The organism is Clostridia bacterium, from assembly GCA_035628995.1.
Lineage (GTDB): Bacteria > Bacillota > Clostridia > Lutisporales > Lutisporaceae > BRH-c25.
Window position 1 is genome coordinate 1 of sequence record DASPIR010000029.1, and the last position, 115,343, is coordinate 115,343.

A 115,343-nucleotide genomic window follows, 5' to 3' on the forward strand; every position below is an offset into this window, starting at 1 on the left:
TTGAGAGTTGAAATCTAAGCATTTTATGGGGATTTAAAGGCATTTAAGAAGATTATGTATCTTAAATGCCTTTGGGCTATTGCATAATTTGTAGTACATTTGTATATTTATTCTAGGCTACGCATTTTTCAGCGGTTTCCCAGGTACAGCAGTTAAGAACTTATTTACTATAATTAACCTAATATGTTCTTTTGTTCTGTATCTGGCACCTACTCTGCACAGCTAGTTATGCACTGCAAACTCCGAAGTCTTTTGACGGACAAGCATGTTCTGCAAACTGTCCTGCGAGTGCCCCAATGCCTTTAAGCTCTCTTGCTGTTGATCACATATATAGGCTTTAAGCTCCGCTTTTAGTTCCTCGTCGACCGTCTGTGCATAAACTTTTAATGCAGGGTCAACTCCTGCCGGGCCTGATTGATATAATATCTGTACATCAAAGCTGTCCAGTGTTCCCGAAAGATAACGGTCCCCATTGTAGCGGGCAACAAAGCCGTCCGGATTAAGCAAACAAAGTGTGCAGAGCATCATAGCGCCTACAAAAGCCGAAAGCCGAACAATTGAGAATTGCCATTTCTGTAATGCAATCACACCGCCGCAAACAACAGCGAGAAAAACCATGAACAAGCATGGCAGCAGTCGGCGGATGGAAAGCCCATATGCCCCGATATACAGTGCCATTTTGCTGAATGCGGTAGCGATAAGTACTAAAGTCAGTATAGAAAGCAGACAATTGAGTATTCTCAAAATGTAATTTTCTCTCTGAGGCTTTTTGCAAAAAAGATTTGCTAATGTCAATAAGGATAGATTGATAGCCGCAATTTGGCACAGCTCAAAAAATCCGCTGCGGGCATATTCGGAATAAATCTGCCATCCCTCCGGTCTCTGTCCAAGGAATGCCGAGAAAAAATAGGGCAGCTGGCTGCATATGAATACTAAATATAGACAGCACATTAAACCGAGTACAATATAAACAGTAGCCGATGCGAGTAACCGCAAGGATTCGACCGCATGCTGAGTGCCCTCCTTTTTGAATGTCCGGCAGCCTCTGCTGTGGGCGCAGCCTGCCACAAGCCCAAATAGATAAGCTGCGATTGGAACCGCAAGAATACCGTGAAGTATAAGATCCTCAAACTGATTTTGCACCCATTGGTAGTATTCATAGATTCCCTTTGCGATTCTGGAGAAACCTCCGCTGTCCGCTCGCATCAGTAATGGTAAAACCATACCTGCGACCAATAACGCAAGCAGTAGGCCGAGTGCAATGGACAAAATCTGCCTTCCCGCGTTTCTTTTTATATATTGGGGTGAAGAAAGACTTTTATACTGGCAGCCGAAGTTTTTAAACGGAATAATAAACATGCCGTTAATGCCGTCCAGGAAAAGCCAATTACTGGTACTGCCCAGTATTAGCCGGTCTGTGGCGCACATTACAAAATAAACGGCTGCGCAGAACAAAAACAAACTGCGCCATGGCTCTAAACCATTGTTTGCATAAAGAGAATAGCTGATTCCGGTCAGTACAACCGCTGTAAGCCAAAAGTATCCTGAACGCGGAATGCTTACCCCTTTTTTTATAAGATATATAGTAACTGCAAAGCAATAGCTAATGGTGAACACCGTAACACCCCAACCCTGCCATGAAAACATTACCCACCGGGCGAAGAAGAACCCCAGGACAAAGGTAAAAAGCGCAAGAATGCTGTCCTTCCGGTCCGCTTCAAAGGGTTCTTTGAGCTTAAAACCCATGGGTGCTTCCACTACAGCAGCCTGAGATGTGTCATCAGTAAATGGTGCTTTGCTATCACTGGAAAAATGCCCGTTCATATGCCCTGCCTCCTTATTTTAGTCTTATTCATTGAATTCCAGAATGTCACCGGGCTGGCATTCAAGCGCCTTACAGATTGCCTCCAATGTGGAGAAACGTATTGCTTTAGCCTTTCCGGTTTTAAGTATGGAGAGATTCGCCTGACTGATACCGATTTTTTCAGACAGTTCGCCAGACGACATCTTTCTCTTTGCCATCATCACATCCAAATTCACTACAATTGGCATGTCGTTTCTGCCCCCTTTATACCGTGAATTCCGTCTCATTTTTTAGTTCCACTGCTTGAGCAATAACATTTTTGACAACCCGCACAATCAGCCCCATGAATGCAGCAGCTACCGCCACAAATATCCAAGGGAAATAATATGGTATTGAAACAAAGCAGATAATTGCTCCTGCAAAACAGCTCCAGGAAATCCGTCTTAAATACTCCACATTCTCTGTAATAAATACCTGCTCAATCTCAATGTGATGGAGTAAACGGTAAAGGCAGAAAAGCAGTACCGCTGCCGGAACACTTCCTGAATAAATGGTTGATAGGAAGAAAGCTTCCGTCCCAACTAAATCAGCCCGTGAAAAATCTAGAAACCGCCGCACAAGCCATGGTGCTGATAAAGCGGTGCCGATTAACATAACCGTGAAAATTAGAACGCAAAATTTACTAAGACTAATTGATTTCTTGCCATTCCACATAAAATCATCCTCCAAAATATTATGGGAAATTCCCTTTCATTGGTTGTAGTATAGCATATGCTTTGTTGATATACAATATTATATTATTGTTTTTCGATATATTTTTTATGTTTTATTAAATTTTTAATTAAGGTAACTCAATTGAAAGGCGAGATGCCACTTTGTAAACTGAAATGCAATGTTTGTAATCGACAACTGAATATTTGTAAACGAAACGCCACTTTTGTAACCGAGATGCCAGTTTTGTAAATGAAACGCCACTTTTGTAACCCAAATGCAGTTTGATTTTATACATTTTCTGATGTATGATAATAGAAAACTGCATGCCAAACGGAGGTCGACTCCCTCTCGATGTTTTTGTAATCGGAGAATCCACCCCTGATAGATTTTCTAGATGGGCTGTTGGCGGCATGGCTTCATATTATTTTTTGAGAAGAGCTGGTTTTAACACAATGTCACTGGAGGCAACCGGTGAACATTCAAGTTTCTGCAAGATCTCTTCTCCATGATAAAAGCTGAACGTTTCGTATGGGCTATGATTGTTCAGCTTTTTTCTTTTGTAAGAGTTGATATGGTTCATCATGAGATTGATATCTTCCTGTGTCAGTTCATTAAAGCCGGTTCCTTTTGGAAGTATCCTGCGAATCAATTCATGATTAACCTCAATAGAACCTTTCTGATAAGGACTGCCGGCATCACAATAGAATACTCTTGTATGCATTCCCCTGTAGTTCCCGGTACCGTACTCTATTGCTTTTGGATTCGAGAATTCGCTTCCGTTATCGGTCAAGATTATCGGGAACAGCCTTTTAAAGGCTTCGCATCCAAGTCGATCAAATAGCATTTCAAAGATATCCGTTACTGATTTCGAAGTATTGGCATCCCGGAGATATGCCAGCATGAAGCTGCTGTCTACGAAATGGATGGTAAGAAGGCATTTTCCGCCTTTGCTGCCAATGACAGAATCCATTTGAACAACAGCTGTGTCAGGATTTTTATCCAGAAATGTATTGAACTCCTGATAATTACGTCCGATGCGGCATCCTTTGTCCACTTTGAATTCCGGCTTTTTGTAGCGTTCACGGAATTTCACTTTTCTTGGAAGATCAATGTTGCGTATTTCCAGAAGGCAGGCATCTATGTAGTTATAAATGGTTTTCTCACTGCACATCAGTTCATCTTCATGGGTAACATATATCTGATGTATTGACTGACCATTCCGTACCAACGGACTAATAATAGCGTTAAGTCTTGCTATTTCTTCTTCGGAAATACATAGACCACTACGGGATTCCGAAATCATCTCATGTGCTTTGATATGGGCATGCTCTGCATCATAAATGTTTTTGAGAAGAGTACACTTTCCGATGGTTTCACAGCCATTGCAGACATAGGGTACACGGTATCTGGCAGTACAGATCTCCTCAACATAATCTGAACAGTTATCATTACAATAAGGACATATTTTACAATACTGTGTTGCGGATCGCTTACATTCATTTCCACAGATATCCTTCTTCCTACATGTAAAGCGGTTCTTACATGCATTATACGGATACCCTGGATACCCTGTGGCAACTTCAGAATAATGATTCTGAAGTTCTCTTGAGATAGTGGTTGGATTCTTATCCAGCCTGCGGCTGATTTCTTTAAAAGAAAGACATTCTTTCAGGAACTTCTGTAATTCAAGCCTTTCTTCATAAGTAAAAAATTTAGACATATATCCTCCGTTTTTGCCGCCAACATTTCTAGGATATATGATTTTAGAACATAGGAAAATAAAAAGACTGGCTTATCACCAATCTTTTTGTAAGCCGGGATGCAACCTCCCGGCCATAAATATATATCACATTAAAATCACTTAATTTTAATCGATGAGGGTTGCATCTCGATTTTCAATTAAGGTTTAATTAAGGTAAGATTTGTGATTTTTCTCAAGCATATACTTTGCTATTTATACTTACAGCTCGTGCGAAATGTAATTCTTATGAGACAAAAAGACATAAGTGTCAGACACGACTGATAGACGGTTAATATAGCTCCATTATTCTATATGTGTCAAGCTGTCGTGTCCGGCACCATATTCTGAGCAAGCCGTATTACATTGAAGTCTTTGCCACTACTGAATATTAATGGTAATATTATATTTGAATGAGTATGCCTGAAGTCCAAGTGCTCTGAAATACCAAAACCAAAATAGAACTTGAGACCGTGGAAATGTGGGGTAAATGATGTATCAGGACAGATTCAGAATTGATGATTATGAAAAATGGCGAAAAGTGGATTTCAAGTATCCTATGATATTTAAGCCATGTCGTATACTTGAGCCGTATGTCAGCTACTACTGGCTTTCGATTTTTACCGGTACAGAAAATGAGGCACAGCGGCTGAAGCCAAAAACTGTTACCTTGATCCCTGATGGCGGCTCCAGCATTATCTTTGATATCAATTATAAGCAGAACTGGCACCATGAGAGTATCTGGGGAGTCATGGACAAACCGATGGTGGTATACAACCAGCATAGTATAAGCAAAGGAGAGACTATGACCTTTGGGGTGGATTTCAAGCCCATTGGGTTGTACCGCTTCCTGAATATACCTATGTGGGAGTTCACCAATAATTCACCGGAGCTTAATTCAGTTTCTTATTCCACTTTCCATCAGCTTGCAGAAAGTATGGTAAATGCCGAATCCATAGGAGAGCAGATTCATACAGTTGAATCATTCCTGATTAAGCAGCTCAATAAAGTAAAAAGTTCTCAATCCCCGGTTATGGAGGCTTTATATACCATATGTGAAACCTCTGGAAGTATAAGGGTAAGTGAACTTGCAAGCAGGCTTTTTATCAGCGAGAGAAGCCTGCGCCGCCTGTTCCGTGATTGTGTTGGGATCTCTCCCAAAACTCTATGCAGGATAACAAGGCTGCAAAGTGTGATGAAGAATTGTATGGGAGATAAACAGCTGAACTTTCTTATGGCTGCGTATGATAACGGGTATTTTGACCAATCCCATTTTATAAAGGATTTTAGGGAATTTTGCGGCTATACTCCCGGCCAATATAAAAAGCTATGATGTCCGATTTTTACAATAAATCAAAGCATTTATTGTTTAAGATATAGTTAAATTAAGCTTAGGGAGGGGTTCAAATGAAAATGGAACTACCGGTTCAGGCACCGGATTGGATTAAAGAATCGTGGGAAGGCCAGTTCGAAGTTTTTCCCTGGTACTATTTCGCCATTGATCTGCCTTCGCCGATTTTTATTGTCACTACTCTCAAAGAAAACGGACTGGCGAATGCACAGCTAAGTACATGGGGTATGATTGCAGGGTCAGGAAATGAGCCAAAATTCATACTTATGGTGCATAACTATACCGAGACCAGAAAACTGATTGAGAAAACCGGTGAATTTGTTATTAATTTTCCGGACATAAGCCTGAAGGACAAATTCAGGAACACTATCAGCCGATTTGATAATGATACCGATGAGATACTGGCATCCGGATTACAGCATGATGCATCCGCAAAAGTCAAGCCTCTACGTGTTAAGGAGTGTTTTGCACATTTTGAGTGCAAGCTGGATTGGATACAGGATATAGAAAAAGTAACAAAATCCACATCCCTTGTACAGGGCAGTATAGTACATGCTGCCATAGAAGAAAATGTACTGTCTGACGATTTGAAGACAACCTGCGAGAACAGGAAATGGGTATTTAGTGTCCATGAGATGGTGAATCCCAAAACGGGCAACCATGACAGCGGCTTCTTAGCTAAACTGGACATGAATTCAGGGATAAAAATTGATGTATAAAAAACATAAATCCTGTGATTATGCACAATCACAGGATTTTCTATTTAATTCAAATTATTTTTGGTGGAGGCGAGGGGAATCGAACCCCTGTCCGAAAGTATCTTGGTCACAGCTTCTCCGAGCGCAGTCAGTGATTTAAAATTCCCTCTACCGTACGCCCGCTGACAGGCTTACAGTGTTAGTAGCTTCATAATGCGTCAGTTACCTCAAAGCTTTGGTAGTGACGGACCCCGCTAAATGACGCCCAATCCTAAAGTGCGGGAACTAAAGGTTGAACGAGCAGCCTTAGGCTGCTAACGCGTAATCGTTGTTAGCGTTTAAATTAATTTTCCAGCTTTTTATGGTGCCGCTGGGACCACCGCTCGCTTCCATGGCCTCAACTACCCCCGTCGAAACCTTTACGCCCCCGTAAATAATTGCCTAATGGGTATTCCTACTGGGTCCTGCCACGTGGCTCGTGCAAAGTCTTATGTTTGTTCTTCGAAGCCTATGCTGGCGAACATTGTTCGCCCCTACTCCTCGAAACCCCGAAACCTCGCAACCTAGTATTCTTTCCCTCTAAATTGCCTTTCCACTTCTCTTTTGGCATCGCGTTCTATGATGTCCTGGCGCTTGTCATGAAGTTCTTTGCCTTTTGCTATGGCAAGCTGAACCTTTACCAAGCTGCCTTTAAGATAAATCGAAAGTGGTATAAGAGTGTAGCCTTTTTGCTGAACATAGCCTATGAGTTTGTTTATCTCATACTTATGCAAAAGCAGTCTTCTTGTCCTCATAGGGTCCTTGTTGAATATATTGCCCTGCTCGTATGGACTTATGTGCATGTTGTAAACAAAGACCTGACCTTTGTCTACTATTGCATAGCTATCCTTAAGGTTGACACTGCCCTTTCTTATGGATTTCACTTCTGTGCCGGAAAGTTCTATTCCAGCTTCGTAAGCATCCTCAATAAAGTATTCGTGTCTTGCTTTTTTATTTTGTGCAACTGTCTTTGTGCTGCTATTTGCCATACTATCCAACTCCGCAATATATTCTACAGTATTCCGGCATGTATCAATTTCCCAGCCGGATTTGAACGTGTATATATATTATATCATCCTTCAAATCAGTGTCAACTTATATAGTATAATGAAATGCAAATGTAATATCAATGGTATATAAAGTATAAAGATTGCAGAAGTGCAGTACGTATATCTCCTGCAATCTTTTCACCTTCTTAATCTTCCCTTTTATTGCGTTTTGCCTCAACCAGAACAAAATCTATAGTTCTACTGGAGATATCAGCATTCAGAACCCTTATTCGTGCATTGTCACCTATCCTGTAGATCTTTTTCAGCCTTTCGCCAATTAGCATGTGATGTACCTCATCATACTGATAGTAGTCATCCTCAATGTTGCTGATGTGCACTAAACCTTCAATAGTATTTTCCAGTTCAATAAACATTCCAAAGGAAGTGACATTGGATATTATTCCGTCATATTCCTCCCCTATCCTGTCCTTCATATACTCCGCTTTCTTGAGGTCTTCGACAGCTCTTTCCGCTTCATCCGCTGCCCGCTCTCTGATAGAACACTGCTCTGCAATACTCTCAATTATCGACTGCAGATGCTTCACTCTCTTTTCCGTGAGCTTCCCATGGATACCCTCTTTTATAATCCTGTGTATCATAAGGTCAGGATACCTTCTTATAGGCGAAGTGAAGTGGCAGTAATACTTTGCAGCAAGTCCAAAATGCCCCATGCTGGTGGAAGTATATCTTGCCTTTTTAAGAGAACGCAGCATCAATGTATTTATAATTCGCTCTTCTTTCGTCCCCTTAATCTGATCTGTAAGCTGCTGCAGTGCTTTCGGGTGAATCTCCGCGATTCCCTTAAGATGGTATCCAAAGTTGAATATAAATTCATTAAAAGCCTGAAGCTTTTCTGCATTAGGGTCTTCATGCACTCTGTAAACGAAAGGCAGCTCTTTCCAGAACATATCCTCAGCAATGGTTTCATTGCACACAAGCATAAATTCCTCAATTATCCGCTCAGATATTCCTCGTTCGTAAGGTCTTATTTCTATGGGCTTGCCCTTTTCATCCAGTATGATTTTGGATTCCTCAAATTCAAAATCGATGCTTCCTCTCGTGCGTCTCCTTTTGTGCAGTATTTGCATGAGGTTCTCCATTTGCTTGAAGTTATCTGCAAGATCACTGTACCTTGCCATTACTTCGGGATCATTGTCGGTAAGTATCTTGTTTACATTCTTATATGTCATTCTTTCTTTTGTCTTTATGACACTTTCATATATCTCATATCTCTGCACCTTGCCCTTTTTGTCTATCTCCATATCACAGCTCAAGGTCAGCCTTTCTATTTGAGGATTCAAGCTGCAGATACCATTGGAAAGTCTTCTTGGCAGCATTGGCACCACCCTGTCAACCAAATATACGCTTGTGCCTCTCTTAAAAGCTTCCTTATCAAGATACGAATTTTCAAAAACATATTGAGTTACGTCAGCAATATGTACACCCAGCAAGTAATTGCCATTTGGAAGCAGCTCTACGGATACAGCATCATCCAGGTCTTTCGCATCCTCCCCGTCTATCGTGACAATGACTTTATCCCTCAAGTCTCTTCTCTTTGCAATGTCTTCTTCGGAAACCTTCTCCGGTATTTTCTCGGCTTGGCCTTCCACCTCAGATGGGAATTCTTCCGGCAGATTGTGTCCTCTTATGATTGATATAATGTCTGTACCTACATCATCTTTATGTCCTAAAATTTCTACAACTACACCCTCAGGGTTTCTCCTTGCCTCCGGCCATTGTGTTATCTCAACTACTACCTTATGTCCATCCTTTGCACCATTAAAGTCAGATTTGGATATGAATACATCCTGATATATCCTCGGATCGTCAGGCACCACAAAACCAAAGCCTTTGCCATTCTCAAAGGTTCCTACAACCTTTTCGTTTGCCCGCTTCAGTATCTTGATTACCTCGCCCTCGCTCTTCTTGGTGCCTATTTCACCTGAAGTAAGTCTTGCAATTACTCTATCATTGTTCATTGCACCATTAAGGCCTTCTGCGGGTATAAAAAGGTCATATATATCCTTGTTGTCCGGTATGAGAAAACCAAAGCCTTTTTTATTGCCTTGAATTCGACCTGCTACAAGATTCATTTTTTCAGTCACGCCATACTTATTCTTTCTTGTGACTATTATACTTCCGTCCTCAAGCAGTGAATTTATTACTTCATCAAATTCCGATGTCTGTTGAAAGTCTTGCTGAAACTCTTGAATCAGTTCATTATATGACAGGGGTTTGTACGTGTCCTCCTTCATGAAGGACAACAACTTATTCTTCATTTCCAGATTTACTTCTTTTTCTTGATTATCCAACACTGCTGCACCTCTCTTCTAAATATTTCACGAAATACATTTTCATCTTTATTCGAACTTCGCGTAAATGTTTCATTGGTTGTTATTGAGTTTGCACTATGCCCAAGGGGAATACATTTGTGCACTCAATATTTTTTTCCTTTTCTCTTTTGAAAGCTGATTTGGTCTTTATAAAACTGTATACTTCCTCAAAAACCTGCTCCTTTTCCTTATCGCAGGTTATTAAATGACCACTTTTTCGGAGATAAATAATGCTCTTATCTTTAGACCCTATATTGTTGTATATTATATTCGCACTCATAGGACTGACTGTCCTGTCTCCATAGGATTGCATAACAAGCACAGGCTTTTCAATATATTTAAGGTTTGTTTTTACATATCTTATTAACTTGAACAGATTATGCACGCTTATTATGGGGGATCTGTCATAGCTTATTATATTAATATCCTTCTTTTCCTGGTTTCTTAGTATGTATGTCTTAAAATTCCTTTCAATAAATGAGAAGGCAGCTAATCTGCCATGTATTCTTATAGGTGCTGAAAGGGTAGCAACACCTCTGACATCATAATTTCTTGCAAGATATAGTGATAACAGTCCTCCCATGGAAAGCCCCACAGAAAATACCTCATCACACTCCTGCTTAAGTGACTTATAACCCTCCACAGCTCCGCGTATCCAATCCCTATAACCACACCTTTTCATATCTTCAGGTGTTGTCCCGTGTCCTTTTAGAAGAATTCCCTTTACTGTATATCCTTTGTCCCGGAGGAATTCGCCCAGAAAACGCACTTCAGAGGGAGTTCCTGTGAATCCGTGAATTAGCAGTACGCCTGTATTGTTGCCTTTATAATAAAATTCTTTTGCAAATTCACTATTCATATCGTTCAAAAAAACCACCTCCTAGCGTTTTAAAAAAAACATTTTTCAAACCAATTCAAATTTCATAAAACGTTTCCTTAGCGTTATTGAATTCGCACACCGCCCTATAAACATTCTGTTGCGTTCAATACTACAATTATTATGGACATATTTGCACTATTACATTCAGAAGGCTTTTTCTGCAATTTAGATAATCAGCATCACCAGAAAACTGTTTCTTTTTTATTTGAGCTTTTGCAGCAGATACCCGAACGATACAATATTCGCAAGCACTACCAACGGGATTCCCAGTGTAAATTTCAAATGCTTGGTTTTGTGGTGGAAAAGGCTCATTCCCAGGAGTACGCCTAACCCGCCTCCCAAAAGTCCCACAATGAAAATGCTGCTCTCTCTGATCCTCCATTTGTGCCTGTGCGCTTTATGCTTATCTATTCCCATAATCGCTAAAGCTGATATATTGATAACAAAAAGATATATAAATAATACTTTCATCATAATCTCCTTTGCTATAAAAAATAAAAAGATGATAATTTCTACCATCTCTTTAATATTACATGATTATATGTTTATTATCAAATCAGACTCTGTATACGTAGAATACTACAGGAATAATGGTGCAAATACCAATGAAACTATAGTCATGAGCTTTATAAGTATATTCATAGAAGGTCCTGCTGTATCTTTAAATGGGTCTCCTACAGTATCTCCTACAATTGCGGCTTTATGTGGTTCGCCGCCCTTTCCGCCATGCTCGCCGGACTCTATATATTTCTTGGCATTATCCCATGCGCCACCTGAGTTTGCCATCATAATTGCCAGGAGCACCCCTGTAACAACCGCGCCGGCTATCAGTCCTCCAAGAGCACCTTTGCCAAGTAATAATCCTACAAGAATTGGAGCTGCTACAGCCAGAACTCCCGGTATTATCATTTCTTTTAGAGCTGCTTTTGTTGAAATATCAACGCACGTTGCATAATCTGGTTTTGTTTTGCCTTCCATGATGCCCGGCATCTCCTTGAACTGTCTCCTAACCTCTTCAATCATCTGATAAGCAGCTTTGCCCACAGCTTCCATAGTAAGTGCGGCAAAGAGGAAAGGCAGCATGCCTCCGATAAACAAGCCTATCATTACATTAGGATCAAGTATGTCAATTCTGTCAAGCTGCACAGCCTGTGAGTAAGATGCAAAAAGTGCAAGGGCTGTCAATGCTGCAGAACCAATAGCAAAGCCCTTTCCTATTGCAGCTGTTGTATTTCCTACTGAATCGAGCTTATCAGTTATTGCTCTGACTGACTTGGGAAGGCCTGCCATTTCCGCGATGCCCCCTGCATTGTCAGCTATAGGTCCATAAGCATCTACCGCAACTGTCATACCGGTTGTCGAAAGCATTCCAACTGCTGCAAGGGCTATACCATAAAGACCTGCAGCCTTATATGATACAAGTATTGCTAAAGCAATGAACAGTACTGGAGCTACAGTGGAGAGCATACCTACTCCTAGTCCGCTTATTATTGTTGTAGCTGCCCCAGTATTTGACTGCTGGGCTATTTTCTTTACATATTTGTAATCACCTGAAGTATATATTTCAGTAAGATAGCCTATTATCATACCTACAATAAGTCCTGCGGCAATCGCCCAGAACGCATTCAAATTGCCGAACATATAACGGCTTAATACAAAAGATGCAATTATTACTATAATTGCGCTGCCGTAAGTTCCATTTCTAAGAGCACTCTGAGGATTGCTCTTCTCATCAGTCCTTACAAAGGCTGTTCCTATTATAGAAGCCACAATGCCTATAGCTGATAGAAGCAGCGGGAATAATACACCCTCTACCCTGCCTGCATAAAAAACAGCACCAAGAGTTATAGCAGAAATAATCGATCCCACATATGATTCAAACAAGTCTGCTCCCATACCGGCAACATCACCCACATTGTCACCAACGTTATCTGCTATAACAGCTGGGTTTCTCGGGTCATCCTCCGGTATGCCGGCTTCCACCTTACCCACAAGGTCTGCGCCAACGTCAGCTGCTTTTGTAAAAATACCGCCGCCGACACGGGCAAATAGCGCAATGGAGCTTGCTCCCAAGCCAAAACCTGTTACTATGTTAGCATCCCTGATTATCATATATAAAGCACCCACACCCAGGAGACCCAGCCCCACAACACACATACCCATTACAGCTCCGCCCTTGAAAGCAATACCAAGTGCTTCATTCTGTCCACTTTGCGCTGCGTTCGCAGTCCTGGCATTTGCCTTTGTAGCCACCTGCATTCCGATAAAGCCTGCAAGTACTGAGCAGCCTGCTCCAGCAACGAAACATATGGCTGTTAGCCAGCTTTTAAGGAAAATACCTAATATGACAGACATAACTACGACGAACACGGCAAGTACCTTATACTCCCTGAACAGGAATGCCATGGCCCCTTCATGAATAAAACCCATTATTTCCTTCATCCTGTCGTTACCGGGGTCTTTCTTAATTATGCTGGCAGCCAAAACCCATGCAAAAATCAAAGCAAGCACTCCTGACAGCGGAGCCAGAATCATTAAATCCATTCAATAACCCTCCTAATACATTAATGTGATATACTATAATACTGTATACATGCCTGGGACATAATATAGCCTAACAAAATGTCAGGCTATAATTATCAAAATATTATTTTACAAGTACCAATACAACAGATAAAATCATGAACACAATTGCAGTTACTGTTGTCAGCTTCGAAAACAATGCTTCGTATCCTTTGCTTGCTTTCTTTCCGAAAAGCTGCTCTGCTCCCCCAGCTATTGAACCGGACAAACCGGCACTTCTTCCCGGCTGTAGAAGCACGCTTACAATCAGCGTCACACAAACAATGTACTGTAAAATTACTAAAGCTATTCTCACTCCCAGCACCTCCCATCTTACTGTAGTTATCATCACATTGTGCTAAAAGAACGCGAAGGTTATTACTATTCTTTCGCTCTTTCTGCCTTTTATGCGCCTAATCATTAGGCGAAATCCTATAAACAACATTTTAACACATAGAGAGATAAAATACAATAATGGGATATTTACTATACCCCATTATTGTATCACATATTTTTATATTGTATAGCACTTATAGGTTAAAAAACGCATTTATGCCTAAATATTTTGCCATTGTGTCTAATCCTTCTTCAATTCTCATAAGCTGATTATACTTTGCAACCCTGTCAGTTCTAGAAGGAGCACCTGTTTTTATCTGTCCGGCATTTACAGCAACAACCAGATCAGCAATTGTAACATCTTCTGTTTCTCCGGAGCGATGTGAAATAACAGCAGTATATCCTGCTCGATTGGCCATCTGTATAGCATCCAATGTCTCAGTCAAAGTTCCGATCTGGTTAACCTTTATGAGAATGGAATTGCATACGCCCATCTCTATACCTTTTGCTAATCTTTCAGTATTCGTAACAAAGAGATCGTCTCCTACTAACTGAATCTTTTTGCCCAGTTTGTCGGTCATAAGCTTCCAGCCTTCCCAATCCTCTTCCGCCATACCGTCTTCAATGGATATTATCGGATACCTATTGACAAGATCAGCCCAATATTCTACCATCTCTTCTTTGGTCTTCATAAAATCTGACTTCCAGAAATAGTATTTGCCTTCTTGTCCCTTGGCTTTAGCTTCTTCAAACATTTCTGTAGCTGCAGGGTCTAAAGCAATGAAAAATTCCTTACCGGGCTTATAGCCTGCTTTGGTAATCGCTTCTACAATAACTTGAAGTGCTTCTTCATTGGACTTTAGATTGGGTGCAAAACCACCTTCATCTCCAACAGCAGTATTATAGCCTTTTGATTTAAGTACTGACTTGAGGTTATGGAACACTTCAGCACACATTCTCAGAGCTTCCTTAAAGCTTTCTGCTCCAACCGGCATTACCATGAATTCCTGAATATCTACATTATTGTCTGCATGTTTACCGCCATTAATGATATTCATCATTGGGACTGGAAGAGTCTTTGCATTTACGCCTCCAACATACTGGTACAGTGGAAGTCCAAGCGCTTCAGCAGCTGCATGAGCTACCGCCAATGATACGCCTAGTATTGCATTTGCGCCAAGCTTTGCTTTGTTAGGAGTACCATCCAACTCAATAAGAGCTTCATCTATTGCAACTTGATCAAGGGCATTCATACCTATTATTTCCGGAGCAATTATTTCATTTACGTTATTTACAGCAGTCAATACGCCTCTTCCAAGGTATCTTGATTTGTCGCCGTCCCTAAGCTCTACAGCTTCAAACGCACCTGTTGATGCTCCCGAAGGTACTGCCGCTCTACCTAGTGCTCCGCCTTCCAACTCTACTTCAACCTCTATAGTTGGATTTCCTCTTGAGTCCATTATCTCTCTTGCAAATATATCAGTTATTACTGTCATAAATCATTATCCTCCTTAAAGTTAATATATTTATTATAGGTTATAATTAACAATCTTAGAAAACTCGGCTGCATCCAAGCTTGCTCCGCCTACCAGGGCTCCGTCGATTTCGGGCATATCCATAAGCTCCCTTGTGTTTGAAGCCTTTACGCTGCCTCCATAAAGTATTCGAGTCTTATCAGCTGCTTCATTCCCGAGCTTTTCTATGAGTTGTTTTCTTATGAAGCCTATCACTTCATTGGCATCCTGGCTGGTGGCAGTTTTGCCTGTTCCTATTGCCCAAACTGGCTCGTAAGCTATTACAAGGTCATCGAGATTTCTGTTCTCCAAGCCTTCAAGACAGCCATTCAACTGAGTGGCAATTACATCGAAGGCTGCTCCTGTTTCTCTTTGTTCGAGAGTCTCTCCTACACAGAGAATTGGTTTTAGTCCGTGGTCTAATGCAGCAATGACCTTCTTGTTTATTTCGGAATCATCCTCCTTGAAATACTGTCTGCGCTCAGAATGACCCAGTATTACATATTCAATCTTTATATCCTTTAAAAAAACTGGAGAAATCTCGCCTGTATACGCACCGCTGTCCTTATAGTGCATATTCTGTGCTCCGACACCTATGTTGCTCCCACTTGCAGCTTTAACTGCTTCATTGAGACATACAAAGGTCGGACATACAACTACTTCAGCATCCGAACCCTTTACAAGTGGCTTTAGATCCTCTACAAGCTTAATTGCTTCGCTGACAGTTTTGTTCATTTTCCAGTTGCCAGCTATTAATGGTCTACGCATAATTTATACCTCACTTATTTTTCGTTTATCACATCGATGCCCGGGAGTATCTTGCCCTCGAGAAATTCAAGGGAAGCCCCGCCGCCAGTAGATATATGGGTTATTTTATCTGCAAAGCCCAGTTGTTCGATTGCTGCAGCAGAATCGCCGCCTCCGACAATCGTGGTGCCCTTGCATTCAGACATTGCCTCAGCTAGTGCAAAGGTACCCTTGGCAAAGTTCGACATTTCAAACACACCCATTGGTCCATTCCATACAACCGTCTTTGCATGCTTAACTATATCGGCAAAAACCTCTCTTGTATGTTCTCCAATATCCAGGCCTAGCTGATCCTCAGGTATCATATTTGCTGTTACTGTACGCCTGTGTGCATCATTATTAAATTCAGAAGCAACTACTATATCAATGGGAAGCAGCAGTTTAACACGCTTCTCCTCAGCTTTTCTGAGTATCTCCCCTGCCAGCTCCACCTTGTCGGCCTCGAGTATTGACTTTCCTATTTCATAGCCCATCGCTTTATAGAAGGTAAACGCCATACCCCCCCCGATTAGAAGTGCATCAACCTTATCCATAAGGTTCTCTATGACTCCTATCTTATCAGAGACCTTAGCTCCTCCCAATATAGCCACAAATGGCCTGACCGGTGAAGTAAGGGCTTTACCCATGATGTCCAGTTCCTTCTTTATCAGGAATCCTATAGCTGAAGGCAGATATTCTGCAATTCCTGCTGTTGTGGCATGTGCTCTGTGTGCTGTACCGAAAGCATCATTGACATATATATCACCGAGTGCCGCAAGCTTCTTTGAAAATTCCTTGTCGTTCTTTTCTTCCTCTTCATAGAACCTTACATTCTCAAGCAGCATGACCTCGCTTTCCTTAAGACTGTTAACCATTGCCAGCACTTCATCTCCAATGACATCACCAGCAAGCTTGACATCAGCTCCGAGCTTTTGGGCTAATCTTTCAGCCACCGGCTTCAGAGAATACTTCATATTGAACTTTCCCTTAGGTCTTCCAAGATGGGACATCAATATTACTTTAGCATTGTGCTCCCTTAAGTACTTGATTGTAGGAAGCGCCTCTCTTATTCTCCTGTCGTCTGTAATGCTTCCATTTTCATCTATTGGCACATTAAAGTCAACCCTTACAAGCACTTTTTTTCCATTAACATCTATATCCTGTATGGATTTTTTGTTCAGCACGAGAATCCCTCCTAATCCATCAAATTATCTTTAAATATATTTAGCCCGGCTTTGAGGTTACCTGCAAAACCGGACTATAGTGTAGACTTATTTATTAGCCATATATTTTATCAGGTCAACTATTCTGTTTGAATATCCCCACTCATTGTCATACCATGCAATGATTTTTACCATGTTGTCTTGTATTACCATTGTTGATAATGCGTCTAATATTGAAGAGTGAGGATTTCCTTTGAAGTCTATTGAAACAAGCGGCTCTTCACAATACTCAAGTATTCCCTTGAGTTCGTTTTCTGCTGCTCTCTTCATTGCTGCGTTTATTTCATCTACAGTAACGTTCTTTTCCAAGTCAGCAACCAAATCAACCACTGATACTGTGGGGGTAGGAACTCTCAATGAAAGGCCTGTGAGCTTTCCTTTAAGTTCAGGAAGCACTAGTGAAACTGCTTTTGCAGCCCCAGTAGTTGTTGGAATTATTGACAATGCTGCAGCTCTGGACCTTCTGAGGTCTGAGTGCGGCTGGTCAAGTATTCTCTGGTCATTTGTATATGAATGAATTGTATTCATCAAGCCTTTAACTATTCCAAAGTTTTCGTGAAGCACCTTTGCTACAGGAGCAAGACAATTTGTTGTGCAAGAAGCATTGGATATTATCACATGCTTTTCTGGATCGTATTTATCTTCATTTACACCCATAACTATTGTTATGTCTTCATTTTTTGCAGGAGCAGAAATTATTACCTTCTTTGCGCCACCTGCTACATGAGCCATTGCAGTTTCCTTGCTTGTGAATCTGCCTGTGGATTCGAGAACAACATCTACTCCGTACTCGCCCCACTTTATATTCTCCGGCTTTGTTTCAGCACAGATTTCAATCTCTTTTCCATTGACAACTATTGAATGTTCTTTAGACTGTACGTCTCCATCATATCTTCCGTATGTGCTGTCATATTTTAAAAGATGCGCTAATGTTTTTGGATCAGTTAAATCATTTATAAGTACTATCTCCGCATCCTTTCCAAACTTCTCCTGTGCGATTTTAAATACCGGCCTCCCAATTCTACCAAAACCATTGATTCCTACTCTTAATGCCATTATTAATTTCCTCCTCTTAAAATCTTATATATTTCACGAGCAGCAGCTTCATCTGTAACAACGACTCTGTTTTTTCTGCCCTTGTTTACCAATATTATGGGCTCAGCTTTACCAATGCCTCCGCCTACTGCCATCACAGTCTTTATATTGTCTAAATACTCCGGTTTTATACCTACGCTGCCTGACCTATATACAATCCTTCCGGTACTGTCAAAGTAGCAGCCTACTGCTTCGGCTCTAACCTTTAGAGTTTTTAGGTTTTCTACTTCCTCTTCAGTGAAATTTCTTTTCCTGCATATGGCTTCAAAAGAGCTGAAGCCATATATAAGAATATCAGTCTCTTTTATATAGTTGAGAACCTTGGCTATATCAGGGTCATCGGACATTCTATTTAACATATCCTCACTAATATTATCAGGTAAGTGCAGCAGATAATAGTTGCCGCCTATGTTCTTGGCCAATTTGGCTGCAACAATGTTTGCCTGGCGCTCCAAGTCTGCTTTTATTCCACCTCTGGCGGGAATTACAGTTACATTTTGCACTGCAATCTTGTAAGCGTTCTCTGCAACAGATAGAGCGGAATAACCCCCGCTTACTGAAATTACATCATTTTCTTCAATTATGCCTCTTAGATATTCAAAAGCTACTTTGGCCATTTCAACAAGTACCTGAATATCACTCTCAGCATCGCCAGGGACTACAATGAATTCCTTTATGTCCAGCATTGCTTTTACTGTGTTCTCGAGGTCTTTAAGCCCTTTAAGCTCCGAGATGTAATCCCTAAGCTTGTATATTATATCCTTACCCTCAACTGTCACCATCATACCGAGGGGCTGTATGTCTATAAGATTCTGGTTCTTTAATATATCAAGCTCACTTCTTACCCATCTTTCGCTCTGTCCGAGTATTCCGGCCAGTGCTCGTCTTCCGACAGGCTGGTTGAACTCTATTGCCCTCAGAATACTGTACCTCTTCTCCGTAATGTCCACAACTTCTGGCACGAGTCTTTTCTGCAAATTAATAAGTTCGCTCATCTTTTTACCTCTATGGCCAAATTTTATCCCACATACATTAATAACGTCCCGTCTAGATAATTATATTATATGCAAATCCCAATTTCAATATATAAATGTATTATTTGTTATTTTTTTAAAACTTATTAAGAGAGTATTGTGCAAAATTGCGAAAAATAAAAAAGCGGCTTACACCGCTTAATATCTTTTTCTCTTTGATGACGACAGAATTCCTAGCTCATCCCTGTACTTGGCAACTGTCCTTCTTGATATCGTATATCCTTCTTTCACAAGGGAATCTGCTATGTGCTGATCGCTTATAGGCTTGCTGGCATCCTCACCGGTTACATAATTTTTAATCATTTTCTTAATGCTTTCGGAGGAAATTGCTTCACCATCCTGGTTATCCACCCCGCTCTTGAAGAAATATTTTATCTCAAATATTCCTCGCGGTGTCTGCACATATTTGCCGCTTATTGCCCTGCTTACCGTTGATTCATGCACATTCACCATATCTGCAATCCTCTTCAAGGTCATGGTTCTAAGATACATGGGCCCTTTTTCAAAGAAATCCATCTGATATTCCAATATAGCTTTCACTACACTATAAAGTGTGTTCTTCCTGTGCTCAAGACTCTTAATAAGCCACATTGCCGAAGACAGCTTATTGTTGATGAAAGCGGAGGCGTTGGAGGACTTATCCTCAGACCTCAATATATTCTTATAGTATTGGTTGATCATAAGTCTGGAGCCATAATGGTCATTAATTATGACAACATACTCTTTACCTATTTTTTCAATATACACATCAGGTGTTACATACTTTGTTGAGGAGCTTCCCTCAAATGCCCGTCCGGGTTTTGGCTCAAGGTTCTTTATAATGTCGCTGTAGTTTTGTGTTTCTTCTATACTTATTGAAAGTTTTTTTGAAATATTGTTCAGCCTGTTACATGCAATATCATCCAAGTGATTCTTCACAATTGCTTCTATTTTTTCATTATGAATATCCTTATATTTGAGCTGTATCAGCAGACATTCCTTCAGGTCAATTGCACCTACGCCAAAAGGCTCAAAGCTCTGAATTATGTTAAGGGCATCTCTCACTGCTTCAATATCAACAGCAAGAATGTCAGCCATGTCTTCCTGAGTAGTGATGAGATATCCGTTTTCATCAAGGCTTTCGATAATATATTCACCGATATCCCTAATTTTCTCGCTTATAGGTGATACTCTCAGCTGAGAAATAAGGTGTTCCTTTAATGTATATGAATAGGTAATGAAATTCTCATAAGAGAATTCAGAGCCTTCATCACTGTCAAAACCCTCGAGGGAATAGCTCTTACCTTGATACTGCAGATATTCCTTCCAATCAATCTCTTTTTCCTTTTCTTTTTTTTCTTGTTTTTGCTGAAGTTCCGTTTTTTCATCCCGATTATCATCTACCAGGTCAAGAACAGGATTAGCTTCCAGCTCATTCTGTATCAGCTCTTCAAGTTCAACTGCCGGCAGCTGAAGTATTTTAAGAGCCAGCTTGAGCTCCGGCGTCATTATAAGCTTTTGCTGCTGTTCTAAGACCAACTCATATCCCATTCTCATTCCATCACCCCCAGATCGATGAAAATTTATGTGAAAAATAATAAATAATCTTTTTAATTGTTGATAAATCTACATATATTATAGCACATTTGCAGCCTGTATCATATTTATTTGAGGTGTTAATAGCTGGATAAAAAAAATGCGCCGAAGCGCATTTTTTTGTATATAATAATTATTTTTCGCCTTTTTCATAAGGTATTCCACCCGCTGCAGGACCAACAGATTTGCCCACGAATCCTGAAACCGCGAGCATTGTCAATATATAAGGCAGTGCAAACAGAAACTCCTTTGGAACGGGAAGGTTTGTTGCAATTGTCTGCAGAGCATCTGCGAAGCCAAAGAAAAGACATGCAAGTGCAGCACCAATCGGATTCCATTTGCCAAAAATCAAAGCTGCTAATGCGATAAAGCCTTTACCTGCAATCATGCCTTCTTTGAAAAGACTCAAGGATCCTATCGAAAGTGAAGCTCCTCCAATACCAGCCAGTATTCCGCTTAAAGTAACGCATATATATCTTATTGCATAAACATTTACTCCAAGTGTATCAGCAGCTCTCGGATGTTCTCCAACAGCACGTATCCTTAATCCGAAAGGAGTTTTATACATTACGTAATAACATACTATGACCATTACAAATGCCAAGTAAGTAAAAAAACTGAACGGTCCCCAGGCTTGAAAGTACTCTACATTATCAGTCTGGCCTGGTCTTCCCCATATTTCAACCAGAAGGAAGGTTGTAAGACTGGCTGCCAAAATATTTATGGCAGTACCCACAATAACCTGGTTTGCTTTGAAGTATATGCTTAAGAATGCCAGGAGTAATCCGAACAGTCCACCAACAACCATGGCCCCTACCAAGCCTGCCCAAGGCGAGCCTGTCTTAAACGAGAAGAAAACTGCACTGAAAGCACCAACTGTCATTATACCTTCAAGGCCTATATTAAACACACCTGATCTTTCAGAAAAGTTGCCCCCAAGTGAAGCGAATATCAATGGTGTGGCAGATCTTATGCTGGCTGTTATTATTATTCCCAGTATCGTCAAAATACCTACGCCTTCCATTCTATTCAACCTCCTCTTTCACTGTAGTTCTCTTCAATTCCTTATTCTGTTTCACATTTTCTGTAATCACTTTTACAAAATTAGCTGCTACGAATAATATTATTATTCCTTGTATTATACCAACAACTTCTTTAGGGATTCCTTGTATCTGCATGAGCGGTCCACCTTTTTGCAATATACCGAAAAGAAGCGCCGATAGTATAACTCCGATTGGGTGATTATTACCAACCAGTGCTACAGCAATTCCGTCCAGACCATAGCCTGTGAAGCTAAACAGATTGTTTACCCTGTATTGTACTCCTGTAGTCATTATTGCTCCAGCAAAGCCTGCAAAAATACCGGATACGACCATAGCAAGAATAATATTTTTCTTTACACTTATTCCACCGTATTCAGCTGCATAAGGATTAAAACCTACTGCCCTGATCTCATATCCACTTACGGTCTTGTTCAAAATATAATAAGCTAATACAGCAACTATCAAAGAAAAAATAATACCTATGTTCAATCTGGAGTGGTTGAACTGTGTAAAAGCTTCAGAGAATCTCCATAGCTTTGCAGTATCTGCTATAGCAAAAGAATATGCTTTTTGCGGTTCATTAAGAAAAGTCATAACAAGGAAATTGCTCATATACATCGCAATATAATTCATCATTATTCCATTAATAACTTCATGGGAGCCTACCTTTGCTTTCAACCAGCCGATAACCGAAGCCCATAGCCCTCCTGCTACCGCGCCTACAAGCAATGTCAGTGTAACATGCAATATTGCCGGCAAACCTGCAAAAGCCCAACCCGCCCATACTGCAGCTATTGAGCCCATTATAAACTGTCCCTCTGCACCGATGTTAAAGAGTCCACATCTGAATCCAAACGCAATAGACAAGCCTGTTAAAATAAGCGGTGTAACAGTAACCAGAGTCTCTCCAAATTTATTCCAATCCCCAAGGCTTCCTTTTATTAATGCAGTATATGCTACTACTGGGTTCTTCCCGAAGGAATATACCAAGATGCCTCCAACAATAAATGAAATTAATATTGCAATAAGGGGATATGCTATTCCTTTTAGGGTTTTTATAAGGTCTTCTTTAAACTCACTCATTTTCAATTCCATTTCGCATCCTCCTTATTCAGCATCCTGGACGTTTCCGCCAGCCATCATTATACCAAGCTTCTTCTCAGTAGCATCCTTTGCATCAAGAATGCCTACAATTTTGCCATCATACATTACCGCTATTCTATCCGAAAGTGACATTATCTCGTCCAATTCAAGGGATACAAGCAGCACTGCCTTACCCTCGTCACGGAGTTCAACCAGCTTCTTATGAACAAACTCGATAGCTCCGACATCCAGTCCTCTTGTAGGCTGCGAAGCTATGCAAAGGCTCGGGTCTCTGTCAATCTCCCTTGCGACAATGAGTTTTTGCTGGTTCCCACCTGAAAGAGACTTGGCAAGGACCTTTTCACTCGGTGTTCTGACATCATATTCTTTTATAAGCTTTCTGCAATATTCTCTTATCTTTTGATAGTTCAGTCCCAGACCCTTTCTAAACTGCTTCGAATAATGATTGCCCAGTATTGCATTTTCAGCCAGGGTATAGCTAAGTACAAGACCGCGCTTATGTCTGTCCTCCGGTATATGTCCGACCCCGCTTGCAATTACCTCTCTTGGCGAAAGATTGGTTATTTCTTTGCCATTAATGAGGATTTCCCCTGCTTGCGATTTTGAAAGTCCAGTTATGGCTTGAACAAGGTCATTCTGTCCATTTCCATCCACCCCTGCAATACCGAGTATTTCACCTCCATGTACCTGTAGGTCAACTCCTCTAACAGCTTCAAGCTTTCTGTTGTCCAATACCTTTAAACCTTTAATTTCCAATACGGGAGCAGCGAAAGTCGTCTCCTTCTTATCAACTGTAAGATTTACCTTCCTGCCTACCATCTTTTCTGCAAGATCATCTATATTTGTATCTTTTGTATTCAGGGTGTCAATAACTTTACCCCTTCTGATAATTGTAACCCTGTCGCTCATCGACATAACTTCTTTGAGCTTGTGGGTAATGAGTATTATTGACTTACCTTGATTTACAAGACTCTCCAAAATAATACCCAGTTCCTCAATTTCCTGTGGTATCAGCACCGCTGTCGGTTCATCAAGTATAAGTATCTCTGCACCTCTGTACAAGGTCTTCAAAATCTCAACCCTCTGCTGCATTCCTACGGAAATATCCTGAACCAAGGCTCGTGCGTCCACCTTTAATTCATATTTTTTAGAAATCTCTTCTACATCTTTTATTGCCTTTTCAAGGTCAAGAGTCATACCCTTGCTTGGCTCCATGCCGAGTATTATATTCTCAGCAACAGTAAAGGGTGGAACCAGCATGAAGTGCTGATGCACCATACCGATACCATGTGCTATTGCAACATTAGGATTGGTGATTTTAACAGGCTCACCTTTTATGAATATCTGCCCTTCATCCGGTTGGTAAAGGCCGTATAATATATTCATAAGGGTTGACTTACCTGCACCGTTTTCACCTAGTAATACATGTATTTCTCCCTGTTCTACAGTTAAGCTTATATTGTCATTTGCCCGTATCCCGGGAAAGGACTTACCTATTCCTTTCATCTCTATAACTGCCGGCAATTTATATCCCACCTCTCACAGTGAATTCTAAAAAACAAATAATGACATATTTTAATTATACATATTATGAATGATTTCATCAATTAAAATAATTAAACTCTTAATGAAGCAAAAGCTAGATGCAGCAACGCATCTAGCTTTAATCCATCATTTTTTACTGTGGTTTTGCTTATTTTACTTCTACTGGCTTGAATGCTTTGTACTCATCTCTTGTTGATGGTACTACTATAGTTCCGCCAATTATTGCTGCTTTGTATTTATCAGCTGCTGCTTTGAGTTCCACAGATAAGTTATTGCCATTATCGCTGTAACCTACGCCTTCTTCCTTTACTCCCAACTCGATAGCTTTTCCGCCTTCGAACTTGTTGTCAGCATAAGCCTTGGTTATTGTATATGTACCTACGTCAACTCTCTTTATCATGCTGCAAAGAACTTTGTTGTTCTTTGATATAGCGGACTGATCCTGGTCAACACCTATTGCCCAGAAGCCTTTTTCGTCAGCTGCCTGTATAACACCTATACCACAAGCTCCGGAAGCGTGGTATATAACGTCAGCCTTCTGCTTGAACTGCGCAAGTGCAATTTCCTTACCCTTGTCAGGATTGTCGAATGCACCAGTGTAGTTTATAAGAACTTTTGCCTTTGGATTTACAGATGCAACACCAGCTCTGAAACCAACTTCAAATTTCTGTATGAGTCCAAAGTCCATACCGCCAACAAAACCAACAACGTTGGACTTTGTTGTAAGACCTGCAATAACACCTACCAGGAATGAACCTTCATGCTCTTTGAATGTAACGGACATGACGTTTGGTGTAGGAACCACTGCATCTATTATACCGAATTTCTTATCTGCATACTGCTCAGATCCTGTTTTCATAGCCTGTTCCATCAAGAAACCAACAGCTACTGAAAGGTCAACTGACTGAGCCATGTTTCCTATATTAGCTTCATAATCTTCCTGCTTTGTTGACTGAAGTATAACCGGTTCTACACCGAGTTCTTTTCCAGCCTTCTGCAGTCCTTCCCATGCTGAGTCGTTGAAGGACTTATCTCCAAGACCACCAACGTCAGTGATCATACCAAATGACAATGCTGGCTTTGGAGCCTCTGTTGGAGCCACTGTAACTTCTGGAGCCGGTGCAGCAGCTGGTGCTGGTGCTGGCTTAGCACAGCCTGTGAACACTGTAAGAACCATTACAAGTGCTAAAACAAGTATTAAACCTTTCTTAAACATCAATCTTCCCCCTTAATATTTTGTTTTGTACATTACAATTGAGTTACAATTGCATTACAAATCTATTATAGTATGCAACAATAAATATTTCTACATAATTTTAATATTTCCTGCTATATTTTCTATATTATTTTACTTATTTTAGAAAATAAAAGACCTTATTACATTTCAAACTGTAATAAGGTCTAGTAATTTCTAGCAGTTGCAATCCAATGGTCTTTCGCTGATATATTTCTTAGCAAAAAGTATGTCAATAGCTTTGACGTAATCTTCATCAGCCACAAGGACTATAGGTCCTGTGCAGCCCATTCCGCTTTCAGAGTAGATTCCCTCTTCAGCAAGAGATGCCACTGCGTTTTCAAGCTCAAGTATATCTATTCCTGCTGCAGACTTTGTTACCGGCTTCTTGTCAAGCTGCTTCACTTCAGCCTTTGGTGCAGCTTTCTTGCTCTCAGCGGTAAGTGCGCTTAGGATAGTATCAAGTCCTGCTTTTCTTGCCTTTTCAAACTCTTCTTTTGCTACCTTGGTAAGTCCGCCTCTTGCACAGCTTGCGGCATATCTAAGTGCCTCGCATACCACTGGCGCTCCTGAAGCCCTTGACAGTATGCATATGATTTTGCCGTAGTTGTCGCCGACACCAGGTCCATAGCCATATCCCAGGGACTCATAGCTGCCCCCTGTTGTAAATGAGGAGAACATCTTCATCATAATGTTGCCGGTCAAGGTATCCATTACCATGATGTCAGAAGCAGCCGCCAACAGGTCGTTGCCTCTCATAACCACCCCGCCATCTGCCCTAACAGACTCTGAGAAGTTGATATCATAACCGTTGCTCTTAAGTTCCCTAAGAGCCCTTTCTACCTGTCTGGCACCGTCAACATTAAGTATTCCGACTGTGGGCTTCTTCATTCCCAGAGCTTTCGCAGTAATTATGCCATAAAGTGCGTTCTTGACCATTCCTTCAACCCTATGGGTTGACGAAGTCCCTGTAGTAGTTGCAAGTATCAGCTCCTTGCCGAAGCCTGGAGTTATTACCCTGCCCACTGTAGATACACCTATGGGAAAGCTGTAATGCATAGTGACAGCCGCATCCAATTCACCTTTTTCCAAGAGCTCATCCATTTTCTTGTACATTTCTTCTTCATCATTTACTTCAACTATTCTAAGGGTTGTATCTACCTTAGGGCCTATCAGCACTATTTCAAAGTCGCTGTATTTATTGGCAGCCATTTCTGCCCCCTTTACAAGCTCCTCAGTCCCGTGCTCGCTTCCCAAAGTAGTCAAGCCTACTTTTACCCTTTTTCCGAATTCACCGGTCATTATAGCATCAGCAATCTCGTTGAACACTTCACCTATCATTGACTTAACTTGTTTTTCCGACATTAATACCACCCCTACTTTCTATCCAGTAAGAAGGATGCGAAATCTTTCATTGCTTCTGCTACCATTCCCTTGACCTCTTCTTTGGAAACAGCACCTGCTGCTTCTTCCTTGCCTGCGTTTCTTTCCATGATTATGGATACACCGTCGAACTGGTTAGTCATTCTGCCAAGAAACAAGCTTCCTTTTCCTACTATCATTGCTCTTTCAATGGCGCCTGACATCATCATTTCCCTTCCCGCTCCAACAAAAGGCACTCCGGAAGGTATATGTCCCTGCGTAGGTGCAAAGCCTATCATGCCGTGTTCTTTGATAAATGCCGCCATAGCTGTCTTATCAATATCGCCCCTCTTTGCTCCAAGTGCAGCTATCATCTTGAAGTTTGCAAGAGGAACATCCCCGGCTCCGGCCGGTTCAGTTATTTCAGGGTTCTGCATTTCCACAGAATACTTGTCTACATCTGTTATTTTCATTCCGACCTTATCTAAAGGCTTGGTAATTAAAGCTTCCATAACAGCCTGAGGTGATGAGCCGGTACCTACCGTATGTCTTCCAACTATATCAGTTCTTAGTATCGGAGAGACGAAGTCATTTTCTGTAACGAGTATTGCAAAGCCTCCAAGACAATCCTCCAGTACAGGCAACCCCTTGTTCACATGATCTCTGGCGTTCATTCCAAGCTTTGCTGTTGCTCCACCGGCAACTATTGCCACACTCTTGTACACCCCTGACTTTACTAATGCAGAAGCATTTATCAATGCATGAGTCGGTGCTGCACAGAAGCCTCTTGTATCTGAACCGGTAGCACCTGTAGCACCAGCTACTTCACTTATAGCTTTGGCAAAGTTGCCGCCGCCTCGCTGATTCATATCTCCGCAAGCTTCTTCAGAGCACTCTATCACGTACTCTATGGAATCGGCAGGTATATTGCTCCTGTATATAAGATTCTTGAGCGCTATTACCCCAGAAGCCTTTACTACAAGATTCTCAGTCATTATATGAGCTGTAAGGTTCTTATCCTTATCATGGGCAGCCTTTACACATCCAACCAGCTTATTACCCTTGTAAAGAGGTTCTGCTCCGTCCTTAACTTTGCTTTCTATTTCAGACTGCTCTACTCCTTCCTTAAGCTTTGCAAGCTCAGCTTCAGTGTAGAGAGGCTTTTTTGCCAGCTTTGTCTTTGTTTCAGCAAGGAAACTCTTTTCCAGCATAACAAGATCAAATGCATCACTGAGCTTTAAAGTTACATAGAACTCATCCTGATCTACTATCTCTCCCATTTTGCTTTCTGCTTTGGCATCCTGGATAAGGTTCTTATGCCACGGCCTCTCGATATTCTCAAGGGCATTGGGAAGTATGTTTCCTATGTATACCTGGTTGGGAGCATATTTTACTACTTCCTCATAGCTTCTTATAAATTCGGGAAGCTTCGCCAAAAATTCCGAGCTGGGATTAGTCTCGTGCTCTGAAGCACAGGTAGTGCCATAATGCATTATCATATCCGGTGTATGAACAAGCACATATGCCGCCCCTTTTACTACTGGTGCAGTCATTTATATTTACACCTCCGTTAAAACAAGGGTGGTTTGCACCACCCTCGTCGTTTTATTTATCAAAAACTGTCTGTCCATGTACTTCCGTTTCAAGGGCTTTAAGTGCTTTTAACACTATGCCTCTTCTCAGTGTCTTTTCATCTTCCTTGCTCAGCACTGGATTTCCAAGCGGATGTGGTATTGCAATCGCTGGAACTATCCTATTCGCACCAACTGTCAAGGAAATCGGAACAACGGTACAAATGTGCACTACCGGAATTCCTGCTCTTTCAATTTCTTTTACCATCGTTGCACCGCAACGCGTACAGGTACCTCAGGTCGAAGTGAGTACAACAGCCTGCACTCCGTCCTTTATAAGTTCCTGGGCAAATGTTGCAGCAAACTTCTTTGAATTTGCAACTGAGGTTCCGTTACCTGTTGTTGTATAGAAATATCTATGGAGCTCTCCAATGATACCTTCCTTTTCCATATCTCTCAATACGTCCACAGGAAGCACTCTGTCTGAATCCTGGTTAGCATACGTTGGGTCATATCCGCCGTGAGCTGTCTCATAAGTCTCTGCGGTCAAATCATTAACCCCTTTAATATCATACTTTCCATATTTAGAAGCACTTGAGGACTCTATTCTGTCAGGATTGCCCTTTGGCACTATACCACCTGAAGTAACAAGCGCTACCTTAGCTTTCTTTATATCCAGCACTGGAGGATTTGGAGCTACTCTATCAAAGTTAGGCATTGGGTACTCAGTTTCAAACGCTTCTCCCTTAAGCTTGGCTACAAGCATGTTTACAGCCCTCTTGGAGCCTCTTTCTGATTTGAATACGTTCTTTCTAATTCCCCTTGGCAGATATCCTTCCTCAGCCGGAGCCCCGATGCTCTCATTTTTAGCCAGTTTCAGAGCCAGCTTTGCAATTGCAGGGATAGCCTGCCTCATGCCAGTTGCAGCATTTGCTGTTCCAACTATATGAAGGTCTTTCTTGAACATGTCTACTCCGGGATTTTCTACATACATACCTGTTACTGCCGGAATATTCAATTTTTCTTTAACTGCTTTACAGATTGATCCACATGCTACTCCGTATCTTCCTGCATTGAAAGCCGGACCGGCAATGAATAAATCCGGATTGTACTTCTTAACCATTCCCAATACTTCTGCAGAAGCTTCTTCGATATTTTCATTGAAATATGAGTCCCCGCAGATTACTGTGGCTACTATCTCAGCATCAGTTCCCAGTGCTGCCTTGAGAGCCATCCCGGGACCAACAATGCCTTCTCTAACTTCTGGTTTGACATCAGCTTTTTCTTCACCGCCAATACCACCATAGAATTGATTTATATAATGTACAACTCTAATCATTTAGAAGTTTCCCTCCTCTCATATATTCCGCACTTAATCCTATATACTATAGCTTATATAAGTGCGAAATGTTTTATCAATCTTTAAACTGGCAGTACTGGTCTCTTATTGATTTAACTTCACTATTAATAGCATCAACATCAAGAACCATTTCCATCATACCGCACTGCTCATCATATACAGTTGCATCAACCTGATCTTTTAATTCAAATATGTGATATACCCTGAGTCCCAACGAGACTCCTGCCAAAGGACCTGCGAAGGTTGGGTCTCCTGCTGTAACTGTCTCAGCAGTAAGCCCTGCAGATTCAGCTTCGGAAGTACCAAGAACTACAGCCATGTTTTCCTTGCCGTATTTTTCTGATAAATCCAAAACTCTTTTCTGGTTTTCGAGATCCATTGCTCCTGCAGCTGTTCAGACAAAGCACTCTGTAGATGCAAATACTACTTCAGCGCCGATTGACTTTATGCACTCTTCTATCGCAGGACCGGGGATACCATCTCTGTCACCGATGATGATAACTTTTTTATCCTGTAACATCTCGTTCATCCTTTCAAAATTTAATTGTTACGGGTTTCGCGTTTCGCGTTACGTGATTAAGTATGCACTTCGAAGCATTACATTCAGGCTTGCAACTCGTAACTCGCAACCATACCCCATAGGACTGCCCTGGGGTTTATTCTAATATTCTATAGCTGATAATTTATTGAAGCCTATTTCACTTGTTGCGCCGGTAATTACCTGAAGTTCGGCTATTATACTTCCATCAGGCTTAAGGCTTCCCGCAAATCCACCTGCTATTGTATCTGCAGGTTCAAGATATCCTAATACCTTCTTCATTGGCGGCAATGAAACAACCTCATTTGCGTTACCGCCTGTCACTACTGCATCAGCTGATTTATCTGCATCTGCAAGGGACTGTGAAGCACCATCCCTGCCTGCATACTCGTCTGTTATCAGTACAGTCTTGATACCCTTCGCAGTGATTTTTTTGCAGTTCATCATAAGGTCTGTGTCCGGATTTCCAAAACCTTCCTCAGATATTATAACTGCATCAAGGTTCATGAATTCTGCCAGCTTTGCTGTCCAGTTGGAGGACCTTTCCTTGTCCGCGAGAGTAACATTTTCATTTGTAATTATTACGCCTACAAAGTTATAGTCCTTGCCATGCCTTTCATAAAGGTCTTCAATTACCGGATTATTCATATGATTGTATGTCGGGTTCTTGTCACAAGCTGAAACACAGTTCCCGCTTGCTATAGCCCCATCCATAACTTCTGTAGGATATATCATTGTAGGTACAATTTTCTTTGCATCAACACCGTATACATAAGTATCGTGAAGCAGTCCTTGTGTCTGAAGCATGTATATATAAGCAACTCTTGGAAGATTTGGATACTGCTTTATGCCTTCCATTAAAGTTGGAGTCTCATATACCTTTACTTCGTCAGGTGTTACACTTCTTCCTGCTTCTCCCAGGTAAGCTGCTGCTTTGAAGCCTACCATTCTGACTGCCTGCTCATGTTCATGCTGCAGCAGTTTTTCAACTGGTGTGCAGACAATTACGATGTTCAACGTCTTTGAGAATGGGGTGTAATCAGCTCCAGGACCGCTCATGTCTATTATGCCTTCCTGAAATCCGACGATTTTACCTGCAGTAACAACTGCAGCACCTTTAAGTACGTGGGTTCTGCCTGAACCAACTACATCTACTTTGCTGATCATGCCTGGGAGTATACCTCCTGGGCCTTCAACTTTAACTCTGGGCTCGATTACGTCTTTTACAGGCATTATTCTGGTTTCTTCACCCGGCTTTGCGATATCTATTTCGATTTTTGTAAGTCTTGGATCACCACCAACCGCTGCAAGGAGTTCAGTTTTATTGACATATAAAGTTCCTTTTTCAACCTTGGTGGCATTACCGAATTGCACATCTTTAATGAATATATTGCCCAACTCTAAACGCAAAACGTTCACCTCCCTAATAATATAAATAATTTTTTTACGAGTACGCGGTTGCAATTTAGCTTTTCCTTATATGTTTTCTTTTATAAGATTTTCAATGGCCTCAGGTGTGCAGTTTTCTGCCCCGCTGATTTCCTTTACCTTTTCGCCATTTTTGTAGACTATGAAGGTTGGCAGTCCTAACACTTTCTGTCCTATCGCAAGTCTTCTGTTTTCGGTAGTGTTCAGCTTGCACATCATCATCTTGCCGTTATATTTTTCTGCCAATGCATGTACCTCAGGCATCAATGCCTTACATGGCTCACACTTCTCTCCCCAGAAATCAACAAGAACTGGACCTTTGGCTTGAAGTACCTCAGCATCAAAATTTTCTTTATTTAGCTCTAACATTTTTTCACCTCCCTCTAATATTTCGCTGCGCTAAAATCCTGGTTCGGGGTTCGTGGTTCGGGGTTCGGGGGGACTCAAGGCTTCAAAGTACTGCCCAAGTCCTCGTACCTCGCACCTCGCACCTCGCACCAAATGCAATTAATGTCCAAAATTCTTTTCAATATACTTTTCTGCATTGACTGCAGCTATTGCACCATCTGAAGCTGCTGTTATAACTTGTCTTAATGATTTTATCCTTACGTCTCCGGCAGCGAATATCCCTTCAACCGATGTCCTCATTTCTTCATCTGCCTTTATATATCCCTTTTGATCCATCTCAACTACGCCTTTGGCAAACTCAGATATTGGCTTAGTACCTACGAACATGAAAACTCCATCTGTCCTAAAATCAGTTACTTCACCTGTCTTCACATTTTTAAGCCTTATACCTTCAACTATTCCATCTCCGTATATCTCTTCCACCACTGTGTTCCATATTATGTTTACCTTATCATTGCTCATTGCTTTCTCTACAATAGACTTAGCAGCCCTGAATTCTTCTCTTCTATGTATTATAGTGACTTTCTCTGCAAACTTAGTAAGGTATATTGCTTCCTCTACTGCCGCATCTCCACCGCCAACAACTACTACTTCCAACTCTGTGAAGAAGTCAGCATCGCAGGTTGCACAATAGGATACGCCCTTGCCTCTAAGTTCTAATTCCCCAGGAGCCCCTAATAACATCGGCTGTGCTCCAGTCGCTATTATTATTGTTTTTGCATTTATATCCTTGCCGCTTCCAAGTTTAACTGCTTTAACTTTGTCCGACAAATCAAAGCCTGTCACTTCATCCTTTACAAGCTCTGTGCCAAAAGCCTCGGCCTGGCTTTTCATTCTTTCTATAAGCTTTGGGCCTGTAGGCATTTCAATGGAACCCGGATAGTTTTCCAATTCTTCTGTAGTGCCCGCCTGTCCACCCCATTTTGCTTTTTCAATTATAATGGCATTCATTCTGGACCTTGAAGCATATAAACCGGCTGCAAGACCTGCAGGTCCTCCACCTATTATCGCTACATCATATAACTTGCTCATACAACACCCTCCTATTTTACAATACTCTCCAAAGCACTTTCAAAAAGCTTCAGATCCACAAACCGAAAATCACCTAACACATTTTCATTCCAGCATGGCACTTTATTGTCACGCTGAAACTTCTCAGTCGCAGCTATACTGCTCTCTATAATATTAAGAGACTCGATATCCAGAGTTGTACCCTCTGACATAATGATGCTTCTGAATGGGGTCTCATTTGGCTTGATGCTTCCCATCAATGGGTGGGTTATCAGCCTTGAACCTTTGTGCACCATATCTCTCGCTGATTTTAGCACATCAATATATTGCCCAGCTACAAAGGTAATATCCAAATCTTTGCCGTACTTTTCCTTTATCAGACTGTTGTTTGTTAATACATTAACACTGTAGTTCAGATTTATCCCCCCGCAATTCTTTATATTACCTTTAATCTCATTCCAGTAAAAATAAAAACAGAGTTAGAGACTATATGCCCCTAACTCTGTCCTAAACCTGAGATATTCTTCGAATATGAGCTTATAATCTCACATAACGAGTTGATCCTTCGGTGCTTTCGCTTTCCAGAGGTGCGTCCATTCTTCGGTCCTTTTGCCTGAGAGCTTCGTCATACAGCATTTTGATATGACTTCTTCCTTCGGCGCCATATTGGTCTCTCCCGAAAAACATCTACCGCAGTATTCACTTTTTCTATAGCTATAATACATACTATATGAATTATCTATTCATTCAATAATTTGGTTTATATTGCATTTATAATATACAACAAATTCTGCTCATTGTCAAATTTTTATCAACCCGTACTCCTTAAATTTCAAAATGTACTGCTACTGCGCCGGGGCCTCCATGGGTAGCTACTACCGAACCCACCTCTCCCCTTATAATCTCTTTTATGCTGTATTCTCTCTTAAGCTCCTCCTCTAGCAACCTCATGTGCTCCGGATCAGCTATATGATTTATTCCTACTATCTTGCCGTCCAATGACCAGCCGTTCTCCTTTATGGTCTTCAGCAGAGAGGATATAGCCTTTTTCATACCTCTGGACTTTTCAGACAGCTCTAATTTGCCGTGTACTACGGTGAGTATTGGCTTAATATTTAGTATGGAACCCAGCATCGAAGCAGACATCGACAGTCTTCCACCTTTTTGAAGGTACTTAAGGGTATCCAATATGAAAAAGTACTTCATCTTTTCTTTGCTAGCTTCAATCTCTTTAACAATTTCTATTGCTTCCAGACCTTCTTCCAGCAGCCTGGCAGCTTTTATCACAAGCATTCCTGCGCCAAGGCTGACTCCCATTGAATCTATAATATGTATATCAGGCTCTCCAATTTGTTCCTTGGCCATTACAGCAGAATTATATGTACCGCTCAGCTGTGATGAGCCATGTATAGAGATAACCTTGTTCCCTAAAGCTATTTCCTCTCTATATGCTTTAAAAAATTCAGCCGGAGGTACCTGGGACGTTGTCGGGAGCACTTCTGATTTTTCAAGCATAGCCAAGAATTCCATCAATGTCAGGTCAATACCGTCTTTGAAGGATTCATCTCCGAAATTAACAGTCAGAGGCATCACCCTTATGCCATACCTCTCTACATACTCATCGGGAACATCACAGATTGAGTCCGTAAATATTTTTATCCCCATATATTCTCCTCCCATAGGCGAATTTTACAGCAAGTCAGGAAATCCGATCTGCCTCAGTGCTTCATATACTACTATTGCAACCGAGTTTGCAAGATTCAATGAACGGGCATCATTTATCATCGGGACCCTTATGCAAAACTCCTTATTCTCTTCAAGCAGCTGCTTTGGCAAACCAGCAGTCTCTTTGCCGAATACTATAAAGCAGTCTTTTTGATATGCGGCATCCGTATGCTTCTTCTTTCCTTTTGTAGTAGAGAAAAAGAACAGCCCATCGGGATATTTGCTCTTCAGCTCTTCAAAAGAATCATGGTAATGTATATCCACCAGGCTCCAATAATCCAGTCCTGCCCTTTTCAAATGCTTATCATCTACCGAAAACCCAAGGGGTTTTACAAGGTGAAGTGTACAGCCTGTTGCTGCACAGGTCCTTGCAATATTTCCCGTGTTCTGAGGTATCTCCGGCTCAACCAATACAATATTAAGGCTCAAGCTAACAACTCCTGTAAGTAAAAGTATTTTTCACTTTTTCACAAATATATAATACAGTAACATTTGAAGAACTGCAATAAAAAAGCAATCTGCTAATATAGTTATCCATTAATTATATAGCAAAATTGCTCTCCCATTCATATTATTATTTTTTATTGCTTTGATTATTCTGTAACCGCAACGTCTATTTCAATCTTTCCGATATTCTCCAATATAAGCGGTACACAAATAGTCTTAACGCCTTTTGTTGAAACAGCTATATCACTGCCTACCAGAACGGTTGGGGGAGTAATATCTATTTTGATTCCACTATTAGAGAATTCAGTGGAAACATTGCCCATAATCATATTCCCGAGCTCTGCTATTGCACTTTTAGCCATATCCTCCAGCGCATTTACTTCCATCCCAAACATCATTGCTGAGGCAATTTTACATGCAGTGCTTTCATCCATGCTGAAGAACACCTGGCCTTTAAATTCTCCCGCAATACCGATTATTATTACAACATTTTCAGCCATGAAAGTCGAGCTTTTGACAAATATCTGCCCACGTTCGGCTTTAACATTGCATACCATTTGTACTAGATTAATTGATACATTTATAAATGGATTTATGTATTCTACATTCAAAGCTGCATCCTCCTTGTCTACTGGATTAAACTATATTCTACATAAAACAACGATATTCCTCCTATTTTTTAAATAAAAAATTTATGTTAATTTTAAATCAGCAATGTTTATCCAGCGGACGCTTCAAAATAATATAAGGGAAGGCTAGTGCCTTCCCTTATATTGTACCTTGGTTATGCAGCCATTCTGAACATTATCATGCTGGTCTTGTTTACATCTGTGAGTCTATTGTCATCTACTGGAGTTATTGTTCCCTGAGCTTTAATCTCATTTACAAGTACATCTCTCACGGGAATGTTAGTATTATAACGATTCTGGCCATCTTTGAACATTATGTACTTGTCACCGCCGTCAGCCTGGAAGTCGTTTGTAACAACCTTGTAGAGTTTTTCATCTTGTAAAGGTGTTCCGTCAGCAAGAGTAATTTCGATTATTCTTTCTCCCGCTGGCTTTTTGGAATCATATTTTACCATTAAGCCGGAGAACTGACCTGGGTGAAAGTCAGGCGACATGATGCCGTGTTCAATTGAAGCCTTGACCTGTTTGCCTGTTAAATCCATAGTGAACAGTGTATTATCAAAAGGCATAATCTCATACAACAATCCCATCGTAACAACACCTGCCGGTAAGTCTCTTCTTAAGCCGCCGCCATTCTGGATGGCTATATCAGCCTTAACTGCTTTTTTCATAACATCACATGCCCAGTTCCCGAGGAGTGTTGTCTGAGTATCCTTTGGGCTGTGTGTGAAGTCAGCTGCAGCTTTGCCAAGTACTTCATTCTTGATTGGACCTATCACTGACTGAATATAATTAAACCATACAGTTGTATTCACATCTGCTGAAGCTTTAGTTATGCTGCCATCAACTGAAGGAATCACTTCAACAACCTTCTTGTCCTTTATGTCAAAGTATATGTCTAAATGACCCACGGATCTGCCGTTTTTATATGCTTGAACTATCGGAATGTTATTTACAGTACCGGATACAGTAGTATGTGTATGTCCAGAAATAATTGCGTCAACACCTGTCACTGCCTTTGCAAGGTCAGCAGCTTCACCTGTTATCTCGCCTGTCTTGCTATCCTGGAATGCTCCAAGATGCGATAATACAACTACTACTTCAGCACCTGCTGCTTTAACTTCTGGTACTAAAGCATTGACTACTACTGCAGAATCTCTGAATTCATATGGTGCTACCATTTCAGGTTTTGTTTTAGTAGCTGTATCAGGTGTTACAATACCGATTATACCAACATTTATCCCGTTCTTGTTAACGATAGTATATGGCTTTACAAAATCAGCAGTTTTTCCTGTAGCTTTGTCAATCAGATTCGCACCAAGGTATGAGAAATTTGAGCTTGCTATTCTTGCTTTGAGCTTATCAAGGCCCCAGTCAAATTCATGGTTTCCCAATACCATTGCATCGAATCCTGCAGTGTTCATAGCTGCAACTACAGGCTTACCATACATGAGGTTGGAATCTGCACTGCCCTGGAACATATCACCAGCGGAAAGTATCAATGTGCCCTCCTTGTTCAACTTTTCCTGAGCTTTCAAGTTACCAACCAACTTTGCTATTCCAGGATCACTTCCGCCTCCAGCCAGTAGGCCGTGGAAATCGTTAGAGGTCAATATACTTATTTTCTTTACAGTCTTTTCTTTAGGAATAAATATGACTCTACCTGCTAAAAGAGCTGTATTTGCGTCTTTTGCTGTCATATTGTTAACTGATAGCAGTTCCTCTGCAGTCTTTCCATATTTTTTCGCTACTGATTCAAGAGTATCACCTGCTATTGCTGTGTACCTGTCTGTAGGTACTGTAATCAGATTATAGTTGTTATCAACTACTGGGCTTATAGTTTTGTTTTCCTTTATATAATTGATAATAAGTGTTCTTATCTGTCCGTCATCACCTAAGGTAACCTGTGAATCATAAAGATTCTTCGGCTGAGTTAAACCGATAGCTGCCATATGGCCGCCGCCGCCGCCAAATCTGTAATTGTTCAATGCTACTTTGAATGTCAGAGTATCTGATACAGGTTGACCTTTGAACGTTAGGTTAACAACCCTTTTTCCTGCGGGTTGAGTTATATCCAGCTGATAATTGACACCCTGAATCATATCGTAGTTATATCCCGGGACATTAGGATCAAAGGTTATCAATTCATCTCCCGGCTTTATCTGGTTAAAGTAATTAGCTGAGAATTCAATATAATCCTTTAACTGCTTTCCGGTCATTTCAGTTACATTCAACCAATTCTCATATACATAAAGGGCGTTAATATCGCTTACCTTAACGTCACCCTTAGGTATTCTGCTGCTGTCGTTGAATGATGCTGCGATGGATACATCCGCTTTTCCATAATACATTTGCACATTCTGTATCAGGTCAACCAGTGCTGTATCTTTGATCTGCTGATCAATACCACTGAACTCCTCCGTTGATTTACCGATTATTGTATTTACCATTGTATCAACAACATCAATGTCTGTTTTTACTATATCAAGAACTTCCTTTGCAGGTTCGTAATCTTTAACGTCGATGTTCTTTGAATCCTTCTTTGTGACAGCCCATTTTCCATCAGCCTTTTCAAATGTCAGGTCAATTTCAGATACCTTCTGTCCCCACTTTTTAGGCTGAACTATTAGGACTCCATTTTCTGTCTGTCCGCCAATATCACTGTGCGCATGACCGGATAGTATCGCAGTAATCTCCGGGCATGCAGCAGCCAATGCTTTAACCTGATCTTCATTCAATACGTCGCCTTTTTTTTCAATTCCTGAATGTGCAGATACGACTATAGCATCCACTTTTTCAGTCTCTTTCAACACTTTGACCCATTTCTTGCCTTCTTCAACTATATCCTTGAATTGAAGATCCTTTACATTGTTTTTATCCCAAGTTGAAACACCGGTAGTTGTAAAACCAAGAATACCAATTTTTATTCCGTTTATTTCCTTTATTATGTATGGTTTTACATAGTTTGTACCATCTGTATTGTAAATGTTAGCAGATATTACTGGGAACTTTGCATCACCCATTATCTTTTCAAGAAGCTTCACGCCGTAATTAAACTCGTGATTACCCAATGTCCATGAATCATACTTCATCATGTTCATTATCTTCATCATTGGATGTTCAATTTTTGCTTCAGTTTTAGAATTGAAATTGTCCAGATAATACTGGGCAAACGGTGTCCCCTGAATCGTGTCACCATTGTCAATTAAAATGGTGTTCGGATTCTTACCCCTTACATCTTTTACCACTGAATAAACCTTTGCTATGCCCTGCTGCGCCTCTTTCTGAGTGTAGTAATCGAAAGTAGCTATGTTTGCATGCAAATCGCTTGTACCTAAGATTGTTACTGTTACTGCATTGCTGTCTTCTGCCCAGATACTGCCCATGGGCAGCAGCATTGAGAGGATCATGATCAGAGTAAGCATCCAGCTTAGTCGTTTGGAAACCTGTTTCATCTTCATACCCCCAAATCATTTTTTGCATCTTAACCATAATTTAGGCTAACATGCATGTACTACCATTATATCATAATTATGGTATTCGAATAAATACTATATCACATAATCTATCTTACTATTAGGAAAAATTTCTGCTATTCTGCTCCGAAAAAAACCTTCCATATCTGAGAGTTCTTCTTTTTTATATACATATTTACCGTAACCGAACTGCCCGTATTTGAAACGCCTGTCTTCCTCATTCATTGGTACATCATTATCAGGAAATATCTCATTTATATTTTTCTTTGCCCTTGAGGTAAACCTGTGCGATATTATTTCAAAGCTTATACTTCTGTCCCTATACTGTCCAAGCTTAACTTCCAGCTCATGGAGCAATTCATCATAGTCCTTCTTCCATCCTTCATAAAGCATAACGGGTGCTATTATAAACCCTAAAGGATAGTCATGTTCGACAATTTTCTGCGCTGCTGCCACCCGCTCCTCCATACTTGCTGTTTTATGCTCGTACTTTCTAATCACATTTGCAGAATTGAGGCTAAACCTTATAGTGGTATGTCCATTATGTTCAGCATTAAGTATGCCTTCAACATCAGTGAATTTGGTTACAAACCTGAACCTTCCCAGCTCCTGCTTCCCGAAAAAATCGATAGTCTTCAAAAGCGAGCCGGTATATGGCTCTACCGGTATCGGATCGGAGGTAGCAGCTCCCTCAAAATATGTGATGTCCGGTTCACGTTCCTTAATATAATCAGCCGCTTTCGATAGTATTTCATCTATATTTACGTATACCCTCATATATGGCTTTTTCCCTAGCTGCGTATTCAGATAGCAGTACATGCACATACCCATACAACCTGTAGCAAGTGGAAGCTGATAATGTGCGGATGGCTTGCAGCTTTCAAAATTCAAGGTACGTCTTATCCCCACTACAAGAGTGCTCTTGCCTTCCGAGTATGCCTGCTGCGGTGTCTTGCCAGGTATATCCGTAACCCTGTTGTGGGATTTCAGCATATTTATTTCAATATCCTTATTACTAAACTGATCGAAGAGCTGACCTCCAAGGGGGTATTTAAGAGCATCCTGCTCAAACAATACTCTTTTGGGATTAAAAGGCATAAAAATCAAATCCTTTCTTTCAAATGATATGTATAGTATAGAATGCCCCAAATCAGTGTTTCTCAAAACTTTTTGCCACGAGGCACGGAGCACGAAGCACGAGACAGATATCCTTATCATCTGCAAAAAAAAATTGACTTGCGTCAATTTTTCAACTCTATTATACTTACTACTGGGTAATGGTCCGATGCATCTGATATAGGCACATTATATGATTTTACCTCAAAACCCTTTGAAGTAAATATATAATCTATGCGTTCACTTATGCCTTCATTTTCAAAAGTAGCTTTACTGTCATTATTTTCAAAGCTGGCGCAATCTCCATACTTTTGGGTAATGGCACCAAGCTTGTCCACTTTCTCGTTAAAATCTCCGGCCAATATGAGGTTATTGCCATCACCTGCTATTTTTAAAATTGCTTCAATCTGCTTGTCTCTTTCACTCTGCTTGAGTCCCAGATGAGTATTATAAAAGGATATCTTATATCCGTACACATCCAGTTGAGCTCTTAAAAGTGTTCTATTTTCACCCTCCGAAGGCAATTCCCTTACTTCGTATTCTTCTATAGGATATTTGCTCAATATGGCATTTCCAAATTGTCCATTTAGGATGTTTACACTTTTCCCAAAAACATACTGCATTGATAGTTTATCTGCAATATATCTGATCTGGTCTTGAAATTTGGTTCTTACCGAGTACCTTTCCACCTCTTGAAGCGCGATTATCTCAGCTCCAGAATTCTTTACAGCCTCTACTATCCCATCCAGGTTCAACTCGTTGTCCCGGTTTACTCCCCGATGAATATTGTAAGTCATTACCTTTATAGTGGGCATAACCTCAGCTACGCTGCTATCATTCTCTTTATAAATAAGCTTTTTTTCCACAGAAGCAGATATGCTGGTGTACTTGAACTCCACATATATCATAAGCATTATTGCAGCAACAATTAAAAGCAACAGCTTCTTCATGTTTGTATCCCTTTCAAAATAGTATTTTACTGGACCTGCTCATTTGCTATACACTTATGTTAACATAATATATATGCCCAGTAAATTAAATATTTTGAAAAGTCAAATATAACATGTTTTGTGAAATATCCCTATTACAATATAAACCTTTTTATGGCCTCAGCCACCCCATCCTCCTGGTAGTCACCGGTAATGTGATTCGCTACGCTTTTCAGGGACTCTTCAGCATTTCCCATTGCGATTCCCATGCCTGCATATTCAATCATACTTATATCGTTTTCGTTATCTCCTATTGCAATTATTTCTTCTCTTTTTATCCCATACATCTCTGCAAGCATCTTAACGGCATTACCCTTTGTAACCCCCTGGTTCATTACTTCCAGATTATCCTTCATGGACTGGGTTACCGATACAATTCCAGTCTCTACTATACTATCCCTTAACCTCTGAATTTTTTCACTATCCCTGTCCACTGCCACAGCCTTCAAGATTTGTACCTTGTCTTCTGCAACAGCCTTTTCCACATCCTCAACTATCTTGATTTTCACTTGGTCTTCCACCCCAAGGAACTTGTTCCACTCGGTATACCTCATCGACACATTTACGAGTTTCTCAGCATAAATTGTGTCATCTGTGAAAAAGTGACTGAAAATCCCGTATTTGTGGGACAATCTTATCATTTCGTTTACCGCTTCCATAGGCAAAATGTTTCTATATATGGTTTTTTCGGTGTCCATCGGATTATTAAAGACAGCTTCTCTTATAATCGCTCCATTGCTTGCTATTATCGGCGTACATACTCCCAGCAGCTTGGCATACACTCTTGCAGAGGTATAAATCCTGCCGGTTGCAACTACTATATGCACACCTTTTTCAATTGCCTTCCTTATTGCTTCTCTGTTCTTTTCAGAAACCGTCTTCTCCTTGTTGAGAAGTGTATAGTCCATGTCTGAAACCAGCATTTTGTACTTTAGATTGCTTATATTCAATGTAATCTCTCCCTGAAAATATTATTATTATTATCCCCTTTATATTTTATATCAACAGTCAATATTTTCAAAGTCATAAAATGACATCAATTTTTGTGAACAAAAAATAAAAAACCATCTGAATAAATCAGATGATTTTAATTGCTTATTAAAATGGTGCGCGAGGCGGGATTTGAACCCGCACATTCTTGCGAACGCTAGGACCTGAACCTAGTGCGTCTGCCGTTCCGCCACTCACGCCAACGAATCTATTATATCACGTTAAGTTTTTGATATCAACATGTATTTTATGCATTTATTTGCCTGTCAAATACAAACTTATGAAGAACTGCAATACTCCTGCCTTTTTAAGCGCAAGCTTCTTCACTTTTTTTCTAAATACCTCCAAAAGCCTTCTCTCTTCAGCGCTAACATCGCTATCACTGTATCTTATCTTCTCTAGTATCTGTGTAACATTGGAGATATCGGAAAATCTTTCCTCATAATTATATTTGACTCTTTTCAGGAATTCCCTTATAGTCTCTTCCTTGCCTATTGTGAAGCCTGCATGGCGCAAGTACCAAATTACGTCCTTGATATAATCCATAGCATATCTTCGCCCTTTACTGTGCCCGAGACTTACTTCCTTTACAGCCCATACCAGGTACATAAAGCCAAATCTTATTATTAGCAGTGATAAAAGCACAAACAATGCAGTATTCCCGATATGAGAGCTTCTTTTCTCTTCGCTTCCATTTGCTGTCCCTGCAGCGCTTCCCTCTTCAATCTCCATGTCTCTACGGCGTCTTGACATATCGGACCTGTCAATACTATCTGCTGCAGTACCCTCCTGAGTGTCTATATTCGTTTCCTGCAGCGCTTCCCGTGCTGCCTTAAGCTCAATTGCGGGATATTGAGGAGTAGGCTCAAAAGTCACCCAGCCATAGTCATCAAAATACACCTCCACCCATGCATGGGCATCTGTACCCCTGACCTCCCTTACTTCAGCCCCTCCATATCTTGATACAAAGCCTTCAACATACCTGCAAGGAATGCCGGAAGCTCTGAGCAATACTGCCATGGAAGTGGCAAAGTAAGTGCAGTAGCCCTCTTTGCCCTCGAAGAGAAAATGGTCAGTAAATTCAACTTTTGAAGGCACCTTTTGGGGTTTTAGCGTGTATTTATAGTTCTGGCGCAGATAGCTTTCTATAGCCTTCACTTTATCATAATCATTGTTTTGTACTTTTGTTATTTCCCACGCAAGGGTCTTGGCCCTTCCTGAAATGTCTGAAGGCAGGGCCGTATATACTTTAAACTCATTGCCTCCTAAACTTTCAGTCTTTGCTTGCCTCAATTTTTCAACATCTATATATGGCATTATACTTTTTACTGTATATGGTTCATCTCTCATTATCATTTTAGGAGTGTATACCTCTGAATCCTCATCTGCAAATATTCTTTTGAAGCTATGCTGCACCTGATAAACTGAGTACGGTGCAAATATTGTGGAGGTCAAAAGCTTTTTGTAGGTAATCTCCAAGGCGGCTTCCCGGGTCGTCACGCTGCTTCCGTAAGGCAGAGGCATTGCATATCCCGGGCTGTACTCCTTATAGCTCTTGCTTGACTTGCTCCAGCTGTTGTCTGAATATTTGTCCTTTACTGCTCCCCTGAGATATAACGTCTCCTCGCCCAGCGTTTTTACAGTCATCATAACCGATTCATCCAGCAGCACTTCCCCGCCAAGCTTCTTGCTCCTGTAACCGGCAGAGCTCAGGCTGTACCTGGAGTTAAACCCATAACTGAAAGATTCCAGCGTATCATTTCGCCAATCTGCGATAAAAGGAAACAGGCTTACTACTTTGTCGTTGAACCATGGCCATCTTACAGCGCTGATATTCAAAGGAAGTGCAAGGGAAAGAATCAAGGAAATTGAAACGACAATAGCGGAACAAAGCATCCAGTTACGTCCAACATCATACTCAACGCTGCTGCCTGCTTTCCTCCACTCCTTGAGCTTTCTTTTGTATATTTGATAGGAATAAAGCAATATTGACGCGGATAGGTAAAGCACCAGGTACAGCCTTGCCTTTCCCACATAAATGAACCAGAAGAAGGAAAGCACTGCAGTGCCGAGTGTAATAAGCATAAAGCCTGCCCTTCCGCTATATACAATAATTGAAACAATAAGTGTTATGAAAGCAGTGTACATTATTGCAAATACTAAGGAATAACCGGGCTCAAAATTGTTATATCCCACTGTATATCCATATAGCCAATAGAAAAAGCCAAGTATTTTCTGTACATAGAGATTTATCAATGCTGCATCCGTATAGTACAGATAAAGGATCCGGCATATTCCCGGAATCAAGAAAACAAGAAGACTTATGGGGAATATTAATATTACGGATACTGCAGCTGTTGTTATCAGTGTAAAAAACGCCATCCTGACAAGAGGCAGATTCATCCCCGTAGAGTCCATAATCGCAAGATTCAAGCTCATAACCATTATGAATATCAGGCTGAAATAAAAGAGTATTTCTTTAATATTCTTATTTTTCATAGTGACCTCCCAGCACCTGCTTCAAATCGTCCTCCAGATCAACCACGAATACTTTGAATTCGTTGTTCCTGAGCAATTCAATGCTTTCACTGCGCTCTTCCTTGTCTTTGCATAAGTATACAACCACAAACTCTATTCCTGAGGTTTTCAAGGAGAGGTAGGTTTCTGCGGATGCCTTGTCGATACAAGGAGTTATCACCATCACAGTAGCATCCCAGTCCAGCTTCCGCGCTTCTCTTCTGACCAAATCAGCAATAGGCATATCTCCTTTTGCAGTCAGCTTGCTTATTGCATCAAGGAACTGGCTGAACCGATCCACCTTTTTTGCAGCAAGAGTTACAGACTTATCGCCCTTAGCTATGAAATTCACTGACATCGAATGGGAAAGCGCATATCTGATGATGGACGCTGCACATTCAGCCCCTTTCTCTTCCAAGTCGAAGGCCGTCTCGTCATCAAAGCCGTAATCATATAAATCAAGAAAAATATTCAAATCCGCAGAGGCATTGAGTTCAACATTCCTTACGAAAAAATCCCCTCTATGGGCAGTCACTTTCCAATGTATCTTCTTGAAGCTGTCCCCGATGTTGTATTTCCTGATATCCCTGGTACTGGCGTAATCCTCGTATGCGTTATGTTTGACAGCAACAGTACCGAACTGCTGCCTCATAGGAATATCAAGATGCTTTAGCAAATGCACCTTTGGGTATACAAAAATATATATTTCTTCGTCAAAAATCTTCTTCCATTTGAAAATACCTAATATATCGCCAAACTCCGTTTCGACATAACCGATTTTATAGACCCCTTTATGCCTGCAGATAAAATCTCTGGACACGGTCGCTTTAACACCGGGCATCAAAGAATATATCTTCTGTTTTTGCTCTTCACCGACAAGCTTTTGGGGAAGGCTGGCGGTGACCTTCAAATACGGAATCGGCATATAGCCCGAATTATAGAGGTCCATGTTCAAGCTTACCCTGTCCCCTGTAACTGCTTTATCACTGTTTTTCCAAACCAGATTCACCAGATTCTTATAGGTGCTTCTGCCAGTCGCATAAGAGGTTAGCATCAAGAAAAGGCCTATAAAGAAAAGCCCGTAAATAAATACGCCCCCTACGAACAGCGCCACGGTAAAAAGCACCATAATCAAGGCTAGTGCTTTATAATTTATCTTAGCCATTGGTATTCACCACTGGCACTCTTATATTTTTTAAAATTTCTGCAAGCACCGAATCCTGGTCCTTTCCCTGTATTCTTGCTTCAGACTTCAGTATGATTCTGTGAGCCAGCGTACACAGTGCAAGCTCTTTTACATCATCGGGAATTACATACTCCCTTCCTCGTATAAAAGCCAGTGCGCGGCAGTTATTGAAAAGTGACAGGGTCCCCCTTGGACTGCAGCCCAGATAAACATCCTTATGTCCTCTTGTCGCCTGAACAATCTGCACAATATAATCCTGAATAGAATCGTCCACATGCACCTGCTCCACGCTTTTCTGTATTTCCAGCACATTCTCCACGCTTATAACCGGTTCCATCTTCACTAACGGGTTATCAGCCTTGTATTTATTCAGAATGCTTTTTTCTTCAGTGTAGGTTGGATAACCCATGGATATCCTCATTGTGAACCTGTCTATCTGCGCTTCAGGCAGAGGAAATGTACCCTCATATTCTATAGGGTTCTGAGTTGCAAGCACCATAAAGGGCTCCGGCAGCTTGTAGGTGTTGCCGTCCACAGTTACCTGCCGCTCCTGCATAGCTTCAAGAAGACTCGACTGCGTTTTGGGAGAGCTTCTATTTATCTCATCAGCCAGTATTATGTTTGAAGTTATCGGGCCTTGCTTGAACTCGAACTCCCCCTGCTTCACATTATAGACAGTGACCCCGGTAATATCCGATGGAAGCAGATCAGGAGTAAATTGTATCCTCTTGAAGCTGCAGCTTATCGACTTGGCAACTGCATGCACTAACGTAGTCTTGCCAACTCCCGGAACATCCTCAATAAGTACATGTCCGCCCGCAAGCAGAGCTACCAGGAGCTTCTCCACAGTATCCCGCTTGCCTACTATAGCCTTTGATACACTTTCTTCAATCTTTCTGATAGCCTCGTTATTATATCCCATAACCTGTCCCCCACTCGTAAAAAATTCATAATAGTCGATTTTCCGTACTTTTAACTACTTATTAATATTTTATTTAATATCGTCTGATAATTCAATTAATTAACAGTGAAATAATTCCAAAGATTTTTTCACAATTATTACAAAAGGGCTTAACGCATTTTAGCGCTAAGCCCTTTTGTAATTTAATACCGTATTTATAAGTAATCATTAATTCTATATTGAACGCAGATCAGAAATTACATTGGGTATAGTGCGAATTCAATAACAACTAAGGAAATATCTACGCGAAATTTGAATGAAGATTATTAAATGTTTTTCGCGAAATATATAACTATACTGCTTTTTCATTTTTCTTATACTGCTCTTTGGCTAATATCCACTGATCCCTGGCCAGCCTCTCTATCTTGGGGTTTGCATTCTTCTCAGGGCTCGCAACAGCTTTACCGAACCATACTACTGCATCGTTGAACTTCCCAAGTCTTCTAGACAGCTCACCCAGAAGATACATCATCGATATCTCATTCAAGTTGCCTATTGGAAGCTCTTCCTTGTCGAAAGCCTCCGAATAATTCTGCAGCGCATAATTTAGGAATATTTCTTCCTGCTTGTCGTCTGCAAACCTGTAAAGCCATGCAAGCTTGAGGCACAAGCCGGCTAGTATACTGGACTTTGCATTTCTGAGCTCTGCTGTATGAATAGCTAATTTGAATGTGGCTATTGCAGCATTCCAGTCTCTCTCTGTGCAGAAACTCCTGCCTACTGTCCTTCCTGAAAAGGCCTCCTTAAGAAGATTGACTTCCCTTTCGTTAATCACTTCAAATGAGTTCTCAGATGCTGAATATGCGCAAAAGGGACATACAAATATATCATAGTATATTGGATTTAAATCCACATAGTGAGTGCAGAAATCCTCATCCTTCTTTTCTACCTTGCAGGAATTCACCTTAGCTTTCATGGAAGAAAACTGCTTACCGCAGATTGGACATGTAACCTTCTTGGAATAAAGCGAATCGTTCATTCAATTGTCTCCTGTCTAAGTGCTTATTAACATCACAGATTATAATTCAATCAAAATGTTAATAATGCACTTCATTATTTTTGTGCCCTGCTTCTTAAAACGAATTCTATCACAGGGCGCCTGAGTTTATTGTGTTATTTCTAGCAAACCTTCATTATCTGTAGGAGGGGGATCAACCTTCTTAGTTCCGACCCTCTTTACTCCGTTTGCAACCCTGTAGGTACTCAATGGAAGCTCCTCAACCGATACTTCCTTGCCATTTTCCATTATTACTCTCCAGCTTTTTACCACATACCCTGTATATGCCTTCTTTTCTTCGACCTCTGTACCTTCCGGCAAGGCAGGGTCTTCAATTATTTTTATCTGAGGCTCGGTCTTCTTTATCATTTCAGTTTTAATTTTTACTGATCTTCCCGAATTTTCATTTCGTCCATATAAGCTGAACTTGACCCAGCTGCCCTTAACTTCTCCATAGAGATATATTGGATATTGAGTAGTATTTTGAAATTTAAAATCAATATAGTCCTCAGATATAGTCGCGTCTCTTCCAAGGGGTACATAAGCGGACGGAAGAGAGTGGTTTCTGCGCTCCACTATTTTCATGTTTGAAAGCAATGCTACGTTATATAAGGTGGAGGATACCTGACATACTCCGCCGCCGATTCCAGGCACCAACTCATTATTTATTATAACCTTGGCTTCCTTATACCCGAACTTTGCAAGTCTCGGTCCTACCATCTCATTGACCGAGAAGGTCTGTCCGGGCTTTATAAGTATATTTGACGCACTGATGGTGGCTATTTTAATATTATGAGTCCTGTCAACATCTGCAGCATTAAACTTTGTAGAGTATTCTCCCAGTTTATCCTTTATATTCTCAAGATCTGCCCTCTTTATTTCGGGCTGTGTAGTACCAACGACCAACTCCACATCCTCAAATGCAACCTTCTCAATCTGGGCTTTTATAAGGTCGTAGGATTGATTGACGTCCAGCTTTCTGCCTTCAACTTCATCAGTAATGACAAAGACTTGATCCTTCAACACAACAGTAGCATCTTTGGCTTCCTGGCCTATCTCCTCAAATATATCCACAAGCTTGTTTCTGATATACTCTGAATCATAAGAGAAATTGAGCTTTATATCTTCTCTTCCAAGCTGTGCGGTCACTACATCTGCCACTCTCTTGAATAAATTACCCTTATGCCCGATGTCGTAAGCCTTAGTCACAGCATCTTCATACTCATATTTGAAATTTATGTCGCTATACTTGAGTTTCCATGCTTTTTCCCTGAATTTAAGTGCAATAGCGGCACTATCAATAGTCGGCTGCATTTTTGCCTTCAGCATACTATCTGCTTGTGAGGGTGTAAGGCCCCCAACATTAATTCCGCTGATTGTAATATTCGAGTGTATTTTTTCTCCGTTTACCATTGCAATGCTAAGAGCTACAATTGCCAATAACAGTATTATAATAATGCCGATACCTATTTTCATACCCTTGCTCAATATATAACCTCCCACACTATACATTAAAAACAGTTATGCGTCGCGTGTTACGAGAGTTAAACCACGTAACAAATAATCTAATAAATCACTACTTGTACAAGACGCATTAATATATTATATACATTTCCCCTACTCTTTAATTCCATCGAATTGAAAATAAAAAATCTATTTTTCATCCCAATGAAGTTCTATTCTGTCTCCATCTTGTATGACGTCTGTATAGTTGGCTTTGTTCCCGTTTAAAAACATGTCAATTGTTCCCTTGACACTCCTTACATCAATATCTATGTAATTGAAAACATCCACAAACAAAAACTGTGATTTATTAGTTTGAAGTACGACCGACTTACCATTCAAAATCACATTTACGCTGTTGCCTTCTACAGGGCTGCTCGGCTGACTGCCGGATTTTGCTTTCTCCAAAGCTTTGTAAGTAATGTAATCACCATTGCCAATAGTTTCATCCAGTGCAGCTTTCCTGCCGTTTATACTTATCTCTGTGTCATAATAGCTTAAATCCAAATGTTCTAAAAGCTCAAGAACCCTTTCTATACACTTGATGCTTACTTCATCCCCATCTTTTATTGGCGAGTCCATATCGCTTTCAGTACCATTTATGAACACTTCAGGCTTTATGGCATATGGATCATCGTTTATATAAATAGTCTTTTCTGCATAGTTATCCATGTAGTCTCTCACAAATAGTTCTGCAGGCTTTCCCTCGACTGCCGGCTCCACTACTATCCTGTCTCCACTTGCTATTGGCTTGTCGAGCCCGGATACGCGGTCGTTAAGATATATGACTGCAGGTTCTCCCGATTCTCCTCTTACAATTTCTGCTTTACCATTAAGCTTAAAGTTTACTGTGCTTCCTCTCCTGCCTATAAGGTTTCGGGGATTATATCCAACCAGTATAAGGCTGTCTGCTATTGTAAGAGTCTTTGAATTAAACAGCTTTACATTTACCCCGTTGACAGTAACATGAAGAAAATCTTTTTGTCTGTTCAAATGTGCGGTTACCGCAATTCCAATAGGTGTTATAAATTCCGGTCCCGAAAGCTTTTTGCTCTTTATATCTACATCCTTGATGATATCTGTACTTCGTACCCCTACCCTTTCTACGGGCAGCTGAAGAAACTCGGCAATATATTCTGTGAGCTTAGGTATCTGGCTTCCTCCGCCTACCAGGAATACTGCGCTGGGTGCCTTCCCGTTGTATTCCATTATTTTATTGCTGATCTCTTTAGCCAGGTTCCTTATAGCGGAATCAATATCCTTTACAATTTCCGCTGTGCTTTTCTCATAGGTCATCCCCATAATATCCTTGTACTTAACCGTTTCTTTATTGTTAAGGCATACTTTAACTCTTTCCGCTTGCTCAAAATCAAGCAGTAGAACCTCTGCTACCTTCTCAGTAATCTCATCTCCTGCTATAGGAGCCATTGCGAAGGCAAAAACTGTGCCGCCCTTTGTCAGAGCGATATCCGATGTCCCCGCCCCAATATCTACAAGCGCAAGATTTAATAACCTCAAGCTGCTGTAAATAGATACGTTCATAGCTGCGATTGGCTCCAGAGTGAGGCTTGCAACCTCTAATCCGGCTCTTGAAACTACCGCATAAAGGCTTTCCACAACAACTCTCGGAAGGAAGGTAGCAAGCACTTCCACCCCGGCCCTCTTTGCCTTGTGCCCTTCAAGATTGCCTATTATGCTTCCATTAAGATACTGGTTCACAACAGCATAACCTACGCAGAAGTATGACTGGTCATCCTCATTGTTCAGCTCTTCTATTTCCTTCTGAGCCTGTTGGATGGCTTCAATTTCAAGACTGCTTACAAGCTCGCTGTCAACCTCCAAGGAAGGATCCGCATCCCTCTCCACAAAAACCTTGCAGGTCTTTAGCGATCTTCCTGCAGCTGCAATGGATACTCTCTTAAGCTCCAAGCCTGCCATTTTCTCAAGCTTTTCCTTGACCTTCAAAACAGCCTTGGCAACCAGATCAATATCATGAACCTGTCCGTCATACATAGCCCTTTCCTTGTGTTCTTCCACATGAAAGGCCTGAATCTTGAATCTCTGTCCGTCATGATAGCCAACAATACCAACTACAGTTCTTGTACCGATATCCAACGAGAATAACAAATCCTGTTCAGTCATTAACCCTCACCCTTGCATTTTTATATATTATTATACAAATTTCTTGCATTTTCTTACCTTTTTAAATTATTCTATAAATAACTGAATAAATCCTTCAAAATTCTATTTCGATATGATTTAATATTTTCAGTACCATAAGGGCAAATATTATTCATTACTCATTGTAAAGAAAGGAATCTCAGTATGCAGGAAATATTAAGAAACTGTAGAATCTGTCCGCGGCAGTGCGGTGTCAATAGATTTGAAAAAGCAGGCGTCTGTGGTGCAGGTGCTGAAGTGCTGGCAGCAAAGGCATTCCTCCACCAGTGGGAAGAACCGTGCATATCAGGTGAAAAAGGCTCAGGCACTATTTTCTTCAGTGGCTGCAATATGAAATGCGTGTTTTGCCAGAACCATGAAATTAGCCAAAATACCTCAGGTACATTTCTCGGAAAGAAAATCTCCACCGAGCGGTTGGCGGAAATATTCCTCCAGCTGCAAGCACAAGGAGCGCACAATATTAACCTGGTCTCGCCTTCACCATACGCCTTTCATATCATAGAGGCTGTCAAAAAGGCGAAAGCTGTCGGCTTGCACTTGCCGGTTATATACAATACCAATGGTTATGAGCTTGAGGAAACTATTGAAGCCTTAAACGGAATTGTAGATGTGTATCTTCCTGATATCAAATATTTCAATGATTCGTATTCCCTGAAATATTCCGGTGCAAGTGATTACTTCAAGCAAGCCTCAAAAGCAGTCAAAGCAATGTATGACCAGGTAGGCTATCCTGAGTTCGACGAAAATGGAATGATTAGAAAGGGCCTTATTATAAGACATCTCATCCTTCCAGGTTTAATAGAGGATTCAAAAAAAGTATTCAGGTGGATACGTGAAAATATAGGAAAGTATGCATATGTAAGCATAATGTGCCAATACACGCCGATGTACCGGTCTCATGAATACAAAGAGATTAATAGAAAAATAAGCTCGGTCGAATATGAAGAAGTGCTTGATTGCTTCTTTGAAGCAGGTTTGGAGAATGGGTTCACGCAAGAGCTTGAAGCTGCAAGCAGTGACTTCACTCCCAGCTTTGACTTGCTGGGGATTTAAAAAATTCTATTATTTTCATGGTTTAATAAATATAAAAAAAAGCACCCTATTAATATAACATTAAAAACCTGAAAGGAAGTGCTATCGTTATGCGAAAAGCCTCCAGAAGCATGATGACTTGGGGAGCTGTAGGCGCACTGGCAGGAATGGTTCTAATCCCTGCGTTAAATTCGAAATCTCGTAAAAAGGTTTCACGTTCAGCGAGAAATGCATATTTCAGAGTTTCAGACATGATGCAGGACATGAAGGATATGGGTAACAAATAGACTTGTCAATGACAAGTCTATTTTCTTATTAGTCTTATTTTTGCTTCATAAAATCACTTTTCAGAGCCCCCATTATTATCTCATCATAGAATTTACCGTCTATGTAGGCTGACTGCCTCGTCCTGCCCTCGTACTGGAAGCCGCATTTAAGATAGCATTTGACTGCTCTTTCATTATATTCATACACTTTCAAGGTCACCCTGTATATATCAATTTTCATAAAAGCATATTTCAGCAGCGTTTTTACAGCATCCTCACCATAGCTCTTACCCCAGTAGTCCTTGTCTCCAATTCTTATACCCAGCTTGCAGCATTTGTCCTGCTCATTAAAATCATAGAGCTGTATTGTGCCTATAGGCGTTCCCTCTTCATTATCTATCATCAGGTTCATGGGATCGTATCCAAAGCTCCTGGACATGTTGTACCTGAGTTTGTCTGCCGAGACCTTCGAATCACTCCAGCCTGCAAGCTTATTCAATTCTGTATTGTTGTACCACTTTAGCAGCAGATAGAGATCGCTATCCACTCCAGGCCGCAAGGACACTTTACTTCCTATAAGAACATCGTCCCTAAATTTTCTGTTGTCTATAGACACTGATTTCAGAAAAGCAGGAAAAAACTTAATCAGCTTATATGGCTTCTCCATATACCTTCTCCTGTTCTGCATCATATCTTCGTAATGCTTTCTATTAAGCGTGAACTTGACAGTAATTCCATCTTCTATACCTTCTTTTACAATATTGCCTTCGGTGCTGTGAAAAACAGAAAACTTACCGGAAACTATTCCCTCTTCCTTGATGATAATTCCAAAATTATCTGAGCTGAACAGGAAGATATTCATGAGAAAAGGCTTCATAAATGGATAACTTCTAAAAAAAAGGGTATAGAATTCTGATACCATGTCAGAGAAGTTCTTCATATTTTCTATCGTGATAGTGCTCATATATAACTCCTGTTAACAATAACTATGATTATTTACATAAAAACATTATAGCATATATGAATTTCATAAAACAGATTTTTGTACTTAACCATTCCAGAACTTACCAAGTATCAGCCCAAGCTCTTCCGGACTTTTTACTCTATTATTATGCAGCCATTCCTGAGGAAACATGCTGGTATAGCGGTTACTGCCAAACCTTTCGTCAATGAGCAATACAGCCCCGCGATCGAGTTCTGACCTTATGACCCGTCCCGCTGCCTGCATGACCTTGTTCATCCCCGGGTACATGTACGCGTATTCAAAACCCGCGCTGTTCTTATTCTTAAAGAAATCCATAATAATATCTCTTTCGAAGCAAACCTGTGGAAGACCCACGCCTACAACAACAGCTCCTATAAGCCTGTCTCCCACAAGGTCTATTCCCTCAGAAAACATGCCGCCCATCACTGCGAAGGCAACCAAGCCCGTCTCAGTATCCGGCTGAAAGCATTGGAGGAAGCTCTCTTTTTCCTCCTCCTGCATGGTTGGCTGCTGAAGCATTGCTTCTATATGGGGATATTTATCGGCAAAAAGCGTGTACACCTCATTCATATATTTATATGAGGGGAAGAACACCATATAATTCCCCCTCTTACCATCAATAAAAGTTTTAATATAATCTGCTATATCAGAAAGGCTGTTCTCCCTGTTCATGTATTTTGTAGATACATTCTGCGCTATTGTCAGGCACAGATTGGAATCCTCGAAGGGCGAGGCAAGCTTCATGTTATAGTCCTCCCGACTGCCGCCCAGTATGTCCTTGAAGTAATTCAGCGGAGTCAATGTGGCAGAGTAGAACACAGCGGACTTAACCTTCCCGGTTATATCCCCCAGAAGCTTTGATGGGTCAAGGCAAAAAAGCTTGAGCTTCACATCACTTCTGGAAAGCTCAATATATGTCGTATATCTCTCATCGAATATTTCATAAATTCTTAGAAATGCGATAGCTTCAAAATAAAGCTCCAAAACATCACGATGACCCTCCACGCCATTGTTTGATCCCAACCACTCCTCGCCTTTACTAACGAAATCCTTTAGTGCCGGGTATAGCTCTTTGAGTTTCTCTATTTCAATGCAGCAGCTCCTGTCTTCGCTTTTCTTTTTCAAAGCCAGCAATACAGAATCGACTCTGCCCGCAGCTTTTGATATATATGGTGCTGTCGTTTTCATAGATCTCTTTATATCAAGAAAGGGCTTCTTGTGAAGCTCAGCGGAGAACATTTCCCGGGCGCGGTCCACAAGATTATGGGCTTCATCTATAAGAAGCACATAGTTGCTTTCCTTATCCAAGAAAAACCTCTTGAGGCTTGCCCTTGGATCAAATACATAATTATAATCGCATATAATGCAATCCATCCAGTAAGCCAGGTCAAGAGAAAGCTCGAAAGGACATACCGTGTGCTGCCTTGCATACTCCTCCACTATTTCCCGGGTTATTATTCCTTCCTTTGCAAAGACCTCTTTCAATACGATATTCACCTTGTCAAAGTATCCCCTTGCGTACTCGCAGTATTCGGGATTGCAGTTTGTTTCTTCTTTGAAGCATATCTTATCCTTCGCTGTCAGCACTATGGCTTTAAGGCGAAGGCCTCTCTCCCACATCTTTCTTATAGCATCCAAAGCAACCTGTCTTGTTATGGTTTTTGCTGTAAGGTAGAATATTCTGCCTGTATTGCCTTCTCCTAAAGCCTTAATAGCAGGAAAAAGCGCGGAAATTGTCTTGCCTGTCCCGGTTGGAGCCTGTATGAAAATCCTTTTGGAAGCTTCTATAGTCTTATATACTGCAACCGCAAGCTTCCTCTGATTCTTACGATATTCGACGTATGGAAATTCAAGCTTCTTAATAGTACTATCCCTCAGACTGCTCCATTCATACATTGCAAAAGCCCAGTTGTAATACTTCTCCAGCAACTCCATGAAGTAGCCCAAAAGCTCGCTGATTTCCACAGACTTAACAAACATCTTCATCTCCCCGCTGTCAGTATTGAAGTAAGTAAGCTGGATATTGGCAATCTCAGTATTATGCTCCGATGCGTACATGTAGGCATAGCACTTGGCCTGTGCCCAATGCACAGGATAAGTGTCTTCTTCTATATACTCCAAAGGGCTCACAGTAGTCTTTATCTCCTCCAGGGTAATGCCCTGGCTATTCTCAATAAGCCCGTCAATCCTGCCCGAAATAGCAAAAGTAAGGTTGTTGTAGTTAATTGTACTGGATATACTTACTTCCTTTTGATAGACTTCTCCAGCTTCTGCTGCTTCACCTTTCCTAAGCCCCTGGATTTTCTGATGCAGTCTGGCTCCCTCAAGGGCTCTTCCCATTCCCACAAATCTTGAATCCAAATCTCCTGAACGGTAGGAATACTCCACCAAATCCCTTACAGATATTCTTATTTCTTTTTCAATAGTCATACACATCAGCCTTTACAAATTATAATATACTCTAATGATAGCAAAACCCGCCTGTATTTACTACAGGCAGGTTTTATTCTAATTAGCCACTGTATTCGCTGTCTTATTGGCATTTGCCCATTGAGCATAGTTCTGCTTGACCTTTAGATTATCCTGAAGCACAGCCCAGATATCATCCGATTCAAAGCCTTTCCTCCAGGAAGCAGCTCCTGCCAGGTCATATTTGTGCACTAGAGAGGATTTCAAGTTTATAGACTTATCATCCTCTATCCAAATTTTATTTGTGACCTTGCCCACCTTATACTCAACATAATTTTGGCCGCTTTCCTCATCCCATATGATTGCGGGCTTCTTTTCTGACAGTATTTTTTCCACCGAATCCATTGATACAGCTGTAGAAGACACTTTTACCCTGCCATCTACCAGTTCCTCCTTCCACACCCTGGTGTAAAAAGGAAGTCCCAGCAGAACCTTTTCACTTGGAACCTCTTCAAGAATCCTCTTAAGGTTGCTTTCAACCCAGCCGAACTCCGCTACAGAGCCGGCCACAGGGCTTGAAGCCCAATGCTGATCATATGCCATTACTGCGATATAATCCACTACCTCAGACAAAGCCTTTCTGTCATAGCACATGGACCAATTTTCGCTGGAGGATCTGAAGGTTACATCTATTGAAACCACCAACCCCTGTTCCCTTATTAAAGGTGCCAGCTCCCTCATAAACTGAGTCAGCATGTCTCTGTCCTTCATATATATGTTTTCAAAATCTATATTGATGCCGTCAAGCTTGTAAAGCTTTGCATAAATCAACAACTGCTGAATTATCTTTTCTCTGATGTCAGTATTGTTAAGAAAGCCATGGGTTATGTCCGGATCAGATCCATTTCCCACAAGAGCCCATACTTTTTGGCCGTTGCTGTGTGCCCATTTTACATAGCCACTGTCAGCCTTGTTTGTTACTGTTCCCTGCTTGTCCACTATGTTGAACCAGGTTGGAGACACCACGTCAAGGCCATTAATGCTTTTCAGCTTTGAAACATCGGGATTCTTGTTTCCAACATATTCCCAAGTCATATTTACCTTACCCTGCTTCGGCTTCCAGGCCGCACCGCTGCCGGTCGGCTCAGTTACATCTGTCCCGGAAGCTATAAGCTCGGTCTTAACATGCTTTTTTTCGATATATCCCACAAAACCTTCCTCGCTTCGCACCTTGTACCATTTCCCGTTCTCCCCGAATACTCTTAGAGTTTCGCCGTTCTTAATATCTTTCTTCACTGCTGGAGACCATACAGTAGGTTTCATTCTCATTACCCTGTTGTCTGCCTGCACTACTGCAACCTGAATAGTATTCTTCCTATAATCAAGCACTGCCACATTGTTTTTCTCAATCCATTGAAGCTCAATTCCAAACATATCCTCTAGCATCTGTATGGGTATATAAGGCTTGTCATCAACCAGTTTAGCCGGAATATTGAGGTCCACCGGACGAGCATTCACCATTGCTGTAAGCTTGCCTGTCTTCATTATGAGCACCTTGTCTTTGGTAGTCAAAACCACCTTGCTTGCTTTTTCATCCCAATACACATTAGGGTCGATATACTTTTTCACCGTATCTAAAGGAAAAAGCAGCTGTCCGTTTTCCGCTATAGGTGAATCTTCTTCTGCAATGCTTCCCTCAACAACGAGATGCACTTTATCAGGAGTGTATTGAGTGGTTGTCCAAAAAAGCGGAAAAACAAAATAAACTGCCACTGCTGCAAGCATAAACGCTGCTGCCATAATTGCCATATATTTTTTCACATCTACACCCCCGGCCTTTTCTAATAATTATATCATTTATAATGACGTAATATCGCTGGTAAAAGTTTCAGCAGCGCAGAAGTACAACAAAAGAGCACCTGGTCAGGTGCTCTTTAACTACAATGTTATATCATTTTATGAGCCCGAGCTCTCTTCCTACCTTTGCAAATGCCGCTACAGCCTCATCAAGGTCAGCCTTTGTATGTGCCGCTGTAACTATTGTCCTTACCCTTGCTCCACCCTTTGCAACTGTTGGGAATACTATGCTCTGTGCAAACACTCCTTCTTCAAAGAGTCTCTTGCTAAGTTCAACAGCCTTCTTGTCATCTCCAGTGATTACAGGAGTGATTGGTGTTTCACTTCTTCCAGTGTTGAAACCTAGTTCCTGAAGTTTCTTCTTGAAGTAATTTGCATTGTCCCACATTCTGTCTGTGAGTTCTCTGCTTTCTGAAAGTATATTGATTGCTTCAATACAAGCTGCTGCCACTGCTGGTGGAGCTGCAGTACTGAATAGGAATGGTCTGCCTCTGTGGTTCAACCAGTCTATAAGGTTTCTCCTGCCAGCTACATATCCGCCAACAACACCAATAGCCTTTGAAAGAGTTCCTATCTGCACATCAATTCTGTCACTTAAGCCGAAGTGGTGAGCAGATCCCTGTCCATTGGTTCCAAGCACTCCGCTGGAATGTGCATCGTCAACATATGTGAGGCAGCCGTACTTCTCAGCTATTTCAACAATTTCAGGAAGCTTTGCTATATCACCGTCCATGCTGAAAACGCCATCGGTGATAATAAGCTTTGTATTGTAATTGTCTTTAACTTCACTGATTACTCTTTCCAAGTCTTCCATATCGCTGTGCTTGTATCTGACTACATCAGCTTTGCTGAGTCTGCAGCCGTCGATGATTGAAGCATGGTTGAGCTCATCGCTTATAACCACATCGCCCTTGTCTACTATGCCCGGAATAGCCGCAGCATTTGCAGTAAAACCAGACTGGAATACCAGAACTGCTTCTACATGCTTGAACTTTGCAAGCTTCTCTTCCAATTCCTCGTGTATGCCCATAGTACCTATGATTGTTCTTACAGCACCTGCACCCATGCCCCATTTGTCAATTGCCTTCTTGCCGGCTTCCTTAAGTCTCGGGTGGTTGGCCAAGCCCAGGTAATTGTTGGAAGAAAGGTTTATTACATTCTTACCATTGATCACACTTCTTGGGCCTGAAGGTCCTCCAAGTACAGGCAGCTTCCTGTAAAGGCCTTGTTCCTTGAGTGCATTAAGTCTTTGAGTAATAAAGTCTAAATCATGCAAACCCATTTTTTTACCTCCTCATAGGTGAATTTGGAATTAGATATTCTTTTCCCAAAACACCGTTATTATAATAGTTTTTATCTGTTTATGTTTAATTTTACAGTTAACTTCTCCAGCATATCTTTTGTCATAGATGCTAAATTATGCTTAGGATTCCATCCCCATTCCTTCCTTGCAGCACTGTCGTCCAGGGAATTAGGCCAACTATTTGCAATAGCCTGTCTTACCGGGTCAACATCATAAGTAAGTACAAATTCAGGAATGTGTTTCCTAATTTCAGCAGCCAGCATTTCAGGATCAAAGCTCATTGCAGTTACGTTGAAAGCATTTCTGTGCTCAAGCTTGTCTGGATTTGCTTCCATAAGATCATGTATTGCCTTAAGTGTATCCGGCATGTACATCATATCCATGTATGTGCCTGCTCCTATAAAGGATGCATATTTCTTATTCTTTAATGCTTCATAATATATATGAACTGCATAGTCTGTTGTGCCGCCGCCGGGAAGAGCCGCATAGGAGATTATACCAGGAAATCTTACCCCCCTGGTGTCTACTCCAAACCTTTTGTAGTAGTAATCACAGAGAAGTTCGCCTGCGACCTTAGTTACTCCATACATTGTTGATGGTCTTTGGATTGTATCCTGAGGAGTATTCTCAACAGGAGTACTTGCTCCGAAAGCCGCTATTGAGCTGGGAGTAAATACCGCTATTCCTTGCTCTCTTGCCACCTCCAGCACGTTATAAGTTCCGTTCATATTGATATCATAGGCCAGTTGAGGATTCTTCTCTGCATTTGCTGACAGAATCGCAGCTAAATGTATGATTTGGTTTATACCATATTTCTTACAAACATCTGCAACCCCTTTTGCATCCACAACGTTAAGCACTTCAAAAGGACCTGCTTCAAAGAAACTGTCGTCACCGCGCTTGCTTATGTCACTGGCAATAACATTTGCACTGCCATACTGCCCTCTTAGATACGCCGTGAGTTCTGTGCCGATTTGTCCCAATGAGCCGGTAATTAATATCTTTTTCATATAAATCCTCCATCCGGTATAAATATTAAATATTTCGTTTGTTAATGTTTCGTCATTGTTTTCAATATTATTATATCATCAATATTTTGAAAGAAAAATAGTTTTGTGCAAATTTTACAGACATTTTTATATCAATGTTCTCCATACGAATACAAACGTTTTTAATTTTCAGACATATTTATCAAAAAAAGGAAATGCCATGTGTACGGCACTTCCTTTTTGTTGACCTACAAACATCTATTAAATATTCTGCTCATGAGGTAGAATTTTATTCAAACAGGCTAGACTATTCTACGTGGTTTTTGAGCGTTCCTATTCCTTGCAGTCTTACCTCAACGATATCACCCTTTGACATTGGACCAACTCCCGATGGTGTTCCTGTTGCTATCACATCCCCAGGGTTCAAGGTCATTACTTTGGATATGTAGCTTACAATTTCTTGAGCTTTGGTAATGAAATATGCAGTGTTGGATTTCTGTTTGACTTCACCATTAAGTACAAGCTCAATGTCTATGTTGTTGTAATCCGCTCCAGTTACTATGAAAGGTCCCATGGGCGCGAAGGTATCAAACCCTTTTGCTCGTGTCCACTGCCCGTCTTTATTCTGAAGGTCTCGTGCTGTTACGTCGTTTAAGCAGGTTGCACCCAATACATATTGAAGTGCCTCCGACGGCTCCACATTCTTCGCCTGTTTTCCTATAACCAGGGCAAGCTCTGCTTCATAATCAACCCTTTTAGACATGGCAGGCATTATTATCTTGTCCTCAGGTCCAATCACCGCAGTAGCTGGTTTGATAAATATCACCGGGTCCTCCGGAAGGTCATGCTTCATTTCTGTAGCATGGTCTCTGTAATTAATGCCTACAGCAACTATTTTTGAAGGCTTGCAAGGAGCAAGTATCCTTAATTCTGAAAGTTTATATCTTTCTTCAGTTACTCTGTAATCTCCGAAAATATCCCCCTCAATCCTATAAACAATATTGTCCTCCACCATGCCGTAGCTGACTGCCCCTTGTCTTTCAAATCTCGTAAATTTCATACCCCGCACCTCCTAGATTTTAGAAGCCTGCTGCGGCCTCCAATAGTATTCCTGGTAAATCGAGCTTAATCTCATTATATCTTTTGATATCAATTTCTGTTATACCCTCAAACAAATTCCTGTATTTAAGGGGCAGGTCACTTATAAGTATCATGGCAGCAGCCTTCTTGCCACCTCTTCTGCATGCCGTGAATACCGCAGATACCTCCATCTCTACCGCATCACAGCCCTTTTCCTGCATATAGTCGAAGGTATCCTTCCTCTCACCTAGTATAGAGTCTATTGAGAATATCCTGCCTTCATGACTGTTAATCCCATATCTGTTTTCTTTTTTTCTGATTGTCTCCATAAGTTTTTGTGCAACCACTTTGTCTCCTGAAACCAAATCTCCAAAACAGTCCTTTTTTATATTCTCACCATGATATCTGGAAAAACCCTCTCCGATAACCGCCTCACTCACAGCCAACAGGTCACCGATATTGTAATGTTGATTGATTGCCCCGGCAGAGCCAGAGAATATGACATTCTCACAATCGGTATATCCTAAGGCCAGAGCACAGTCCCCGGACATGGGAGATCCTATTCCGCTGCTTATCACTGTTATCCTTTTGCCATCAAAAGTAAGGGTTACACCTTTATACCAGCCCATAAACTCCGTCAATACAGTATCCGCCTTACTCTTAAAGCCTTCCAGATTCCATATGGGAGTGAGGATTATTGTCTTTGCCATATCCTCGATTTTACAGCCAAAATGGGTTTTGACCATTGTCTCTTTTGTAATTTTATCATACATATGAACACCTCGCTCTACACAATTCTACTCCCCGATATACCTTACAGTATGCACATTATCCTGCAGCTCAAAAACCAGCATTCCCTTTTCATCCTTGGATAAGTAGAAATCGTCCAGTTTTGTTTTTGATGTATATTTAATATTATCCTGCAGGTTTTCATCTATTCGTATTATTGAATTATCCCTGCAAAAATAAATTGTGTCTTTTCCTGCTGATATTAAATAATTCTCACCGTCAATCCAGTGAAGATATTCGACATTTTCAAAGGTTTTCGCCTCAAGTGTTTCTGTATTCACTATGTGCAGGCTGCTTTCTTCATAGTTTCCTACTGTAAAACTGAGTAAATTCCCCTGGTTCGAAAACTTGAGATTTCCAAGCTCGATCATAGTCCCATCGCTTGCATCTACATTTGTCTCCAGCCTTTTACTCTTCTTGCTTTCCAGCTCAACAATATACACCGAGCTGTAATTAAGCTTCATATACCAGTCCGGCTGGCTCATATCCTTCACACTTATTCCTGCGAAAGCCAGCCTGCTGTCTTTTCCGCCCCAGGCAATACCTCCTAAAATAAACTCGTCTCCATCGATCTTGAAGACCTCATCATAGCTTCCCTTAGAAATATCATATATACACACTTTCTTTCCCGGATAGGCAAAAAAGTCCGTCGTAGGAAGCCATTGCTGCGATTCATCCTCCAGTAGAAACGCAATTTTCGAACCGGCAGGCGACCACTGTGAATATGCGGACTTAAGCTCACCCCTTTGTGAACCGCTGCGTGTATCGTATATATACTTGTCCTGTATTATAACATTGTTCTCATCCGGGGACCAGTTAATAAGATAGTTAAAACCTTCTATAAGTCCATCACTCTTGATATCCATCAGCTTGATATTCTTTGAAGCATCCATATCATAAATATAGATGCCATACACATCACTGCCCTCCAGAAGTGATGTGTAAATAACCTTGCTGGCCTTCGGGGATATTGAAATATTTATTGCGTCAGCTGACCCGATATCCTCTGCTATAACCTTTTCTACTTTATCTCTGCCTATGAATTTTAATGTGTTTTTGTAATCCAGCTCTTCCACCACAACAAAACCCCTATTTCCTATAGGCTCATAGTAAATGTATTTGCCGGCCATCTCTGTCAATTCACTGTCTGTTACTTGTGTGGAGCTTAAATCTATGTCATAGTACTTAAACTCCTCGCCTTCCTCGGCACTAAGCATCAAGCTATCGTCAGCCCTGTGAAATATATTCACAGTACTCATAAACTCTTTAACAAGCCTTTCATTCTTGATATTTATGTCACCTGTTGCTGCTGCTGCTTTGGCATCCGCGCTGCAGCCCGAAAGCACAAGCATAATGGATACCAGTATAGTAAATATCTTTTTCATTCCAAACCATCCTTATATTAAAAGTTCAAATCAAACAATATCATTATAACAGAAAATGCAAATTGTCCCAAACAAAAATCTCCACCCTTGCGAGTGGAGACGTTTTCTTTACTATACTCTCTGTCCTATATTGCTTATTAAAGGCTTATACAGTATTCCAACTATAACTAAGGTTATTATAAGCTCCGGTAAAAGATAGGAGCCATTGTATAATACCGAATAAATCAATGCATTCATACCTTCAGGCGCATAGGAAGCCCATACAACCACCCCTGAAATTACATGACATATAAACCTTCCCAGCAAGCCAAGACATGTTCCCATAAATACACCCTTTATGCTGCTGCGGAATAGCCCCGCTAGACCAAGCAGCCCAAAAGCTACTACATAGTCAAACAATATTGACACTATATGGTATGAGTAAATTGCACCACCGAGGAAGAACTGCAGTATGCCATAAGCAGTGCCTGCGAGCAGTCCCGATTTTACTCCCCACCTTAGGGAAAACAGAATAATGGGTATCATACTTCCAGCAGTTACTGACCCTCCGTACGGAGCCTCGAATATTTTCACGTAGCTCAGTATCTGGGCAGCCGCAATCATAATCCCCGCTTCAGTAAGCATTCTTGTAGATGTCTTTTTCATACTAATACCTCCAAATAAATATTTTTGCCACTGTCTAAGAAATTGGGTTCATCACTTCTTTCAAATTGTCCGGAGGTATTATTCAAACAAAAAGACCGTAAACAAAAGTTACGGTCAGATTATTTATTAATCACAACCGCTTCCCTCCGTTAGAATTAACCAGACAGGTTCAAAGGGTCAGCACATCTGCATTTTAAGTGCACCGTGCTATCTCAGCATAAAGCCCCCCTAGCGGACAATTTCTATTAAGTTAATGTTGTATGTGAAAAGAGTTTTTCTTACATACAATATTATCATAGACCCAGAATCCAATCGTGTCAATTATTTTCTCCCATTCTTTTGGGAAGTGCTATATACCAAGCATTAAGAGAAAATCATATAGATATCCGAGTATTATAGCAAACACCAGAAGGTAAGCAACATATAATCCGATTGCCCTTTTTTTCATGATTGTCACCAAACCTGCAAGTACGCCGGCACTTGTGCCAGGCCCCGTTATCATAAAGGCCAGCAGCGCTCCTTGGCTGGCTCCGCCTATCATAAGAGCATTTATTATTGGAATGGCAGATGAACCGCTTACATACAATGGCAATCCAATAAGAGCTAATAAAGGCACTGCAAATATGTTGCCTGACCCCAAATATTTCATTATGATTTCCGCAGGTATGAATTTGTTTATTAGAAAGCCTATAGCAGCAAATACAGCAAAGTATATCAGAACACGCTTTACCCCTACTTCATAGAACACTTTAAAAAGCTCTTTTAGTTTGTACTTTTCTGCAAAGCCCTGGGCTTTTGAGTTTGCAGTATTTTGAGAGCAACAGCTTGCTTCCGCTGCTGCATTGCTGCCGCAGCAAGTTGCATTGCCTGAAAATCTTGCTTGGTTTTCTAACAAACTTGTATTTTTCTCAATAAAATGAGTGATATAACCCGAGCCAACACCTATTATCAGTGAGGCAGCAGTAAGAGCTGCGGCAAACTTAATGCTTATGATTCCTGAGTATAATATGAATTCATCCGGACTCATCAAAGGTGATGATGTAAGAAATGCCATTATTGGCCCCCAGGGCAGAGCAGTCGTCATCATCGATACAATAACTGCCATAGTCCCGCAAGCGCAGAACGGAGTGAATGCACCGAAGGCAACACTTCCGGCTATTGATACTCCAGACCTTTTCATTAGTGCCTGCCTTAGTTTCTCCGGATCTACATATACGGTTATTGCAGCAGCTACGAGTATACCAAAAGCGAGAATCGGTGCATTATGGATCAATGTGCCAATTACATAAGTTATGGTTTCTTTTAAAAGGTTTATCATTATACTTCCTCCTTAAATTAATCGCAATATTACGATATATATGTATAAAAAATTTTATACTGCTATGTTATTTGCAGTCACAGTTGGCCTGAATTAAGTCATCAGAAAGGCCTTTAACAAATTCATCGATTATTTCCTTGTTCAAGAAAAAACAAGTCCACTGTCCCCTTTTCTCCTTATAAATGATTCCGGCTTCCAAGAGTACTTTTATATGCTGTGATACTGTTGACTGCGCAAGCCCTGTAGCGTTCACCACATCACCGACGCTTATGCCGTTTTCATAGTATTCAATCCTGTTGCAGCAGGTGGCAATTGATCTATTTTTGAGTGATTTGACTATCTGGTACCTGACTTCATTACCTAAAGCATCGCAGATTTTTGATATGTTCATTTGTATTCACTCCTTGTATCGTATTTATACGATTTATATTATCGCAAATTTGCGATAATGTCAATACTATTTAAATTTGTTTTTATGCCTTATAATAATCCTATGGCAATTGATAACATGTGATTTACGAAATAAACTTAGGGGGTTTTGAATATATGCTTTTTAAGAATGAAGAATCGAAAGTAATCGCTGCATACATTGCAGTTTGCATATTATGGGGCTCTACATATCTTGCAATAAGAATCGGTGTCAGCACATTCCCTCCAGTGCTTTTTGCAGGGATAAGATTTTTGATAGCAGGTGCACTGATGTTGCTTTTTGCCCGTCTTAGGGGTTTGGAGTTCCCGACCAATCTAAAAAGCGTCAGGGATCAGTCCATAGTAGGATTGTTCCTGCTATTGGGAGGCAATGGCCTGGTAGTGTGGGCAGAGCAGTATGTACACTCTGGAATCGCAGCCTTGCTGGTTGCCACGATACCTCTTTTCATGGCTGTAATCGAGCTTCTCATACCCGGAAGACCAAGAATAGATTTTAAAGGCTGGCTGGGTCTGCTTGTTGGATTCTCAGGAGTTGCAATGCTTGTACTTTCAAACTCAGGAGCAGGCAGTGTGGAAATCAAGGGTGCTGTGGCACTTCTAATTGCAGCCTTTTTATGGGCAATCGGCTCTGTATATTCAAAAGGCTTTATACCAACAGGCTCAGTAATTACGAATATAGCCATCCAGATGCTGGCCGGTGGAATCGGTTTGGTAATTATCGGAATAGTCCTCGGAGAGCTTCCTCATGTGAACCTCTCAACAAAGGGAATTGGTGCGTTGCTTTACCTGATTGTCTTCGGTTCTTGGTTTGGGTATTCCTCCTACATTTATGTATTGCAAAAATGGCCTGCTGCGAAAGCCGGCACCTATGCCTATGTGAATCCCCCCGTAGCCGTCTTGCTGGGGGCGCTGATACTGGGTGAACCCTTTACCCTTACTGTACTGTTTTCAACAGTTGTCATACTTGCCGGAGTGCTGCTTGTGCAGCTCTCCAAGACCAAAAGCATAGTTAAGATAGAAGCAAAGGAAGAAGGCCCTTCAATGTAGGAGCCTTCTTCCTCTATTTAAATTCATATCTTTTCAGCTTTGATGTAATCAGATCCCCCACATCAGTTCTGTACTCAGACTGCACCATGCCTATTCCCCTTTTGTAGTAAAATATCATATTTGAAGTCTGATCCTTAAAGGTAGCCTTTACCGCAATGCAGTCCTTGAATTCTCCCGCAGGTACAGTAACATCAGCCGCAATATCTACAATCTCGTAGTGATTTTCCTCGCTTATCCAAAAGTTTCCCTTTTCAAGCGGGGTTTGCAGAAGTATTATGTTCAAATTACTGGGCTTACCCAGTAAGTTCACATCAGTGTAAGCCTCTCCTGATCTATAGGTATTCACTATGCTGTCCTTTCTTACTTCCAACACATTCGCCATCACCGTACCCCCATTGTCATTAGTAACCTGATGCCTGTTTCCTGAACTGTAAACTACCTTCTGTATAAATGAGGCATACTCCATGCCTTCACCCTCATACTCCCACATATTTCCTGTCTTAAGAGGATAGAAATCAATCAGAGACTCTTCCACAGGAGTAGGTGTAGCTGTCGGTGTCGGTGTGAGAACCGGTGTCGGAGTAGGTGTCAGAGTCGCTTGTGGTGTGGGCTCGTTTGCACCGGGACTCTGAGGGCTCGGAGCACAAAAGGTCAATCCTGCACCTATGCTCATGACGCAGATTATTATCAGCACTTTGCCCAATATGCCATTATGATAGTTCTTCATCTATATCACTCCATCCTTTGCATTTTACTTAAAATAGCACTTATTACAACGGCTGCAAATCAAGCTTTGATATATTGTTTTATGCTTTCATTATCACTATAATACTTAGTATAATAAAGTTTATCAATAAAATTCATATTTGCCCGCTAAAAGACTTTATAAGCACTTTCCGATTTTCCTAAAAATACAGTAAGAACGCAAAGGTGCAAAGTATTATTTCAAATTTTTTATAAAAGTGGCATATTGGAGTTACAAAATACAAAAAATTGTGTACTGGATGTGTTTTTTTGATATAATAAATGGTAGGAATATGCTAATGTGTTACTTTCATTTTTAACAACATCATCAGGAGGTACATATATGGATAAAACCACGAAAAATTCGCTCGTTTGGGGTTGCGTCCTTCTTATTGAAGCAGTAATACTCAAGCTCATTAAGAAGTCAGATGTATGGTTCTATATCACACTGCCCATAATTGCAGGTTTTGTAATCACTGAGCTTGTAATTCCAATGCCCAAAAAAACGAAAAGAAATCTAAAATAGCGGGCAATCATAGATAAATGCTGGAGTAGCTCAGTTGGTAGAGCAGAGCATTCGTAATGCTCAGGTCGAGGGTTCGAATCCCCTCTCCAGCTCCAAATGAAAGAAACCTTGAATTATCAAGGTTTTTTGTTATTTATCAGATCATATTTATAGCATACAACAGCTTCGACCTGTTTGAAGCCCTCCTGAATATACAAGGCTTTTGCCCTCTCATTCTCAGCGTTCACGCAGAGTATCGTCCTTTTGTACGCCATTTCCTTTGCAAATTTGAGTGATGCCCTGAGCAAACTTCTTCCCAAGCCTTTACCCTGGTATTCCGGTATTATGGCAAGAGGTCCGATATTCATTATGGGTGAGTCTTCATATTCATCCTTAGCTCCTCGTATTACACCCACAGGTCTTTCGTTGTGATAGAGTATCATTGAGCCTCCTTCGATATTGTCTTCGCCCGCAATCATCTTTGCAACCATTTCCGGCGTTATAGGTGTATCACTCCCCTTGAGCTTGGCAAAACCTGCATTTCGTACTTCACACCATGAATTCTCATCACAGCCTGATTCAAAGGTCTTAATTTCATATCCTTCCGGAAAACTGAACTCAGGGACTTCCAAGTTTTCCCTTACGAGTAGGTATGAGTATCTATCCACATTGAATTTTAAACCTTCAATGTATTCCAGCATTTTTCCGTTTACAATCGGCACATATACAAAGAGCTTATCTAAGCCGTCGATGTGCTTTAGAATTGACTGAAACAACAAATTGTAACAATCAAAATCCTCAATTTCAGAATGAAATATCCTAAAGCGTCCCTTTTTCCCTCTCCTATTATAATCATCAATTATAAGAGAAGCTGCGGCTGCCAATTCACCTTGTCGACCTATAATTATATAAGTTGGATTATCTACATAGGGTTCAAAGCTTTTCAAATCCTCTTCATATAGGAATGAATCATCAACCTCCGGTCTATGTTTCCTGCAGTACTCCTTAAAATCTTCAACCCTCTCTTTTCTCAAAGCTTCAACCTTCATATGCTATCTCCATCCTTTATAAAAGTTATCGTTAAAATTTCTCTATCGTTATTCAAATAGTATTTTAAAGATCATATTTATAGCATACAGAAGCTTCCACCTGTTTGAAGCCCTCTTGGATATATAAGGCTTTTGCCCTTTCATTCTCCGCATTTACACTGAGCAATGTCCTTTTGTATGACTTTTCCTTGGCAAAGCGCAGTGATGCTCTGAGCAAGCTTCTTCCCAAGCCTTTGCCCTGGTATTCCGGTATTATGGCAAGTGGTTCGATAACCATTATCGGAGAACCTTCATAATCGTCCTTCACACCTCTGACCACTCCTACGGGTCCTTCCCTATGATATAGTATCATTACGCCGCCTTCTATGTGGTCTACGCCTGACATCATCTTTGCTACCATTTCCGGCGTACGGGGTGTCTCACTTCCCATTAGTTTTGCAAAACTTGAATTTCTAATCTCACAAAAGGCTTCTTCATCACTTCCCAATATGAATGATCTGACTTCATAGTCCTCCGGAAAATTGGACTCCGGTACCTCTATGTCCTCTCTAAGGAGTAGGTAGGAATACCTTTCAACATTAAAATCCAAACCTTCAATAAACCCAATCAGTTTTTTGTTAACAATCGGTATATGCAAAAAAATCTTGTCCAAACCCTCTGTATGCTTTAGAATAGCTTGGAGCAGCATTTTATAGCAATTAACATCTTCCATTTCAGAATGAAATATTCTAAAGCGCCCTTTTTTCCCTTTCCTAAAATAATCATCAATTATTAGTGAAGCTGTTGCTATTATTTGTTCTTGTTGGTTGGTGATAATGTAGGTAGGATTTTCTTCGTTTGGTTCAAAGTCTTTGAAGTCTTCATCCTCATGCAGGAAGGTATCGTCGACTTCCAGCTTATGCTTCCTGCAATACTCTTTAAAATCTTCGATTCTCTCTTTTCTCAATTCTTCAACCTTCATATGTCATCCCCATCCTTTTCAAATAATAATTGTAAATGTCGTTAAAGCCATCTTGCGTATTTCTATAAGCACAGTTAATAAACCTCATTTACTTCACCCCACTCTTATATAAATTCAAATTGTACTATACATTATTTTACTATCATCATGAACTATAATAAAAGGTAAAGAATATTTCTGTATTGTTCTATACACAAAAAGCTGCCACTTTTTCTGAAAGTGACAGCATAGATCTATTTATTCGTATATATAATTTTCTTAATACTATCAATAGAAAGAAAGAATTCTTCAGCTAAATTGGCAATAGCATATCCGTTATTGTACTTGCTGCGTATATCTTCGTTCCTATTTTTCATATACTCTCTATTCCCCGAGTTTTCACCCCATTTTTTTCTTTTCTCAGGTTGAGAAGGAATATATAAATATTCACCTTGTATATACTTTTGAATTTCTCTAACCAGATTATCCGGTAAAATCACTTCTGCTTTTACATATCTCACAAAGCTCAGCTCCTTAAATTTATAATTTAAATTAAGGAAACAAAGCCTGTTATGGTATGAATCATTAAATAAGGCGACTGAAGCATTTACCTCTGTACAAATTGTCGCCGTAAGCCATACCTACAGACTTTGTACAGAGTACATCGAGCTGTTCCTGATCTCTGAGATTGTATCGCATATTATCACACTCCAAACATGAAACTTATAAACAAATAATATCATAGCTTCCCTAAATTGTAAATTTATTCTAATCGAGTCTGATTTATAAAGTACCCTGATTTTTCTTTCCATACCTATTTTGTCTCACTGTGGAAAACTCTTTTTCGTATGCACCGCCATAATATTTGCAAACTAGATATAGGAGGTGTAATATGAAAAGATATAAATTTATGGCAATAGTGCTTTCTCTTATACTCATTGCAGCGACTGGCTTGACTGGGTGCAATGCAACAGATAAGCTGGAGCTTGTAAACGCCTTGGAGAAATCCGCAAAGATGACATCCTGGGAAAGCCAAAGTAAAATCAATTTAAAAAATGTGAATTTTGACACCAATATTGAAGATTTGCTTGTGTTTCAACTTTTTATCCCGTTATTAGATAATATGAGCTTTGAAGTTAATCAGAAGGTCAATCAAAACAGCCAAGGAACCAAATCAGTTATGCAAACAGATACCAAAGCGGTTACCTCCGATATTACAGAACAAACCACCCTTTGGGCATCCTATGACTTTGAGCAGCAGCCTCCGGTAATACGGCAGATAATGAAGCTGCCCGACACCTTGACTGCCAGCCTGCCGGAAGATTTGGCAGGGAAAGAGTACTTTGTTATGGATCAAAAGGACCTACCTGGAGAAGAGCAGCTGAACCCTCAGGAATATGCCGAAATGGTGCAATCGTTAAATGATTTCCAATCAAACCTGATTGAGCTCTTAAAGGAGCATGCACTACATATAGACCCTAACTTTGTAGTGATAAACCAATTGGAAGATAAGGTTGTGGATGGCGAAAGACTGTCTGTATACCAGCTAAAGCTTGATAATAAGTCCCTTAAAACTATTATGAAGTATGTATTGTCTGAGCTGTCTGAGAATGAGCAGGCAAAAGATATCATTAAAGAGTTAATATTAGCTTCAAGTGCTATTGCGGAAGGTACTGAGGCCAGCCAGGACTTGGATATGGCACTTGACACGCTTACGAATGGAGACAAAAGTCTCAAAGATGAACTGGACCGTATAATGACTGCCTTGGAGGATGTCACTATGCTGGGCAGCCGGGGAATAGAAATAAACTTCCAAATAAACAAGGATGGCTATATTGTCAACCAGAATGGAGTGTTTGACTTCTATATGGATTCTCAAGAGGTTGAAGATGCTTTTGAGAAGCTTGCCGGAGAAACAGAGTATGATGGAAAGGAAACATATAAATTTACCTTTGGTCTTGCTATGGAATTCAATACTGATATCAATAATATCAACCAAGAAGTAAAAATTGACTTTCCTGTGGTTACCAAAGAAAATTCCTTCGATTTTAATGATTTCGTGGGTATCGCCCCCAGCTTCAGCCGCAAGCTTGTAAAGCAGGGCAGCAATGCTGTAAGGCTTGACTTCAGCAATACCTCAAGTGAAAAGGTACTTCCTGTGAAGCTGGGCAATAAAACCTTTATTCCATTAGCCCCAATCAGTCAAACCCTTGGATTGAAGTATGAATTGCAAAAAAACGGTGAGTTTGCTCTGAATACTGATAAGGGTAAAATCAAAGGAAAAGCCGGCAGCACAGAGGTCATGATAGATGATAAGAAACAGTATCTGCCCTTGCCTGTAATGAAAATTGAAAACCAGATTTTTGTTCCCGACCAGTTTTTCAAGCAGTGTCTGGGCGCTGGAATGTACTACAATGAAAAAACCAGGGAGTTAATGATGCAAAAAAGATAATATATAAAAATAGAATGGTTCAAAGTGAACCGTTCTATTTCTTTTCAGCCTTTACCAGGTCAGCTGTATTCCATATCTCAGTATGTGCATATTTTATACTATAGTTCTTTATTGTTACTGTTGCCTTACCCTCTGTGCCTGCAACTCCTAATGCCTTTTCTGCTTCATCGTGATTCATGAACATGAACCACACATTTCTCCTGTCATGCGCTAGCATTGGAAGCAAAGCAGCCGATTCCTCATCAACATTAAATGTTATTTCATTATCTAAGAATTCGTCGTTCAGATTATGTTTGAAGGTACCGCTTACTGTCACTTCGCCCTCAAAATCCACATAAGCATCATAATCGTCATCCGCAGCATTATGTACTTCAACCTTAGTTACCCTTAGCCCCGCCACTTGGTCTCCTGACTTCACCTTCCTGGCATCGAACAGGTTGCTTTCCTTTTCCACTTCAGCAGGTGGATTTGCGACTTCCATATTCTGCTCCACCGCAGACTTGTTTGGCTCCACAACTGGCTTCTCCACCTGTTTGGACTTCTGTGAACATCCAGCTAGCAGCATTACTATTAAAAATACTGATAATATTCTTTTCATTATTTCACCTCATAATATTATGACGATAATAACAGGAAAAAGTTTCAAATCGGGCTATTAAACAGGGACTGAATAGAATTATTCAGTCCCTGTTGATAGTAAGTATTTCAATTTGATATTATGTGTTAGTTCCCTGTTGTAGTACCTGTTGTTGTGTCTGTTGTTGTATCATCATCCTCATCTTCGATCTCTATTGTTCCATCTTCTGGATCCACTTCTGCCTTAAGTCCGAGCTTCTCTGCCAGGAATCCAACAGGCATTACGGTCTTTCCATTTATCCCCTTAACCGGTAACCCTATGTCGGTTGCAACGCCGTTTACATATACTGTACTGCTGTCTGTCATAAGTACAATTTCAACACCGTCTTTGATTATTGTTATGGTGTGTTCTTCCGCATTCCAATTTACTTCTGCTCCATAAGCCTGGGAGAAAGCCCTTATCGGCACTAATACTTTTCCGTCTTTTACTACAGGAGGCATATCCAGCTTCAAGCTTTTGCCTTTCGCTACAATTGTATCTATTGGTAATACTTCCAATGTAGGATCTGCGGTTTCTATGGTTACTGCTGCTTGCTCAAGCTGTGCTAATTCTTCTTCTGTATAGCTGTCTTTTACCATTTGCTTTAGCTGTTCCTTATATTCTTTTACCTGAGTCAAAAGCAGTGCGGCAGCTTCCAAATTTCCTGATTTCCTTGCTTCTATAAGCTGCTTCATCAGAACCTTCTTCTGCTCCATAACCTTGTCTTTTTCCTTCACAGCCTTCTCTTCCTCAGCCACTGCTGTGCTATCTTCTTCTGCTCCCTTTACCTTGCTCTTGTCTTCAACAGTTGGAGTATTGACTTTATCATTGCCCTTTACCTTTTCTATATCCTTTCCATTGTCAGCACCTGCAAAAACTGCTGAGGACATCACTAGTGTAAACATAAACACCAGTACAAAAACCATTGCTATAATTCTCTTGGTATTTTTCATATTTATTCCTCCATTTTTATATTTATTTGCAGATATTAATCTCCTACATTTATTGATCTGGTTCATAATATCTTCGGCAGCCCGGCCGCCATAGCTTCCCTTAGGCCCGTAGCTTTGCGTCCCTGGTTTTCAACAGGTTTGCCTTTTCGGAGATTATGCTATCTACTTTTGTAATATAAATTCGCAAATTGTTCCATATTTTCGGGGTAGAAAGTAAAAATGGGACTAGAGTACTACTAGTCCCATTTTATTTCTATTTCAATTGTTCCTTAATTGTCTGCCATATATCCAGATTCATTCCGCTGCCCTCTGACTCCTCGAAGTCAGGGATATTACCCAACCTCCAGAGAGATACTCCATTTATTCCAAACATTTTTGCGAGTGCAATCTTTGACAGGATGCTTCCGCTGTCCTCATACCAGATGATATTATCTGTGCCGTCACTGTCATTATAATATGTCAACCATGGACTCTGAAGCTTTTCAGAGTAGTTCATTTTTAACTCCGAACCGGGTTCATTTTTCAACATGCGATCTCTAAGTTGAGAATACGAGGGTCGGAAGGCACTCTGATTCACAATCTTTCCCTCAATCTTTTTCCACTGTGCAGTATCAAAGGATATCTGAAGCCATACCTTGCTCAAATCAGCTACTCCAGTGTTCTTATCAGCAATTGCCTTCAGCGCATAGTATATTTCATTTATAGGAGCAAGAGGCGTATCATTGTAACCCGCAGCCATTTCGCTTTCTGTAAGGTTTACAGCGTTATAATCATGGGCCATAAGTATGATTCTGTCCGCTATTTCACCGATGATTCTGTAGTCATATCCGTCATAATATGCCTCCCCATTGCCCCGCTTAGGATGTACCGCCACATAAAGCTTCTTGTTATATTTCACGAGTTCCGCTTTCAGCTTAGACAGGAATTCATTGTAAAGCTTGCTGTTGGTATCTCCTCTTAGAATCTCGAAATCAACAACTATGCCATCAAAGGAAATTGCATCATTTCCTACCTGGGTACTGTTTAACAGCTGTATAACCTGCCCTATGACCTCAGACTGAGCATCAGCATCAGTAAGCAGTCGTTCTACTATCCCCAGTCTTTCCCCGGTAGTGGGATTTAGAACTTTCATTTCATTGGAAGCAAAAAGATTGAGCTGCACAGGTTTGTTGTATTGCTTCGCTATATTTATGGGCTCTCCATATCCCTCCGGGATAAAAAAGTCACTGTTTCCGCTATTGGAAACTGCTACAGAAAGCTTATTACTGCTGGCATCGTATTCGAGTCTGCTCCAGCCAAAGCTTACGGAGTTCAAATCCTGTATCATGCCTGCCTGGTCATAGGATTTTATAGCATAGAAGGCATGCAGTTCTTTGATATTGGAGTTCAATCTTTGATACATTCTGGTAAGCATTGCCACAGCTTCTTCTTTCTTTGCTGTGCTGTCCGGCAGGAAGCTGGTTCCACCATTTCCATTGGAAATCCCAAAATCCTTAACAATGTTCGTATATTCCGCACCTTCTGCAACATCTGCAAACTGACTTGGAAGATATTTAAGCTGCTTTGCCAGCTCTTCATATCCCAATCCACGCACTATCGCTTCTGCAATTTCAAGTCTGGTTATCTGATTATCGGGGTTGAAGCTGTCTGTTTCCTTCAATATAGCTCCATGGGCTACTGCAGTCTCAACATATGGTTGATACCATTTATCTTTGCTTACATCAGAAAAGCTGCTGTTTTCTGTTGATACCAGCTCCCAGCCCATGACCCTTACAAGCATTGTAATGAATTCGCTTTTCTTCACTGACTGCCCTAAACCGAACTTGTTGCCGCCATTCCCCTCGGTAAAATTCAAATATCTAAAATAGTGCACCGCTTCGTATGCCCAATGAGCCTCCGGCACATCAGAAAACTTTTCAACTTCAAAAGGCAGCTTTGTCGCGGCGGCTTCTACTTCAAAAACGCCTGCCAGTCCTGAAGTTATTATCAAAACTGCTGTAAATAATGCTATGTATCTTTTCAACACAAATACCTCCTAGTGCTTATTAACATCACAGCTTTCCAATCAATCAAAATGTTAATAATGCACATCCTTAATGTTGTGTCCTGCTGCTATATACGAATACTGCTACAGGACACGATTGCTTATGTAGCCATTATACCATAGGCATGTCCCAATTGAAGGGACTTCCATATATTTCATGTAAAAAAAAAGGGACTCAAAGAGTCCCTTAAAATGTCTTAGAATGCTACTATAATGCCTCCCTGGTTTGCATATACACTGCTGAGCCCTGCTGTCTCAACAATTATTATATCCTTGAACTTATATCTTTTCATAAGCTCACTCTTAAACTCCTCCGCCCTCTCAAGGCAGTTGCAGTGTGCTATTCCTATAACCTTTTCCTCCAGCTTCTCTCCTTGCTCACCTATAATCTCAACAAAGCGCATAAATGCTCTCCGATAGCCTCTTACGCTTTCAACCAGCTTTATATCTCCAACTTCATTGGCTCCCATTACAGGCTTTATATTGAGAAGAGAAGCAATTGTGCCTTTAACCTTGCCCAGCCTTCCATTTTTCATGAGGTTTTCCAAGGATTCAAGCAGGAATAAGGTTTTCATGCTACTTATATATTCATTGACCTTCTCCACTATCTGAAGATTGTCATAGCTCTTCTTTGCCAATTCAAAAATCTTGATGCTTATCAGAGTTTCAGCTATAGAAGCGCTAAACGAATCAAATACATGTACAAATTTGTCTTCCGTGTTTTCCAAAAGCATCTTCTTAGCCAGCATTGCGCTTTCGTATGTACCGCTCAGTGCAGAGCTTAAAGTCACTACAAAAACGCTCTCAGGGCCTTCATAAGCTTTGATAAAATCATTAGGTGAAGGACATGCAGTTTTGGGTGAAGTAGGACACTCCGCCATTTTCTTAAGCATAGCTTTAACATCCAGACTCTCATCGTCCCTATAATTGATTTCACCGATTTGAAGTGTGAGAGGCACAAGCGTTACCCCCAGCTCCCTTTTCAAATCTTCATTCAGGTCACAGCTGCTGTCCGCAACTATCTTTATACTCATTTGCAAATCCTCCTCGTTAGCTTCTATATATCAATTTTTACCACAAATAAGCAACCTTTACAACAGTAAAACTACAAAGCGTGGTATTCATATTGGTCTTAGATGGTATCGGAAACTATCAAATCTGAAAGACATCAACCCTTTTATAATTCTACCTGTTTTTCTTTAAAGCTGCCGAATACTACTGCCATTAATGGTGCTATGTAGCAAAGCACTGCATAAGGAGCATATTGCAATGTAGAAACTCCGGTAATGGCCAGGATGATTATAGAATTTATATTCCAAGGTATAAGAGGTGCTATAGTCGTTCCTGTATCCGATATTGTCCTGGCTAGTTTGACCTTATTTACCCCCAGGTCCTCAAATCTTTTCTTTAAAAGTCTTCCCAGCAGTATGATGCCTGCGGTTTGGTCACAGGTGACAATTGTAAGCAGACTACTGAAAGCTGCTGTCCTTGCTATTAATGATATTTTGGTTTTTGCCCTGTCCATAACACTTGCAATTATAGGATTGATTATATTTGTGCCTTCAAGCAGACTGCTCAGTGCAATAGCTCCAGCTACAATCAAAAGCACTTCAATCATCGGCTGGATTCCCCCGCCTCTCAGTATACTATCAAGCTCTGCAATACCTGTAGTTGACTTATAACCTGAAAATATGTACTGAAAGACTTCAAATACAGTCTTTTTTTGGAGAAATATACTTATAAGTGATCCCCCAGCAACCCCAATACTCATATTTATTATAGGCTTAACCCCGCACACCGCCATTGTTATAACAATAATCGGAAGCAACAGCAGAATTGGTGTAATTACAAAAGCGCTGTTTATATTTCCTTGGAATATGGCTATCTTTGCCGGATCAGTCACAGACATATAGTCCTTACCAATAAAATAATATGCTGCTGCAGCAATGACTAATGAAGGTGCCAGGGTATTCAGCATGCTTTTTACATAATCCCTGTATTTTAGATCCGTTGTTTTCAGCATAAGGTTTACAAGTCCTGATATTGGTGAAATCCTGTCAGCAATAAAAGCTCCCGAAACTACAGCGCCTAAAAGCATCTGGTCTGGTATTGCAAAGCCTTTGCCTATTCCTATTAATGCTATACCAATGGTACTTACAGTACCTACCGCAGTGCCCATAACCACTGAAACCACTGCTGTTACCAAGAAACATGCAAGAACGTAATTTATGTGCTTGATATATTCGAACCCATAGTACATAAGCGTGGGAACAATGCCTGATGACAGCCAAATCGATACAGTAGCTCCTGTGAGTATGATAATAATCATCAGCTTTGAACAATCCTTAATGCCAATGAGCATCATATTATTCAGAGTCTTGAGTTCATGACCTTTTCTCACAAGCACCGCAGTAGAAAAAACAACTGCCCCGGCAAACCCGCAGTACAGCGGTATATTTAATAATATGCATATCCCGATAAGACTCAAGCTAACTATAAATATCAGGTAAGCGCTCAGATCCACCTTGTTTTCCACCATAAATCCTCCAAAATAATAAATTCTATTATTTCAACTCCAACCGCTTAATAAATGTCAGAAGTCCACTGTATATCCCATAGGCAGTCTGCTGAATCTCTGAGTTCCTTCCCACTATGCAAATTGCAGCTTAAGCGTCGCACCGTTTTCCTTCAACCATGCAACAGCCTTTTTATACTCAGGAACGTATACAGCCACTGTATCCCAAAAATCCTTGGAATGATTCATATGCTTAAGATGTGATAGCTCATGCACAACCACATAATCAAGAACCCACTCCGGTGCCATAACTAGCCGCCAGTTGAAATTAAGGTTTCCCTTGCTTGAGCAGCTTCCCCACCTTGTCTTCTGGGCTTTTATACAGAATCTGTGGTATTTTACGTCAATTATCCCACAGTAATGTTTAAGCCTTTCACCAAATATATCTTCAGCCTTTTTATTAAACCATCCGCGTAAAGCTTCATCTATTGCTTCCATTCCACTTTCAAAATCAGCAGTATTATTTATATATATTTCAAAACATTCATTTCTAAAAAACACTCTTGGATTTTTTCCCGGATATTTCTTAGCAACAACCTGATAGTTAATACCTTGCAGTAAAATAGTCCTACCCCCTCCCTAACTTCTCTACGGCTTCTACAGAAATATTATATCATGTACTCATTATCTTTTCATCCATTGCTAAATTGCAATATAATTCTACATTTTTCGACACAAAATAAAAAACCTACTGCTCTAAGAGCAATAGGTTGTTAACTACTTAATTACCAAGCCATTGACGGGATGTCAACTTTTATATAACCTCTTTCAAACATTTCTACAAGATATGTATACGGCATTTGTCTGTAAGATCCGTCTTCCTCAAAGATTTTTACAACATTGTTGTCCACCTTTGATATTTTCCATATCTTAGTCATGTTATCTACAGCAAAAACCAGGGTATCTCCACTGTGTATATCCATTCAATCCACCTCAATATCTTATATTTAAGGAATTTATAAATCTATTTCGTAGCAAGTGCCATTCTATTAAAGGCAGCTGCGCTTATAGAATATATCACAGAATATGCTGATTTTCTAGTTATGACCGCGATGTATATTAAGGAAGCAAAAGTGTGAAAATTTTTCACATTTTGCATACATGCTGGAAAATGTTGTCGTTTTTCTGTTGTTTATAGATTATTATATACTAAAACCTGGTCCTATTCTATAGTCATTTAGTATTATATTTTTATAAAATAATTAGTACTTTTAATGCATTTACATGCTCGATTTTCAGAGGAATTTTAGCTTTAGGTGAAGAATAGAAAACAAATAAATAATTCAGGGGGTAATAAAAGTATGTCTCAAATAAAGAAGTTTATAGTTGAAGAGGCGACAATCGCGGATATGCAGGAGGCTATCAATGCCAAGGCAGTGAGTTCAAGAGAATTGGTGCTTATGTACCTTGATAGAATCGCAAAATTCGATAAGTCCGGCTTATCCATTAATTCAGTTGCAGAAATAAATCCTGACGCTATCCATATTGCTGAAGCCCTTGACAGGCATATGGAGTTAAATGGACCCATCGGCCCCTTGCATGGAATCCCCATACTTATAAAGGACAACATAAATACAGGTGACAAAATGCACACTACAGCAGGATCCCTGTCACTATCAGATAATTATGCACCTGAGGACGCATTTGTCGTAAAAAAACTAAGAGCAGCAGGTGCTGTAATTCTTGGGAAGACAAACCTTACAGAGTTCGCTAATTTCATGACTGAAAATATGCCTAATGGATACAGTTCAAGAGGAGGTCAAGTGTTGAATCCTTACGGACCTGGAAAATTTGATGTTGGAGGCTCCAGCTCGGGTTCAGGTGCTTCAGTTGCTTGCAGCTTCTGTGCCGGAGCTATAGGCACTGAGACCTCCGGATCGATATTGAGTCCCGCATGCCGTAATTCAGTTGTAGGCATCAAACCCACAGTGGGACTTGTAGGCCGCAGTGGCATCGTCCCGATAGCTCATAGTCAGGATACAGCAGGTCCCATAGCCAGGACTGTCGCCGATGCTGCTTTGCTGCTTGGTGCAATAACAGGCGAAGACAGTGAAGACCCTGTCACACTTGCCAGCTGTCGAAGATCTTTCATGGATTATACAAGATTTTTGGATAAAGCCGGGCTTGAAGGGGTAAGAATTGGTATACCTAGAGATTACTTTTACGATGAGCTTTCCATGGAACAGATTATGCTAGCAGAAGCTGCTGTTAAATTATTAAAAGAGCTTGGCGCTGTAATCGTTGAACCGGCAGACATACCCTCAGCCAAGGAATTCAAGGAATACGAAGTGCTTCTGTATGAGTTCAAGAGTGATATGAATTCATATCTTGCACGTTACGGAGGCAGCAGAACAATGCATACCCTTAAGGATATAATAGACTTCAATAACTCCAAACCGGAAGAGGCTCTGAAATATGGTCAGACTATACTGGTAAAATCCCAGGAAACAAAAGGGACTCTTGCGGAATCCGAATATATACTCGAGAGGCTTAAGGATCTGCGCCTTTCGCAAACTGAAGGCATAGATATGGTCCTGAACAAATATAACCTTGATGCTGTTGTCTTTCCCAGCTATTTAGGCTGTGACATAGCGGCCAGGGCAGGCTACCCTTCAGTAATAGTACCCGCAGGCTATACCAATGAAGGAGAGCCCTTCGGCATTACATTCACATCAAGAGCTTATACAGAACCACAGCTCATCAAGTATGCCTATGCTTACGAGCAAGCAGCAAAAAAACGAAAACCTCCGATACTGTAAAAGTTTCTTCCCTCTATCATACAAAAAGCCGGCATATGCCGGCTTTTTCTACTGATCATCTTCTATTTCGCTTATAGGATATCTCTCTTCGGTGGTGTTTCTTCCGCCAAATTGATCAATATCATGCTTATATACCAATGGGTAGTCAATTTCCACATCTGTCAACGCCTCTAGAGAATCTATGCTGGCTTTCTTTTCTTTCTTCTTATCCATTTTCAGTACCATCCTTATATTTGGTGGAGCTATGCAATAATTTGCTGTACCTTTGACAAATCCACAGTCATCCTTTCAATTACATCCAACATAAGCTGGTATTCTTCGAAGAAAACTATGACTATGTCACCTGGCACTGCATCTGAGATAGCTTTTTCTAAAGCCTTATCCTCCGCCAGCTCTATCAGTACCTCTGAGGGTTTGATACTTGCCATCCTGCAGCCCTTTTCAAGCAAGGCTGCGACTTCTCCAGGCTCTCGCCCTCTCCTGTCTCTGTCTTCCTTGATATAAATCCTATCAAAGCAATCCCCGCACATTTTTCCTATTATTATATTACTAGAATCTGTCCTGTCTCCAGGTGTCCCTATAACTCCTATAAGGCGGCCGGTTTTCATTTGCTTCAACGAATCTATAACCACACGATAAGCGTCGATATTATGTCCATAATCCAATACCACCCTTATGCCATTAACATCATGTAAATTAAATCTCCCCGGATTGCTGGCAGTATCGCTCCTAAAGGTTGACAGGCCTGTTATTATGCTTTCTACGGGGATTCCCATCCCTATTGCGCCAGCAATTGCAGCCATGCTGTTGCTTATATTATGCCTCAATACTCCATTCATTGTAACAGGGATAGCCTTTGCTTCAATAAATGGCAGCTCTACTCCGCCTTTATTTACAAAAATGGTGCTGCCATTGCTATAAATGGCTATTCCCCCATCAAGAACGTGGCTTTTTATGGCCTCATTCTCGGTTGACAGAGAAAATAAAATAACATTTGCTTTTATCCTTTCCCTCATACTGAGACAATATTGGTCATCTGCATTCAATACTGCATAACCATCTTTCTTAACCGCTTCTGCAACTAAAGACTTCACATGGGCCAAGTCCTCCAGAGTATTAATGTCATCAATCCCCAGATGATCCTCCGTAATATTGGTTATAATGCCTACATCTGCTTCATCATAGCCCAGCCCACGATTAACTATTCCGCCCCTGGCGGTCTCCAGTACAGCATACTCAACCCTTCTGTCCATAAGTACTGTCCTAGCGCTTATAGGGCCTGTGTTGTCTCCATACTTGATCAGCTCATCGTTCACATATATTCCGCTTGTGGTAGTCATCCCTACAATAAAGCCCATCTGCTTTATAATATGCGCTATCATTCTGGAGGTAGTTGTCTTTCCATTCGTCCCTGTCACTGACACAATAGGTACTCTGCCTGTGCTGCCTTCAGGGAATAGCATATCGACTATATGCTTTGCCACATTTCTTGGGGTGCCTTTATAGGGGTAATGATGCATTCTGATTCCCGGTGCTGCATTTATTTCTATAATGGCCCCTCCTGTTTCAGTAATAGGCTTTGAGATATCTGCAGTGCTTATATCAACACCAGCTACATCCAGACCAATAATTCTGGCTGCTTGAGCTATTAACTTCTTGTTTTGCTCGTGCAATTCATCAGTAACATCGATTGCAACTCCACCTGTACTCAGGTTGTCATTTTCACGCAGGTATACTATTTCTCCATCATTGGGCACATACTCAAGAGTCAAATTTTGTTTCCTAAGATATTGTTCTGCCACTTTATCAATATTTATCTTGGTCAATGGCTTTTCATGCCCTTCACCTCTTAGGGGGCTGCTGTTCTCTTTATGAATAAGCTCTCTTACCGTCCTTGCTCCGTCACCTGTAACGTGAGCAGAGATTCTATGGGAAGCTGCTACCACCTGGTCTCCTACGACCAATACCCTATAGTAGCTGCCTTTTATATATTTTTCTACTAGGATCGTATCCTCGTATTCATTTGCTATCCTATATGCCTCCAATACTTCCTGAGGACTCTTAAGGTTTATGGATACACCTTTTCCATGGCTTCCATAATTGGGCTTCACTACAACAGGATAGCCTAGCTTTTCACTATATTCCAAAGCCTCCTGCTCGCTCTTTACTATCTTTCCAGCCGGAACAGGTATTCCATATTCGCTGAGTATACTCTTTGTAAGCTCCTTATTGCATGCAATATCAACCGCTATGCAGCATGAATTCTCAGTAAGCGTTGCTTCTATTCTTTTCTGACTTTTTCCATATCCCAACTGCAAAATGCTTCCATCACCCAAGCGTATTATTGGGATATTCCGTTCTTTTGCTTCCTTTGTGATTGCAGCGGTGCTTGCTCCAAAATCCGTTGCAATGCATACCTTCTTAATGTCTTGCAGCCTTTTATTTATATCCGGCAGTTCTCCTGCCAGTATTCCTTCCATGATTTCCACTGCCAGCCTGCCTGATTCCAAGCCAGCGTGCTCGTTCTCGTATCCATATATTATATTGTAAATTCCTTCTTTTCCTGTAACCCTTGTCTTGCCGAATTTGATATCATAACCCAGCATGGCTTGCAGTTCAATTGCTATGTGCTCCATTACATGTGCAAAATATGTTCCCTCCTGAAGCCTTTCAATAAAGCCTCCTTCATACCCTCTGCAACAAAAGTGCTTTTTCAATCCCGGCAGAAGCCCTTGAAGAGCTTCATTAAAGCCTTCAATGTCCTTTGTCGGAGTGTCGGCATATCTGCCTAAGTCAACTACCAGTTTCACCACGGGTTTGTAGCTGTAAATGCTTTTTCCTTGATAAGCATGACTGCTTACAGTAATCACAATGCTTCCTCCTTATGTTTTTGAGAAAAATGTTTTATATTTTTAATCTTGCTTTTTTAGTATTTCCTGTTTTTTTACTAAATTAAACCCATACCCTTTTGGTAAAATGTGTATTCTTACATTAGTTATTGCCAAAGGATCATCAGGATGCTGTTCTGAAATATTAGTATAGGAAATATCTCTGCCGTCCACAACTGTAACTACTCCAGAGCCTCCGACAGTAAACTCCAGATCCTTGTTTACAATCATCGCAGTATCTTCATCTATGCCAATTCCTAAAACATTTGGGTTTTGTGCCACAGCCGCCAGCAATCTTCCAATTCTTCCCCTTTGATTAAAATGCTGGTCTATTATTACACCCGCTAAGAGATCCATTCCCGGAGCCATCTTTAGTGTACATTTCCTTGGTGCTTCCTCATCTTTCCCTTCCACAACCATTATCTCACTCATCATCGAAGCTCCTGCGCTGGTTCCAGCAATTACCCTGCCTTCTTCATATTGTTTTCTTAATATCCGGTGTACTTCAGTGCCACCCAATATGCTTGATATTCTCAGCTGGTCACCACCTACAAAAAAAATACAGGTAGCATCATGAAGAACCTTCAAACCTTCAATATTATTTGCAGATTCCCTATCTGTGATATTTATTGATACAACGCTTCTTGCTCCCAACTCACTAAAAAGTCTTTTATATTCCAAACCCGCTTCTACAGGGCTGTTGGTTGCAGTGGTGATTAGAGCTATGGACGCACCTTCACCGCCTGCAAGCTTTATTACTTCTTTAAGGATAGCTTTATCTGCTCTTTTATCCTCTGCCCCTCCGATTATTACAAGGCTTCCCCTTTCAGTTTCAGGCATTGTTGCATCCCTCTCCAATCCTATTTTTTTTGCTGCTTAATATAATATTCCAAAAACAGTATTTAAAAATGTATTGTATATTTTACAAAAAAGGAGTATTATTCCAACAAATGTTTGTGATATTTTTTCGGATTAATTGTCATTCACAAAAGCATAATAATAAAAAGGAGATGATTTAATGGACATAAACAGAGCAGAAGAAATTATTAATTCCAAAGGAATTATTGAGGTAACCTATAAGGATTCACCAATATGGATTGAGAGCGTTATTAGAGATAATGCTACAGCACATGTAAAACTTCTGTCGGACAATCAGAGCATGAATATACCTATTGAAGACTTGATGGAGAAGAATCCCAATAACAATAATCGATAATTTTAGTATTCATTGGCATGTTTCTACATTTGGTATAATAATTAGGCCTGTTCATATAAAATCTATTGAAGCGCTTCCGATATGTATATAGAATTAAGCTATAAGCTTAAGTTCTATTAATTTGCAGAAGGAATGATTTTATGGAATTTCCCGAAAGATTAAGTGAAAAGCTAACTGCAGTTATTTCAGAAAACTTGGAGGATTTGTCAGAACGAAAGCTTGCTGAGATTAATTATGGAATAGCGGTCTTTATCACAAACTCATACAAAATGCTGCTTATTTTCTTCTTAGCAATCTTACTGAATATATTCAAGGATTTTCTTATTGCTTTTATAAGCTTCGGCGCCTTACGCACATTTGCGTCAGGCGTTCATGCAAAGGGAGAGTGGACATGCCTTCCCGCAAGTGCGTTATTTTTCTTTGGTATTGTATATTCGGGAATGGTTATCGACTTAAATATATATGTTGTAAGTATTATATTTGCGCTATGCTTCTCTGCAGTATTAAGATATGCGCCTGCCGACACTGAAGAGCGGCCTATAGCAAGCAGGAAGCTTCGAAAAAAATTAAAAGTGCTGTCTTGTTTTGCAGTCATAGCTCTTTACTTGGCTTCAGCATACAACTTGGGCACTTCAATTTCTTCAATAATAGCATTTGCTGTTTTAGTTGAAACAATATTGATACTACCCATAACTTACAAGCTGGCAGGCAGCATGTACGGTGTGGGTATAAGTATAAACAATAAAAGGGAGGTATAGAAATGAAAAGATTCTTGAAACCACTATTGGTCCTTATCAGTACCTTAGCTTTGTTTATAGCAAGTACTTCAACAACAGCTTGTTACTTCTGGTCGTTAAGGGAACCTAAGATGCCGGAATCGTTAATTAAGAGAGACTAATAAAAAAAATAAGAGCACATATCGTGCTCTTATTTTTTTATTATAAGCTCCTGCTTAAATATTCCTTCTTCAATAAATGTGTTATGCAATATATTGGCATACTTGGATAATACCTGATTGGTTATTGCTAGACCAAATCCTCTGTTGTTTCCCTTTGTAGAATACCCTTTTTTCTGTATCTCATCCACGTCGACAGTGCCCTCGTAGGTATTTTCAACACTTATTGTCAGATAACCTTCACCATCAGTCAGAATAATGTTCATTTTTTTAATATCCGAAACCGCTGCTGCATCAATTGCGTTGTCAAGGTAGTTTCCCAGCACTTCACATAGATCGGTAAGCTTCATGCTAACTTGATGCACTTCATTTATGACCTGCACTCCCACCTCTATTCCCCTGCTCTCAGCTTCATTAATCTTATTCCACAGCAGTCCGAATATTGCATATACCTTTATTCTCTGCAAAGCCAGAAGCAAATTGCTGTCCATTTTTTTTGTTTCATCCATTACCTCGGAATAGTAGGTTTTCAAACCCTGTATATCATTCTCCTGAATATATCCATAAAAGCTATATATGGTATTGGCATAGCTATGCTTCAGTCTTCTGAAGTCATTTATAAGGCTGTCTATCGTTTTTATATAGTCCTGCTGTTGGTCATACTGCTGCTCCTTCAAAGTCAATGCACTGTTGGTAAAATTGATGTACAGGCTTAGTATAAGATACATCCACATGATAGCTACATTTACCAGTATTACGCTTTGATCTACCACCCCAATAAACTTTATATATACTGAATAGTTAACCGCAATTACAATAAAGGTAGCAAACATGTATATTGATGACTTTATACTTATGCTGCGCTTGTATTTGTCTGTCATTTCTTGAGTCTGTCTTATGAGCCTTATAAGAAAAATTATTATTATTACAGTTCCGTATATTATTAAATCAGCGGTTAAGGATAGCAAAATATGGGATTTAATCTTTTCATGAGTATACCCATATATCTTGACCAAAATGAACACCGCAGATATATCCCCAACTGCAAGGGCGATGGCATTTGTGATATTAACAACAATTGACTGAATCAAGCCGAGCTTCAACAAGAAATATGACATAAGCATCATAAACGGCAGCATTATCAGAGCACGCAATCCCATTCCAATGTATTGGTCCAAATATACAAGTAAATTAGTGCCTAAAGCTGTGATAATGACAAACCTCAGTAATACTTTCTGTTCTCTTTGAAAGCTGTACAATGCCTGCGCCAAATATGTAAAAATAACTATTGCCATTGTATTGATAAATATCCTATATAGTACTATCATTCTCTTGAACCATCCTATCCAATACTACCTTTATTTCACTTTTCTGCTGCCTCGACATAAAGCACTTTTCGTCATTGGACATTATTATGTACGAATCCTTATAGTTGACTTCCTTTACATGGTTAATGTTGATAATGTATGAGCGATGACAGCGGCAGAAATTCTCTCCGCTTTTATTAAGTTCATTGATTATATCCTTTAGATAACCGAAAAATTCTATGTTTCGGCTCTTTGTATGTACTACAAGCTTTTGATTTATTGATTCCACGAATATGATATTATGGAGTTCTATGTTGTAATCGCAGTTTCCTGACCTGATTTTAATTATTGCATTCTTATTATGCTTTTGGTAGTTCAGATAGTTGCTATAGTGCTTATTTATGGAAAGTACGCACTCCTCAAGTGCCTGATAAGATACCGGTTTTATAAGATATTCAAAGGCTTCAATATGATATTTGAACACCGTCATGCACAATTCCGGATGACCTGTGACAAAGGTTATATAACAATACGGATCAAAGCTCCTGATCTGCTTGGCCAACTCCAATCCATTCATATTAGTCCCAAGGTTTATGTCAAGAAAGTACGCATTAATACCCTGCGCATATTGCTTTGCATATTCGATTACCCTCTTGGGATTATCTGTTGTAAAGCATACCTTTGCGTCTATGCCATTCTGCCTAATAACCTTTTCTAAGCTTGTCCTGATATTGTTCAATATAACCTGCTTGTCCTCACATAACACCATATTTATAGACATGTCCAACACCTCCAAAAATGCTTAGGTTTACACACATAGACGGCATAATATAACCAATAGAATTGATTCGACAAAAATTCGCTTTTTCCTTTAAAAAATAATTGAATTGCATGTTTTATTATATGAATGATGTTGCTATTTATCTATTTTTTGATATTCATGGTATGTATTATTCTGTCAAACAGAACTTTATAATAGTTCTTCCATTCTTTTTCTGGCACAAAAAAGCTTATCCTGTATACTTTATTAGAGTACCCCTCAATAAAAGCTTCGTATGCCCTATTATACTCCCCCTCAGGGTTTGCCCTGCTGTAATCGATCAAATAGCCTTTTTTGTTGTCTGCCATAATCTCCTTGATATCAAAGTGTTTAAAGTCAACTACGCCTACAGCTGACTCTTTTGACTCTTCAATAAACTGCTTCAGAGGCTTGGAAAGCTTCCACACCTGTACAAAGCCATTTATCCTTTTATCCTGGGAGATAAAATTCATGTGATATAGTATTTCCCCCCCTGCAAAGGATACTTCCTGCGTATGCCACGAATCAGGCAGTTCAAAATGAAATGTGTTATCCATAACGTTATAAGCTTCAAAAAGCTGCTTTGAAGCCTTTTCTCCCTCAATATTCTCCGTAAAGGCAGTAAAAGCTGACGGAAGCCTTCCTGTATAAATTAAAGCTGCGCACAAGACAATAATCGCTATAAATGAAAGAGTAAATGTAAGCTTTAGCCTATTCCTCAACACTATATATCACTCCTTAGATGGTTTAAATTTGAAACATTGATTGACTATAATAAATGATATTAGGCTTTGCTTTCATACAGAACAAAGGTAAGCTTTACATGAAAAATTTTTCTATTTCCACAATAAGCACTTGTGCCCTGTAATAGAATTCGTTCGTAGAAGCAGGGCACTACATTAATATTGAACGCACAATAGTATTCGCATTGGGTAAAGTGCGAATTCAATAACAGCTAAGGAAACATTTACGCGAAATTTGAATAAAGCATGTAATATGTATTTCGCGAAATGTATTGGAAGTGCATTATTAACATTTTGAATTGTTTGAAAATCTGTGATGTTAATAAGCACTTATTATTGTATAATAGTAATGAATTAATAATAATGGAGGTTTTAGTGTTGAAATACATAGATTTGCGAAGCGATACTGTCACACAGCCCACTGATGAGATGCGCGAGGCTATGGCAAAAGCAATTGTCGGGGATGATGTCTATGGAGACGACCCTACTATGTGTCTCTTAGAAAAAAAAGCTGCAGAGTACGTCGGTAAGGAGGCTGCACTTTTTGTGCCAAGCGGCACCATGGGAAATCAGCTGGCAGTCATGACACATACAAGAAGAGGACATGAGATAATAGCAGAAGAGAATTGTCATATAGTCCAGCATGAGGTAGGAGCCATTGCGGTATTATCAGGTGTACAGCTCAGAACCATCAAAGGGCACAAGGGTATCATGGAACCACAATCCGTTGAGAAGACTATAAGAGAAGATGACATACACTTTCCTGAGACAGGACTCATTTGTATGGAGAATGCATTGTCAAACGGCACAGTTGTACCGCTTGACAGAATGAAGGAAATATATGATATAGCCAAGAAACATGACTTGCCTGTTCATCTTGACGGAGCAAGGCTTTTCAACGCTGCAGCGTCTCTTGGCGTAGATGCGTCACAGATTACGCAGTATACCGACTCCGTAATGTTTTGCCTTTCCAAGGGCTTATGCGCTCCGGTCGGCTCCATGCTTGCAGGCAGCAAGCAGTTCATAGATAAGGCAAGGAAGAATCGAAAGCTCTTGGGCGGCGGAATGCGCCAAACAGGTATACTTGCTGCCGCCGGACTTATAGCACTGGAGAAAATGTCGAAGCGTCTCCATGTCGATCATGATAATGCAAAGTATATGGCAAAACGCCTGGTGGAAATACCTGGAATCAAGCTTACCCATGAGGATGTACATATAAATATGGTTTTCTTTGATATGGAGGAAACGGGAGTGAGCTCAGAAAAGCTTGTAACCCAATTACTTGAGAAAGGCATCAAGATAAATGGCATAGAAGGCGGACTCATGAGGTATGTCACAAACAATGATGTCAGCAAGGAAGATATTGATTATACCATCCAATGTATGAAGGATATAATGAAATAAACAAAAGTTACGTGTAACACTGAAGACACTGAAATCCACTGAATACACGGCGGGAAAGAATAATTAGCCGTGTAATTCAGTGAAACATCCGTGTCTTCCGTGTTATCCGTAACCATGCTATTAGAATGCTTCGACAGAAGCTTCGTTATCTTTCTGTATAGTTTCTTACATTCTTAAGTATGATATCTATTGTGCCGTCACCATTCCTCTTAATCTGAAATTTATCCTTATCGTTATAAACTTCATTGTCTATATAAAGCTCAATGGACTTGTCCACTTTCAACCGCTTCCTCTTAAGCTTCTTTTCCGCCCATTCTCTGTCTATCGGCACATCATTTTCAGTAATTCCCTCATTAACCATTACAGCCTTGAACTCATTCTTGACCATCATGTCACTGAAATTATCCTCAGCAACCTTTTGCACATCAAAGCTGTCTTGGTTCCTCAAGTGGTCGGATAACCTTGTTCTAAAGCGCTCTGCTTCCTGAGCATTATCCTTGAAGGCTTTTCTGGCAAACTGCTCCGATACTCGGTTGATTATCTTGGTATTCTCCCGCCTGTCCCTTACAAATGTGCATTTGAGGAAGGAGTTTATAAATATACCCTCCTTGTCCCTATCCAATACCAGCATATTGTATTCGCCATCATCCTTTAGCTCCCTTATCACAACAGCCTTGGATACCTTCTGGCTCAGCCCCGGAAGCCCTGTACGATTAACACCCACCGTTACTACCGGATTGCCTTCGCTATCCTTGATATAATGGCAGTAGGAATTTGTAAAATTTAGCTTAAGAAGTGCAAGGTACTTTCCTTCCTGAGTTTCAAAATGGCAGACAGCCATATCTCCGGAGGATTCTTTTTCATCTGTGCCAATGCACCTGAACAAATACTGCGACAGCTTGTTGCTGTTATCCACGAACTGCTCCTCATCCTCGAATATTTCCTTGCACAGGTCCCTGACTATATTCTTTTCCTCACCAAAGAAGGCCGGCTTGGCTTCTTCATCCTTAAGGATCTTTAACAGATGGCTTTCAAAATACTCATACACCTCTTCTGTCAACTCCAGTGCCTTCTCCGTCAATACTGTAGTGTTGTTCTCCCTGTCAAGCACGTTCAATGCAACCTTGTTTACTATGATTTCTTCTATATTCCTCAAAAAAACTACCTCCGAAATAACTTGGTATTTCTATATATAAAGATAATATCACAAAAAACAACGGACGACCACTGGTCGTCCCTACACCTCGAAACCTCGCACCTCGCACCTCGAACCCCGTACCTACTTCACTTTCTGCCTTCGCAGGAGGAATATGAAAAACGGCCCTCCCATTATCGAAGTCATTACCCCTACTGGTATTTCCACCGGTTGTATGAGCACCCTGCCCACAGTATCAGATAACAAAAGCAGTATCGCTCCCAGAAGTGCCGAGTAAGGTATCACCCTTTTATTGTCAGAGCCTATTACCAGTCTAATAATATGAGGAGCTACCAATCCCAGAAAAGCGATTGTCCCTCCTGTAGAAACCACAATGCCTACTATCAGAGAGCAGGTTATAAGCAATATGTTCTTCAAAGCCGCTGTGTTGATGCCGAGATGATGGGCTGCTTCCTCTCCCATTACGAGTATGTTAAGCTCCCTGGTATAATATAGCAGCACCGCCAATGCCGGTACAATGAATATCGACGCTATGTAAAACTCATTCCAGGTTGCCATGGATAGGCTTCCCATAGTCCAGAACACAATGTGCTCTATTTTATCATGATTCATCATCATCAGGAAGGATATAACAGATGCCAGAAAATAGCTTACGGCCACCCCTGCGAGCAGAAGTGAGTTGACTGACATCCTATTTTTTGTATAAGCAAGACTATATACGAAAAATAACGTGCATACAGCACCAATGAATGCGAATATTCCTGTAGACTCTATTCCCATGATGCTAATGTTAAAGCCGGTAATAATAGATATCACCGCCCCAAGGGCTGCCCCCGAAGACATTCCCAAGGTATAGGAATCTACCAGCGGATTTTTAAATATTGCCTGCATTACTCCACCTACAGCAGCAAGACCAGCTCCTATAACCGCCGCCAGCAATACCCTTGGAAGCCTTATATCTATAAGGATAGAGGCATTAACTGTATCAGCACCCCTGGTCAATATCTCGATTATTTCCCTTGTACTGATTTTTACAGCTCCTGTAACTGCTGCAAGCAGCAGTGATGCTATAAAAAGCACAATGAGTATTATAAGTACCAGCCAACTCTTCTTATTATTTCTCTCCATGGGTTCCAACCGCCTTCAAAATTTCATCGTTCAAGGTCTTGCTATCTACAAGAATTGCATTGTCCCGGCCTTTTATGCTTTCATAAAGCTGCAGGGCAGCGCCTCCTGTGTAATCCCTCTCTGCAAAGCTCTCGTCCCCAAGTATGAATAGAGGCTTACCTTCCAGTTCCTTTTCAAGCAGGAGCTCCAGGTTTCTTTTATTGGACTTGCCGAAGTACAATCCAGTGAGCACTATGGCATCAGCCTCAACAGCCAAGTCCTTGTTCTTCAAATATGCTTCCTCTGATATGCCTGCAAAAGGCACTTCTTCCGAAATTTGCACATCGTTCTCCTTGGAGATTTTCCAGTCTAGGTCACCAATGGCAAGTACTCCACTGCTAAGGTCAAAGCCTTCAGAATGAAGCCTTCGTATTATATCGCTTCCGCTTCCTCCACCGCATATCACATGTATTCGTATATCCTTTTTTACTATGTTAGGTCTTGTAAGGGCATATATATATGGCTTATTTCCTACCGGACTGACTGAAACATAGACGTCAGTACTGAATATATCCTTGATGTTGGAAGCAGTCAAGGTCTCAAACGGAGTACCCTGCTGCTTCACTTCACCATCCTTCATCATAACAATATAGTCGCTGTATGCAGAAGCCATGTTGAGGTCATGAAGAACTGTAATTGCTGTCAGCTTCTTATCAACACACATTTTTTTTATTAGGTTCAATATTTCAACTTGATGCTGGAGGTCCAAATGAGATACCGGTTCATCAAGAATAAGTATAGCTGGCTCCTGTGCCAATGCCTGTGCCAGAATTACCCTCTGACGTTCTCCCCCGGAAAGCTCCATGAAGCTTCTGTCTCTCAAGTGAGTCGTGTTGGTATATTGCATGGCTTTATCTGCAACCTCCAAATCTTCACGCGTCTCCCCCCTGAGCTTGTTCACATATGGATACCTGCCCATAAGCACAACATCAGAAACCTTGAAGTCAAATTCAAGCGAGGTGTTCTGAGGAACAAAAGAAAGCAGCTTAGCAATGGACCGTTGCTTCATATGCTTGATATTTCTGTTCTCCAGGTACACAACACCCTTCTGGGGCTTAAGTGCAGTTGAAATAAGCTTGAGAAGGGTGCTTTTGCCTGACCCGTTAGGACCTACTATGCAAAAAAAACTCCCCTTCTTAATACTCATGTCGACCTGCTCCAGAACTTTTTTGAAATCATAGCTGAAGCTCAGCTTTTCAACCTGTATCTGATAATCCATTTATTTTTCCCCTCTTTATGCCTATGCTGTACGGGCGAACAGTGTTCGCCCCTACCTTTTATTCTCCGAAGAACACTCTGTGCAACTCTTCAACCGCTTGGACAATTCTTGGTCCCGGCCTTGATATTACATTGTCATCAGACATTACATATACTTTTCCCTGTTTAACACATTCAAGCTTGCCAAACACCTGATTCTTAGATAAATCTTCCTTATTCATACCTTTATCTGTAGAATGCAAAGCTGCCACAAGCATTTCAGGATTATCCTTTACAAGCTCTTCTGCACTGTATTTTGCCCAGCTCTGAACCTTTTCAGCGACATTGATTCCTCCGGCAGCTTTTATTACATCATTGATAAAAGTCTTTGATCCAGCAGTAGTAAGCGGATCAGCCCATACCACATAGAATACTGTGGGTTTTTTCTTATCCTTTGTCTTAGCTTCTATCTCTGCAATTTTACTTTTCATGCCGGCTACAATTTCTACAGCCTTAGCATCAGTCCCCGTAATCTTGCCAATAATACCTATGCTTTGGTAAATTGCTTCAAAGCTCTCTGCTTCCGTTACAATTACAGTAATGCCCATGGCTTCAAGGGCTTTGACGGATTCCTCCTGAATATATCCAGCCAGCACAACATCAGGCTGAACCTTCTTTATAAGCTCCATATTCGGACCTTCAAAGGTCCCAACCTGCTCAATCTTCTTAGCCTCCTCAGGATAATCGCAGTAGCTGGTAACTCCGACAACCCTGTCTCCTGCCCCAAGAGCAAAAAGTATCTCGGTATTGGATGGTGAAAGGGATACTATTCTTTGAGGAACCTTATCCAGTACTATGTTCCTGCCTTTAAAATCTGTCACTTCGATTTTTTCTGTGCCGGCAGTCTCCGCATTCAGTGCTGGTGCTGGCTCCTGCGGTGCCACAGGCTTAGCGCAGGCTGTGAGGTTTAGTATCATTATCATTGCAATTGCAATTATCAATAGCTTCTTCATTTAATTACTACACTCCTTCAAAGATAAATTTTAATATTCCTTTACTGCATAATCTACACCCCTGTGCAAACAAAAAATTCCTTCTACTAATAGAAGGAACAAAAATGCTGTACTAAGCACCTCCCTATCTCTCGTAGGTAAGCTTCAAACTCAGGCAGGTCTCCTGGCTTAGGTTCATCGTATTCCTACACCTTCCCAGAGCATTGGCTCCAGTGGACACATAGGATACTCACCGTTACAGTGGCGGGACCGCATGGGGTTTTCACCCATTTCCCATTTAAGCTGACCGGAGGAATTGCCTCCGGCTAAGCACCTGAACTATTTCGCTATTTAATTCATATTGATTCTAACATAATGCTTCACACTTTACAACAGCTTAAAAAGTAATATCCTTACCCTCAAATATATAACGAAGCACTAATTTCATATCTTCTATGGAAACCAATACAGGGTTTACTTTTGTTGACCCCTTCAAGGAGTTGGTTACCAGAATATCAAAGCTTTGCTCAAAGTCCTCCGACCTTATACCCATTGACCCGAAGGAACTTGGAATCGAAAGTCTCTTGTTCAATTCTTTAATTGCTCCTATAAAACTGCCGGTTCCCACTCTCGAAGCAAGATATTGAAGCTTTTCCTGTACAAGCATATCCTTTGAATTGTATTGCAGCACATAGGGAAGCACTACTGCATTCAACAGCCCATGCCCATAATTGAACCGTCCCCCTATTGCATGAGAAATCCCATGTGCCATCCCCAGCCCTACATTTGCGAAGGCACTACCGGCAATACACTGGTAATTATGTACCTTTTCACGGTATTCAATTGTTCCCTTTTCATAGGAGAGCGGCAGATACTTGAATAAACCTTCCACAGCACCGGAAGCCAAACATTCGGTATAATCGTCCCGATTTGTGTTTATATAACTTTCAACAGCATGAGTCATTGCATCCATGCCCGTTTCTGCAACCACATTCTTCGGCATTGATAGTGTAAGATTTGCGTCAAGTATGGCAACATCCGGTATAAAAGCGTTGGATTTCAGTCCTATCTTTATATCGCTATCCTTATATGTTATCACTGCAGCTTTGGTTACCTCTGTTCCAGTACCTGAAGTAGTAGGTATCGCAATAAGCTTCAGATTTTTCCTTGAATCAGGCAGTTGTTCATTCATCGCTGCATCAAAGGAAAGCCCCGGATATTCATAGAAAAGTGTCATGGCCTTAGCAGCATCAATGGCTGAACCGCCCCCCACAGCTATTATAGTATCGGGGACAAAGCTTCTCATTTCTGCAGTACCTTCTAATACCTCATCAGTTGTCGGGTTTTTCTTAATTCCTGAGTACACGTAATACACACAGCTCTTTCTCTCCAATAATTCCTTGATTGAATCTATAGTACCATTTCTGAAGGTTGACCCTTCTCCGGTTATAACAAATACTCTGCTGCACTGTACATCTTCAAGATATCTCAAGCTTCCAACACCCGTTACTATAAGCTCTCCATGCAATCTCAACTCTTTCATTAAACACACCTCTTATTCCAATATTATTTCCCCGGCAATTGTTGAATCCAGTCATTTTTTTAATACTTTCCCACAAGTTTTAAACCTTTGCAGTTATGATGCCCCATATATCTATTCGCTAAAGTATCATTTTTACCTTTCAATGCCATAACAAAATAATAAGTTAAAAGATTGATGTATCCTTAAATCATCAATTTTGATATACTTTTGTTGGTATGTAAGATTTGCAAAGGGAGTGAAATATCTTGGATAAAGAAAAGCGAAACATGATAAAGAGAGACTTTGATTATGAAGAGGATGACTATGACCGGCTGAAGCTTGCCAGCAGCAGTAACAATCCATATAGAGGATTTACAAATAAGGCGACCAGGAAAAAACGTGAGTTTGATTATGAAGAAGACGCCTACGAGCCGGAAAAAAGCAAATAAAATACTAAGTAGGTTCTCACCTGCTTAGCTTTAACTTGTTAAAAGCAAAAAACTACTTCTCCCGAAGTAGTCAAAAAAACATTTTTCATATTGTATGCTAATAAATTTATAGGCTATTCTCGTCAGACTCACAGGCTTCTCCGATAGCTTCAACATTTTCTATATCATCTTCTGAAGCTTCCGCAGTCTCATTGCAAACCTCAACTTTTGTTAATAACGCCAAACTTTTTGAAACTTTTTGATTAATCATACCTGCCGCATATAAAAGAGCTGCTATGCCACCGTAAAGAGCAACGGATTCAAATATTTCCGGCAGCAATTGTGTTGGTACCAATTGCTTCATGATCTCAGCCACCGGATACCCCTCAGCCGCATATTGGTTAAGAACATTTTTAAACAATAAAATACTATTAGTCAATGATGCAACCGCTATGAGTGCCACAGCCAAAGCAGCAAAATACAGAACAATTGTACCCACTGGTTTCTTTTCTTTATGTATCATAATAATGCATCTCCATTCCTGTCTTTAAGACTAGGTTTTATTTCTTGATTTTTTTGAATACTAGAATGTTAACGTATAATGAAAAATGCTTTTAAAAAAACAAAAGCTTCAAGATTTAACTTTGAAGCTTAATCATTCGTTATGGTGCGAGAGACGGGACTTGAACCCGTACGATGGAATCACACGCCCCTCAAACGTGCGCGTCTGCCAATTCCGCCACTCTCGCATTTTTGGTTGTTAAAATTTTTTCTTGAGGGTTCTATTTTTTGTTGTTTAAACTTGTCTGTAGCCACCTGCCACATTGACTATTATATAATCTAAAAGCCTTTATGTCAATAGGAATCTATATGACATCGCAGTAATTTTTTTCCGCTGTACAGCTCCACTTATCGCTTGCTTTCAGGTATGAACCATTGATGTATGCTTCTATATGGATTCACTACATCCGGCTTTATGTCTCCTATTATCTTATTCCTCACAACCACCGCTGCATCTCTGAAGAAAAGGCTTATGCACGGCACTTCTTCCCTAAAGTCTTTCTGCAAATTTTTATATACATTTTTTCTCTCGTCATCGTTCATTGTAGTGTATGATTGCTGCAGCAGAGCATCGATATCAGTATTGGAATAGGACATGAAGTTCTTGCCGCTTTCTATCTGCGTACTGTGAAAAGCAAAAGACAAATCCTGCGTATTCGATAGATTATAGCCTGTAAGCACTGCATCGAAATTTTTAGTTTCAATAGCTGTTTTCAGGTCTGCGAAAGCAATAAAGCTTATTTCAACCCTAAATCCTGCCTCTTCCAAGTCTTTCTTTATATTCTCTGCAGCTTTTCTTCTGAATTCATTCTCATCATTTGTCAGCAGCGTGAACTTAAGCTCCTGCTTGACTCCGTCAACGTCTCTTTCTAGAATTCCATCATTGTTAGAATCCACAAAGCCTGCTGCTTTTAGCAGATTCTGAGCTTCCAACTTGCTATACCCATATTTTGTGCCTTCACCATCATTCAGCCAGGAAACCGGGTTTATTGGCACATCAGTTACTGCAGCGTTTCCAAGCAAGTATTTATCCACAATTGATTTTCGATTTATACCTTGGATCATTGCTTTTCTAACTGCTTTGTCCTGAAAAATCGGATTTTTGTAATTCAAGCCAATAAAGTCATAATTCATTGTTGCATATTTGTAAGCATTTACATCCTTCATTTCGCTGTACTTTTCCCAGTCATAGGAGGTCGTATTTAAAATATCCAGTTCCTTGGACTGAAAAGCTGTGGAAAATGCATCAGTATCATTTATAAAGGTTACCTTAATTTTTTCAATATATGGCTTTTCTGTGCCCTTCCACTTGTCATTGTATACCAGCTCCATGGATTTGAGCTTGTTATACTGTGCCACCTTGAACATACCAGTGCCAACCGGCACTGCATTTATATCAGCTTTGTAAATATGTTCAGGAATTATTGGAAAATCCAACATATCAATCGCATTTGCAAATGGCTGGTCAAAGACTACTTCTATTGTTGAGTTATCTCTGACTTTATATGAAAAGATATGCTCTAAATTGCTCTTATAAATAGAATCCACCGATGCTTTAATTGTATCCATAGAAAACTTTACATCAGCAGCAGTTAAGCTTTCTCCGTCACTCCATAGCAAATTGTCCTTCAGCTTCACTACGCACTTTGAGTAGCCGTCCTCGAAGCTCCAGCTTTGTGCAAGTACAGGAGTTATTTTTAGCTTTTCATCATAGTCTACAAGACTCTGAAAAATCAGCTTGGAAATGTCGTTGTATGTCTTGCTTTTGCTTAGCAGAGGATTCAAAGAACCTGACTCCACCGAGCTCATATTTATTGTTCCTCCTGCAACAGGCTTTTCATCTTCTATGGCGATTTCCGTTTTGTCCGGCGCAATCACCTTATCACAGGATATCAGCACCAGCGAAATAATCAGTACGAATACCAGCAAAAACTTCCTATCCTTCATTATAAGTTCTCCATCCTTCGTTATACCGTAAAATTTATATATCATTATGTAAGAAGCACTATCTTACCACTTATATATACTTTTATATACATTGTAGTTCTTTCTTAGCTTTTTCACGAAATTTTCTGTTTCAGAAAAGGGAATCTCATCCAGAGTTCTGCCATCTCTGCTCAGACTTTTGTCTTTCAGCCACTTGTCCACATTCCCCCGACCTCCATTATAGGCGGCAAAAACCAGTTCGAAGCTGTCATTGTAGTAATTGGTCAGATGCTCTATATACCAACTGCCCAGCTTGATATTGATTTCCGGGTCAAAAAGCATGCTTTCTTCAAAGTCTTTTATTCCCATAGTCTCAGCTATCCACTCTCCCGTGGAAGGTGTGATCTGCATCAAGCCCTTCGCGCCTTTCCTTGATTCCGCATAATCCTCAAAGTTGCTTTCTGTCTTTATCAGTGCAGCCAGCAGCGGTGGGTCGATTTTGTGCATTTGTCCATATTTAATTATTGCCTCTTTATGCTCTAACGGATATAAAAGCTTTAAGAGGTTTGGTATGTTAAGCATTGCTGCATATATAAGCAATATGGCTGTTAAAAGCCCTAAATATTTAAACCTTCTACCCTTAGCCAAATACTATTCTCCCCTAGAAATAATATTATTCCATAAATCTTCCAGCTTCTTCCCGACTTCCTCAATCGGTTTATTATTATCTATAATGACATCTGCGTATTTTTTTCTTACCTCATTTGTAAACTGCGATTTAATCCTGTTTTCCGAATCCTTATAATCAAATTTATCACGTTCTATAAGTCTCTTTATCTGAGTTTCCTTTTCTACTATCACAACCCACACGCTATCAACATATTTATGCAGTCCCATCTCTATAAGTATAGCCGCGTCAACGACTATGACTTTATTTCCGGCGACCTTCAGTTCTTGGATTTCAGCCTTCACTCTGCTAATGATTTCAGGATGGGTTATGCTGTTTAGCAATGCCAGCTTTTCTTTATCTGAGAAAACAACACTCCCCAGCCTTTTTCTGTTGATTTCTCCGCTAGGCAGCAGTATATTCTCACCAAAGCACTGAACTATTCTATTATATGCTATTTCACCTTTGCTTACAACACCTCTTGCCAGTATATCCACATCAATAATAGCCGCTCCCAGCTCTTTAAGCTTTGCTGAAACGGTACTCTTGCCGCTTGCTATTCCCCCCGTCAAACCAATAACCATCACAAATCCCACCTTATTTTCTATTTGGCATCATACCAGCAATCTCCGCTGCTGATATCAGCAACCACAGGCACTTTCAAATCAATGGCCTTTTCCATGCTTTCCTTAACCAGCTGCTTTACCTCTTCCAGCTCACTCCTGTGAGTTTCCACAATGAGTTCGTCGTGAACCTGCAATATAAGCCTGGACTTTAGGTTTCGCTTTTTCAATTCTTGATGAACCTTAACCATAGCCATTTTTATAAGATCGGCAGCGCTGCCTTGTATTGGAGTATTCATAGCCATTCTCTCCCCAAAGTTCCTATTCACTGCATTTCTTGAAGCTATCTCAGGGATGTACCTTCTTCTATTCATTATGGTTTTGACATATCCATCAGCTTTGGCTGCTTCAACAATATCAATCATGTACTGCTTTACCATAGGATACCTTGCAAAATAATTTTCTATATACTTTTTAGCTTCTTTTCTCGATATTTTAAGATCCTGCGACAATCCATAATCGCTTATGCCATATACTATTCCGAAATTAACGGCTTTAGCCCTTCCCCTCATAAGGGACGTGACCTCACTAAGCTCCACTCCGAATACCTCAGAAGCTGTCCTTGTATGGATATCCTCTTTTCTTACAAAGGTATCCATAAGCCCCTGGTCTCCGGATATGTGTGCAAGTACTCTAAGCTCAATCTGTGAATAATCGGCATCCACTAAAGTATAGTCCTTGTTCATCGGTACAAAAACCTTTCTTATCTTCCTCCCATTTTCAGTTTTTATAGGTATGTTCTGCAAATTCGGCTCTGTGCTGCTAAGCCTTCCTGTAGCTGTAACCGTCTGGTTCAGCTTGGTATGTATTTTCCCGGTGTCGGGATCTATTATGCCAATAAGACCATCTACATAAGTGGACTTAAGCTTCACAAGCTGCCTGTACTCAAGCAGCTTCTCAATTATAGGATGCTTGTCGGAAAGCTGCTCCAACACTTCTACATCCGTGGAGTATCCGGTCTTGGTCTTTTTCATCGCCGGCAGTCCCAGCCTATCAAACAGAATCACTCCGAGCTGCTTGGTTGAATTAATATTGAACTCCTCACCGGCCAGTTTGTATATATCTGCCGTAAGAACTTCTATCTGCTTGGCAAACTCAGCAGACAGCACCTCCAGCATGTCTTTGTCCACACTGAAGCCATCATGCTCCATATCAGCAAGAACCTTTACCAGAGGCAGTTCAATGCTGTAATACAGCTCATCCATACCAGTCTCCACGAGCTTGTTCGTGAGCAGCGGCTGCAGCTCTGACACCATCTTCACGGTAGCTCCGTACTTTTGTATCTGATCTGCGCCTTTGGCATCATAGCCGTCCATGCCTGCCCCGGAATACTCCTGACTCAGATCTCTGATCTTATAGGAACCCTTTGAAGGATTGAGCAGATATGCAGCTATCATGGTATCAAAGCCTATCGGATTCACATCAATATCAAACTTCCTTAAAAGCAGTATGTCCTGCTTTATATCGTGTCCCAGCTTCATAACCTTCGGGTCTTCCATTACCTGTCTTATAAGCTCGATACTGCTGTCATTCACGGGAAAGCGATATTGCCGCCCTTCCACACTCAGATATATAGTCCTGAGCATGTCTCCCATCTCGTCATCTATCTTGAAAGCAAGACTTCCCTTCTTTCCTGCTTTCTCAAATACTTCCTTCAGCTTGTCTATGCTGCTTATTTCCTCTACTATTATCTCTATAGCTTCCACTACTGCGGCAGTTGGAAGGCTGCTGCACATTTTTTCAATCAGTCCCTTGAACTCCAGCTCGCTTAAGAGCTTGTAAAGCTTTTCCTTGTCAGCCTCCTTCAAAGAGTAGTCATCAAGGCTGAATTCTATAGGAACATCACGAACTATAGTAGCCAGCTTTTTTGAAAAAAGCGCCTGCTCCATATTGTTGGATACATTCTCTCTTACTTTGTTCTTCTTGATTTCAGATACATTCTGAAGTACATTCTCTACTGTCCCAAACTGGTGTATAAGCTCCAAAGCTGTCTTTTCCCCGACTCCCGGCACTCCCGGGATGTTGTCCGAAGCATCTCCCATAAGACCTTTAAGGTCGGTTATCTGCGCTGGAGCGATTCCATACGTCTCTTTAAGCTTTGCAATATCATATTCTTCAATTTCGCTGATTCCTTTTTTGGTCATCAATGTATGTACATTATCACTTATAAGCTGGAAGGCATCTTTATCACCCGTCACTATAAGTGCGGGCAAGCCATTTTCATCGCACTTGGCAGCAACTGTTCCGATTATATCGTCTGCCTCGAAACCGTCTATCTCAGCCTGCTTGATATTCATAGCCGCCAAGACCTCCTTGAGGACGGGAATCTGCTCCGCCATCTCTTCTGCCATCTTATGTCTTCCTGCTTTGTATTCAGCATATTCCAAATGTCTGAAGGTCGGTGCCTTTCTGTCAAAGGCAATGCCTATGTACTGTGGTTTATATTCTTCAATTATCTTATTTATCATATTCACAAAGCCATATATTACGCTCGTGTGAAAGCCTTTGGAATTGGTGAGGTTCGGCAACGCGTAGAAAGCCCTGTGCATTAAGCTGTTGCCATCGATTATTATGAATCTGCCTTTTTCCATCCCCTGTATCCTCCGCATTTTTCGCTTTTGTATAACATATTATTTCCACTAAAAAAGTAAAAACCCTTTTAAAATATAAAAAAAGCCCCTATTAAAGCATTCTAACGACTAAGGAAGTTTTTTAAGAAACTCATTTACGGAAAGTGGTACACTAGGGAAATTTATACTTTCCTATTCGTTATAAAATTTTTAAATGCTAAAAAACAGGCGGGGTCACCGCCTGTTTGATTATTGCTTCTTCTTTAATTTTATTTTTCTTGCCGTGAACAGCCCAACCACTGAAAGCACTCCGATTACAATCAGATACGGTATTGCGGTTACCAATACTATAAAGGTCTTCTCAAGCCCAACGACTATATTATTTATAGCCTTTATGAAGCCCTGATATGCCTTCCCCCACATTCCCGGAACATCTACGCTCTTAAGCTCTTCCGGCTTAAGCTCCTTGAGGTATATATTGATGGTAGAAAGCTGAACCAAGTTATCCCAGCGTTTGAGGTCTCCGGAATAAATGTCTATATCAGTTCTTACCCTGTTAAGCTCAGTCTCAATCTTCAGTATTTCATCTACATTCTTGGCCTTGGTCATAATCTGCTGCAGGCTTTGCTCCTGTATCTTCAGGTTATCCACCCTGGCCGTCGTATCCCTGTATTGTGCTGTTATGTCATTACCGTTCATGTTCTCGTTGACCAGCTTACCCATGCCTTTTATATTATTGAATATGCTCTCAAACTTATCTTCAGGTACCCTCAAAGTCATGTTTGCATACTTCTCTGTAATTTCCTTGACCGCAGTGTTCCCATCAACGTCTTGAACCTGTGGTACTGTGATATTTTCTATCTGAGAGTTCTCTACATACCCTCCACTGCTTTCAGTCAGCTGCCTTATGTCAGCGGCCGCTTTATCTACACTGGCTACATTGACGGACATATTGCCTGTTCTGATCACCATTCTGCCCGACCTTGAGCTATCAACAGCCTCGCTGGGCACCACTCTATCGGCCAGAATGCTTTCACTAAACTGCATACTAATAGAATTTTTTGCAAGTCCTGTGCCTTCAACCGAGGTTATTTGAGGCTGTTCCGCCGCAGCTGCTCCGATTTTCTGCTTTTCGTCTTCTCGCATTGTAAAGTTAAAATCCGCATCACTAGCTGGAGCAGCGGGTGCTGTCGCTCCGCCATAACCAGGAGCAGAATCCGTTGACTGGGACATTTTCATATTATTATTAAAAAGCAGTGATGAGCTTCCTATTCCTATTGCAATTACCAACGCTGCAGCAACAAGCCCTGTAGCCATTTTCATATTCTTGTTCCTCAGGATGCTGCCAAAGAAATTCTTTTTCTTCTTCTCCTCAACCAGCCTTTGGTGAAGTTCCGTCCTGAAGCTCTGAGGCAGTTCAATTTCTTCGAAATTGCCGCATATAGCTATTATATCGAGCATTCTCTCGTATTCTTCTCTGCATTGCTCGCACTCTGTAAGGTGTTTCTCCAATTCGGTTTTTTCTATATCATTTAAGTCCTTATCTATATATGAGGATATCATATTCCTTATCGTTTCGCACTTCATAACCTTCTACCTCCCTTCACCAAATTAGACTCTATTTTCACGGGAAAGTTCCATGTCTGATTTCAGCTTTTCCCTCAGCATATTTCTTGCTCTGTTGATTCTTGATTTTACCGTGCCCAGGGAGCAATCCAGCATGTTGGATATTTCCTCATAGCTGAAGCCTTGTATATCTCTTAACACTATGACGCTTTTATAATCCTCATTCAACTCGCTTATTGCGCGCTTTATGAGTTCCCTCTGCTCAACCCTTTCATAAACAATCTCAGGGGTTTCCTTATCCGAGCACAGCTCCATATGCAGCTCACCGCTGTCTGTTTGTATGGTACTATCCATGGATACATACTTTTCGTTCTTCCTGCGCCTTAACTCATCCAGGCACACATTTGTTACGATCCTGTACAGCCATGTAGAAAAAGATGATTGCCCTTTAAAATCTTTTATAGATTTGAATACCCTTAGCAGTGCCTCTTGAGCCATGTCCTTCGCATCTTCCTCATTCCCCATGACGCGATAAGCAATATTGTATGCTCTTTTATCATAGGAGCTTATCAGGAGTTCGAAAGATTCAACATCTCCAGACTGACTCTTTTTCACTAATAGCTTTTCCATATCACTCACAGCATTTCCCCCTTCCACTTCTTCAATAAATCTATCACCCAATATACATTCGCATATATAAACCAAATTTTGGTGTCCTTCGGTAAATTATACCATATGTTTTAGAGCAAGGCATCAAAATATGCCTGCGCATGTTAGACGAGACTTTTGAAATAAAGTTCCAAATATTTAGCAGAAATTTTTTGCTCACAAAAAACAGTAGTATTCTTTACTACTGTTAAAATCTCTATATTATTAAATTCTATGAAACAATCAGTTTTCCTTCACGCTTATATCAACTACAGTATTAAAAGTATTGGAAGTATAGTCATAGTCTTCCAAAAACGTTTCTAAATCGATAGTTTCAACTAACTTCTCACCTTGTACCGAAAAAGCTTCCACATCCCAGCCGGTTTTCTCATGAATGCTGTAAGCAGCTTCCATACTGAGCACCTGCCTTCCGTCAATATTGTCGGTCTTGAAATACTCATCATCAAATTTTAAGAAAGTCGGCAGCTTCAAATCCACAACTCCATATCTGGAGTTTATATTTTTATGACCGCCCAAGGCTGCAGTGATATTATCCACATTCGCACTCCAGACGTTCTTCCTTTTAAGCTTCATTATCCCTTCATCAAATATCCTCAAATCAACAGAGTCTTCGGAATACTTATACCCAAGCTGTTTGATGCTGTCCACTGCTATGAGGTCTACTTTGTCGTAATCTCCATAGTTCATACCCGCAAAAACTCCATTAACCTTGATGATTTTCATATTTATATATGCATTGCCGCTGGACTTGTCATAGCTCATACTACCGCCAAACTTCTTTACTGTTTGTGTAAGGTTGACATATATGGTTCCTTCCTGCTCCTTTATTTCAATATCAAATAGTCCTGCTATCTCTGAAGTCACTCCCAACACATCTTCCGCTGCCTTATAGTTCACATATATTGTGCCTTGCTGTTCCAGAGCATCACAGGTTATCAAGCTGTTGTTCAAAAACACTCCAATACCCTGAGATATTGCAATAGGCTTGCTATAAGGCTTTTTTAAAACCACCTGAGCTTTTTTCATTAATTCTTCAGGAATCTCCATCTGATTTAACTTCTCCATCACCAGCTTATCGCTTTTTGCACCTGCTTTATAACCATCCGGATAAAGAACCGCAACTTCCTTACCAGAATATTTATCATCAAATGCTTTTACCCTGTCATATTTAATTGTAACAGGCGTATTCACAGGCACCAAGGTATACACTTCCATTACATCCCTGTTATACATCCTGATGCAGCCGGCAGATGCATAGGTACCTATAGATTCAGGCTTGTTGTTGCCATGAATACCTATGCTTTTTGTAATCCCTATCCAGCTTACACCCAAAGGATTCAGAGGCCCCGGAGGCACTATATCCTCTTTGTTTATCCAGTAAGGGTTGACAGTCTTATATACCACCCAATAGTCCCCTTGAGGAGTAGGAGTAGATTGTTTCCCAACGCATACCGGGTATTCCTTCAGCAGAACGCCATCTTTATAAAGACTTAAGATACGAGAAGGCAGATTAATTTCTATGCTTGTTTTACCTGATGTACTGTCCGCCGACACCTGATTGAAACAAATAAGAATAATAAGTGCAACTAAAAAAGACCTTTTCAAAGCCAATTCCTCCTTTTATGTAGCTACCTCATGGTGCAGAATGCTATACCACCAGTATTCAGATTATTGACAACCAATAAAATACTTATTCACCTATATATTTCGCGAAAAACATTTCACATTACTATTCAAGTTTCGCGTAAATGTTTCCTTAATTTTCATTGAATTCGCACTATACTCCAACGTAATAACATAAGTGCGTTCAATATAAAACTGCGCACAATTTATATGTATTATCCATACAGCACAATTATTCGGACTTTCCTGGATTGGCCCAAAAAAAAAGCCCTGAAAGTCATAGACTTTTCCAAGCTTTAGTTTTTATATTTACACTTCTACATTCCTGCTCTTGGCATATGGGTGAAACAATGATGTCACAACGTCCAGGTCTCTATTCATAACTGCTGTTGCATGGTGCAGATAATCTCTTGCTATATAGTATCTAAGATCAATGAATTTGAAGACATAATTATCTTCTTTCTTTTCGCAGTCAACATGGAATATTGGAGTGAACTGGCTGAAAAATCTTGCTATAGGAGTATCTATCGCAAGCTTGTACAGGTCTTTTTCTATATTCTTCTTGACGTCTATTATTTTGAATCTTCTTGGGAATATATTCACTTCCCCAATTACCTTTTCCATTCCCGTGCTTAAGATAAAATGCCATTTAATAAGGCCTATCATAGAAGGCATTATTCTAAAGCGCAATGGTTCGTATTCGCCTCCAAGGCTTTTAAAAACAATGTCCTTCGCTTGCTTTTTCATCAACTGCCGTAGTATTAAATAGCCGATAAATATGAAAACCGCAATGTATGGAGGAATAATGCTTCTTGTGTAAGGCAGAATAATAGTCAAACATAAAATTATCAGCATTGGATCATAAATCAAAAGAAGGTCTAGCGTAATACGTTTTTTGTTCAAAGGCCAAAATACTTGTGCCCCATACGAATTGGTAATATCCAAAGCAATATGAGAAAAGCATCCAATCAATGTAACCTGGAAAACCTTCCAAAGCTCTATATTGGTGAAAAGCATCCATATTAGGCCTGTCAACACTCCTGCATATACAAACATCATTGGTATAGAATGAGATATACCTCTATGATTTTTTAAATATACATAATCGCCTTTAAGCTGCATTATAATATCTCCATCCGGAATAATCGCACCTGCCACACAGCCTATTATTGCAGGATTTGAAAGCGCTAAAGGTTCACCTGTCAAAACAGCTATGCTCAATCCCACAACTGCGTGTGTAATTGGATCCATCTAAATATCAACCTCCATTCAACTTTAGTTTACATAAAATTATACCATAAAAAATATGTTTTATTAATTGTAATATTTGCAAGTACTCGAGACCATAGTTCAATATATGTGTGGTCACAATTTATGTATACAAGACTGGAAAGTTTTATCCACAGGCAGCGGTAAATATTTGTATTGATTTTTAAGTATTTATATGCTAATATATTGTACGTGGCTAAAAGCCGGAGTGGCGGAATGGCAGACGCACATGACTCAAAATCATGCGGGAAACCGTGCGGGTTCGACTCCCGCCTCCGGCACCATATGAAACTGCAATATTAAAGAGCTTCACTAAAAGTGAAACTCTTATTTTTTTCATCTGTGGTAACATCGTGGTAACATGACACTTTTTTTGCCATAGCAATTGTAAACGCGCTTGAATGGGGTTCAAGAGGTCGCAGGTTCAATTCCTGTCACCCAGACCATCTAAGTAATCAGAGTGCTTTAAGCACTTTTTTTTATGCAAAAAAATCAAGAAGTAGTATGACTACCTCTACACTCCTTCTTACAGCCTGAATTATTTTTGAACCTTGAACAGTGCTTTTTCTCATAGCTTCAAATAATTATAAAATGTACCACTATTATTTTTACCTGATAAAAAAAGCGATATGTCTGTTTCATATTTTTTTACTTGGTTTATTGCGTTTTTAATAGCTTGAACATAAGGAATAAAAATCAACTGCATCGCACTATTTTCTAATTTGGGGCATATACATTCCCAAAGTTCAAATTCATTTTCATTAATAATAAAAAAAATGCAAAAGTGGAAAAATATAAGGATATCGTTGTTAATATAAACCTTATTATCCAATTTCTTTATATCACAGTATTCTATGTTCCACATCGCTGCGTTTCCACCAACAGATTCTATAACTGCTGTTTTCGAATGTTTATTTTTTATTGTTTCCAAGTATTTTTGATCGCCAAACCTATTTGGTTGAATTTCATTATAACACCATTCTATACATCTATTCTCCCACCAATTAAGGATTCGCAGTGCATTTCTAGAATTTTTGAAACCAACTATGCCAGCATTATAAAGCCCTTTTTGTCTTGTTGAATAATCTACTACGCTAGTAAAATTATGACTTGTAAGTAACACATCGTTTTTCTTTAAGCTATCAAAAAATGAATCAGGATTTGAATACATAAAAGTGTCTGAATCCAAATAAAGAATGGAGTCAATATAATTATGTTGCTTTAATATTAGTTTTACGAGGCTTGCCTTTATTGTCCAGCAATACTCGTTTACGTACCGATTATTTTTAGCCTCTAAGAGACTTTCACTTTCTAATGCTCCCACTTCAATTATAGACGCGTGGTGCAGATTTAGTTTTATCAATAAATCATAGGCAAGCTCATCAATTGTACAAATCCATATATGAAAATTGTTATCCGTATGTATGCACATTGATTCATAAAGAGCCAATGCCTTTAACAGATAACTGTTGGTTGTGATAGTACAAAAGTAATTTATATGGTTAGTCATTTGTTCCTTCGCCTCCTAACGAGTAATAATTGAGATACTTATGTTCCTTATAATTTAATCCATTATAGAAACTATCAATGAACCCATCTACATAATTAATTATATTTTGATACTTCTCTATATAGGGCTTATATATCAATTCCTTTACATCCTCCGGCAAATCAATATAGGAACACAAATCAAATTCACTGTAATTCATAAACTTAAGACCGCTATAGTGGTAAAACACCAATCTTTCTCCATTAATATAAATATCTTTATCCACCTTGCTTACGTCTGCACCTTGAATGTTCCATGCAGTTACATTTACTCCTATGTCTTTCATTATTCTAACTTCATCAAACATCACCGGCCAATTGTTTACGTACATTTGATCACTCCATTTTCCTGGCTCTACCCTATCGTAGCACCATTCAATACATTTACTCCTAAACCACTCGATACAATTTATTGCATTGACATTCTTTTCAAAACCCATCAGCCCGGTATTAAATATGCCGTAAATGTCATTCAACCCACTATCTAGTTCAACAAATCTTTCTTCTGTTAACAGTATTGAACATTTCCTTAATTCACCAAAAATCGGTTCAGGGTCAGAGTAAAATTCTATATCACCGTCCAGCCATACTATGTGGTTAAGCTCAGAATAATTACGGAATAAGTATAAAAAGACTGAACCTTTCGAAGACCATATATACTCTTTATCGTTGCACGTAGATTTGATAGCAGCAAGCTCTGGGTCTTGGGCTTCAATTTGCTTCATATTTAAAAGAATTGCCCTATCTAGTGTCATCCTTTCAAGAAGTAAATTCACTTCATCATCCATACAGATAAAAAAGAAGTGAAAATCTTGGTCATATTTTTTTAAAGAGTTATACAAAATAAGCCCTCTGTGTATATAGCCTTTACTTAGTACTGTACAATAATAATGAGTCATCCAGCTCCCCCCAACTTCCAAGATAGTTTATTTTAAGCATGTACTCTATATACAATATGATTTAACCCCAAAGGAGTTACCAGTTATCATAGGACAATATGTTGCAGTGCACTTCTCCAGTAAAAACAGAACTGATTCAAATAAAATACATGAATAATAAAATAAACGTTCACAAGATTACACATGCAAATCAGACCTTTCTGAAAATAAAATTCCATAATCACAATGACGAAGGTTTCCCAGACATCGCATTTTCACACTTATTGAAGCATATTTTGTTGATGCCGGTAGAATTATTCTACGACTACTTTATAGCGGTTAGAATTAGCTAAAATATTCTTGTAGTCATTATTTTAGAGTTACTGTAATTCCTTGCATTAACTCTATTACAGTGTAGCGCGCTTGAATGGGGTTCAAGAGGTCGCAGGTTCAATTCCTGTCACCCAGACCATGATTGAAAGCTGAAAGCCAGAAATCCTTTGGATTTCTGGCTTTATTTTTTATATTATTAAATCAAATTTTTACTTTTTGTTTAATCCGATGCCAACATATCTTACTCCGTAACTTTCTGCATCCAATTTGCTCAATACTCTGCAGCCGTCTACAATCAGCGGATTTTTCATAAGCTCAGCATAACGATTTAATGGTATGTTTACGATACTCTGCCAATCCGTCATGATTACTGCTGCATCTGCTCCTTTAAGTGCCTCTTCATAATTATCAGTCATCAAAACTGCAGGGTTGTTCTGTAATTCCTTTTTCGCATTTTCTATAGCAATCGGATCATGACATTTTATTCTGGCATGTTCTCGTATCAGCTCTTTTACAAGCTTTATGGATTGAGACTCCCTCACGTCATCTGTATTGGCCTTGAAAGCAAGGCCAAGAACAGCTATATTTTTATCCTTGAGTTCTAAAAGCTCTCTTTTAAGGATGCCCAACATTCTCATGGCTTGCAATTCGTTTACTTCAATTGCAGATTTAAGTATTTTGGGGGTATAGCCACAATCCTCTGAAAATGCTATAATCGCTTTCACGTCTTTTGGAAAGCAGCTTCCTCCGAAACCCCGACTTGACTTTATATATCTGGTTATACCCGGCTTGATCAGATTTCTATTGATCCTGGGAGAAATGCGCTTATCCAGATTCACGCACTCAAGTACTTCTGCAGAATCAATGTTGCCAACTTCCTCAGATATGGCGGCGATTTCGTTTGAGAAAGATATTAGGGTTGCAAGCAAGGAGTTTGAAGCATACTTTATCATTTCAGCCGTCCTTGGATTTACTTTAATGATTGGTGCATCAAAACAGTTCTCATATACTTTCTTAAATGTTTCAAAGCTCTTTTCATCAAAAGCCCCGATTACGATCCTGTCAGGTTTCAAAAAATCCTCCAAGGCTTCTCCTTCCTTTAGGAACTCAGGATTCATCACCAATCCGAACTCCCCTGCCTTTTTGCCTGATGACTGCTCCAGTACTTTTCGTACAATAGAATCTGTTGTAGTTGGCACCACTGTACTTTTGACACAAACTACGTGGTATTCTTTTTTGTTTCTAAGCACTGCTCCGATTTCTGCAGCTGCCTCTTTTATATATGTCAGGTCTATACTATCGCCAACATAAGGCGTTCCAACTGCAATTATTGATACCTCGGAATTACTGACTGCATACGCCATGTCCATTGTCGCAATCAGCTTCTTGCCAGTGACAGTTTCTTTAAGCAGCGGTTCCAGACCTTCCTCATAGATGGGAGGTTCACCTTTATTTATTTTTGCGACTATACTATCCAATTTGTCTACACAAATCACATCATGGCCTTTCGATGCCAGACAAACTCCGGAAACCAAACCTACATAACCTGTTCCTATAATTGATATCCTCATAAATCATACTCCTTTTCAAATCCCTAAAAGAAATTTTTTGAGAAACCCGGAGACAGTGTTTCAATAACATCGATTTTTTTTCTTAGTACATCAATATACGGTTCATAAATGTAATTTATCGGTGTTACATTAAACCCTATCCAGTAATCCCATTTATTAAACATTCTTAAGCAACTGAAGTGAAAAAATATCAGCCCGGTTCCATCAACATATATCTTTCCATCCCTGTATTCAAACTTTAGTAAATGCTGGTTCCATGGAGCCACATTCACACCGGGCAGCTCCGAACAATGTATTTTACTATACATTTGTTTAAAACTATTTATGTAACCTTGGTCTCCAAGATTACCATGCTCATCATAATATGCACTGCACCACTTTGTGCATTGTTCCTTCCACCATTCAAGTGCAGAAAGGCCTGTGCGGTCCCTCTTGAAGCAGACAAAACCCCCATTCGCCAAATCATTAACTTTGTGCGTCGTATATAGCACTGACCATTCAGGTGCGTTTTCGAAAATTGTTTCCGGATCTCTGTAAAAATAAATATCTGTATCTACATAGACTACTCGGTGAATATTGTCAAATTCATTGAAAATATGAAGTATCGCGTAAGGCTTCAAAGTCCAACAATATTGGCTCAATTCTCTTTCCTTCTTAGCTTCTATGAGCCTCTCATCATTAATGTTTGAATAGTTAATAACGGTCGTCCTATTCAAAGTCATTCTACTGAGCAACTCATATGCTTCATCATCCACACAGAATAAATAAAACCAATAGGATGAATTATAGTTCATTATTGACTCATGCATTGCCAGTGCTTGATGTAGTCTCGTTTTGGAAATTATCGCACAGATTGCTGTATTCAAGCTAATCAATCCTTTTCTATTAATATAGCTTCTTTCTGATTACCTCCCAGTTATCATTGAGTGTCGAATAGTCCTTGTAAGTATCTATCGACATCCAAAACTCTTTATGCAGGTAAACCGATAACTGTCCTGCAGCAACAAGCTTTGCCAAAGGCTCTTGCTCAAAGATGCATCTGCCATTGTCATCATCAATATAATTGAATACTTCTTTATTCAGCACAAAATACCCGCCGTTAATGATCTGATCTGTTTGAGGCTTTTCTACGAATTCATACACAATATCGTCTTTCACCTTAAGTATTCCATATTGACTTTTGGGCATTATGCCTGTCAGTGTGGCAATTTTACCTTTGTTTCTATGGAATTCTACCAGTTCGCAGATATTTATATCAGCTAAACCGTCACCATATGTCAGCATGAATTCATTTTCATCAATATAAGGTTCAATCAATTTAATTCGGCTTCCTGTCATGGTGGCTTCACCTGTATCGATTAATGTTATCTTCCACTTCTCCGTACTTTGAAGCGGCTTTATGCTGATGTCATCAGATGTATTTTCGATTATGCAATCACTATTTCTCCACAAGCTACCAGCAAAGTATTCCTTTATTTTTTCCCCCTTATATCCAATCGGTAGTATAAAATCATTAAATCCATACTTGCTGTATATTTTCATGATATGCCAGATAATCGGTTTGCCGCCTACTCTAATTAAAGGCTTTGGTATATCTTCAGT

Annotated in this window: 101 protein-coding genes, 4 tRNA genes, 1 other RNA gene and 4 riboswitches (1 of these 110 running past the window's edge); of the genes, 15 read left to right on the forward strand and 91 right to left on the reverse strand. The window is 40.3% G+C overall.

The window, feature by feature from the left end; all coding sequences use genetic code 11:
* Nucleotides 1-222: 222 nt before the first annotated feature.
* The 4 genes from VEB00_12795 to VEB00_12810 all read right to left on the reverse strand — a co-directional run bounded on the left by VEB00_12795 (nt 223) and on the right by VEB00_12810 (nt 4,238).
* Nucleotides 223-1,824: a DUF4173 domain-containing protein gene (locus tag VEB00_12795; GenBank protein HYF83894.1), complete on the reverse strand. Its 1,602-nt coding sequence runs from the start codon at nt 1,822-1,824 to the stop codon at nt 223-225.
* A gap of 24 nt (nt 1,825-1,848) precedes the next feature.
* Nucleotides 1,849-2,052: a helix-turn-helix transcriptional regulator gene (locus tag VEB00_12800; GenBank protein ID HYF83895.1), complete on the reverse strand. Its 204-nt coding sequence runs from the start codon at nt 2,050-2,052 to the stop codon at nt 1,849-1,851.
* A gap of 16 nt (nt 2,053-2,068) precedes the next feature.
* Nucleotides 2,069-2,518: a DUF2975 domain-containing protein gene (locus VEB00_12805; protein HYF83896.1), complete on the reverse strand. Its 450-nt coding sequence runs from the start codon at nt 2,516-2,518 to the stop codon at nt 2,069-2,071.
* A gap of 421 nt (nt 2,519-2,939) precedes the next feature.
* The gene (locus VEB00_12810) at nt 2,940-4,238 is read right to left on the reverse strand and encodes an IS30 family transposase (protein ID HYF83897.1); all 1,299 of its coding nucleotides are present in this window, start codon (nt 4,236-4,238) and stop codon (nt 2,940-2,942) included.
* A 511-nt stretch (nt 4,239-4,749) separates the two neighbouring features.
* Here VEB00_12810 and VEB00_12815 point away from each other — a divergent pair.
* A complete protein-coding gene (locus VEB00_12815; protein HYF83898.1) occupies nt 4,750-5,589 on the forward strand; it encodes a helix-turn-helix domain-containing protein in 840 nt (279 codons plus the stop codon).
* A gap of 74 nt (nt 5,590-5,663) precedes the next feature.
* Complete coding sequence (locus tag VEB00_12820) at nt 5,664-6,326, forward strand: flavin reductase family protein (GenBank protein HYF83899.1); 663 nt, start codon at nt 5,664-5,666, stop codon at nt 6,324-6,326.
* A 61-nt stretch (nt 6,327-6,387) separates the two neighbouring features.
* On the opposite strand, the gene ssrA is transcribed toward VEB00_12820, so the two are convergent.
* The 39 genes from ssrA to VEB00_13015 all read right to left on the reverse strand — a co-directional run bounded on the left by ssrA (nt 6,388) and on the right by VEB00_13015 (nt 52,013).
* Nucleotides 6,388-6,734, reverse strand: a transfer-messenger RNA (tmRNA) gene (gene ssrA / locus VEB00_12825).
* A gap of 134 nt (nt 6,735-6,868) precedes the next feature.
* Nucleotides 6,869-7,333, reverse strand: coding sequence for an SsrA-binding protein SmpB (smpB, locus tag VEB00_12830; GenBank protein HYF83900.1), 465 nt, complete (start codon nt 7,331-7,333; stop codon nt 6,869-6,871).
* Nucleotides 7,334-7,539: 206 nt separating this feature from the next.
* Nucleotides 7,540-9,708, reverse strand: a complete 2,169-nt coding sequence (rnr, locus tag VEB00_12835; GenBank protein ID HYF83901.1) for a ribonuclease R — start codon at nt 9,706-9,708, stop codon at nt 7,540-7,542.
* 79 nt (nt 9,709-9,787) lie between these two features.
* On the reverse strand, nt 9,788-10,585 hold the full coding sequence (locus VEB00_12840; GenBank protein HYF83902.1) for an alpha/beta fold hydrolase: 798 nt from the start codon (nt 10,583-10,585) through the stop codon (nt 9,788-9,790).
* Nucleotides 10,586-10,807: 222 nt separating this feature from the next.
* The gene (locus tag VEB00_12845; GenBank protein ID HYF83903.1) at nt 10,808-11,077 is read right to left on the reverse strand and encodes a DUF1294 domain-containing protein; all 270 of its coding nucleotides are present in this window, start codon (nt 11,075-11,077) and stop codon (nt 10,808-10,810) included.
* 108 nt (nt 11,078-11,185) lie between these two features.
* Nucleotides 11,186-13,150 (reverse strand): sodium-translocating pyrophosphatase, encoded by a 1,965-nt coding sequence (locus tag VEB00_12850; GenBank protein ID HYF83904.1) that lies wholly within the window; start codon nt 13,148-13,150, stop codon nt 11,186-11,188.
* Between the two features lie 103 nt (nt 13,151-13,253).
* Nucleotides 13,254-13,484 (reverse strand): preprotein translocase subunit SecG, encoded by a 231-nt coding sequence (secG, locus tag VEB00_12855; protein HYF83905.1) that lies wholly within the window; start codon nt 13,482-13,484, stop codon nt 13,254-13,256.
* Between the two features lie 214 nt (nt 13,485-13,698).
* Nucleotides 13,699-15,000, reverse strand: coding sequence for a phosphopyruvate hydratase (eno, locus tag VEB00_12860; protein HYF83906.1), 1,302 nt, complete (start codon nt 14,998-15,000; stop codon nt 13,699-13,701).
* Nucleotides 15,001-15,033: 33 nt separating this feature from the next.
* Entirely contained in the window at nt 15,034-15,786 is a 753-nt protein-coding gene (gene tpiA / locus VEB00_12865) for a triose-phosphate isomerase (protein HYF83907.1), read from the reverse strand.
* Between the two features lie 14 nt (nt 15,787-15,800).
* Nucleotides 15,801-16,994, reverse strand: coding sequence for a phosphoglycerate kinase (locus VEB00_12870; protein HYF83908.1), 1,194 nt, complete (start codon nt 16,992-16,994; stop codon nt 15,801-15,803).
* A gap of 81 nt (nt 16,995-17,075) precedes the next feature.
* Nucleotides 17,076-18,083, reverse strand: a complete 1,008-nt coding sequence (gene gap, locus VEB00_12875; protein ID HYF83909.1) for a type I glyceraldehyde-3-phosphate dehydrogenase — start codon at nt 18,081-18,083, stop codon at nt 17,076-17,078.
* Between the two features lie 2 nt (nt 18,084-18,085).
* On the reverse strand, nt 18,086-19,117 hold the full coding sequence (locus VEB00_12880; protein ID HYF83910.1) for a sugar-binding domain-containing protein: 1,032 nt from the start codon (nt 19,115-19,117) through the stop codon (nt 18,086-18,088).
* Nucleotides 19,118-19,294: 177 nt separating this feature from the next.
* Nucleotides 19,295-20,692, reverse strand: a complete 1,398-nt coding sequence (gene rpoN / locus VEB00_12885; GenBank protein HYF83911.1) for an RNA polymerase factor sigma-54 — start codon at nt 20,690-20,692, stop codon at nt 19,295-19,297.
* Nucleotides 20,693-20,864: 172 nt separating this feature from the next.
* A complete protein-coding gene (locus tag VEB00_12890) occupies nt 20,865-21,755 on the reverse strand; it encodes an ABC transporter permease (GenBank protein ID HYF83912.1) in 891 nt (296 codons plus the stop codon).
* 1 nt (nt 21,756) lies between these two features.
* Nucleotides 21,757-22,869, reverse strand: coding sequence for an ABC transporter permease (locus VEB00_12895; GenBank protein ID HYF83913.1), 1,113 nt, complete (start codon nt 22,867-22,869; stop codon nt 21,757-21,759).
* Nucleotides 22,870-22,881: 12 nt separating this feature from the next.
* Nucleotides 22,882-24,402, reverse strand: a complete 1,521-nt coding sequence (locus VEB00_12900) for an ABC transporter ATP-binding protein (GenBank protein ID HYF83914.1) — start codon at nt 24,400-24,402, stop codon at nt 22,882-22,884.
* A 169-nt stretch (nt 24,403-24,571) separates the two neighbouring features.
* Complete coding sequence (locus VEB00_12905; GenBank protein HYF83915.1) at nt 24,572-25,639, reverse strand: BMP family ABC transporter substrate-binding protein; 1,068 nt, start codon at nt 25,637-25,639, stop codon at nt 24,572-24,574.
* Between the two features lie 195 nt (nt 25,640-25,834).
* Nucleotides 25,835-27,022, reverse strand: a complete 1,188-nt coding sequence (gene grdD / locus VEB00_12910) for a glycine/sarcosine/betaine reductase complex component C subunit alpha (GenBank protein HYF83916.1) — start codon at nt 27,020-27,022, stop codon at nt 25,835-25,837.
* 11 nt (nt 27,023-27,033) lie between these two features.
* Nucleotides 27,034-28,572 carry a glycine/sarcosine/betaine reductase complex component C subunit beta gene (gene grdC / locus VEB00_12915; protein HYF83917.1) on the reverse strand — a complete coding sequence of 513 codons (1,539 nt, stop codon included), beginning with the start codon at nt 28,570-28,572 and terminating at the stop codon, nt 27,034-27,036.
* A 52-nt stretch (nt 28,573-28,624) separates the two neighbouring features.
* Nucleotides 28,625-29,929 (reverse strand): glycine reductase complex selenoprotein B, encoded by a 1,305-nt coding sequence (gene grdB / locus VEB00_12920; GenBank protein ID HYF83918.1) that lies wholly within the window; start codon nt 29,927-29,929, stop codon nt 28,625-28,627.
* Between the two features lie 76 nt (nt 29,930-30,005).
* Nucleotides 30,006-30,470 (reverse strand): glycine/sarcosine/betaine reductase complex selenoprotein A, encoded by a 465-nt coding sequence (gene grdA, locus VEB00_12925; GenBank protein HYF83919.1) that lies wholly within the window; start codon nt 30,468-30,470, stop codon nt 30,006-30,008.
* Nucleotides 30,471-30,611: 141 nt separating this feature from the next.
* Complete coding sequence (locus VEB00_12930) at nt 30,612-31,898, reverse strand: glycine/sarcosine/betaine reductase component B subunit (protein ID HYF83920.1); 1,287 nt, start codon at nt 31,896-31,898, stop codon at nt 30,612-30,614.
* 66 nt (nt 31,899-31,964) lie between these two features.
* Nucleotides 31,965-32,285 carry a thioredoxin domain-containing protein gene (locus tag VEB00_12935; GenBank protein HYF83921.1) on the reverse strand — a complete coding sequence of 107 codons (321 nt, stop codon included), beginning with the start codon at nt 32,283-32,285 and terminating at the stop codon, nt 31,965-31,967.
* Nucleotides 32,286-32,423: 138 nt separating this feature from the next.
* A complete protein-coding gene (gene trxB, locus VEB00_12940; protein HYF83922.1) occupies nt 32,424-33,356 on the reverse strand; it encodes a thioredoxin-disulfide reductase in 933 nt (310 codons plus the stop codon).
* Nucleotides 33,357-33,367: 11 nt separating this feature from the next.
* Nucleotides 33,368-33,787 carry a GrdX family protein gene (locus VEB00_12945; GenBank protein HYF83923.1) on the reverse strand — a complete coding sequence of 140 codons (420 nt, stop codon included), beginning with the start codon at nt 33,785-33,787 and terminating at the stop codon, nt 33,368-33,370.
* Between the two features lie 139 nt (nt 33,788-33,926).
* Nucleotides 33,927-34,024, reverse strand: a riboswitch (glycine riboswitch).
* A gap of 136 nt (nt 34,025-34,160) precedes the next feature.
* Nucleotides 34,161-35,000 (reverse strand): DegV family protein, encoded by an 840-nt coding sequence (locus tag VEB00_12950; protein ID HYF83924.1) that lies wholly within the window; start codon nt 34,998-35,000, stop codon nt 34,161-34,163.
* 24 nt (nt 35,001-35,024) lie between these two features.
* Nucleotides 35,025-35,489, reverse strand: coding sequence for a tRNA (uridine(34)/cytosine(34)/5-carboxymethylaminomethyluridine(34)-2'-O)-methyltransferase TrmL (gene trmL / locus VEB00_12955; protein ID HYF83925.1), 465 nt, complete (start codon nt 35,487-35,489; stop codon nt 35,025-35,027).
* A 164-nt stretch (nt 35,490-35,653) separates the two neighbouring features.
* Nucleotides 35,654-36,118 (reverse strand): chemotaxis protein CheX, encoded by a 465-nt coding sequence (locus tag VEB00_12960; GenBank protein ID HYF83926.1) that lies wholly within the window; start codon nt 36,116-36,118, stop codon nt 35,654-35,656.
* A gap of 173 nt (nt 36,119-36,291) precedes the next feature.
* Nucleotides 36,292-39,591 carry a 5'-nucleotidase C-terminal domain-containing protein gene (locus VEB00_12965; GenBank protein HYF83927.1) on the reverse strand — a complete coding sequence of 1,100 codons (3,300 nt, stop codon included), beginning with the start codon at nt 39,589-39,591 and terminating at the stop codon, nt 36,292-36,294.
* A 96-nt stretch (nt 39,592-39,687) separates the two neighbouring features.
* Entirely contained in the window at nt 39,688-40,710 is a 1,023-nt protein-coding gene (gene splB, locus VEB00_12970; protein ID HYF83928.1) for a spore photoproduct lyase, read from the reverse strand.
* Between the two features lie 143 nt (nt 40,711-40,853).
* Entirely contained in the window at nt 40,854-41,678 is an 825-nt protein-coding gene (locus VEB00_12975) for an endonuclease/exonuclease/phosphatase family protein (GenBank protein HYF83929.1), read from the reverse strand.
* Between the two features lie 134 nt (nt 41,679-41,812).
* Nucleotides 41,813-42,667 carry a Cof-type HAD-IIB family hydrolase gene (locus VEB00_12980; GenBank protein ID HYF83930.1) on the reverse strand — a complete coding sequence of 285 codons (855 nt, stop codon included), beginning with the start codon at nt 42,665-42,667 and terminating at the stop codon, nt 41,813-41,815.
* Nucleotides 42,668-42,821: 154 nt separating this feature from the next.
* A tRNA-Leu gene (locus VEB00_12985) sits at nt 42,822-42,907 on the reverse strand.
* A 55-nt stretch (nt 42,908-42,962) separates the two neighbouring features.
* The gene (locus VEB00_12990; protein HYF83931.1) at nt 42,963-45,206 is read right to left on the reverse strand and encodes a transglutaminaseTgpA domain-containing protein; all 2,244 of its coding nucleotides are present in this window, start codon (nt 45,204-45,206) and stop codon (nt 42,963-42,965) included.
* Complete coding sequence (locus VEB00_12995) at nt 45,196-46,389, reverse strand: DUF58 domain-containing protein (GenBank protein HYF83932.1); 1,194 nt, start codon at nt 46,387-46,389, stop codon at nt 45,196-45,198. Before VEB00_12995 ends, VEB00_12990 begins: the two co-directional genes overlap by 11 nt.
* Nucleotides 46,382-47,332, reverse strand: coding sequence for a MoxR family ATPase (locus VEB00_13000; protein ID HYF83933.1), 951 nt, complete (start codon nt 47,330-47,332; stop codon nt 46,382-46,384). Before VEB00_13000 ends, VEB00_12995 begins: the two co-directional genes overlap by 8 nt.
* A 331-nt stretch (nt 47,333-47,663) precedes the next feature.
* A complete protein-coding gene (locus VEB00_13005) occupies nt 47,664-48,350 on the reverse strand; it encodes a DUF2225 domain-containing protein (protein HYF83934.1) in 687 nt (228 codons plus the stop codon).
* Between the two features lie 126 nt (nt 48,351-48,476).
* The gene (locus VEB00_13010) at nt 48,477-49,856 is read right to left on the reverse strand and encodes a VanW family protein (protein ID HYF83935.1); all 1,380 of its coding nucleotides are present in this window, start codon (nt 49,854-49,856) and stop codon (nt 48,477-48,479) included.
* A gap of 165 nt (nt 49,857-50,021) precedes the next feature.
* The gene (locus tag VEB00_13015) at nt 50,022-52,013 is read right to left on the reverse strand and encodes a cell division protein FtsA (protein ID HYF83936.1); all 1,992 of its coding nucleotides are present in this window, start codon (nt 52,011-52,013) and stop codon (nt 50,022-50,024) included.
* 183 nt (nt 52,014-52,196) lie between these two features.
* Between VEB00_13015 and VEB00_13020 the strand changes: the two genes are divergently transcribed.
* Nucleotides 52,197-53,105: a radical SAM protein gene (locus tag VEB00_13020; protein HYF83937.1), complete on the forward strand. Its 909-nt coding sequence runs from the start codon at nt 52,197-52,199 to the stop codon at nt 53,103-53,105.
* An 89-nt stretch (nt 53,106-53,194) separates the two neighbouring features.
* Nucleotides 53,195-53,371 (forward strand): YtxH domain-containing protein, encoded by a 177-nt coding sequence (locus VEB00_13025; GenBank protein ID HYF83938.1) that lies wholly within the window; start codon nt 53,195-53,197, stop codon nt 53,369-53,371.
* Between the two features lie 34 nt (nt 53,372-53,405).
* Here the strand turns inward: VEB00_13025 and VEB00_13030 are convergent, their stop codons facing one another.
* The 11 genes from VEB00_13030 to VEB00_13080 form a co-directional block, all read right to left on the reverse strand.
* Complete coding sequence (locus tag VEB00_13030; protein ID HYF83939.1) at nt 53,406-54,314, reverse strand: GNAT family protein; 909 nt, start codon at nt 54,312-54,314, stop codon at nt 53,406-53,408.
* An 84-nt stretch (nt 54,315-54,398) separates the two neighbouring features.
* Nucleotides 54,399-56,765, reverse strand: a complete 2,367-nt coding sequence (locus VEB00_13035) for an ATP-dependent DNA helicase (protein HYF83940.1) — start codon at nt 56,763-56,765, stop codon at nt 54,399-54,401.
* 78 nt (nt 56,766-56,843) lie between these two features.
* Complete coding sequence (locus VEB00_13040; protein ID HYF83941.1) at nt 56,844-58,565, reverse strand: glycosyl hydrolase family 18 protein; 1,722 nt, start codon at nt 58,563-58,565, stop codon at nt 56,844-56,846.
* 130 nt (nt 58,566-58,695) lie between these two features.
* On the reverse strand, nt 58,696-59,883 hold the full coding sequence (locus VEB00_13045) for a glycine C-acetyltransferase (GenBank protein HYF83942.1): 1,188 nt from the start codon (nt 59,881-59,883) through the stop codon (nt 58,696-58,698).
* 71 nt (nt 59,884-59,954) lie between these two features.
* On the reverse strand, nt 59,955-60,914 hold the full coding sequence (locus VEB00_13050; protein ID HYF83943.1) for an L-threonine 3-dehydrogenase: 960 nt from the start codon (nt 60,912-60,914) through the stop codon (nt 59,955-59,957).
* A gap of 286 nt (nt 60,915-61,200) precedes the next feature.
* Nucleotides 61,201-61,953, reverse strand: a complete 753-nt coding sequence (locus VEB00_13055) for a fumarylacetoacetate hydrolase family protein (GenBank protein HYF83944.1) — start codon at nt 61,951-61,953, stop codon at nt 61,201-61,203.
* A gap of 19 nt (nt 61,954-61,972) precedes the next feature.
* Nucleotides 61,973-62,746 carry a hypothetical protein gene (locus VEB00_13060; GenBank protein ID HYF83945.1) on the reverse strand — a complete coding sequence of 258 codons (774 nt, stop codon included), beginning with the start codon at nt 62,744-62,746 and terminating at the stop codon, nt 61,973-61,975.
* 24 nt (nt 62,747-62,770) lie between these two features.
* The gene (locus VEB00_13065) at nt 62,771-64,147 is read right to left on the reverse strand and encodes a hypothetical protein (protein HYF83946.1); all 1,377 of its coding nucleotides are present in this window, start codon (nt 64,145-64,147) and stop codon (nt 62,771-62,773) included.
* 111 nt (nt 64,148-64,258) lie between these two features.
* Nucleotides 64,259-64,792 (reverse strand): energy-coupled thiamine transporter ThiT, encoded by a 534-nt coding sequence (thiT, locus tag VEB00_13070; GenBank protein ID HYF83947.1) that lies wholly within the window; start codon nt 64,790-64,792, stop codon nt 64,259-64,261.
* Nucleotides 64,793-64,916: 124 nt separating this feature from the next.
* Nucleotides 64,917-65,032, reverse strand: a riboswitch (TPP riboswitch).
* A gap of 109 nt (nt 65,033-65,141) precedes the next feature.
* Nucleotides 65,142-66,110, reverse strand: coding sequence for a permease (locus tag VEB00_13075; protein ID HYF83948.1), 969 nt, complete (start codon nt 66,108-66,110; stop codon nt 65,142-65,144).
* A gap of 67 nt (nt 66,111-66,177) precedes the next feature.
* Nucleotides 66,178-66,501, reverse strand: a complete 324-nt coding sequence (locus VEB00_13080) for a metalloregulator ArsR/SmtB family transcription factor (GenBank protein HYF83949.1) — start codon at nt 66,499-66,501, stop codon at nt 66,178-66,180.
* Between the two features lie 155 nt (nt 66,502-66,656).
* On the opposite strand from VEB00_13080, the gene VEB00_13085 reads away from it, so the two are divergent.
* Nucleotides 66,657-67,586, forward strand: coding sequence for an EamA family transporter (locus tag VEB00_13085; GenBank protein HYF83950.1), 930 nt, complete (start codon nt 66,657-66,659; stop codon nt 67,584-67,586).
* 13 nt (nt 67,587-67,599) lie between these two features.
* On the opposite strand, the gene VEB00_13090 is transcribed toward VEB00_13085, so the two are convergent.
* Nucleotides 67,600-68,313 (reverse strand): hypothetical protein, encoded by a 714-nt coding sequence (locus tag VEB00_13090; GenBank protein ID HYF83951.1) that lies wholly within the window; start codon nt 68,311-68,313, stop codon nt 67,600-67,602.
* 360 nt (nt 68,314-68,673) lie between these two features.
* On the opposite strand from VEB00_13090, the gene VEB00_13095 reads away from it, so the two are divergent.
* Nucleotides 68,674-68,856 carry a hypothetical protein gene (locus VEB00_13095; GenBank protein ID HYF83952.1) on the forward strand — a complete coding sequence of 61 codons (183 nt, stop codon included), beginning with the start codon at nt 68,674-68,676 and terminating at the stop codon, nt 68,854-68,856.
* A 19-nt stretch (nt 68,857-68,875) separates the two neighbouring features.
* Nucleotides 68,876-68,951, forward strand: a tRNA-Thr gene (locus tag VEB00_13100).
* A gap of 21 nt (nt 68,952-68,972) precedes the next feature.
* Here VEB00_13100 and VEB00_13105 read toward each other — a convergent pair.
* The 3 genes from VEB00_13105 to VEB00_13115 form a co-directional block, all read right to left on the reverse strand.
* On the reverse strand, nt 68,973-69,884 hold the full coding sequence (locus VEB00_13105) for a GNAT family N-acetyltransferase (protein ID HYF83953.1): 912 nt from the start codon (nt 69,882-69,884) through the stop codon (nt 68,973-68,975).
* A gap of 64 nt (nt 69,885-69,948) precedes the next feature.
* Complete coding sequence (locus tag VEB00_13110; GenBank protein ID HYF83954.1) at nt 69,949-70,845, reverse strand: GNAT family N-acetyltransferase; 897 nt, start codon at nt 70,843-70,845, stop codon at nt 69,949-69,951.
* A 233-nt stretch (nt 70,846-71,078) separates the two neighbouring features.
* Entirely contained in the window at nt 71,079-71,345 is a 267-nt protein-coding gene (locus VEB00_13115) for a CD3324 family protein (GenBank protein ID HYF83955.1), read from the reverse strand.
* A gap of 371 nt (nt 71,346-71,716) precedes the next feature.
* Between VEB00_13115 and VEB00_13120 the strand changes: the two genes are divergently transcribed.
* Nucleotides 71,717-73,276, forward strand: a complete 1,560-nt coding sequence (locus tag VEB00_13120; protein ID HYF83956.1) for a copper amine oxidase N-terminal domain-containing protein — start codon at nt 71,717-71,719, stop codon at nt 73,274-73,276.
* Between the two features lie 34 nt (nt 73,277-73,310).
* Here VEB00_13120 and VEB00_13125 read toward each other — a convergent pair whose 3' ends face one another.
* The 7 genes from VEB00_13125 to VEB00_13155 form a co-directional block, all read right to left on the reverse strand.
* Nucleotides 73,311-73,874, reverse strand: coding sequence for a membrane lipoprotein lipid attachment site-containing protein (locus tag VEB00_13125; protein HYF83957.1), 564 nt, complete (start codon nt 73,872-73,874; stop codon nt 73,311-73,313).
* A gap of 125 nt (nt 73,875-73,999) precedes the next feature.
* Nucleotides 74,000-74,845, reverse strand: a complete 846-nt coding sequence (locus VEB00_13130; GenBank protein ID HYF83958.1) for a stalk domain-containing protein — start codon at nt 74,843-74,845, stop codon at nt 74,000-74,002.
* 72 nt (nt 74,846-74,917) lie between these two features.
* Nucleotides 74,918-74,998, reverse strand: a riboswitch (cyclic di-GMP riboswitch).
* Between the two features lie 100 nt (nt 74,999-75,098).
* Nucleotides 75,099-76,868 carry an S-layer homology domain-containing protein gene (locus tag VEB00_13135; protein ID HYF83959.1) on the reverse strand — a complete coding sequence of 590 codons (1,770 nt, stop codon included), beginning with the start codon at nt 76,866-76,868 and terminating at the stop codon, nt 75,099-75,101.
* A 218-nt stretch (nt 76,869-77,086) separates the two neighbouring features.
* Complete coding sequence (locus VEB00_13140; GenBank protein ID HYF83960.1) at nt 77,087-77,923, reverse strand: DegV family protein; 837 nt, start codon at nt 77,921-77,923, stop codon at nt 77,087-77,089.
* A 143-nt stretch (nt 77,924-78,066) separates the two neighbouring features.
* Entirely contained in the window at nt 78,067-79,428 is a 1,362-nt protein-coding gene (locus tag VEB00_13145; protein HYF83961.1) for a Na+/H+ antiporter NhaC family protein, read from the reverse strand.
* 111 nt (nt 79,429-79,539) lie between these two features.
* On the reverse strand, nt 79,540-80,028 hold the full coding sequence (locus VEB00_13150) for a M48 family metallopeptidase (protein ID HYF83962.1): 489 nt from the start codon (nt 80,026-80,028) through the stop codon (nt 79,540-79,542).
* 161 nt (nt 80,029-80,189) lie between these two features.
* Nucleotides 80,190-80,387 carry a hypothetical protein gene (locus tag VEB00_13155; protein HYF83963.1) on the reverse strand — a complete coding sequence of 66 codons (198 nt, stop codon included), beginning with the start codon at nt 80,385-80,387 and terminating at the stop codon, nt 80,190-80,192.
* A 378-nt stretch (nt 80,388-80,765) separates the two neighbouring features.
* Between VEB00_13155 and VEB00_13160 the strand changes: the two genes are divergently transcribed.
* Nucleotides 80,766-82,223: an amidase family protein gene (locus tag VEB00_13160; protein HYF83964.1), complete on the forward strand. Its 1,458-nt coding sequence runs from the start codon at nt 80,766-80,768 to the stop codon at nt 82,221-82,223.
* Between the two features lie 48 nt (nt 82,224-82,271).
* Here VEB00_13160 and VEB00_13165 read toward each other — a convergent pair whose 3' ends face one another.
* The 3 genes from VEB00_13165 to VEB00_13175 are packed head-to-tail and all read right to left on the reverse strand — an operon-like array spanning nt 82,272 to nt 85,951.
* Nucleotides 82,272-82,436 carry a hypothetical protein gene (locus tag VEB00_13165; protein HYF83965.1) on the reverse strand — a complete coding sequence of 55 codons (165 nt, stop codon included), beginning with the start codon at nt 82,434-82,436 and terminating at the stop codon, nt 82,272-82,274.
* 29 nt (nt 82,437-82,465) lie between these two features.
* Complete coding sequence (gene cphA, locus VEB00_13170; protein HYF83966.1) at nt 82,466-85,093, reverse strand: cyanophycin synthetase; 2,628 nt, start codon at nt 85,091-85,093, stop codon at nt 82,466-82,468.
* Nucleotides 85,094-85,135: 42 nt separating this feature from the next.
* Complete coding sequence (locus VEB00_13175) at nt 85,136-85,951, reverse strand: cyanophycinase (protein HYF83967.1); 816 nt, start codon at nt 85,949-85,951, stop codon at nt 85,136-85,138.
* A gap of 178 nt (nt 85,952-86,129) precedes the next feature.
* Here VEB00_13175 and VEB00_13180 point away from each other — a divergent pair, with 178 nt between their 5' ends.
* From VEB00_13180 to VEB00_13190, 3 genes are all read left to right on the forward strand, one after another.
* Complete coding sequence (locus tag VEB00_13180; protein HYF83968.1) at nt 86,130-86,327, forward strand: H-type small acid-soluble spore protein; 198 nt, start codon at nt 86,130-86,132, stop codon at nt 86,325-86,327.
* A gap of 140 nt (nt 86,328-86,467) precedes the next feature.
* Nucleotides 86,468-87,085 (forward strand): accessory gene regulator B family protein, encoded by a 618-nt coding sequence (locus VEB00_13185; protein HYF83969.1) that lies wholly within the window; start codon nt 86,468-86,470, stop codon nt 87,083-87,085.
* 2 nt (nt 87,086-87,087) lie between these two features.
* Entirely contained in the window at nt 87,088-87,225 is a 138-nt protein-coding gene (locus VEB00_13190) for a cyclic lactone autoinducer peptide (protein HYF83970.1), read from the forward strand.
* A gap of 29 nt (nt 87,226-87,254) precedes the next feature.
* Here the strand turns inward: VEB00_13190 and VEB00_13195 are convergent, their stop codons facing one another.
* The 3 genes from VEB00_13195 to VEB00_13205 all read right to left on the reverse strand — a co-directional run bounded on the left by VEB00_13195 (nt 87,255) and on the right by VEB00_13205 (nt 90,053).
* Nucleotides 87,255-88,550: a GHKL domain-containing protein gene (locus tag VEB00_13195; GenBank protein ID HYF83971.1), complete on the reverse strand. Its 1,296-nt coding sequence runs from the start codon at nt 88,548-88,550 to the stop codon at nt 87,255-87,257.
* The gene (locus VEB00_13200; protein ID HYF83972.1) at nt 88,534-89,310 is read right to left on the reverse strand and encodes a LytTR family DNA-binding domain-containing protein; all 777 of its coding nucleotides are present in this window, start codon (nt 89,308-89,310) and stop codon (nt 88,534-88,536) included. Before VEB00_13200 ends, VEB00_13195 begins: the two co-directional genes overlap by 17 nt.
* A 143-nt stretch (nt 89,311-89,453) precedes the next feature.
* On the reverse strand, nt 89,454-90,053 hold the full coding sequence (locus VEB00_13205) for a PsbP-related protein (GenBank protein ID HYF83973.1): 600 nt from the start codon (nt 90,051-90,053) through the stop codon (nt 89,454-89,456).
* A 396-nt stretch (nt 90,054-90,449) separates the two neighbouring features.
* Here VEB00_13205 and ltaE point away from each other — a divergent pair, with 396 nt between their 5' ends.
* The gene (gene ltaE, locus VEB00_13210) at nt 90,450-91,475 is read left to right on the forward strand and encodes a low-specificity L-threonine aldolase (protein HYF83974.1); all 1,026 of its coding nucleotides are present in this window, start codon (nt 90,450-90,452) and stop codon (nt 91,473-91,475) included.
* Nucleotides 91,476-91,620: 145 nt separating this feature from the next.
* Here ltaE and VEB00_13215 read toward each other — a convergent pair whose 3' ends face one another.
* The 5 genes from VEB00_13215 to VEB00_13235 all read right to left on the reverse strand — a co-directional run bounded on the left by VEB00_13215 (nt 91,621) and on the right by VEB00_13235 (nt 97,530).
* Nucleotides 91,621-92,631 carry a nucleoid-associated protein gene (locus tag VEB00_13215; protein ID HYF83975.1) on the reverse strand — a complete coding sequence of 337 codons (1,011 nt, stop codon included), beginning with the start codon at nt 92,629-92,631 and terminating at the stop codon, nt 91,621-91,623.
* Between the two features lie 123 nt (nt 92,632-92,754).
* Complete coding sequence (locus tag VEB00_13220; protein HYF83976.1) at nt 92,755-93,759, reverse strand: iron ABC transporter permease; 1,005 nt, start codon at nt 93,757-93,759, stop codon at nt 92,755-92,757.
* Nucleotides 93,746-95,017, reverse strand: coding sequence for a heme ABC transporter ATP-binding protein (locus VEB00_13225; protein HYF83977.1), 1,272 nt, complete (start codon nt 95,015-95,017; stop codon nt 93,746-93,748). Before VEB00_13225 ends, VEB00_13220 begins: the two co-directional genes overlap by 14 nt.
* 58 nt (nt 95,018-95,075) lie before the next feature.
* Nucleotides 95,076-96,008, reverse strand: coding sequence for a cobalamin-binding protein (locus VEB00_13230; GenBank protein HYF83978.1), 933 nt, complete (start codon nt 96,006-96,008; stop codon nt 95,076-95,078).
* 135 nt (nt 96,009-96,143) lie between these two features.
* Nucleotides 96,144-96,340: riboswitch (cobalamin riboswitch) on the reverse strand.
* Nucleotides 96,341-96,384: 44 nt separating this feature from the next.
* Complete coding sequence (locus VEB00_13235; protein ID HYF83979.1) at nt 96,385-97,530, reverse strand: iron-containing alcohol dehydrogenase; 1,146 nt, start codon at nt 97,528-97,530, stop codon at nt 96,385-96,387.
* Nucleotides 97,531-97,775: 245 nt separating this feature from the next.
* Between VEB00_13235 and VEB00_13240 the strand changes: the two genes are divergently transcribed.
* Complete coding sequence (locus VEB00_13240; GenBank protein HYF83980.1) at nt 97,776-97,958, forward strand: hypothetical protein; 183 nt, start codon at nt 97,776-97,778, stop codon at nt 97,956-97,958.
* Nucleotides 97,959-98,064: 106 nt separating this feature from the next.
* Here the strand turns inward: VEB00_13240 and VEB00_13245 are convergent, their stop codons facing one another.
* The 10 genes from VEB00_13245 to VEB00_13290 all read right to left on the reverse strand — a co-directional run bounded on the left by VEB00_13245 (nt 98,065) and on the right by VEB00_13290 (nt 109,393).
* Entirely contained in the window at nt 98,065-98,460 is a 396-nt protein-coding gene (locus VEB00_13245; protein HYF83981.1) for a hypothetical protein, read from the reverse strand.
* A 142-nt stretch (nt 98,461-98,602) separates the two neighbouring features.
* A tRNA-Leu gene (locus VEB00_13250) sits at nt 98,603-98,686 on the reverse strand.
* Between the two features lie 160 nt (nt 98,687-98,846).
* Entirely contained in the window at nt 98,847-100,445 is a 1,599-nt protein-coding gene (locus VEB00_13255; protein ID HYF83982.1) for a peptide ABC transporter substrate-binding protein, read from the reverse strand.
* A 63-nt stretch (nt 100,446-100,508) separates the two neighbouring features.
* Nucleotides 100,509-101,072: a lytic transglycosylase domain-containing protein gene (locus VEB00_13260; GenBank protein HYF83983.1), complete on the reverse strand. Its 564-nt coding sequence runs from the start codon at nt 101,070-101,072 to the stop codon at nt 100,509-100,511.
* 3 nt (nt 101,073-101,075) lie between these two features.
* Complete coding sequence (coaE, locus tag VEB00_13265; GenBank protein HYF83984.1) at nt 101,076-101,678, reverse strand: dephospho-CoA kinase; 603 nt, start codon at nt 101,676-101,678, stop codon at nt 101,076-101,078.
* Nucleotides 101,679-101,695: 17 nt separating this feature from the next.
* Entirely contained in the window at nt 101,696-104,305 is a 2,610-nt protein-coding gene (gene polA / locus VEB00_13270) for a DNA polymerase I (protein ID HYF83985.1), read from the reverse strand.
* Between the two features lie 228 nt (nt 104,306-104,533).
* The gene (locus VEB00_13275; GenBank protein HYF83986.1) at nt 104,534-105,871 is read right to left on the reverse strand and encodes a DUF4349 domain-containing protein; all 1,338 of its coding nucleotides are present in this window, start codon (nt 105,869-105,871) and stop codon (nt 104,534-104,536) included.
* Nucleotides 105,872-105,895: 24 nt separating this feature from the next.
* Nucleotides 105,896-106,480, reverse strand: a complete 585-nt coding sequence (locus VEB00_13280) for a sigma-70 family RNA polymerase sigma factor (GenBank protein ID HYF83987.1) — start codon at nt 106,478-106,480, stop codon at nt 105,896-105,898.
* 261 nt (nt 106,481-106,741) lie between these two features.
* Nucleotides 106,742-108,124, reverse strand: a complete 1,383-nt coding sequence (locus VEB00_13285) for a L,D-transpeptidase (protein ID HYF83988.1) — start codon at nt 108,122-108,124, stop codon at nt 106,742-106,744.
* Between the two features lie 327 nt (nt 108,125-108,451).
* Nucleotides 108,452-109,393, reverse strand: a complete 942-nt coding sequence (locus VEB00_13290) for a metal-dependent hydrolase (protein ID HYF83989.1) — start codon at nt 109,391-109,393, stop codon at nt 108,452-108,454.
* Nucleotides 109,394-109,613: 220 nt separating this feature from the next.
* On the opposite strand from VEB00_13290, the gene VEB00_13295 reads away from it, so the two are divergent.
* Nucleotides 109,614-109,695, forward strand: a tRNA-Leu gene (locus VEB00_13295).
* A gap of 284 nt (nt 109,696-109,979) precedes the next feature.
* Here VEB00_13295 and VEB00_13300 read toward each other — a convergent pair.
* The 5 genes from VEB00_13300 to VEB00_13320 form a co-directional block, all read right to left on the reverse strand.
* Nucleotides 109,980-110,921 (reverse strand): putative nucleotide-diphospho-sugar transferase, encoded by a 942-nt coding sequence (locus tag VEB00_13300; GenBank protein HYF83990.1) that lies wholly within the window; start codon nt 110,919-110,921, stop codon nt 109,980-109,982.
* The gene (locus VEB00_13305) at nt 110,914-111,858 is read right to left on the reverse strand and encodes a hypothetical protein (protein ID HYF83991.1); all 945 of its coding nucleotides are present in this window, start codon (nt 111,856-111,858) and stop codon (nt 110,914-110,916) included. The genes VEB00_13300 and VEB00_13305 overlap by 8 nt, the downstream gene beginning before the upstream one ends.
* 521 nt (nt 111,859-112,379) lie before the next feature.
* Complete coding sequence (locus tag VEB00_13310) at nt 112,380-113,741, reverse strand: UDP-glucose/GDP-mannose dehydrogenase family protein (GenBank protein ID HYF83992.1); 1,362 nt, start codon at nt 113,739-113,741, stop codon at nt 112,380-112,382.
* A 23-nt stretch (nt 113,742-113,764) separates the two neighbouring features.
* Complete coding sequence (locus VEB00_13315; GenBank protein ID HYF83993.1) at nt 113,765-114,607, reverse strand: glycosyltransferase; 843 nt, start codon at nt 114,605-114,607, stop codon at nt 113,765-113,767.
* 19 nt (nt 114,608-114,626) lie between these two features.
* A protein-coding gene (locus VEB00_13320) for a sugar phosphate nucleotidyltransferase (protein HYF83994.1) crosses the window boundary here: on the reverse strand, nt 114,627-115,343 show its 3' portion. The gene runs 51 nt beyond the window's last position; 717 of the gene's 768 nt are visible here — the last part of the coding sequence; its start codon lies off the right edge, out of view; the stop codon is at nt 114,627-114,629.

Coding starts and splice junctions, on each gene's coding strand:
- VEB00_13290 (HYF83989.1), bottom strand. CDS start 109,393: ATGGATCCAATTACACACGCAGTTGTGGGATTGAGCATAGCTGTTTTG.
- VEB00_13075 (HYF83948.1), bottom strand. CDS start 66,110: ATGATAAACCTTTTAAAAGAAACCATAACTTATGTAATTGGCACATTG.
- VEB00_13030 (HYF83939.1), bottom strand. CDS start 54,314: ATGAGCACTATCACGATAGAAAATATGAAGAACTTCTCTGACATGGTA.
- VEB00_13190 (HYF83970.1), top strand. CDS start 87,088: ATGAAAAGATTCTTGAAACCACTATTGGTCCTTATCAGTACCTTAGCT.
- VEB00_13195 (HYF83971.1), bottom strand. CDS start 88,550: ATGATAGTACTATATAGGATATTTATCAATACAATGGCAATAGTTATT.
- VEB00_13105 (HYF83953.1), bottom strand. CDS start 69,884: ATGAAGGTTGAAGCTTTGAGAAAAGAGAGGGTTGAAGATTTTAAGGAG.
- VEB00_13255 (HYF83982.1), bottom strand. CDS start 100,445: ATGAAGGATAGGAAGTTTTTGCTGGTATTCGTACTGATTATTTCGCTG.
- VEB00_13200 (HYF83972.1), bottom strand. CDS start 89,310: ATGTCTATAAATATGGTGTTATGTGAGGACAAGCAGGTTATATTGAAC.
- VEB00_13140 (HYF83960.1), bottom strand. CDS start 77,923: ATGAGTATAAAGATAGTTGCGGACAGCAGCTGTGACCTGAATGAAGAT.
- VEB00_13300 (HYF83990.1), bottom strand. CDS start 110,921: ATGACTAACCATATAAATTACTTTTGTACTATCACAACCAACAGTTAT.
- VEB00_13160 (HYF83964.1), top strand. CDS start 80,766: ATGTCTCAAATAAAGAAGTTTATAGTTGAAGAGGCGACAATCGCGGAT.
- smpB (HYF83900.1), bottom strand. CDS start 7,333: ATGGCAAATAGCAGCACAAAGACAGTTGCACAAAATAAAAAAGCAAGA.
- eno (HYF83906.1), bottom strand. CDS start 15,000: ATGACAGTAATAACTGATATATTTGCAAGAGAGATAATGGACTCAAGA.
- VEB00_13275 (HYF83986.1), bottom strand. CDS start 105,871: ATGAAGTGCGAAACGATAAGGAATATGATATCCTCATATATAGATAAG.
- VEB00_13045 (HYF83942.1), bottom strand. CDS start 59,883: ATGGGTTTGCATGATTTAGACTTTATTACTCAAAGACTTAATGCACTC.
- VEB00_13310 (HYF83992.1), bottom strand. CDS start 113,741: ATGAGGATATCAATTATAGGAACAGGTTATGTAGGTTTGGTTTCCGGA.
- VEB00_12895 (HYF83913.1), bottom strand. CDS start 22,869: ATGGAATTGAAAATGAGTGAGTTTAAAGAAGACCTTATAAAAACCCTA.
- VEB00_13155 (HYF83963.1), bottom strand. CDS start 80,387: ATGGATATACACAGTGGAGATACCCTGGTTTTTGCTGTAGATAACATG.
- VEB00_12840 (HYF83902.1), bottom strand. CDS start 10,585: ATGAATAGTGAATTTGCAAAAGAATTTTATTATAAAGGCAACAATACA.
- VEB00_13005 (HYF83934.1), bottom strand. CDS start 48,350: ATGAACGATTCGCTTTATTCCAAGAAGGTTACATGTCCAATCTGCGGT.
- VEB00_13055 (HYF83944.1), bottom strand. CDS start 61,953: ATGAAATTTACGAGATTTGAAAGACAAGGGGCAGTCAGCTACGGCATG.
- VEB00_13230 (HYF83978.1), bottom strand. CDS start 96,008: ATGAAGAAGCTATTGATAATTGCAATTGCAATGATAATGATACTAAAC.
- VEB00_12975 (HYF83929.1), bottom strand. CDS start 41,678: ATGAAGAAGCTGTTGCTTTTAATTGTTGCTGCAATAATGCTTATGATA.
- VEB00_12950 (HYF83924.1), bottom strand. CDS start 35,000: ATGGGGATAAAAATATTTACGGACTCAATCTGTGATGTTCCCGATGAG.
- VEB00_13090 (HYF83951.1), bottom strand. CDS start 68,313: ATGAAGAACTATCATAATGGCATATTGGGCAAAGTGCTGATAATAATC.
- VEB00_12880 (HYF83910.1), bottom strand. CDS start 19,117: ATGAGCGAACTTATTAATTTGCAGAAAAGACTCGTGCCAGAAGTTGTG.
- VEB00_12845 (HYF83903.1), bottom strand. CDS start 11,077: ATGAAAGTATTATTTATATATCTTTTTGTTATCAATATATCAGCTTTA.
- VEB00_13015 (HYF83936.1), bottom strand. CDS start 52,013: ATGACTGAACAGGATTTGTTATTCTCGTTGGATATCGGTACAAGAACT.
- VEB00_12990 (HYF83931.1), bottom strand. CDS start 45,206: ATGAAAAATAAGAATATTAAAGAAATACTCTTTTATTTCAGCCTGATA.
- VEB00_12995 (HYF83932.1), bottom strand. CDS start 46,389: ATGGCTAAGATAAATTATAAAGCACTAGCCTTGATTATGGTGCTTTTT.
- VEB00_13060 (HYF83945.1), bottom strand. CDS start 62,746: ATGTATGATAAAATTACAAAAGAGACAATGGTCAAAACCCATTTTGGC.
- VEB00_13175 (HYF83967.1), bottom strand. CDS start 85,951: ATGCCTGAAACTGAAAGGGGAAGCCTTGTAATAATCGGAGGGGCAGAG.
- VEB00_13020 (HYF83937.1), top strand. CDS start 52,197: ATGCAGGAAATATTAAGAAACTGTAGAATCTGTCCGCGGCAGTGCGGT.
- VEB00_13235 (HYF83979.1), bottom strand. CDS start 97,530: ATGAAAGAGTTGAGATTGCATGGAGAGCTTATAGTAACGGGTGTTGGA.
- VEB00_13280 (HYF83987.1), bottom strand. CDS start 106,480: ATGGAAAAGCTATTAGTGAAAAAGAGTCAGTCTGGAGATGTTGAATCT.
- splB (HYF83928.1), bottom strand. CDS start 40,710: ATGCCTTTTAATCCCAAAAGAGTATTGTTTGAGCAGGATGCTCTTAAA.
- tpiA (HYF83907.1), bottom strand. CDS start 15,786: ATGCGTAGACCATTAATAGCTGGCAACTGGAAAATGAACAAAACTGTC.
- VEB00_12800 (HYF83895.1), bottom strand. CDS start 2,052: ATGCCAATTGTAGTGAATTTGGATGTGATGATGGCAAAGAGAAAGATG.
- VEB00_13035 (HYF83940.1), bottom strand. CDS start 56,765: ATGACTATTGAAAAAGAAATAAGAATATCTGTAAGGGATTTGGTGGAG.
- VEB00_13065 (HYF83946.1), bottom strand. CDS start 64,147: ATGAAAAAGATATTTACTATACTGGTATCCATTATGCTTGTGCTTTCG.
- thiT (HYF83947.1), bottom strand. CDS start 64,792: ATGAAAAAGACATCTACAAGAATGCTTACTGAAGCGGGGATTATGATT.
- VEB00_13120 (HYF83956.1), top strand. CDS start 71,717: ATGAAAAGATATAAATTTATGGCAATAGTGCTTTCTCTTATACTCATT.
- polA (HYF83985.1), bottom strand. CDS start 104,305: ATGGAAAAAGGCAGATTCATAATAATCGATGGCAACAGCTTAATGCAC.
- VEB00_12810 (HYF83897.1), bottom strand. CDS start 4,238: ATGTCTAAATTTTTTACTTATGAAGAAAGGCTTGAATTACAGAAGTTC.
- VEB00_13050 (HYF83943.1), bottom strand. CDS start 60,914: ATGAAAAAGATATTAATTACCGGCTCATTGGGACAAATCGGCACAGAA.
- VEB00_13145 (HYF83961.1), bottom strand. CDS start 79,428: ATGGTGGAAAACAAGGTGGATCTGAGCGCTTACCTGATATTTATAGTT.
- VEB00_13095 (HYF83952.1), top strand. CDS start 68,674: ATGGATAAAACCACGAAAAATTCGCTCGTTTGGGGTTGCGTCCTTCTT.
- VEB00_12905 (HYF83915.1), bottom strand. CDS start 25,639: ATGTTTAAGAAAGGTTTAATACTTGTTTTAGCACTTGTAATGGTTCTT.
- VEB00_13225 (HYF83977.1), bottom strand. CDS start 95,017: ATGGATTATCAGATACAGGTTGAAAAGCTGAGCTTCAGCTATGATTTC.
- grdC (HYF83917.1), bottom strand. CDS start 28,572: ATGACTGCACCAGTAGTAAAAGGGGCGGCATATGTGCTTGTTCATACA.
- VEB00_12965 (HYF83927.1), bottom strand. CDS start 39,591: ATGAAACAGGTTTCCAAACGACTAAGCTGGATGCTTACTCTGATCATG.
- VEB00_13000 (HYF83933.1), bottom strand. CDS start 47,332: ATGGGATATAATAACGAGGCTATCAGAAAGATTGAAGAAAGTGTATCA.
- VEB00_12890 (HYF83912.1), bottom strand. CDS start 21,755: ATGGAAGGCGTAGGTATTTTGACGATACTGGGAATAATAATAACAGCC.
- VEB00_12815 (HYF83898.1), top strand. CDS start 4,750: ATGTATCAGGACAGATTCAGAATTGATGATTATGAAAAATGGCGAAAA.
- VEB00_13185 (HYF83969.1), top strand. CDS start 86,468: ATGGAATTTCCCGAAAGATTAAGTGAAAAGCTAACTGCAGTTATTTCA.
- trxB (HYF83922.1), bottom strand. CDS start 33,356: ATGAGCAAGTTATATGATGTAGCGATAATAGGTGGAGGACCTGCAGGT.
- VEB00_13125 (HYF83957.1), bottom strand. CDS start 73,874: ATGAAAAGAATATTATCAGTATTTTTAATAGTAATGCTGCTAGCTGGA.
- VEB00_12805 (HYF83896.1), bottom strand. CDS start 2,518: ATGTGGAATGGCAAGAAATCAATTAGTCTTAGTAAATTTTGCGTTCTA.
- VEB00_12795 (HYF83894.1), bottom strand. CDS start 1,824: ATGAACGGGCATTTTTCCAGTGATAGCAAAGCACCATTTACTGATGAC.
- grdD (HYF83916.1), bottom strand. CDS start 27,022: ATGTCGGAAAAACAAGTTAAGTCAATGATAGGTGAAGTGTTCAACGAG.
- VEB00_13110 (HYF83954.1), bottom strand. CDS start 70,845: ATGAAGGTTGAAGAATTGAGAAAAGAGAGAATCGAAGATTTTAAAGAG.
- VEB00_12850 (HYF83904.1), bottom strand. CDS start 13,150: ATGGATTTAATGATTCTGGCTCCGCTGTCAGGAGTGCTTGCTTTGATT.
- VEB00_13245 (HYF83981.1), bottom strand. CDS start 98,460: ATGATACATAAAGAAAAGAAACCAGTGGGTACAATTGTTCTGTATTTT.
- VEB00_13130 (HYF83958.1), bottom strand. CDS start 74,845: ATGAAAAATACCAAGAGAATTATAGCAATGGTTTTTGTACTGGTGTTT.
- VEB00_13085 (HYF83950.1), top strand. CDS start 66,657: ATGCTTTTTAAGAATGAAGAATCGAAAGTAATCGCTGCATACATTGCA.
- rpoN (HYF83911.1), bottom strand. CDS start 20,692: ATGAGAATGGGATATGAGTTGGTCTTAGAACAGCAGCAAAAGCTTATA.
- VEB00_13220 (HYF83976.1), bottom strand. CDS start 93,759: ATGGAGAGAAATAATAAGAAGAGTTGGCTGGTACTTATAATACTCATT.
- VEB00_13180 (HYF83968.1), top strand. CDS start 86,130: ATGGACATAAACAGAGCAGAAGAAATTATTAATTCCAAAGGAATTATT.
- VEB00_12820 (HYF83899.1), top strand. CDS start 5,664: ATGAAAATGGAACTACCGGTTCAGGCACCGGATTGGATTAAAGAATCG.
- VEB00_13165 (HYF83965.1), bottom strand. CDS start 82,436: ATGGATAAGAAGAAAGAAAAGAAAGCCAGCATAGATTCTCTAGAGGCG.
- VEB00_13025 (HYF83938.1), top strand. CDS start 53,195: ATGCGAAAAGCCTCCAGAAGCATGATGACTTGGGGAGCTGTAGGCGCA.
- gap (HYF83909.1), bottom strand. CDS start 18,083: ATGGCATTAAGAGTAGGAATCAATGGTTTTGGTAGAATTGGGAGGCCG.
- VEB00_13080 (HYF83949.1), bottom strand. CDS start 66,501: ATGAACATATCAAAAATCTGCGATGCTTTAGGTAATGAAGTCAGGTAC.
- VEB00_12935 (HYF83921.1), bottom strand. CDS start 32,285: ATGTTAGAGCTAAATAAAGAAAATTTTGATGCTGAGGTACTTCAAGCC.
- VEB00_13305 (HYF83991.1), bottom strand. CDS start 111,858: ATGACTCATTATTATTGTACAGTACTAAGTAAAGGCTATATACACAGA.